117 protein-coding genes, 15 tRNA genes and 3 pseudogenes (2 of these 135 running past the window's edge) are annotated in these 115,343 nt (G+C 33.9%); 68 read left to right on the top strand and 67 right to left on the bottom strand.

Annotation, left to right across the window (positions count from 1 at the left end):
* The 33 genes from ACWPWS_RS13060 to ACWPWS_RS13220 form a co-directional block, all read right to left on the bottom strand.
* Window positions 1–931: the beginning of a DUF6493 family protein gene (locus tag ACWPWS_RS13060; RefSeq protein WP_454046780.1), read on the bottom strand. Its footprint begins 1,766 nt before the window's first position; 931 of the gene's 2,697 nt are visible here — the first part of the coding sequence; the start codon lies at window positions 929–931; the stop codon falls past the left edge of the window.
* A 38-nt stretch (window positions 932–969) separates the two neighbouring features.
* Entirely contained in the window at window positions 970–1,371 is a 402-nt protein-coding gene (locus ACWPWS_RS13065; RefSeq protein ID WP_454046781.1) for a DUF7825 domain-containing protein, read from the bottom strand.
* Between the two features lie 691 nt (window positions 1,372–2,062).
* On the bottom strand, window positions 2,063–2,614 hold the full coding sequence (locus ACWPWS_RS13070) for a 3'-5' exonuclease (RefSeq protein ID WP_105684294.1): 552 nt from the start codon (window positions 2,612–2,614) through the stop codon (window positions 2,063–2,065).
* A 94-nt stretch (window positions 2,615–2,708) separates the two neighbouring features.
* Window positions 2,709–3,251, bottom strand: a complete 543-nt coding sequence (locus ACWPWS_RS13075) for an exonuclease domain-containing protein (RefSeq protein ID WP_454046782.1) — start codon at window positions 3,249–3,251, stop codon at window positions 2,709–2,711.
* Window positions 3,252–3,356: 105 nt separating this feature from the next.
* Window positions 3,357–3,920: a metallophosphoesterase family protein gene (locus ACWPWS_RS13080; RefSeq protein ID WP_454046783.1), complete on the bottom strand. Its 564-nt coding sequence runs from the start codon at window positions 3,918–3,920 to the stop codon at window positions 3,357–3,359.
* Window positions 3,921–4,089: 169 nt separating this feature from the next.
* Window positions 4,090–5,034 carry a peptidase gene (locus ACWPWS_RS13085; RefSeq protein WP_454046784.1) on the bottom strand — a complete coding sequence of 315 codons (945 nt, stop codon included), beginning with the start codon at window positions 5,032–5,034 and terminating at the stop codon, window positions 4,090–4,092.
* Between the two features lie 198 nt (window positions 5,035–5,232).
* Complete coding sequence (locus ACWPWS_RS13090) at window positions 5,233–6,249, bottom strand: RNA ligase, Rnl2 family (protein ID WP_454046785.1); 1,017 nt, start codon at window positions 6,247–6,249, stop codon at window positions 5,233–5,235.
* A 6-nt stretch (window positions 6,250–6,255) separates the two neighbouring features.
* Complete coding sequence (locus ACWPWS_RS13095) at window positions 6,256–6,816, bottom strand: DinB family protein (protein ID WP_454046786.1); 561 nt, start codon at window positions 6,814–6,816, stop codon at window positions 6,256–6,258.
* Window positions 6,816–7,187 carry a cyclic-phosphate processing receiver domain-containing protein gene (locus tag ACWPWS_RS13100; RefSeq protein WP_454046787.1) on the bottom strand — a complete coding sequence of 124 codons (372 nt, stop codon included), beginning with the start codon at window positions 7,185–7,187 and terminating at the stop codon, window positions 6,816–6,818. Before ACWPWS_RS13100 ends, ACWPWS_RS13095 begins: the two co-directional genes overlap by 1 nt.
* A gap of 86 nt (window positions 7,188–7,273) precedes the next feature.
* Complete coding sequence (locus ACWPWS_RS13105; protein WP_454046788.1) at window positions 7,274–7,759, bottom strand: ribonuclease H-like YkuK family protein; 486 nt, start codon at window positions 7,757–7,759, stop codon at window positions 7,274–7,276.
* 100 nt (window positions 7,760–7,859) lie between these two features.
* Window positions 7,860–7,930: transfer RNA gene (locus ACWPWS_RS13110), tRNA-Trp, on the bottom strand.
* 8 nt (window positions 7,931–7,938) lie between these two features.
* Window positions 7,939–8,010 (bottom strand) — tRNA-Gln (locus ACWPWS_RS13115).
* Window positions 8,011–8,094: 84 nt separating this feature from the next.
* Window positions 8,095–8,167: transfer RNA gene (locus tag ACWPWS_RS13120), tRNA-Phe, on the bottom strand.
* 84 nt (window positions 8,168–8,251) lie between these two features.
* A tRNA-Leu gene (locus ACWPWS_RS13125) sits at window positions 8,252–8,324 on the bottom strand.
* Window positions 8,325–8,687: 363 nt separating this feature from the next.
* A tRNA-Glu gene (locus tag ACWPWS_RS13130) sits at window positions 8,688–8,759 on the bottom strand.
* Between the two features lie 724 nt (window positions 8,760–9,483).
* Window positions 9,484–9,555 (bottom strand) — tRNA-Asn (locus tag ACWPWS_RS13135).
* A 4-nt stretch (window positions 9,556–9,559) separates the two neighbouring features.
* Window positions 9,560–9,633, bottom strand: a tRNA-Ile gene (locus tag ACWPWS_RS13140).
* A gap of 2 nt (window positions 9,634–9,635) precedes the next feature.
* A tRNA-Glu gene (locus tag ACWPWS_RS13145) sits at window positions 9,636–9,710 on the bottom strand.
* A gap of 6 nt (window positions 9,711–9,716) precedes the next feature.
* Window positions 9,717–9,788: transfer RNA gene (locus tag ACWPWS_RS13150), tRNA-Pro, on the bottom strand.
* A gap of 68 nt (window positions 9,789–9,856) precedes the next feature.
* Window positions 9,857–9,928: transfer RNA gene (locus ACWPWS_RS13155), tRNA-Asp, on the bottom strand.
* A gap of 8 nt (window positions 9,929–9,936) precedes the next feature.
* Window positions 9,937–10,010 (bottom strand) — tRNA-Arg (locus tag ACWPWS_RS13160).
* A 9-nt stretch (window positions 10,011–10,019) separates the two neighbouring features.
* A tRNA-Lys gene (locus tag ACWPWS_RS13165) sits at window positions 10,020–10,093 on the bottom strand.
* A 73-nt stretch (window positions 10,094–10,166) separates the two neighbouring features.
* Window positions 10,167–10,240: transfer RNA gene (locus tag ACWPWS_RS13170), tRNA-Arg, on the bottom strand.
* A 6-nt stretch (window positions 10,241–10,246) separates the two neighbouring features.
* Window positions 10,247–10,314, bottom strand: a tRNA-His gene (locus tag ACWPWS_RS13175).
* A gap of 576 nt (window positions 10,315–10,890) precedes the next feature.
* Window positions 10,891–11,019 carry a penicillin-binding protein gene (locus ACWPWS_RS13180; protein ID WP_167595381.1) on the bottom strand — a complete coding sequence of 43 codons (129 nt, stop codon included), beginning with the start codon at window positions 11,017–11,019 and terminating at the stop codon, window positions 10,891–10,893.
* A gap of 425 nt (window positions 11,020–11,444) precedes the next feature.
* Window positions 11,445–12,467, bottom strand: coding sequence for a hypothetical protein (locus ACWPWS_RS13185; RefSeq protein ID WP_454046789.1), 1,023 nt, complete (start codon window positions 12,465–12,467; stop codon window positions 11,445–11,447).
* Window positions 12,460–14,157, bottom strand: coding sequence for an APC family permease (locus ACWPWS_RS13190; protein WP_454046790.1), 1,698 nt, complete (start codon window positions 14,155–14,157; stop codon window positions 12,460–12,462). Before ACWPWS_RS13190 ends, ACWPWS_RS13185 begins: the two co-directional genes overlap by 8 nt.
* On the bottom strand, window positions 14,147–16,525 hold the full coding sequence (locus tag ACWPWS_RS13195) for a hypothetical protein (protein ID WP_454046791.1): 2,379 nt from the start codon (window positions 16,523–16,525) through the stop codon (window positions 14,147–14,149). The genes ACWPWS_RS13190 and ACWPWS_RS13195 overlap by 11 nt, the downstream gene beginning before the upstream one ends.
* On the bottom strand, window positions 16,516–17,259 hold the full coding sequence (locus tag ACWPWS_RS13200; protein WP_454046792.1) for a hypothetical protein: 744 nt from the start codon (window positions 17,257–17,259) through the stop codon (window positions 16,516–16,518). Before ACWPWS_RS13200 ends, ACWPWS_RS13195 begins: the two co-directional genes overlap by 10 nt.
* Complete coding sequence (locus ACWPWS_RS13205) at window positions 17,232–18,365, bottom strand: AAA family ATPase (protein WP_454046793.1); 1,134 nt, start codon at window positions 18,363–18,365, stop codon at window positions 17,232–17,234. The genes ACWPWS_RS13200 and ACWPWS_RS13205 overlap by 28 nt, the downstream gene beginning before the upstream one ends.
* Window positions 18,366–18,377: 12 nt before the next feature.
* Window positions 18,378–18,959 (bottom strand): DUF4919 domain-containing protein, encoded by a 582-nt coding sequence (locus tag ACWPWS_RS13210; RefSeq protein WP_454046794.1) that lies wholly within the window; start codon window positions 18,957–18,959, stop codon window positions 18,378–18,380.
* A complete protein-coding gene (locus ACWPWS_RS13215) occupies window positions 18,946–19,602 on the bottom strand; it encodes a hypothetical protein (RefSeq protein WP_454046795.1) in 657 nt (218 codons plus the stop codon). Before ACWPWS_RS13215 ends, ACWPWS_RS13210 begins: the two co-directional genes overlap by 14 nt.
* 247 nt (window positions 19,603–19,849) lie before the next feature.
* On the bottom strand, window positions 19,850–20,239 hold the full coding sequence (locus ACWPWS_RS13220; RefSeq protein ID WP_454046796.1) for a VOC family protein: 390 nt from the start codon (window positions 20,237–20,239) through the stop codon (window positions 19,850–19,852).
* Between the two features lie 262 nt (window positions 20,240–20,501).
* On the opposite strand from ACWPWS_RS13220, the gene deoD reads away from it, so the two are divergent.
* Window positions 20,502–21,212 carry a purine-nucleoside phosphorylase gene (gene deoD, locus ACWPWS_RS13225; protein ID WP_209785938.1) on the top strand — a complete coding sequence of 237 codons (711 nt, stop codon included), beginning with the start codon at window positions 20,502–20,504 and terminating at the stop codon, window positions 21,210–21,212.
* A 59-nt stretch (window positions 21,213–21,271) separates the two neighbouring features.
* On the opposite strand, the gene ACWPWS_RS13230 is transcribed toward deoD, so the two are convergent.
* From ACWPWS_RS13230 to ACWPWS_RS13240, 3 genes are all read right to left on the bottom strand, one after another.
* Window positions 21,272–22,057 (bottom strand): TatD family hydrolase, encoded by a 786-nt coding sequence (locus ACWPWS_RS13230; protein WP_454046797.1) that lies wholly within the window; start codon window positions 22,055–22,057, stop codon window positions 21,272–21,274.
* A gap of 234 nt (window positions 22,058–22,291) precedes the next feature.
* Complete coding sequence (locus tag ACWPWS_RS13235) at window positions 22,292–22,942, bottom strand: hypothetical protein (protein ID WP_454046798.1); 651 nt, start codon at window positions 22,940–22,942, stop codon at window positions 22,292–22,294.
* 2 nt (window positions 22,943–22,944) lie between these two features.
* On the bottom strand, window positions 22,945–23,658 hold the full coding sequence (locus ACWPWS_RS13240; RefSeq protein WP_454046799.1) for a DUF434 domain-containing protein: 714 nt from the start codon (window positions 23,656–23,658) through the stop codon (window positions 22,945–22,947).
* A gap of 275 nt (window positions 23,659–23,933) precedes the next feature.
* Between ACWPWS_RS13240 and ACWPWS_RS13245 the strand changes: the two genes are divergently transcribed.
* Entirely contained in the window at window positions 23,934–24,773 is an 840-nt protein-coding gene (locus ACWPWS_RS13245; RefSeq protein WP_454046800.1) for a DUF4822 domain-containing protein, read from the top strand.
* Window positions 24,774–24,831: 58 nt separating this feature from the next.
* On the opposite strand, the gene ACWPWS_RS13250 is transcribed toward ACWPWS_RS13245, so the two are convergent.
* From ACWPWS_RS13250 to ACWPWS_RS13265, 4 genes are all read right to left on the bottom strand, one after another.
* Complete coding sequence (locus ACWPWS_RS13250) at window positions 24,832–25,881, bottom strand: MBL fold metallo-hydrolase (protein WP_454046801.1); 1,050 nt, start codon at window positions 25,879–25,881, stop codon at window positions 24,832–24,834.
* Between the two features lie 165 nt (window positions 25,882–26,046).
* Window positions 26,047–26,742: a hypothetical protein gene (locus ACWPWS_RS13255; RefSeq protein ID WP_454046802.1), complete on the bottom strand. Its 696-nt coding sequence runs from the start codon at window positions 26,740–26,742 to the stop codon at window positions 26,047–26,049.
* A gap of 97 nt (window positions 26,743–26,839) precedes the next feature.
* Window positions 26,840–28,591, bottom strand: a complete 1,752-nt coding sequence (locus tag ACWPWS_RS13260; protein ID WP_454046803.1) for an alkaline phosphatase D family protein — start codon at window positions 28,589–28,591, stop codon at window positions 26,840–26,842.
* A gap of 175 nt (window positions 28,592–28,766) precedes the next feature.
* Window positions 28,767–30,482 (bottom strand): helix-turn-helix domain-containing protein, encoded by a 1,716-nt coding sequence (locus ACWPWS_RS13265; protein WP_454046804.1) that lies wholly within the window; start codon window positions 30,480–30,482, stop codon window positions 28,767–28,769.
* A 196-nt stretch (window positions 30,483–30,678) separates the two neighbouring features.
* Between ACWPWS_RS13265 and ACWPWS_RS13270 the strand changes: the two genes are divergently transcribed.
* The 18 genes and pseudogenes from ACWPWS_RS13270 (at window position 30,679) to ACWPWS_RS13355 (ending at window position 46,542) form a co-directional block, all read left to right on the top strand.
* Window positions 30,679–30,846 carry a hypothetical protein gene (locus tag ACWPWS_RS13270; RefSeq protein WP_454046805.1) on the top strand — a complete coding sequence of 56 codons (168 nt, stop codon included), beginning with the start codon at window positions 30,679–30,681 and terminating at the stop codon, window positions 30,844–30,846.
* A 6-nt stretch (window positions 30,847–30,852) separates the two neighbouring features.
* Complete coding sequence (locus ACWPWS_RS13275; RefSeq protein ID WP_454046806.1) at window positions 30,853–33,033, top strand: prolyl oligopeptidase family serine peptidase; 2,181 nt, start codon at window positions 30,853–30,855, stop codon at window positions 33,031–33,033.
* Entirely contained in the window at window positions 33,034–35,262 is a 2,229-nt protein-coding gene (locus tag ACWPWS_RS13280; RefSeq protein ID WP_454046807.1) for a lantibiotic dehydratase family protein, read from the top strand.
* A 9-nt stretch (window positions 35,263–35,271) separates the two neighbouring features.
* On the top strand, window positions 35,272–36,117 hold the full coding sequence (locus ACWPWS_RS13285; protein WP_454046808.1) for a thiopeptide-type bacteriocin biosynthesis protein: 846 nt from the start codon (window positions 35,272–35,274) through the stop codon (window positions 36,115–36,117).
* A gap of 458 nt (window positions 36,118–36,575) precedes the next feature.
* Window positions 36,576–36,779 carry a hypothetical protein gene (locus tag ACWPWS_RS13290; protein ID WP_123864365.1) on the top strand — a complete coding sequence of 68 codons (204 nt, stop codon included), beginning with the start codon at window positions 36,576–36,578 and terminating at the stop codon, window positions 36,777–36,779.
* Between the two features lie 51 nt (window positions 36,780–36,830).
* Window positions 36,831–37,469 (top strand): hypothetical protein, encoded by a 639-nt coding sequence (locus ACWPWS_RS13295; protein WP_309513116.1) that lies wholly within the window; start codon window positions 36,831–36,833, stop codon window positions 37,467–37,469.
* Between the two features lie 486 nt (window positions 37,470–37,955).
* A complete protein-coding gene (locus ACWPWS_RS13300) occupies window positions 37,956–38,363 on the top strand; it encodes a hypothetical protein (RefSeq protein WP_209785956.1) in 408 nt (135 codons plus the stop codon).
* Between the two features lie 52 nt (window positions 38,364–38,415).
* Entirely contained in the window at window positions 38,416–38,976 is a 561-nt protein-coding gene (locus ACWPWS_RS13305; protein ID WP_454046809.1) for a hypothetical protein, read from the top strand.
* Between the two features lie 270 nt (window positions 38,977–39,246).
* A pseudogene (locus ACWPWS_RS13310) lies at window positions 39,247–39,758 on the top strand (ATP-binding cassette domain-containing protein).
* A gap of 182 nt (window positions 39,759–39,940) precedes the next feature.
* Window positions 39,941–40,477 (top strand): hypothetical protein, encoded by a 537-nt coding sequence (locus tag ACWPWS_RS13315; protein ID WP_454046810.1) that lies wholly within the window; start codon window positions 39,941–39,943, stop codon window positions 40,475–40,477.
* Between the two features lie 11 nt (window positions 40,478–40,488).
* Window positions 40,489–40,815: a thiol-disulfide oxidoreductase DCC family protein gene (locus tag ACWPWS_RS13320; RefSeq protein ID WP_209785960.1), complete on the top strand. Its 327-nt coding sequence runs from the start codon at window positions 40,489–40,491 to the stop codon at window positions 40,813–40,815.
* Window positions 40,816–40,825: 10 nt separating this feature from the next.
* On the top strand, window positions 40,826–41,683 hold the full coding sequence (locus ACWPWS_RS13325; RefSeq protein ID WP_209785961.1) for a GLPGLI family protein: 858 nt from the start codon (window positions 40,826–40,828) through the stop codon (window positions 41,681–41,683).
* 504 nt (window positions 41,684–42,187) lie between these two features.
* A pseudogene (locus ACWPWS_RS13330) lies at window positions 42,188–43,123 on the top strand (phage integrase SAM-like domain-containing protein).
* 612 nt (window positions 43,124–43,735) lie between these two features.
* Window positions 43,736–44,014: a hypothetical protein gene (locus tag ACWPWS_RS13335; RefSeq protein WP_454046811.1), complete on the top strand. Its 279-nt coding sequence runs from the start codon at window positions 43,736–43,738 to the stop codon at window positions 44,012–44,014.
* A 1,204-nt stretch (window positions 44,015–45,218) separates the two neighbouring features.
* Window positions 45,219–45,365 carry a hypothetical protein gene (locus ACWPWS_RS13340; RefSeq protein ID WP_454046812.1) on the top strand — a complete coding sequence of 49 codons (147 nt, stop codon included), beginning with the start codon at window positions 45,219–45,221 and terminating at the stop codon, window positions 45,363–45,365.
* An 89-nt stretch (window positions 45,366–45,454) separates the two neighbouring features.
* On the top strand, window positions 45,455–45,769 hold the full coding sequence (locus tag ACWPWS_RS13345) for a hypothetical protein (RefSeq protein WP_454046813.1): 315 nt from the start codon (window positions 45,455–45,457) through the stop codon (window positions 45,767–45,769).
* A gap of 151 nt (window positions 45,770–45,920) precedes the next feature.
* Window positions 45,921–46,121, top strand: coding sequence for a hypothetical protein (locus ACWPWS_RS13350; RefSeq protein WP_454046814.1), 201 nt, complete (start codon window positions 45,921–45,923; stop codon window positions 46,119–46,121).
* Between the two features lie 82 nt (window positions 46,122–46,203).
* The gene (locus tag ACWPWS_RS13355; RefSeq protein WP_454046815.1) at window positions 46,204–46,542 is read left to right on the top strand and encodes a hypothetical protein; all 339 of its coding nucleotides are present in this window, start codon (window positions 46,204–46,206) and stop codon (window positions 46,540–46,542) included.
* A gap of 1,235 nt (window positions 46,543–47,777) precedes the next feature.
* On the opposite strand, the gene ACWPWS_RS13360 is transcribed toward ACWPWS_RS13355, so the two are convergent.
* From ACWPWS_RS13360 to ACWPWS_RS13380, 5 genes are all read right to left on the bottom strand, one after another.
* Complete coding sequence (locus ACWPWS_RS13360) at window positions 47,778–48,005, bottom strand: hypothetical protein (protein WP_454046816.1); 228 nt, start codon at window positions 48,003–48,005, stop codon at window positions 47,778–47,780.
* Window positions 48,006–48,941: 936 nt separating this feature from the next.
* Window positions 48,942–49,358: a hypothetical protein gene (locus ACWPWS_RS13365; protein ID WP_454046817.1), complete on the bottom strand. Its 417-nt coding sequence runs from the start codon at window positions 49,356–49,358 to the stop codon at window positions 48,942–48,944.
* Between the two features lie 208 nt (window positions 49,359–49,566).
* A complete protein-coding gene (locus ACWPWS_RS13370) occupies window positions 49,567–49,815 on the bottom strand; it encodes a hypothetical protein (protein WP_454046818.1) in 249 nt (82 codons plus the stop codon).
* Between the two features lie 1,466 nt (window positions 49,816–51,281).
* Entirely contained in the window at window positions 51,282–51,641 is a 360-nt protein-coding gene (locus ACWPWS_RS13375; RefSeq protein ID WP_454046819.1) for a hypothetical protein, read from the bottom strand.
* Window positions 51,642–52,190: 549 nt separating this feature from the next.
* Entirely contained in the window at window positions 52,191–52,379 is a 189-nt protein-coding gene (locus ACWPWS_RS13380; protein ID WP_454046820.1) for an ATP-binding protein, read from the bottom strand.
* Window positions 52,380–52,722: 343 nt separating this feature from the next.
* Here ACWPWS_RS13380 and ACWPWS_RS13385 point away from each other — a divergent pair, with 343 nt between their 5' ends.
* The 11 genes and pseudogenes from ACWPWS_RS13385 to ACWPWS_RS13435 all read left to right on the top strand — a co-directional run bounded on the left by ACWPWS_RS13385 (window position 52,723) and on the right by ACWPWS_RS13435 (window position 58,533).
* Window positions 52,723–52,899: a hypothetical protein gene (locus ACWPWS_RS13385; RefSeq protein ID WP_454046821.1), complete on the top strand. Its 177-nt coding sequence runs from the start codon at window positions 52,723–52,725 to the stop codon at window positions 52,897–52,899.
* A 589-nt stretch (window positions 52,900–53,488) separates the two neighbouring features.
* Window positions 53,489–53,572: a hypothetical protein gene (locus tag ACWPWS_RS13390; protein WP_454046901.1), complete on the top strand. Its 84-nt coding sequence runs from the start codon at window positions 53,489–53,491 to the stop codon at window positions 53,570–53,572.
* A 622-nt stretch (window positions 53,573–54,194) separates the two neighbouring features.
* Window positions 54,195–54,365 (top strand): hypothetical protein, encoded by a 171-nt coding sequence (locus ACWPWS_RS13395; protein WP_454046822.1) that lies wholly within the window; start codon window positions 54,195–54,197, stop codon window positions 54,363–54,365.
* Window positions 54,366–54,916: 551 nt separating this feature from the next.
* Window positions 54,917–55,090 (top strand): annotated as a pseudogene (locus tag ACWPWS_RS13400) (TOPRIM nucleotidyl transferase/hydrolase domain-containing protein); the annotation flags it as partial.
* Window positions 55,091–55,474: 384 nt separating this feature from the next.
* On the top strand, window positions 55,475–55,633 hold the full coding sequence (locus tag ACWPWS_RS13405; protein ID WP_454046823.1) for a hypothetical protein: 159 nt from the start codon (window positions 55,475–55,477) through the stop codon (window positions 55,631–55,633).
* Window positions 55,615–55,947 (top strand): UvrD-helicase domain-containing protein, encoded by a 333-nt coding sequence (locus ACWPWS_RS13410; protein ID WP_454046824.1) that lies wholly within the window; start codon window positions 55,615–55,617, stop codon window positions 55,945–55,947. Before ACWPWS_RS13405 ends, ACWPWS_RS13410 begins: the two co-directional genes overlap by 19 nt.
* A 47-nt stretch (window positions 55,948–55,994) precedes the next feature.
* The gene (locus ACWPWS_RS13415; protein ID WP_454046825.1) at window positions 55,995–56,342 is read left to right on the top strand and encodes a UvrD-helicase domain-containing protein; all 348 of its coding nucleotides are present in this window, start codon (window positions 55,995–55,997) and stop codon (window positions 56,340–56,342) included.
* Between the two features lie 263 nt (window positions 56,343–56,605).
* Window positions 56,606–56,947 (top strand): hypothetical protein, encoded by a 342-nt coding sequence (locus tag ACWPWS_RS13420; RefSeq protein WP_454046826.1) that lies wholly within the window; start codon window positions 56,606–56,608, stop codon window positions 56,945–56,947.
* Between the two features lie 245 nt (window positions 56,948–57,192).
* Window positions 57,193–57,561 carry a hypothetical protein gene (locus ACWPWS_RS13425; protein ID WP_454046827.1) on the top strand — a complete coding sequence of 123 codons (369 nt, stop codon included), beginning with the start codon at window positions 57,193–57,195 and terminating at the stop codon, window positions 57,559–57,561.
* A gap of 279 nt (window positions 57,562–57,840) precedes the next feature.
* On the top strand, window positions 57,841–58,191 hold the full coding sequence (locus ACWPWS_RS13430; RefSeq protein ID WP_454046828.1) for a hypothetical protein: 351 nt from the start codon (window positions 57,841–57,843) through the stop codon (window positions 58,189–58,191).
* A 12-nt stretch (window positions 58,192–58,203) separates the two neighbouring features.
* On the top strand, window positions 58,204–58,533 hold the full coding sequence (locus ACWPWS_RS13435; RefSeq protein WP_454046829.1) for a hypothetical protein: 330 nt from the start codon (window positions 58,204–58,206) through the stop codon (window positions 58,531–58,533).
* Window positions 58,534–58,622: 89 nt separating this feature from the next.
* Here ACWPWS_RS13435 and ACWPWS_RS13440 read toward each other — a convergent pair whose 3' ends face one another.
* The 3 genes from ACWPWS_RS13440 to ACWPWS_RS13450 form a co-directional block, all read right to left on the bottom strand.
* The gene (locus tag ACWPWS_RS13440) at window positions 58,623–59,621 is read right to left on the bottom strand and encodes a DUF4365 domain-containing protein (RefSeq protein ID WP_454046830.1); all 999 of its coding nucleotides are present in this window, start codon (window positions 59,619–59,621) and stop codon (window positions 58,623–58,625) included.
* Between the two features lie 114 nt (window positions 59,622–59,735).
* Complete coding sequence (locus ACWPWS_RS13445) at window positions 59,736–61,109, bottom strand: hypothetical protein (protein ID WP_454046831.1); 1,374 nt, start codon at window positions 61,107–61,109, stop codon at window positions 59,736–59,738.
* A 26-nt stretch (window positions 61,110–61,135) separates the two neighbouring features.
* On the bottom strand, window positions 61,136–61,528 hold the full coding sequence (locus tag ACWPWS_RS13450) for a P-loop NTPase fold protein (RefSeq protein ID WP_454046832.1): 393 nt from the start codon (window positions 61,526–61,528) through the stop codon (window positions 61,136–61,138).
* 555 nt (window positions 61,529–62,083) lie between these two features.
* Here ACWPWS_RS13450 and ACWPWS_RS13455 point away from each other — a divergent pair.
* On the top strand, window positions 62,084–62,683 hold the full coding sequence (locus tag ACWPWS_RS13455; protein ID WP_454046833.1) for an antirestriction protein ArdA: 600 nt from the start codon (window positions 62,084–62,086) through the stop codon (window positions 62,681–62,683).
* A 106-nt stretch (window positions 62,684–62,789) separates the two neighbouring features.
* On the opposite strand, the gene ACWPWS_RS13460 is transcribed toward ACWPWS_RS13455, so the two are convergent.
* Both ACWPWS_RS13460 and mce read right to left on the bottom strand, forming a co-directional pair.
* A tRNA-Ile gene (locus tag ACWPWS_RS13460) sits at window positions 62,790–62,863 on the bottom strand.
* A 62-nt stretch (window positions 62,864–62,925) separates the two neighbouring features.
* A complete protein-coding gene (gene mce, locus ACWPWS_RS13465; RefSeq protein ID WP_105684333.1) occupies window positions 62,926–63,324 on the bottom strand; it encodes a methylmalonyl-CoA epimerase in 399 nt (132 codons plus the stop codon).
* A gap of 93 nt (window positions 63,325–63,417) precedes the next feature.
* Here mce and rbfA point away from each other — a divergent pair, with 93 nt between their 5' ends.
* The 8 genes from rbfA (at window position 63,418) to ACWPWS_RS13505 (ending at window position 71,778) form a co-directional block, all read left to right on the top strand.
* Complete coding sequence (rbfA, locus tag ACWPWS_RS13470) at window positions 63,418–63,777, top strand: 30S ribosome-binding factor RbfA (protein ID WP_209785966.1); 360 nt, start codon at window positions 63,418–63,420, stop codon at window positions 63,775–63,777.
* Between the two features lie 3 nt (window positions 63,778–63,780).
* A complete protein-coding gene (locus ACWPWS_RS13475) occupies window positions 63,781–64,986 on the top strand; it encodes an ABC transporter permease (protein ID WP_309513122.1) in 1,206 nt (401 codons plus the stop codon).
* 80 nt (window positions 64,987–65,066) lie between these two features.
* Entirely contained in the window at window positions 65,067–66,857 is a 1,791-nt protein-coding gene (locus ACWPWS_RS13480) for an endonuclease (protein ID WP_454046834.1), read from the top strand.
* A gap of 63 nt (window positions 66,858–66,920) precedes the next feature.
* Window positions 66,921–67,658, top strand: coding sequence for a shikimate dehydrogenase family protein (locus tag ACWPWS_RS13485; protein ID WP_454046835.1), 738 nt, complete (start codon window positions 66,921–66,923; stop codon window positions 67,656–67,658).
* Between the two features lie 74 nt (window positions 67,659–67,732).
* Window positions 67,733–69,535: a DUF349 domain-containing protein gene (locus ACWPWS_RS13490; protein WP_105684337.1), complete on the top strand. Its 1,803-nt coding sequence runs from the start codon at window positions 67,733–67,735 to the stop codon at window positions 69,533–69,535.
* A gap of 62 nt (window positions 69,536–69,597) precedes the next feature.
* Window positions 69,598–70,623: a bifunctional diaminohydroxyphosphoribosylaminopyrimidine deaminase/5-amino-6-(5-phosphoribosylamino)uracil reductase RibD gene (gene ribD / locus ACWPWS_RS13495; protein WP_454046836.1), complete on the top strand. Its 1,026-nt coding sequence runs from the start codon at window positions 69,598–69,600 to the stop codon at window positions 70,621–70,623.
* Between the two features lie 62 nt (window positions 70,624–70,685).
* A complete protein-coding gene (locus ACWPWS_RS13500) occupies window positions 70,686–70,850 on the top strand; it encodes a bacteriocin-like protein (protein ID WP_165791713.1) in 165 nt (54 codons plus the stop codon).
* Window positions 70,851–71,172: 322 nt separating this feature from the next.
* Window positions 71,173–71,778 carry an IMPACT family protein gene (locus ACWPWS_RS13505; protein WP_105684339.1) on the top strand — a complete coding sequence of 202 codons (606 nt, stop codon included), beginning with the start codon at window positions 71,173–71,175 and terminating at the stop codon, window positions 71,776–71,778.
* On the opposite strand, the gene ACWPWS_RS13510 is transcribed toward ACWPWS_RS13505, so the two are convergent.
* Window positions 71,775–72,485 carry a zinc metallopeptidase gene (locus tag ACWPWS_RS13510; protein WP_185126835.1) on the bottom strand — a complete coding sequence of 237 codons (711 nt, stop codon included), beginning with the start codon at window positions 72,483–72,485 and terminating at the stop codon, window positions 71,775–71,777. The genes ACWPWS_RS13505 and ACWPWS_RS13510 overlap by 4 nt on opposite strands.
* A 104-nt stretch (window positions 72,486–72,589) precedes the next feature.
* On the opposite strand from ACWPWS_RS13510, the gene ACWPWS_RS13515 reads away from it, so the two are divergent.
* The 18 genes from ACWPWS_RS13515 to ACWPWS_RS13600 all read left to right on the top strand — a co-directional run bounded on the left by ACWPWS_RS13515 (window position 72,590) and on the right by ACWPWS_RS13600 (window position 91,191).
* Window positions 72,590–73,720, top strand: a complete 1,131-nt coding sequence (locus tag ACWPWS_RS13515) for a GNAT family N-acetyltransferase (protein ID WP_454046837.1) — start codon at window positions 72,590–72,592, stop codon at window positions 73,718–73,720.
* Between the two features lie 59 nt (window positions 73,721–73,779).
* Window positions 73,780–73,956: a hypothetical protein gene (locus tag ACWPWS_RS13520; RefSeq protein ID WP_002983535.1), complete on the top strand. Its 177-nt coding sequence runs from the start codon at window positions 73,780–73,782 to the stop codon at window positions 73,954–73,956.
* Window positions 73,957–74,229: 273 nt separating this feature from the next.
* Window positions 74,230–74,601 carry an NADH-quinone oxidoreductase subunit A gene (locus tag ACWPWS_RS13525; RefSeq protein ID WP_047096005.1) on the top strand — a complete coding sequence of 124 codons (372 nt, stop codon included), beginning with the start codon at window positions 74,230–74,232 and terminating at the stop codon, window positions 74,599–74,601.
* 100 nt (window positions 74,602–74,701) lie between these two features.
* Entirely contained in the window at window positions 74,702–75,262 is a 561-nt protein-coding gene (locus ACWPWS_RS13530) for an NADH-quinone oxidoreductase subunit B (protein WP_002983540.1), read from the top strand.
* Window positions 75,263–75,268: 6 nt separating this feature from the next.
* Entirely contained in the window at window positions 75,269–75,763 is a 495-nt protein-coding gene (locus tag ACWPWS_RS13535) for an NADH-quinone oxidoreductase subunit C (RefSeq protein WP_034693433.1), read from the top strand.
* A gap of 78 nt (window positions 75,764–75,841) precedes the next feature.
* Entirely contained in the window at window positions 75,842–77,065 is a 1,224-nt protein-coding gene (locus tag ACWPWS_RS13540; protein WP_209785973.1) for an NADH-quinone oxidoreductase subunit D, read from the top strand.
* A gap of 103 nt (window positions 77,066–77,168) precedes the next feature.
* Window positions 77,169–77,678 (top strand): NADH-quinone oxidoreductase subunit NuoE family protein, encoded by a 510-nt coding sequence (locus ACWPWS_RS13545; RefSeq protein WP_034693429.1) that lies wholly within the window; start codon window positions 77,169–77,171, stop codon window positions 77,676–77,678.
* Between the two features lie 102 nt (window positions 77,679–77,780).
* Window positions 77,781–79,139 (top strand): NADH-quinone oxidoreductase subunit NuoF, encoded by a 1,359-nt coding sequence (gene nuoF / locus ACWPWS_RS13550; RefSeq protein WP_105684342.1) that lies wholly within the window; start codon window positions 77,781–77,783, stop codon window positions 79,137–79,139.
* Window positions 79,140–79,144: 5 nt separating this feature from the next.
* Window positions 79,145–80,056: a hypothetical protein gene (locus ACWPWS_RS13555; protein WP_105684343.1), complete on the top strand. Its 912-nt coding sequence runs from the start codon at window positions 79,145–79,147 to the stop codon at window positions 80,054–80,056.
* A 41-nt stretch (window positions 80,057–80,097) separates the two neighbouring features.
* Window positions 80,098–81,096, top strand: coding sequence for a 2Fe-2S iron-sulfur cluster-binding protein (locus ACWPWS_RS13560; protein WP_105684344.1), 999 nt, complete (start codon window positions 80,098–80,100; stop codon window positions 81,094–81,096).
* 91 nt (window positions 81,097–81,187) lie between these two features.
* A complete protein-coding gene (gene nuoH / locus ACWPWS_RS13565; RefSeq protein ID WP_105684411.1) occupies window positions 81,188–82,252 on the top strand; it encodes an NADH-quinone oxidoreductase subunit NuoH in 1,065 nt (354 codons plus the stop codon).
* 153 nt (window positions 82,253–82,405) lie between these two features.
* Window positions 82,406–82,963, top strand: coding sequence for a NuoI/complex I 23 kDa subunit family protein (locus ACWPWS_RS13570; RefSeq protein ID WP_034693420.1), 558 nt, complete (start codon window positions 82,406–82,408; stop codon window positions 82,961–82,963).
* Window positions 82,963–83,460, top strand: coding sequence for an NADH-quinone oxidoreductase subunit J family protein (locus tag ACWPWS_RS13575; RefSeq protein WP_209785974.1), 498 nt, complete (start codon window positions 82,963–82,965; stop codon window positions 83,458–83,460). Before ACWPWS_RS13570 ends, ACWPWS_RS13575 begins: the two co-directional genes overlap by 1 nt.
* A 4-nt stretch (window positions 83,461–83,464) precedes the next feature.
* Window positions 83,465–83,794 carry an NADH-quinone oxidoreductase subunit NuoK gene (gene nuoK, locus ACWPWS_RS13580; protein ID WP_002983557.1) on the top strand — a complete coding sequence of 110 codons (330 nt, stop codon included), beginning with the start codon at window positions 83,465–83,467 and terminating at the stop codon, window positions 83,792–83,794.
* Window positions 83,795–83,796: 2 nt separating this feature from the next.
* On the top strand, window positions 83,797–85,710 hold the full coding sequence (nuoL, locus tag ACWPWS_RS13585) for an NADH-quinone oxidoreductase subunit L (RefSeq protein ID WP_454046838.1): 1,914 nt from the start codon (window positions 83,797–83,799) through the stop codon (window positions 85,708–85,710).
* 2 nt (window positions 85,711–85,712) lie between these two features.
* Window positions 85,713–87,206, top strand: coding sequence for a complex I subunit 4 family protein (locus ACWPWS_RS13590; protein WP_454046839.1), 1,494 nt, complete (start codon window positions 85,713–85,715; stop codon window positions 87,204–87,206).
* A gap of 16 nt (window positions 87,207–87,222) precedes the next feature.
* Window positions 87,223–88,602 carry an NADH-quinone oxidoreductase subunit N gene (locus ACWPWS_RS13595; protein ID WP_105684347.1) on the top strand — a complete coding sequence of 460 codons (1,380 nt, stop codon included), beginning with the start codon at window positions 87,223–87,225 and terminating at the stop codon, window positions 88,600–88,602.
* A gap of 276 nt (window positions 88,603–88,878) precedes the next feature.
* Window positions 88,879–91,191, top strand: coding sequence for a GAF domain-containing protein (locus ACWPWS_RS13600; protein WP_454046840.1), 2,313 nt, complete (start codon window positions 88,879–88,881; stop codon window positions 91,189–91,191).
* Between the two features lie 32 nt (window positions 91,192–91,223).
* Here the strand turns inward: ACWPWS_RS13600 and ACWPWS_RS13605 are convergent, their stop codons facing one another.
* Genes ACWPWS_RS13605 through ACWPWS_RS13615 form a run of 3 tightly spaced genes read right to left on the bottom strand, consistent with a single transcriptional unit; the run spans window position 91,224 to window position 93,885 of the window.
* Complete coding sequence (locus tag ACWPWS_RS13605; RefSeq protein WP_454046841.1) at window positions 91,224–91,745, bottom strand: hypothetical protein; 522 nt, start codon at window positions 91,743–91,745, stop codon at window positions 91,224–91,226.
* Between the two features lie 23 nt (window positions 91,746–91,768).
* Window positions 91,769–92,692: a bestrophin family protein gene (locus ACWPWS_RS13610; protein ID WP_454046842.1), complete on the bottom strand. Its 924-nt coding sequence runs from the start codon at window positions 92,690–92,692 to the stop codon at window positions 91,769–91,771.
* Between the two features lie 17 nt (window positions 92,693–92,709).
* The gene (locus tag ACWPWS_RS13615; protein WP_209785983.1) at window positions 92,710–93,885 is read right to left on the bottom strand and encodes a Pycsar system effector family protein; all 1,176 of its coding nucleotides are present in this window, start codon (window positions 93,883–93,885) and stop codon (window positions 92,710–92,712) included.
* Window positions 93,886–93,911: 26 nt separating this feature from the next.
* Here ACWPWS_RS13615 and ACWPWS_RS13620 point away from each other — a divergent pair, with 26 nt between their 5' ends.
* Both ACWPWS_RS13620 and ACWPWS_RS13625 read left to right on the top strand, forming a co-directional pair.
* Window positions 93,912–97,628 carry a metallophosphoesterase gene (locus ACWPWS_RS13620; protein WP_454046843.1) on the top strand — a complete coding sequence of 1,239 codons (3,717 nt, stop codon included), beginning with the start codon at window positions 93,912–93,914 and terminating at the stop codon, window positions 97,626–97,628.
* 316 nt (window positions 97,629–97,944) lie between these two features.
* Window positions 97,945–98,667 carry a hypothetical protein gene (locus ACWPWS_RS13625; RefSeq protein WP_454046844.1) on the top strand — a complete coding sequence of 241 codons (723 nt, stop codon included), beginning with the start codon at window positions 97,945–97,947 and terminating at the stop codon, window positions 98,665–98,667.
* Between the two features lie 79 nt (window positions 98,668–98,746).
* Here the strand turns inward: ACWPWS_RS13625 and ACWPWS_RS13630 are convergent, their stop codons facing one another.
* From ACWPWS_RS13630 to ruvX, 6 genes are all read right to left on the bottom strand, one after another.
* Window positions 98,747–99,556: a hypothetical protein gene (locus ACWPWS_RS13630; protein ID WP_454046845.1), complete on the bottom strand. Its 810-nt coding sequence runs from the start codon at window positions 99,554–99,556 to the stop codon at window positions 98,747–98,749.
* Between the two features lie 34 nt (window positions 99,557–99,590).
* Entirely contained in the window at window positions 99,591–100,466 is an 876-nt protein-coding gene (locus tag ACWPWS_RS13635) for an SdiA-regulated domain-containing protein (RefSeq protein ID WP_454046846.1), read from the bottom strand.
* A gap of 57 nt (window positions 100,467–100,523) precedes the next feature.
* Entirely contained in the window at window positions 100,524–101,291 is a 768-nt protein-coding gene (mazG, locus tag ACWPWS_RS13640) for a nucleoside triphosphate pyrophosphohydrolase (protein ID WP_454046847.1), read from the bottom strand.
* Window positions 101,292–101,576: 285 nt separating this feature from the next.
* On the bottom strand, window positions 101,577–102,134 hold the full coding sequence (locus ACWPWS_RS13645) for a DUF5606 family protein (protein WP_209785988.1): 558 nt from the start codon (window positions 102,132–102,134) through the stop codon (window positions 101,577–101,579).
* Between the two features lie 75 nt (window positions 102,135–102,209).
* The gene (def, locus tag ACWPWS_RS13650) at window positions 102,210–102,782 is read right to left on the bottom strand and encodes a peptide deformylase (protein WP_105684357.1); all 573 of its coding nucleotides are present in this window, start codon (window positions 102,780–102,782) and stop codon (window positions 102,210–102,212) included.
* Window positions 102,779–103,195, bottom strand: coding sequence for a Holliday junction resolvase RuvX (gene ruvX / locus ACWPWS_RS13655; RefSeq protein ID WP_454046848.1), 417 nt, complete (start codon window positions 103,193–103,195; stop codon window positions 102,779–102,781). Before ruvX ends, def begins: the two co-directional genes overlap by 4 nt.
* Window positions 103,196–103,310: 115 nt before the next feature.
* Here ruvX and ACWPWS_RS13660 point away from each other — a divergent pair, with 115 nt between their 5' ends.
* Complete coding sequence (locus ACWPWS_RS13660) at window positions 103,311–103,787, top strand: SixA phosphatase family protein (RefSeq protein WP_062675602.1); 477 nt, start codon at window positions 103,311–103,313, stop codon at window positions 103,785–103,787.
* A gap of 156 nt (window positions 103,788–103,943) precedes the next feature.
* Here ACWPWS_RS13660 and ACWPWS_RS13665 read toward each other — a convergent pair whose 3' ends face one another.
* Complete coding sequence (locus tag ACWPWS_RS13665; RefSeq protein WP_454046849.1) at window positions 103,944–105,488, bottom strand: serine hydrolase; 1,545 nt, start codon at window positions 105,486–105,488, stop codon at window positions 103,944–103,946.
* 88 nt (window positions 105,489–105,576) lie between these two features.
* Here ACWPWS_RS13665 and ACWPWS_RS13670 point away from each other — a divergent pair, with 88 nt between their 5' ends.
* From ACWPWS_RS13670 to rsmD, 6 genes are all read left to right on the top strand, one after another.
* Window positions 105,577–106,041 (top strand): hypothetical protein, encoded by a 465-nt coding sequence (locus ACWPWS_RS13670; RefSeq protein WP_454046850.1) that lies wholly within the window; start codon window positions 105,577–105,579, stop codon window positions 106,039–106,041.
* A gap of 58 nt (window positions 106,042–106,099) precedes the next feature.
* Entirely contained in the window at window positions 106,100–106,546 is a 447-nt protein-coding gene (locus ACWPWS_RS13675; RefSeq protein ID WP_454046851.1) for a hypothetical protein, read from the top strand.
* Complete coding sequence (locus tag ACWPWS_RS13680) at window positions 106,546–107,043, top strand: metallophosphoesterase family protein (RefSeq protein WP_309513143.1); 498 nt, start codon at window positions 106,546–106,548, stop codon at window positions 107,041–107,043. The genes ACWPWS_RS13675 and ACWPWS_RS13680 overlap by 1 nt, the downstream gene beginning before the upstream one ends.
* 120 nt (window positions 107,044–107,163) lie before the next feature.
* Window positions 107,164–107,658 (top strand): Smr/MutS family protein, encoded by a 495-nt coding sequence (locus ACWPWS_RS13685; protein WP_105684363.1) that lies wholly within the window; start codon window positions 107,164–107,166, stop codon window positions 107,656–107,658.
* An 18-nt stretch (window positions 107,659–107,676) separates the two neighbouring features.
* Entirely contained in the window at window positions 107,677–108,393 is a 717-nt protein-coding gene (locus tag ACWPWS_RS13690) for a DUF3822 family protein (RefSeq protein WP_105684364.1), read from the top strand.
* A gap of 84 nt (window positions 108,394–108,477) precedes the next feature.
* A complete protein-coding gene (rsmD, locus tag ACWPWS_RS13695; protein WP_454046852.1) occupies window positions 108,478–109,050 on the top strand; it encodes a 16S rRNA (guanine(966)-N(2))-methyltransferase RsmD in 573 nt (190 codons plus the stop codon).
* On the opposite strand, the gene ACWPWS_RS13700 is transcribed toward rsmD, so the two are convergent.
* Complete coding sequence (locus ACWPWS_RS13700) at window positions 109,047–109,394, bottom strand: winged helix-turn-helix transcriptional regulator (RefSeq protein WP_454046853.1); 348 nt, start codon at window positions 109,392–109,394, stop codon at window positions 109,047–109,049. The genes rsmD and ACWPWS_RS13700 overlap by 4 nt on opposite strands.
* An 84-nt stretch (window positions 109,395–109,478) precedes the next feature.
* Between ACWPWS_RS13700 and ACWPWS_RS13705 the strand changes: the two genes are divergently transcribed.
* Entirely contained in the window at window positions 109,479–110,078 is a 600-nt protein-coding gene (locus tag ACWPWS_RS13705) for a nitroreductase family protein (RefSeq protein WP_454046854.1), read from the top strand.
* 256 nt (window positions 110,079–110,334) lie between these two features.
* Here ACWPWS_RS13705 and murI read toward each other — a convergent pair whose 3' ends face one another.
* The 5 genes from murI to ACWPWS_RS13730 form a co-directional block, all read right to left on the bottom strand.
* Complete coding sequence (gene murI / locus ACWPWS_RS13710; protein ID WP_079240419.1) at window positions 110,335–111,165, bottom strand: glutamate racemase; 831 nt, start codon at window positions 111,163–111,165, stop codon at window positions 110,335–110,337.
* Window positions 111,166–111,226: 61 nt separating this feature from the next.
* Window positions 111,227–112,351: a radical SAM family heme chaperone HemW gene (gene hemW, locus ACWPWS_RS13715; RefSeq protein ID WP_454046855.1), complete on the bottom strand. Its 1,125-nt coding sequence runs from the start codon at window positions 112,349–112,351 to the stop codon at window positions 111,227–111,229.
* A 51-nt stretch (window positions 112,352–112,402) separates the two neighbouring features.
* Window positions 112,403–113,353 carry a PorP/SprF family type IX secretion system membrane protein gene (locus ACWPWS_RS13720; RefSeq protein WP_105684369.1) on the bottom strand — a complete coding sequence of 317 codons (951 nt, stop codon included), beginning with the start codon at window positions 113,351–113,353 and terminating at the stop codon, window positions 112,403–112,405.
* Window positions 113,354–113,404: 51 nt separating this feature from the next.
* Window positions 113,405–114,478: an RluA family pseudouridine synthase gene (locus ACWPWS_RS13725; RefSeq protein ID WP_209785998.1), complete on the bottom strand. Its 1,074-nt coding sequence runs from the start codon at window positions 114,476–114,478 to the stop codon at window positions 113,405–113,407.
* A 73-nt stretch (window positions 114,479–114,551) separates the two neighbouring features.
* A protein-coding gene (locus tag ACWPWS_RS13730) for a PASTA domain-containing protein (protein ID WP_454046856.1) crosses the window boundary here: on the bottom strand, window positions 114,552–115,343 show its 3' portion. It continues 300 nt past the right edge of the window; 792 of the gene's 1,092 nt are visible here — the last part of the coding sequence; its start codon lies off the right edge, out of view — the gene reads right to left on this strand; the stop codon is at window positions 114,552–114,554.

The following is a 115,343-nucleotide window of genomic DNA, read 5'->3' on the forward strand; positions in this document are numbered from 1 at the left end:
CCATTCCAAGCATATCAGGATCCATTTTCTTTCTCTGAAATATTTTTTCAGTAAGCCCCAGACTGGAAACCACTACTGTTTTTACCTCTGAACTCAACAGGTTCGGGAGATAATGTGAAAATTCCTCATTTTTAAACTCAGGAGTTCCCACTATTTTTTTCAAATGTGACAGAATCGTATTCACTGCTTTTGACTGTGAGGAAGCCAGCCCTGCGAGTAATTCATCCTGCAGATCAGATAATTCCTCTTCAGTAGGCTTTAGAGAGGTAAATGTGTCCATAAACCAGCCTGTAACATTTTTATTAAAGTTTCTGTTAGAAGCCAAAAGACATTCTTTCAAGAATCTTTTTCTTTCAATTTTCTTCTCATTAATTAATTTTTGTACGATAGGAAACCATTCTTTACGGAAGGGCAAAGATTTGGAAGGATATTCACACAAATACCAAAAATGAGTACTGAGGGTTTCAGGATGATGGTCAAGATCGGCAGGATAATTACTTAGGTGATGTCCCAGCAGTTCCGGTTTGGGCTGTACATAGCCTTTCTCTGTCCATCCTAAAATATCTTTATAATTGAATGCTGTAAACTCAGCTTCTACCGATTCATTGATAAAGTCTGAAAACCACTCCGGACATCCCCATTCCAGTATCTGTTCGGTTTGTTCTGCATTACGGAAAAGACTCCAGTAGTTTTTACCAAAGTTCTTTTTGTCCATGCAGACAAAAGATGCGATATCTATAATGGAGTGTTGGTTTACAGATCCTGCCGTATGGTAGGAGTTTTTAGTCATTATAATTTTACTGATTTCACGGTCCATTTTCTTTATAGACGGTATCAGTGTTTTCCTTTCTTCAATACTAAGCTCTTTTAGAAAGGGGATAATCTCATGTATTTTTTCCTCATTAAGGATCTCATAAAGTCTTTCTTTCATGTGCTTTAATTTGATGTATAAATTTGTTTTCAGGTTATTCATTTTTTCCATTCTTCGGGCAGTCTGATAAGAACTATTTCCTGTCCATACCCATTTTGTTGTAACAGTTTATGATAAAGCCCGAGGAGCTTTTTGGCATTAAAAACCGTTTTCGTAACCGCTGAAAGAATGGGAATCAGCAGCTTTCCAAAAGCAATATTACAACTGTTAATCAGACTGATAAGTTTTGAAAAACCATGGGCAAACCCCTTTACTTGATTCTGTTCAAAACTTAACTTTTTACCAATTATTATTCCCAACATCATTTCTTTTAAATCATTCAAAACTGCCTTGTTAAATATGGCTTCAAAAGCCGTACCACAGGGTGTTTCATATTTATTAAACAGTCCGGAAAACAGGAATAAATATATCCTCTTCCGGGAAGGTAAATCCAGATTCATTCCAACATTTGAAAGCACTGTATTATACCCAATATTAAACTGATATACAGCACTTAATAAAATTTCAATATTTTCTACTGTAAAAACAGAGCCTGAAAAAACAGGATGCCCTCTATAAAATTCTGATCATGCCATGATGATAAACACCACCATAAGAATTGAATCATTTATTAAAAAAAACAGTTTTTAAGGAAGGTCAATCTTAACAAAATCAGTCGGTATCTCATTGTATCCGGAATTTTATTCTTTATTTCTCAGTTTAAATATATTACCTCAAAAACCTCATCAATAAACATAAGTTCATTCTTGTCGGCTAAAATAAAAAAAAATGACTGACAGACAGTAAATTATCCCATTAAAGTGAATTTTTTAACAAAATATTAAGTTAATAAAACAACTGTCAGCATACTTCCAGCTCTTTGTTAATAATTCTCTGTTTAAAGATATATTACTAAAAAAGGATATAAAACCCCTCTGCTTTGAGATTTACACATCATTTGGTGTCTTAATTTTAGAATTTGTAATGCCTTACCATAAAATCATTTTATCATACAGATACGTTAATTTTTTTTAAAATGGTAAAAACAGGGCTGTAATTCACTAAATTTTATATAGTTACAAAATAAAAAACTGCCTCATTATTTGAGACAGTCTTCATTTTTAAACTGAGCTGTAGTTACTTCCCTGTCATTTAATAATTCTTCAGGCACCAATGCAGAATTTTCGCAATGTTTTTGGCATCATCAACTCCTCTGTGGTGTGTACCTTCTAAAGTCATACCCAATTCACCCAAAGCACGGTTCATTCCTACACTTTTTCTGATGGTAGGATGAATTTCTCCAAATAATGTTTTCACATTGATGTGGTCATCACTCATTGGATAATCGGTGTAGAATCTCCTTGCCTGGTTCTGAAGCATGTTCAGATCATAATTTCCATAACTTGCCCACGTCAGTTCTTCCGAATCATATTCTGCTCTCAGAATATCGAATGCGTCATCCAACATGATTCCTTCATGATCCAGCATATTTTGGGTAAGAGTGGTAAGCTCCGTACAGAACGGACTTACTTTTGAATGTTGAGGCTTTATTAAAATCCCTTCATTTTTAGAGATCTTCCCGGTTTTTGCATTCATGATGCATACACCAATCTCGATGATCTCGCTTTCCTGGCCTCTTGGCGGTCGGTTTTCCCAACATGTTGCTTCGAGGTCTACTATTAATATATTTTCTGTTGTTTTCACTTGTTTAAAATTTAATTGTTAAAGGGCGGAAGATGGATGCAGGAAGAGGAAATTTTTTTATAATAACTAAATTTCCTTCCAGCTTCCTTCCTAATTACAGAATCTTAGTTAAAATTCTGGCTGTATTATAAGCATCGTCTGCTCCGCTGTGGTGGGTGCCTTCAAAGTCCATGTTCAGATAATCCAGGGCTCTTTTAAGTCCTATTTGTTTGTGCAATCCGAAATGTCTTTTAAATTCATACATCACATTCATATAATTTTCTGAAAAAGGATTTTTTATACCGAGCCAGTCACATTGTTCTATAATCTGTTCTCCGTCGAAGTTCCCGTATCCAGCCCAGGTAAGTGGTGCAGAATGGTATTGCTCTCTGATTATTTCGCAGGCTTCTTCGAAATATATTCCTTTTTCTTCTATCAGTTGCGGAGTAATTCCCGTCAGTTTCGTACAGAATCTGTTGATTTCTGATCGTTCCGGAATTACATAAATGCTTTGTTTCTGGGAAATTGCTTTTGATGTTAAATTTAATTTGCAAATTCCTATTTCTATAATATCAACTTTCTGTCCGCTGGGAATTCTGTCGTTTTCCCAACATGTCGCTTCCAGATCGATGATTATAATCTCATTGGTTGTTTTCATTGTTATTGTAAAATGTACTTTGTAAAAAGTAAAATGCATGATAAAGGCAGTTGAATACTAAATAAATATCTTTTCTTATATCAAGTCACTACTTTTTACCAGCAATTAATTTCTGGGAGCAAATGGAGGCGTCCATTTTTTCCTCTTCATTATTTCTTTGACTTCCTCATAGGAAACGGGATAAAAATTGTGGCAGTCTACCCCAACATCAAAACTCAAAGCCATCTCATCATCCGGTAATGTTCCGTGTGAATGGCCGTATAATTGCCAGACACCTCGGTGCGAGCCATTCCAGGTGCGCATGGCATAATGGAAAAGAATGATTTTCTGTTTTCCGTTGCTGTTATCTGCATCATCAATTTTCAGTTCGTGATAATCTCTGATGGAAGCAAACCGCTTGGGATAGGTTAAAGCTGCTCCTTCGTGATTGCCTTTGATCAGATGGATATTGCCATTTAACCTGTCTAAAATATCTTTGGTAAAATCCGGTTTTCCTAGACTCATATCTCCTAAATGGTAGACGGTATCACCGGGTTCTATTTTCTCATTCCATCTTTTAATGAGTTCTTCATTCATATGATCCAGTGACTCAAAGGGTCTCTCTGAAAATTTTATAATATTTTCATGACCAAAATGATGGTCTGCTGTAAAAAATATATTGTGTTTCATTTTTTTAAATTGTTTGTTTTTTAACTACAAAATTTTCAACACTTTGCTGTCATTCTGAGTGAAACAAAGAATCTCTTTCACTTTAAGCATATTCTTCCTTCGCCAGGATGACAACTGTATAGATTATTATTCTGTGAATACTGTAGTTTTAGTTGGTAAATATTTTTAATTAATTTTTACGAAATGCTTTATAAAAAGCAGTTTCAATTTCTTCCCGATCGCTTTCTGTGTATCTTCTCGAAAAGTGAATCGGAATGGCTTCTTTCACCTCGCATTCATTCATGATATTCCCTGATGCGGAAGCAAAGCTGTGATGATTGATCCTGGCAAACTCCTGATCAGAATCCTTATAAAATGTTTCAATATACACCAGATCTGCTCCTCCAAACACTGCTTTTATTTTCTCATAATTGCTTTTGTCTACAGCATGATCCATGATGACACCAAGCTTATAGCCTTCATTACGGGTTAACAAATGAAAAAGATCGGCTGCTTTATAAACAGTTCCTTCAATTTCAATTTCTTTGTCTCTGCTATTATTTTCAAAAGCGGTCTTCAGTTCGCTGATCCATTTTCCTTTTTTAAATCCGGACTCAACCTCATTGAAGCTTACTGTATCTTTTTCTTTAAACCAATAAGCTATAGAATCTGTTTTGTGATCAAGAATGGCAAAATCAACGTTGACATATTCGTCTTCAAAAAGGAAATTTTGGGTATTGATTAATTCCAGATTCCAGTGTGGCGGACGAAGAGCATAGATATTAATTTCGTCTTTTGAAACAATCTCACGGATTTCATAGGCAATTGCGTTTTCTTCAATCAAATTCCAGGTGTAAGATTTCAATCTTGCCTCAACTTGTTGGTGAATATTTTTCGGTCCACTAATCACAACCTTTTCTCCGCTTCCGATCTGATGTCTGAAAATTCCATCGAAATTTGAAAAGTGATCGATATGAGTATGACTGATGAATATTGCGGATATAGACTGAACTTCTTTCACAGTCAATAAACTCGCTTCTCCACAATCACACAGATAATGCTTTCCGGAATTAGGAATTTTGATTAATATACTGATGTCTTCTTTTAAAAGACTTTTTATTTCTGCGTGTAACATAGTTTTTTCTTTTTTGAACCATAAATCTCTATAACATTTATCATTTTGAATGAAACTTAGATACATTTACACTTTTAACGACTGAGATTCCTAACGGAATGACAAAATTGCAGCATAATGAAAATCAAGTTTCTAAGACTTATGTTGCCTCTATGGTTTGGTTTATACATAAAAAAGTTTCGGTAAAATTTACCGAAACTACACTTTAAGAGTCATCAACTCTTCTTTTATAAAATCAATGACTAAAGAATTCAACTTTTTATTGATCCTTTTCTGCTCTTCTTTTTCAATAGCTGTAAAAGCAGCCGGGAAATCTTTCTGGAAATCTTCTAAAATATCCTGTGAAAAAAGACCAATCACTTTACCTATCATTTTAGGTTCGAATTCGCCGATTTTGCTTACCACATTATTCAATCTGTTGGCTGTAGCATATTTTTGTATTTCTTCCCAGATTTCCTGAGCTTTTTCACTGAAGTGGATCTGTTTCTGAACAGTTTTTCCCTCTTTTTTAACCATTTTGGATTTCTCGATCCATTTTTCATTCTTATTTTTCAGAATGATCCTTGCCCCGTTTCCAAAATATTTGGTTTTCAAAGTTTTTACGATGATACCTTCACACCTGTTATCCTCCAATTCAGGTAATCCAAGCCAGGCCGGAATTTTTGAATTGAAAACATTGAGGTACCTCAAAGCGTCTTCAAGAGTCCCTTGAAACAAGATTTTAGCATAGAAAAAACCAGTCTCCTCAAAAATCTGATTGACCACTTCCGTATCCAAATAGGTAATCCCATTCAACTTGATATCGAAAGCGTAAAATTCGTTGTGAGGTGCATACTCAATACCTTTCTGTACCTTTATCGCATCTTTTACAGGCTCCACTTCTTTATGTTTGTAACCGCCACCGAACAATTCACCGTAGATCACTACAGTTTCAACATCCGGGTAGATGGTTTTCGCTTTTTGAAACACTTCTATTACATTTTTTCTGTAGCGTTCCAATATCTGATGTGCATTGAAAAATTTTTCATCATTTTCGATGAAAGCAGTTCTCTTCGCGATTTTAATTTCCTTTCCGTCGGTAAAGAAAGAGAAATTAGCCCCGTGAACTTTTTCCTGTATAATGAAAACCTCATCCCCAAAACCCTGCATTCTGATCTGTTCGATCACGCGGGCCTGGTAAGCATTTTCTATAGAGTTATATGTTTTGAAAATCATTTTGTTTTAGTTTTTAATCATTTCTGATTCGTTTTTCTTCATCTGGGTAATATGCCTTTGGGCATGGAGTGAAAGAAAATAAATATATTCATATACATTAATTTTCCCCAGTTCATTCACCGTCATTGTTGTTTTATACAAGAGTCCGTCACCGTTCTTCATTACTTCCAGATATTGTAAACACTGAACATATTGCTGAGTAATCAGGCTTCTGATTTCATCCAGATCTAATTCTCCTTTTGGCTCCATATGTTCCGGTCTTATCCATTCAAAAGCTCCATGCTCACCTACTCTGTCAAAGTTTTCTTTGAAGCTGTAGTTTTCAATTTCAGATTCAAGGTCAAGATTCAAAGAATTTTTCATTGCTTTTTTGGAACCTTTTTCAATAAGGATCAGTAAGTAAAAATTCGTAAGATAAATATGTTCTAAAATCTGTTGAATCGTCCAACCTCCGTTTGAAGGTTGATGATTCAACGTTTTTTTATCTTTTCTGAACCATTCGTCCACCTCACCAAATGTAAGTTTCAGGTGTACTTTTATATCTTGAATATATCTAAAAATGTCCATTACAGTTTTTTAAAGTTTTTTAAAAGGCTAAGAATATTTTCCTTTCCTACCGGATTCATAGAATGACAGTAGAATTTTGGAAGGTCAAGATAATGGTCCATACAATATTCTATCAGCCATTTGGCACAGTCATACCCTGTTCTTTCAACATATTCCTGAGAATCCTGTTTCAGATAGTGCTCATCTGCCAGATCATGGTCAAAAGAAATCATTTCCGGAAGTCCTTTTTCGAGGATTCTGTTGACAAACTGCTCGTAATTCCGAACAATATGCCAGTCATTTCTGAGGAAAATATCTTGTTTGGTATAATGATAAGCCTCAATAGGGTATCTTATATCATCCAGAAATAGTAATCTTTTTGTTTTTTCCATGATTTTATTAATTTATTAAAAACCTGATAATTAAATAATTATTGCGCTAAAAGCTTCCAGCTTCCAGCCTCAGGCTTCTTATCTGCTTAAACCATCATATCAGCACAATTGGAACTGGCGAAGGCATAAGGTTTTGCTTTAAACACATATCCCATTCCCAGAATATATCCCATTGCATCTTTCAATGCTACGTTGGATTTAAAATCGGGATCGGTATTAATGTCTGCGTGTACCTCCATTTCCACACCATAAGTATCCAACACAGAGCAGATCGCGTATGCAATTTCAACAGATTTGTTGACCTCGTTAAGCATTCGCTCCTTGATACTGATACTCTGTATTTCTCTTTCTTTTCTGATAAAGGTAAACGCTCCTTTTCCCTCACGAATAAATACTACTGCTGTAGCATAATTGATGGCATCTCCATATACATGGGAATCTGATCCCACACATACTTTCAGACGGTGTCCGTTTGCCTGTTCGCGGATGATGGCTTCTTCTACCAGCTGTGTGATAGAGTTTTGGAAAAATTTCCCACTCATATTCTGCCATGTTTGTTGTTGCGTTTCCATTTTTTCTACATGTTTTAATTCATAAATGATTGTTGATAATTGATAAATGATCACTAGTTGTCATAATTTCTAACTTCTAGTTTCTAATTTCTATTTTTTGCACTCTGAATCGGACTCGAACCCATACCATCAGTTTTGGAGACTGAGATGCTGCCATTACACTATCAGAGTAAATATTGTTAATTCATTGGGACTCGAACCTAAACTCCAAGAATCAAAATCTTGTGTGCTGCCTATTACACTATGAATCAATTTTATAATTGATCAATGATGATTGATAATTGATGAATTGCTCAGCAATTATTGATCATTGATCTCTTATCATTTATATTTTGTGGAACAGACAGGAATTGAACCTGTACCTTTAGTTTTTCAGACTAACGTGCAGACCTTCTACACCACTCTTCCGGATTGTTATTGATCAATGATAATTGATAATTGATGGATTGCTCAGCAATCGTTTATCATTGATATTTTATCATTTATATTTTGTACGGAAAGAGGGATTCGAACCCCCAAAAGCTTGATCCTAAATCAAGAGTGTCTGCCATTCCACCATTCCCGCAGGTTTTTTATAAGTAATGAGTAATTGGTAATTAGTAATATTTTCTATTTTCATTATTACTTATTGCTCATTCTTATTACTCATATTATGTCTAGGTTTGAGAAAGCTCTGTCTGTTGATAAACTATGCCTGTTAGTGTTTGTAAAGATCTTCTGTGCTTGACAAACCTTTCTCATTTCCTAATGTATTTTGTTTTAAAAAAGTAAAAGGCTGTCCATTTTTATTGACTAAAGATCTTCTGCTCTTGACAGTCCTTTTCTCTTTTCTTCATTTTCTGTGTGAATGGCAACTGGCCAATTTTTTTTAAATCTGAACTTTCATGGTATTAAATCAATTCAATATTGACCAGTTATTCACATCCAGTACTCTATAAGGGAATCGAACCCTTATTTTCTGCTCGAAAGGCAGGCGTCCTCACCGTTAGACGAATAGAGCATTACCCACTGACCAGGAATCGAACCTGAACGACAAGAGTACATTTCCTGCATGCTGCCATTACATTATCAGTGGTTGGGTGGAAGTAGTAGGATTCGAACCTACTCAGCAATGAAGCAACAGATTTTAACTCTATTACTTTCATTTTTTTAAGGAATCGTTCAATTCGTTCCTCATGTCAGTCTGCCCCGACTCTCCAACTTCGGCGTACTTCCGGATTTTTATGAGCAATTAGTAATGAATAATAAGTAATTCCTCATTTTTCCTTTGAAAAAAGAAAAGGCTTGTCTTTATTGAATGTTTAACTAAAGATCTTCTGCGCTCGACAGCCTTTTTCTTTTATTAATAAAGGATATTCTTTGCTATAGATGATAAAAGATCATTGATAAAGATTCTTCTATCTTCTATAGTTTTTTACATTGAGATGGTTATGGGATTCAAACCCACTCAGTTTACACAACGGTTTTGCAGACCGCCCCGACTCTTCCCCTTCGGCGAACCATCAGATTAAAAAATAAAGTCTGTCTTAATTTGTTTGATATAAGAACTTCTGCGCTCGACAAACTTTATTTTTACCTAAAAATTTATAAATGATATTTTTTAATTTCTAATTCATCCGGAGAGAAGAAAAGCCTGTCTGTATTTTTTGTGTTTGGCGTAAAGATCTTCTGCTCTCGACAAACTTTTACTTTTTCTCCTGAAATAATTAACAATTAGTTACCTGCGATTTTGGAAAGACTCGAACTTTCAACTTCCGGTTTAACAGACCGGTGCTCTGCCATTGAGCTACAAAATCATTGTAATTCCGGAAGGACTCGAACCTTCAACCTTCGGTGTATCAGACCGATACTCTAACCACTTGAGCTACGAAATCATTGGTATTCCATAAGGGGATCGAACCCTTGTCGTTCGGTAGAAAGCCGAATGCACTTACCACTATGCTAATGGAACAAATTGTCTGGAAAGCAAGATTCGAACTTGCGACCTCCCGCGTCCAAGACGGGTAAACAACCTCCGTTATCTTTCCAGTTTTGCAGATTCACTTTAAAATCCTTTTCCGAGAGACAGTCGGAACCGAAATTTTTTATGAATCTTTGCGGTCTATGCGAGAATCGAACTCGCAGTGCCCAAGAGACAGTCGGGCAGGTTAGCCATTACCTCAATAGACCTTTTTTTGTGATTCCAAGAGGACTCGAACCTCTAACCCTGGGTTTAGAAAACCCATGCTCTATCCAGTTGAGCTACGGAACCGCATTTTAGTAATCCCAGAAAGATTTGAACTTTCAACCCCCGGTTTAAAAGACCGGTGCTCTAACCCATTGAGCTATGAGATTGTTTTGGCTTGTGAATCATCAATGATCAATTCGCTTTGCTTGTCAATTTTTAATTTCGCAATTCACATTTTTGTAATCTCAGAAGGACTTGAACCTTCAACCTTCGGTGTCGTAAACCGACGCTCTATCCAATTGAGCTATGAGATTTTATATTGGGTATCTCCGGGGATCGAACCCTGTTCTCCGGTTCCACAGACCGGCGCTTTACCAAATAAGCTAAAGAAACCATAAAAAAAAGCGCCTCTTTTCGGGAGGCGCTTCATATATTTTAACGTAAGAGATCATTAGCTGACCCACGTATATAAGCACCTTTTATCCACAATTCCACGATCAAGAATACACGCAACACCTGTCGGTTCCTGTCCGAATAGTCTTGAATATTGATTGAATATGCTGTGTAACTGTTTCATTTTATTTTTGTTTGTTTCTAAATTATTTTTAACTGAATCCTGAAAACCTGTTGCTTTCAATTTTCGGTTGCAAAGTAAATATGAATTTTTGGAATCCGCAAATAAATTTTCAAATTAAATTATTGATAATCAATTAATTACGTTTAAACTTTAGAATAGAGAATTTCTGTCCGCAATATTTTGCGGATATCTTAATTACCTAAATGACTGTCTCTCATCGGGTTGCTTATCACTCTATTTTATCGTATTAAAGTTTCATTGTTTATTAAAAAATTTTCATGTTTATGGTTATTTTTTTTCATTCTAAATAATTTCTGACCTAAAAAACAAAAAAAGCCTCGGTTTTCCGAGGCGTTTCTGTTGTATTTTGTTTAATTTTTTACAAGTTTATAGTAAATAATTTCCAAAGTCAGCACATTTCGCCTCATTCCATATCACCTCATCACGTCCAAATAATCCTTTATTAGAAGGACTTTTGAATAGTTCCGCATTGATATGTGCTCTTTGTATTGTCATAATTTTCTGGTGCAAAGATAAATCTTTTTGGTATCATTTTTATAATATTTACAATTTCTGGAAGGTTTTATATACGCAAAGGCGCAAAATAATATCAAAAAATTGTGCTTTAAGGCGCGAGGATTTTATCTCCGATAAAATTTAATACTGCTAATTAATATTGCTAAATAATGCAATTAATTAATAAGCTAACCTTGTTGAAAATCTTTGATTTTTTTTTGCGACTTAAAAAAATTATAGATAAAACTTATAAAACCTTTGCGTCTTTGCAATTTTTCAACAAAAATAGAATTGTTAAGTTATCTTTTATTTCAAGAGTTTCTTATCTTTATGGATCAATTACAATTGATTTGATGAAGCGGATGATATTTCTTTTCCAAAGAGAAATTTTTCTTTAATTTTTAAATTCTTCAATCTTTAAATATTTAATTCCTGAACATCTTATTTCTTCCTGTTTTGAATCTTGAGATATCTTTCAAAATCACCTCATCATCAGGATTAAAAAACTTCAGTTCATTCACAATTTCGGATCGGGTGCTTACTTTTTCAGCAATGATTTCATAAGCTATATTTCTTGTAACGGTATGGAGTTTCGGATCTTTCTTGAATTCATATTTCATAACGTCCAGATACGTGATTTTTTTGTGAGCCGGAGCTTTTTCATATAAATTCTGTATTTCAGACTCCAACTTTTTAATATCAAAAATATTGGAGAAATAATTATTCAAACAGTTGAAGGCATCTTTATCTTCTTCCCATCCTTTCAGTAAAACTTTTTGAGCCTCTTCTATTTTTTCCATTTTTCTGCGGTATACCAAAGAAGCTTTTACCATCTGACTGTTTTTCACATAATCATCAGCAACCATTTGATAATAGTGATGAGCGTTTTTAAGATCGTTGATTTCTTTATAGAGATCTCCTACTTTTTCTTTCTGCTCCATTTCTTTATAAAGATCAATGGCCTTTTTATGTTGCTTTGCTTTTTCATAACAAACGGCAGCATCGGATTTATTGTTCAGTTTTTTTAGGTATACTACTGCTGCTTCATTGTAGAGCTCACCATTTTCTAATGTTTTTGCTCCTCTGTAGTTATCCTGAAGGAGATTCATATAAACTCTCGCAGCTTTTTTATAATCTTTTTCAGCAATGTATTTTTCAGCTAGCTCTTCATATTTGCTCCGGATTCTGTCAAAAAGTGAGTTTTCCAGATAGAAACTACTGCTCCCACTGCCTTTTCTTCCTGCTGAATTTCTGTTGTTTTGTTCTTTATCTTTTAAGGAAGTGATCACAATGAGGATAATAAACGCCACAATTAAGAAAATACCCAATGTTCCTGCCACACTCCAGAAACTTTCATGGAATAGCTGGGCAACAATTCCGATAATCTTAAACATCGCCAGCAGCACGAATGCCGCCATAAATTTGTCTATAAATTTCTGTCTATTCATCATCATCGGATTTTAAAATAGTTTTATCTTCTCTGAAAAGACGATAAAGAAGTAACATCACAGCTATCACAAGTACCCATACAAACCAATTGTATCCGAACATTTTCACCAGTGGATAAAATAGATACACAAGCATAACCACAAGGATTGTTATTAAAATAAATTTAATCCATGCCGGTACATTATCTCCACCAAGATGTAATGATTTATTTTTAAAGAGAAACGAATACAATCCTACTCCGGCAATCATGAGAATAACCATGTACAGAATATCTGAAACCGGAGCCTTTTTCTCTAGCGGAGTACCTTCTGTACCCAGGCCTTTTACTTTCGATTTGTCTATGGAAGCAGAAGAAGGGTCCACAATATCCAATGTCCCGTAAAGTTTACCAAGTGAATCTGCCATTAAAGCCTTCCTCCTTTTCAGGAGATATTTTACCACATCACCGTTCACAGGTTTTCCTTTGGTATACTGTTTCAGAGAGTCTGAAATTTTGCGTTCTAGCTTTTCAGTTTTTTCTTCAATATGTTTTGTAATTATCTTAGTGTAAATGGTTTTTAATGAATCTCGGCTCTGTTTTTCTTTATTCACAAGCTTACTGATATCTCTTCCTATTTCACTTACCTCTCTGCCACCTGCTTTTTTATAGTTTTCTTTGTCTTCTTTTGTTTTGGATTCTATAATTCCCGCATGAATAAGTTCTTGGGACAATCCTTTTCTCTCCTGATGATACATTGAATCTATCTTAAGATCAATTTCCGACGTTCCGGACTGAAAAGCAATCATATCAGAAGGTGCCTTTACTTCATTGTTTACAATAGTTCCTGATGAATTATTATGTTCTTCCTGCTCTGAATTTATTTTATCTGAAGGCAGTGCAATCTTTAAAACAATAGCTACAATAATAAGCGCCCAGAATGCTCTACGAAAATTCCTTGTTCCTGTACTTTCTGTTTTCCCACCTGAACCTCCGCCAAATAATCCTTCCAGCCAGGTAAACTTACCAAAGCCGTCTCCTCGGGAAGTTCCCATAACATCCAGAGAAATGCCCAATTCTACAGCTCTTTCAGGGTATTTTTCAATATACTGTAAATATTTCTCTATTTCTTTTTTATTCCCGGCCATTACTTTTTTAAGGTCAAACGGCAGGCTGTTCATCCATTCTTCTTCGGTTTGTTTTGGTTGTAATGCTTCCATGACTTTTTCATCATCTATTTCAACCGTATAGCTTTCTATTTTTTGAGGAATTGAAATGCCCTTCAGAGGTTTTGTGATGCTTTCATCTATCGTTCCGGGCTGTTGAATCAGAGCAATCCAGTCAATTTCTTCAGACAGCTTTACCAATCCGAATTCAGGATGCATAATCAGAAAACGGGAATCAAGCTGTGCCCAGTCTTCCGGATTTATTTTGGGATAAAAAGTTGTATTTTCAGGAATGAAAAGCCTGTCGTCCACATTTTGAAAGTAAGCATTTCTGCCTATTTCCTGTGGAACATGGTCATTAAAAACCAGAAAACAACCATACATCACATTGGGAGTATCCGCCGGAATAGCATAAGACCTGACCTGGTTCAAACTGATTCCAAGGATTTCCATTTCCTGAAGCCATACCACAGGTGAAGAGCCTCTGATCAAAAGTCCTTTTTGGGGAAAATTATTTTTCGGGAAAGGTTTTATTCTAAGCTCCATAATCCAAAATCTGTTCTATAAACGGCTTTAAAAACCTGTCACACATATCATCCATGGTTCTTACTTTCAACAGGGCGTGCTCCGGAAGATAATATTCTGATCCTCCAAATTCCGTATAAGTTGCCAGTGATAGAAAGCCTCCCAAAGTAGAGGGAATAAAGAATTCTTCAATGCTTTTATTACTGCTTCTGAATGTCAGCATTCCCCGTGAATCGGTAATAATTTCACTTCCATCCGGAAATGTAAATTTATTTTTATTCTGCTCTGCGAAAATTTTAATATCATATTTATTTTTGGAAAAATCCAAGGTGTTTTCAGAAGCACTGTATAATTCATTTCCTGAAACAACCAGATTTTGAAAGGTGTTGATTCCGATCTTATTGAAATTATTAACAATTCTCAACCCGCTTCCCTGCAATTTTGCCACTTCGGCTTCTGCTTTTATGGTATTTTTTTCAAATTCTTTTTCTTTTCCGGTAATAGGTTCTATAGAAATGTTCCCATCCATATTGATTTTATAATGGGTAGCATTGTCAGGGTGATGCAGATAAAAATTTCGGCCAAAATAAATCAGTATATAAGATTCCGGAATATTCATCCCTGTAAGATTCTGCTCAGAATATTCTCCAGTATTAAGATTAAGCTTTGAAATCAGTTTCTGATCAGACTGATACTGGCACAGAATAAACTGCTGCTGCCTGTTTTTTGCAAGGGCAAACTGTCCTTTGGGTTTTATGGAAATTTGATCAAACAGTACTTCACAGCCATGATGTGTTTTATAATAATCATAGGAATGTCTGTCATAATAATTATCGGAAAGATAAGTTTTCAGCAATTGTTTTTTTGAACTCAGAATGAAAAATTCGCCTTCATATAAGAATTTGGCAATCTTATTAACGGGTGTTGGGAATAAGATCGGATAGTTTTGCGGAAGATCTGTTTTCTTTCCATTAAAGTTCTGAGCAGATTGTTTTTGCTGCGGCGGATTGGCCCACATCTCCTGCAATGGAAGTTTTATTTTCTGAATATGTTTTCTTGCTCCTTTATGATGTTTATAAAAATTAATTTCACCATCTGAAGCTGTTGTCACCAAAAACTTCAGTTTATCCCTGTTCTGATATACAACCCGCTGAATTTTCTCATCATCCATATTGTCCTGATGGGTAATGAAGAAAACTTCAATATCTTTTTGTGAATGGTGCTCATTAAAAAAATTTTCCAACACTTCTGAAACTTCCAGCACAGGACTTACCTGATTGAGGTTTTCCACCACTTCTTCCACTTTGTTAAGTGCAATGGGCAGGTTTGTCTGGCCTAATGCAAAAACTTTACATTCGGAATGGGCTTTCGGATGTTTGATAATGGCTATTGCAGAAGCATAAGCCAATACTTTCGGGGTCCCCCAGTTTCTGAGGGAAGTATCAATCAGGATAATTCTTTCAAAAATATTTTCTTCAGGGGGAATTTCTCTTTGAATATAAAGGGCTTCATTATTTGCCACACGATTCATGAAAACATCATCTTCATTGGCAAATTCGGTGAGAAGCATTCTGTGAAAATCACCTTTATTGGTCATATCAGAAATCCCTCCAATGGGCTGTTCACCTGGAGAAAGATGACGCATTGGAATCTTCAGCCCGCTCCATATTCTTTTAATGAGGCTTCCTACCTGGAAGGTCTTGGGTTCATCAATTAATTCTTTGATAAAATCTTTATCCGTATTGGCCGTTGTTTCTTCTTCTACCACTTCATCTTCAAGCTCTGGCTCGTCAATCAAACCTTTCATGGCATCAATGATGGATTGTACGGTTGGAAACTTTTCGTTCAGATCCAAAGCACTCAGATCTTTTTTCAAAGCTAATGAATCAGCATCTTTTTTTTCTGCGCTTATGGCAAGCTCATGAGGTCTTTTATAGTAGATTTTTAGACTAACCTCTGCCTGAAGGATTGCTACTCTGTTATAACCATTATTAAATAAAGTCAGCAGCAGTACAATTCTGTTTTGTTTCTGTTTATAAATTTTGGGAAGGGATTCTATTTTTTCAAGAAATTCAATTTGTTTTTCCGCATTGAACTCAAAATCTTCTCCGCTGTAAAAATCTACTGTACGTCTCAACGGGCCGGAAAAATCTGTATAACCATCCTGCATGGCATACAAAACCATAAGCAATGCTCCAAACGGAGGCCATCCCTGCGGCTGAAGTTCTTTCAGAATCTCCATTACATAAAGCCTGTAAGCAATTGCTCCCACTCCGGGGATGGAGAGGAGATTATTTTCATGATAACCGGAGTCACCGGGAACATCTTCATCCGTTTTCCATTCCCAAAAGTAGTTTTCATAGGACTGGAAATAAGTCTTTAATTCCATTCTCTTGATTTTTCGGTAAGACGGAATGAGCTTACGGACAATGGACGGAAATCAGTATCTTTTATTAAAATACTATTTCCATTTTCATCCCATAACAACCATCCTTCAAGCTCTTTATTATATTTCTGCTGCAACAGCATACTTACATTTTTAAATTCAAAATCCAGACCGGCAGGCAGCAGATGTTTATCTTTGGTCCAATAGGCTTTTCCGGGAAAGCTTAATAATGGAACACCTATAAACAGAGCTTTATCTCCCAATAACGTCCATTGTATTTTTTCCAGTTTAAACTTAGGCAAAGTGACGATAGTTTCTTTAATATCAGCAATGTTGCTGAGCAGAGCAATTACCGTCTGTTCTTCATCACTTTCTTTCAGTTTTATCTGAATCTGTTCCTGAATTCCAAAATAGTTTTGGTTCGAAGGAGGAAGACGAAGCTGTAATGCCTTGTCTATGGGAATCCAAAGCAATGCTGTTCTCATTTTTTTACTGGGAACTAAAGCATCTTTTCTGAATAAAAGTCCATCACGAAGTTCATATAAAATAAAATCCGGCAATTGTTGTATTTCGGAAGCTACCGCCTGTTCATCCGTAAATCCTTTCAACCAGATTGTTTCATCATCTACAGCAATCTGAACGTTTTTCCAGTCTCGGATTGAGCCCAGAAAATCTTCATCTACCCGGGGAATTTCTGCCCGGAATTCTTTTAAACACTTTGAAGAATCTTCTGCCATAAGCTTTCAATTTCTTGCTGAATATATTGTTTCTGATCCGGATTTCTGATCCACTCACAACGGGTCTGCAGATATCTCAGTTTGTCTTTTATTACGTTTTGTTCTTCAAAACTCAGTATTCCTTCATTCCATTTTTCCACCAGAATCTTCACATCTTTCATCACTTCTTCCGGATTGGGAGTTTTGTTATGCATTGCCTGTGGATGGGAATCCGGATGATCATCTTTCTCAATCGTTCTGTTGATAATTCCTTCCAGAATTTCAATCTGTTCTTCTGTATCCCAGATATGTTTCAACACCCATAAATCAGAAAGTACGGCTTCTGTTCTCCCACAGATCAGGGCACTTGCGGCAATCAGGTTCTGAAGTTTTACGGCTCTACGGTCTGAAATAGCAATCCCTGTATTTCTAAGACTCATAATGGTATTCAGATATACTTCATAAATGGGTTTAAGGTCTATTGTCCGGCATAAGCTCTGGAGCTGCCTGATTTCATCGGCATGGATTTCCGGAACTTCTGTTTCTTCATCATTCTCCAGCTTTCTTCCGGCTAAAAGTACCTGTTGTAAAAGTTCGGGATTTACATAGTCTACATTAATTCTTACCAGAAAACGGTCAAATAATGCATTCAGTGCTTCATCTTCAGGAAGAACGTTACTTGCTCCTACAAACATCAATGCTGGTAAGCGTTTTGTTTCTTTTCCTCTTTTAAAGATCTTCTCGTTGAGGGCTGTCAGAAGTGAATTCAAAATTGCAGAATTGGCATTAAAGATCTCATCCAGAAAGACCATTGAAGCTTCGGGCATCATTCCTTCCGTGTTGGTCAGAAGTTCTCCTTCTTTCAGTTTTCTGATATCAAAGGGTCCGAAAATTTCGTTCGGTTCTGTAAAACGGGTTAGCAGATATTCAAAATTTTTGCCGTCTTTTACTGTTTTAGCCAGAGTTCTGACAATCGCAGATTTTGCGGTCCCCGGAGGCCCGTATAAAAAGGCATTCTCTCTTGCCAAAAGGCATATTCCCAAAAGATCTACGACATCATTTTTACCTACAAAAGTATCTTTTACGTAGTTAAGGACTGTATTAAGCTGATTTATATTCTGATTCATTGATTTAAAAAATTAAAATTTCCACCACTTTTTCTTCTCGGATTTCTGTTCTTCTTTATTTTCTACCTCTTCATTTCTTTTGCTGAATGAAAAAGCCAGTCTCTGGTAAGGATCTTTAATATCGAAGTATAGCTGCGTTCCATCATCCAGTGTAAGGACATCCATCATCTTATTTCCCTCCTTGATCAGACTTTGTGAAACATCGTGTTTATTAAAATGCTGCCTGATCAGATCTCTTTCATCGGAAATTCTTGTGATAATATAGGGAGAATCTTTGGTTCCGTCACCTGTTTTTTCAAGGCATTCAAAAATAAGCTGTGCTATTGTCATTTCAATATTCCTGCCTTTTTCATCACCCAATTCTTTGTAAGCAAAATACTTATAAATATGTGCCCTTGGGCTCAGCAGAATATTGACATTGGTATATTGTACAACCTCTTCAAATTTCCCTTCATTCAGTAAATCCTGCATGTTTTCAATATCATCCGAATAGGGATCGTATTCCGGATCACTGAGTACCATTTCACGGCATTTCAGGAAAGTTTCTTTGGTTGGATCGGTTAAAAATTCAAATACTTTCTCATAGGTTTTCATTATGGTCTTCGGTTATAGTTTTTAGTTCTCGCCAGAAGGCATCTTTGTGCATTCCGAATTCGGCTATTAGTAGTTTATTAATGAATGGAATTTCTGCCAGTTTATAATCTTTTTTTTCAACAATTCTTTCCAGATATAACTTCCGGTAGGTACTGTCTTTTAATTCTTCCTTCCAGTTCACATTCTTCAGGTTAAGATCATATCCTATTCCGGAATAGTGAAACCGGGTCAGAATATCTTCCAGCATGGCAAGTAAAGGGTCTTCAGGATCTACAGAGTTTAAAGCAACAATCACTGGCGGTAAAAACCTTAACGATAAGTCTGCGGATAAAATAGAAGAAGTATCCCGGGTTCCTTTAAATCCGGGAATAAGATTTTCAATATTTTTTTCTGTATTTTCTCTGATGAGATAAAGCTGTGCACTGTAATAGAGTACTTTTGCAGCCCATACGGCAGCATCTTTGTTATAAGTCAGTTGATCGGATAGAAACTCAAGTCTTTCTTTTTCGAATTCTGTTTCAAAATAATCTCCTGCATCCGCCTCTTCCTGAGGGGAAATTTTCTGTAAGCTTGAAAAAAGAGTAATACATTCTTCCTTACGAAGCAAAAAGATCGTGTCTAAAAACGGTGACTTGGTTTCCATGATCTAACAAAAATAAAATTATTTCGTTGAGAATAAAATTTTTGTGAAGAAGATTGATGTTAAATGTGGAATTAAAGTGTTGGAAAACGCAAAGGCGCTAAGATGATATGCATTATGATGTTTTTAAGGCACTAGAAAATCTAAGATTTTCAGCAATACCGAAACCTTTATCAGGAACTTTTTACGCCTGTGCGTTTTCCAACCTATATGAGATTGCTTCGTCGCTAAAGCTCCTCGCAATGACGGTTTAGGCTACGATTTCAATGATATTATTTTCAGGATCAAGGATTACGCTTTCATAATAGCCGTCTCCCGTTGTACGTGGCTCTCCTGCAATTTGGTATCCATCATTTCTCAACATTTCTGTAAGCTCATCCACTTTTTGTTCACTGGCTACGGAAAATGCAAGATGAATGATTCCATACTGCTGGGATTCATAAGAGTTTTCGCTTTCCTTAATATCCGGTCTGGTCATGATTTCAAGACGGCAGCCATTCTCAAAACTTAAAAAGTAGGATTGAAAATTTTTAACAGGATTATGGTATTTTTCATTGGAAACCGCTCCAAAATACTTCTGATAGAACGCTCTTGATCTTTCAAGGTCTTTCACCCAAATGGCAATATGCTCTATTTTCATTTTTAAAATTTTAATTATTTAATTCCTGCAAATGTAACCGTCCTGTTTCTACAATACCTGCTCCCAATTATTCTTTTATTGTTCTGTATTTGCCAGGTTATGTTTTGGATTATACAAAAGACTTTATCTCAAATCCTATTTAAAGCATTTATTGATAACATCTTATGTATTCTATTGATAGGAGAAGCCTTCATTGTTTCCATTATCGCAATCACGGAGACAATCTAAAAGTTATTATCTTTGCTCCATTCAAAATAACATTATGAGTATTCACATCAGTGCAAAAAAAGGAGAAATTGCTAAAGTAGTATTGCAGCCGGGGGATCCGCTTCGTGCACAGTATATTGCTGAAAATTATTTAGAAAATGCTAAACTGGTAAGCAAAACCAGAGGAATTTTTTATTATACAGGTCTTTATAAGGGTAAAGAAATCACTGTAGGAGCAAGTGGAATGGGATTCCCAAGTATCGGAATTTATTCTTTTGAATTGTTTACAGAGTACGAAGTAGATACGATCATCAGAATCGGGACTTGTGGTGCTTACAACACAGATCTTAAACTTTTTGATATTTTAAATATTGATAAAGCAGCCAGCGAAAGTACTTACGCCAAATATGCATGGGGAATTGAAGATGAAATCCTTTCTCACCAGGGGAATATCTTTACCACCATCAATGAAACGGCTAAAGAATTATCATTAAATGCTAAAGCCATCAATATCCACAGTAGTGATATTTTCTATAGAAAAGATCCTGCTACTCCGGAAATTGCTACAAAATACAACTGTCCTGCAGTAGAAATGGAAGCTTTCGGTTTATTCGCCAATGCTCAACATTTAGGAAAAAATGCAGCGACTATTCTTACGGTAACGGATATTATCCCAACCCATGAGAAAATTTCTGCTGACGAAAGAGAAAAAGCGTTGAATCCAATGATGGAGCTGGCTTTGGAATCGGCAATCAAGAGTTTATAAGACCGAAAGAGCAAATTCGCTATAAAAAAAGAGCTTTACTTTATCAGTAGAGCTCTTTTTTATAGTTTGAAAAAATTTCTGGCGGTTTCTGTAGTCTCATCCGCCACCTCAGAAATACTGATCCTCTTCAGATGGGTAACCGTTTGGGCTACGTAAGGTAAAAAGGATGGTTCATTCCGTCTGTTCTGCATTCTGGGCATATTTTTCGGAAGCATAAAAGGAGCATCTGTCTCAATCATCATCCTGTCGAGAGGAACATATTTTATAACATCTTCCAGGTGTTTAAATCTTTTTTCATCACTGATTGCGCCTGTGAATCCTAAATAAAATCCCTTGTCCAGATAAATTTTCGCTTCATTCAATGTTCCGGTAAAGCAATGTACAACGGCTTCGGGTAATTGGGAAAGGTACTCTTCTGTGATCTCATTAAACCTTTTAAATGCAGATCTTTCATGAAGAAAAAGCGGTTTATCAACTTCTATTGCAAGCTCCAGCTGAGCTTTGTAACATCTTTCCTGAATGGGTCTCGGAGAAAAATCCCGATCAAAATCAAGTCCGCACTCACCTACTGAAATCACATGATCTTGTTTCAATAATTTCCTGAGTTCACCGATACTTTCACCATTAAATGATTTGGCATCATGAGGATGAATTCCAGCTGTTGAAAATAGAATTTCCGGATATTCCTCTGCAATTTCTGCAGATTCTTTGCTACCTCTTACGCTGGTTCCGGTGAGAATCATATGTTCTATACCCTGATCCAAAGCGCGGTTGATAATTTCTTCGTGTTCATTATAGAACTGTTTATTGGTCAGATTAATGCCAATATCAATGTATGTGTTCATTTGTTTAATTTTTATTATATATTATTTTGAATATAAAATGGAGGCTGACAGAATTCTGTTTAAAATTTTTGGTCTGATTGATTCATAACTTCTATTTTCTGCAAAACTAGAAATATGGTACGTAATGTTTTTACGTAGAAAAAAGGGTAAGAAAATCTGCTTGATTTGCAAAATCTACAAGAGTTTTTATTTTTCCCACAGATTTCACAGATGACACAGATGTTTATGCTTTATTTATTCATTGATAAATTTTTCGAGAAAGCCTATCAGTTTTGTTCCACCATGGCTCCATCGGATACCGTGGCCTTCTTTTTCCCGGACTTCAAAAACCAGTTCATGTTTGTAGTGGAAGAAAACATTCCACCAGGTTTTATTTTCAAGAATATTATGGATTTTCGCCATTACTTTCTCCTGTTTCTGCTGATTATTTCCTTTGATCTCACCCCAGAAATCGTCATCCATTCTCCCGATGTGCTTCTCCCAGGCTCTCTGTGCAATAGTAATTTCATTATTAAATGGCTCCTTACAGGCATTGATCAACATTGATTTCAACGGAGGAATTCCATTTTCATCACGAATACTTGCAGAGGTTAATCTTTGACCTAAGATATTCAGCCAATGTTCAAACGGAATGGCTTCCAGAAGTTTTGCTTTCACCTCATCGGAATGGTTACTTTCAAGAATGGTAATAAATTGTTCAAAGCTTTCCTGTCTGTTGATCTTTATTTCTTCGTTAAAATAAGGGAAGTTCCATTCCAAGGCATTTTCCTTGAATCTGTATATATTTTTTTCCAGGTTTTCCAGATGTTCTTTTACTAAAACGGATTGATATTGATCTTTCCAGGCTTCGGAAAATAGGGAAATATAAGGTTCAAACAGATTCATACTTATTTCGTTTTGATGAGGTTAACAGAAATATTTTCTTCTGTAATCAAATATCCAATCAGATTAAACCATTCTTTACAGTGATCCAGAATCCAGGCATCTGAGGAAATGATGAGTTCCGAACTTTCCGCCAAAAATTTATCGGGATTGTATTGCAGGTCTGCTTCCCAATTGAGCTGGTGCTGCTCAGCAAACTCAAGAATACTCTGTTTGATTCTTCCGCTGTTGGAAACCGGCTTATCAAAGATCCATACCAATTTCTGAATCTGGTTTTTTTGATGAAAAGCAGCCACCAATTCCATTGCTTTCAAGGTCTGATTAACTCTTTTATAAGTGCCATGAACTCCGGAAAGATCACGGATACAGCCATCCAAACCTTCAAAAATATAGGCTTCCGAAAGCAGACTTTCCAGCAAGATCAGAACATTAAAACCGTCAAGATAAATTGTTTTTCCATTTAAATCAGATGCTTCTAAGTGTTTCAATTCTCTGTTGTGAAGCTGTACAGCAGATGCGGATGCTCCACGCAGAGCCTGTATCTGGCGGGTTTTCAATCTATATCTGTTACCCACAAGATCAGAAGCTGCTTTTTCCGGATACTCTCTGGTCAGCAGATACTTCATATCTTCAACAGCCAGTTTCAGCTTATTGATCTGTTTCTCCGAGCCGAAAAGGGTATTATCGCCGGTATTTTTTCCGCGGTTTCTGTTATTCATACTCAAAAATAGAATTTTTGGTGAGTTTTATGGCAGAAAATTTATTTTATTGGTGAAAGTCAGCAACCATAACCACCCCGTCACAAATTCTTTGAATTTTTGCCACCCCTCCAGAGGAGGGGAATTAAGTACCACTTTTAGCGGCATTTGTTAACAATATCATTTTTCTCATTCTGAATCGGAATCTGTTATGTTTTCTACAACAAAAGAGATATTTTATACAACGCATTGATATTTATTAGGAATAAGTTTGCAAAGACTTAAAAAATACCCTTATGAATACCCTGAAAAAATTATGTTATCTGTCTGCAGCTGTTTTGTTGTCAGCATCTTTCGTTTCATGTTCAAATGATGACGATGAAATTATTATTGAACAGCAGACTCCCTCACAGACATTGTCTTCTACTCCATGGGAAACGACAGGAGCTAAAGATAAAAACGGAAATAGTGTAGCCCTTACAGATGCCAGTGTTGCCGGATATGTAGGTTTTGCTTATTTCAAAGCAGATGGGAAGTTTGCCATTTACAATCTTACGGATGTGTTGAGATCTATGGGAACATGGTCTGTAGATGCACAGGGAAAAACCAGAACTATTGCAGCATTGAATCCGGATGGAACTACTATTTTCACCCGTGATGTTGAAATTCTTGTTTTAAATAAAAATGAATTTACCTACAGAATTCGTCCCAACTCCAGCGATCCGTCTGTTTATTATGATATCATCCATACGAAAACTGCTCATGCAGAACCCACCAACGGACAGCTTACCCTGGCTTCCACTCCATGGGAAACAACAGGTGCGAAAGATAAAAGTGGTAATAGTATAGCGTTAACTGATGCTAGTGTATCCGGATTTGTAGGCTATTCTTATTTCAAAGCTAACGGAACTTTTAAAATTTTTGGATTGAATGATGTGTTGAGGTCTGAAGGAACCTGGTCTATTTCTCCGGATGGAAAAAAAAGAACCCTTACCACTCCTACTTTTACTCGTGTTGTAGATATTCTGGTTCTGAACGAAACTACGTTTACTTATAGAATTACCCCTGACGCAGCCAACCCAGCAGTATTTTACGATATTATACATACTAAGGTCAACCATAAGGAGCCTTTGTAATGATTATTTTTTTGATAAGAAGGAAAAACCTGCTCATCACTGAGCAGGTTTTTTAATTTTAAATATATTCTTCCCACCACTTTTTCCAGGTGATTGTTCCCAGCTGATCTAAGTTTACTTTTTCTCCGATCACAGGAAGTGTTATTGGAATATTGTTTTCTTCTGCATGTTTCGACGCAAGCTCCAAAGGTTCATACCAGGTATGCTGCGCCAGCTTGAATTTGGAGTTGTGTACCGGAATAAAGTTTTTGGCTTTCAGTTCTTTTATTTCTGTCATCAACTGATCCGGCAAAGTATGAATGTAAGGCCATTTTTCATTGTATTGCCCGGTTTCCATGATGGCTAAATCAAATGGTCCATATTGTTCTCCAATTGGTGTAAAGTGATTTCCATAACCGCTGTCACCACCTAAAAACAGATTTTTCGTTGGAGTTTTTAAAACAAAGGAAGTCCATAGTGAAATATTACGGTTCAGTAATCTTCCGGAAAAATGTCTTGCCGGAGTGAGGGTAACTCTGAAACCTTCTGCAATGTCTATACTTTCCCACCAGTTTTTTTCGATGATTCTGTCAAAATTCCAGCCCCAGGATTCAAAGTGCTGCCCGGTTCCCAATCCGCAAATAACTTTACCTACTTTATCTTTTAATTCCTGAACAGTTTTATAATCCAGATGGTCCCAATGGTCATGTGAAATAAGCAGGAAGTCTATATCCGGCATATGTTCCGGTTTATAATAATCGGCTCCCTGAAAAGCCTTTATAGAACCTGGCATGGGGGAAGCATTTCCACTGAAAACAGGATCTATCAGAAATTTCTTTCCATCCACCTGTATGAAATAGGAACTATGCCCAAACCACACCAGTACATTTTCATCAGGCTTAAGATTTTTGAGATCAGTTACTACAAAAGGAAGAGCTTTCTTTGGTGATGTATTTTCTACCTTGCAAAGGCTTTGCAGAAGTAGTTTGGTCATACTTTCTCCTTCTAATAATGCAGGTGTTGTCAATATATTCTGAAATCTTCCGTTGAGATAATTGGGAAGTGTACTGAAATATTCTTTTCTTTTTTCATCGGGAAACTGTCCGAGCTGTTTTTTCAAATTCTTCATTCACTTAATTTTAAATCCAGCATTAGTTTCTAAAGAAATACTCTCTATCTTATTGGCTGGCCAACCTTAATATAAAATAAATATAAGCATAAGATTTTGAGATGGGAAAATAAAATTGAAGGGAGGTGGAAATTTTAATCCTCCATCATCTGATGAGGTCTATTCTTAAAAAAGCCATTTAACCAGTCCCAACATAATAATTCCTAATACTGTACAGCATACGATCAATATTGCAAAAGTCTGCGCAAATGCTGTCCAATACTTTTTTTTATCAAATGTAAAATCAACAGGATTGATATAGTAGACATCATAAACCATGGGATCAATGTGCAAATCCGGTCTGAAGTACACAATTCCCTGAATATATCTTCTTCGTAAGGCTTTTAAATTTCCAATATAAGAACTGTAGCCTGCTTCTATTCCATCAAAATCCACTTCTGCTACTGAGCCACCATCATTTACCCACAATACATAGATTTTGTTTCTTGGGGTAATGCTTACATCATATTCATCTGAAAAGCAATATTTTTTCAGGTTCTGATAAAGGACATGATCTGTTGTTCCATCTGCTCTTTTATAATGAATTCCCTGATCATCAACCCTTATCTTTCTAACCACTCTTTTTCTGATTTTCTTCTGATAAAGAAAGAAACGATATAAACCGAATGCAAGAGCCGGATAATATAGTATTGCTATGACAACAAATAGTACCACTTTATCGCTAATCACAACAGGCAATCCCAATATCAACAGAAAGGCGGCCAACAATAAAAGCATCCCAAAAATCCTGGTCAGCCAGGTCATGAACCACCATGTTTTAGAAACTAATGGTAAAAAATCTTTTCTTATATCCTCTTGCATCTGTTCAAGATACAAAAAAAGGGAATAATATAAAAGAGCCACAGTGGCACACCATGACTCTTTTTACTTAATTGAAAATAAAATATGTTTATTGAAACTATGAAATTGTATAGGTTTTTTCCGTTGTCGTATTGTAAGTATCGGAGATCACATTGTCTACAAATCTCCATTCTGCCACAGAACTGCCAGCAGTAAATTTCACATGCAGATATCCTCTTTTGTAGAGATTGGCATATTCCAGATCATCAATCAGCAATGAAAATGCCTGGGCCAGTTCTATTGCTTTTGTAGGATCTGAGCTTATTCCCAGATATCCTTCAAGGCCAGGAGAAGAAACGGAACTGCAGGCTAATTCTGTTCCGATGAATTTACCCTGAGCATCGGTCAGCTTTCCTAACCATGCATTGTGAGTATCTCCAGCCAATACCACTACATTTTTTCCCGCGAGAAGAGAATAAAGCTGTTCTCTTTCCATGAAATATCCATCCCATGCATCTAAATTATAAGGCAGAGTTGTTGTAATTCTGGCAATTTCCTGGGCCGTTAATGTAGGATCCTGCTGTTTGTATCTTGTTTTAAGAATAATCAGTTGTGTGATGGTATTCTGAAGTGCCTGCATCGTAGCCGGCTGTGCGCTTCCATGTTGTTTTATTTCTGCTAAAATCTGATTCAAAAGCATCAATAATTCAGCTGGAACCATCATTTTAGTCATTAAAATCTGCTGTCCAAGCACTTTCCACTTTGCCGTATCACCATTGATCTGCGAGCTCAGCCATGACATCTGCTCATTTCCGATCAGTTTTCTGCTGGTGCTTAAGAAATCAGTTTTGAACTGTAGCTGATTAAAATTTCCCGTGTTATCAAGATAATCCGAATATTCCATCTGTTTATCTCTTGCAATCACTCTCGTATCCATCATGTAAAGGGAAACAATATTTCCGAAGTTGAAACTTCTGTAAATTCTCATGTCCTTCCCTGTTTTAAGAGGAATATATTCACTGTATGCCTGGAAAGCGGCCATTTTTCTTGCCTGAAAATCTCCTTCATTAGGCTGATGGTTTTCTGCTCCGGATTTATAGGTGTCATTGGCAAATTCATGGTCATCCCAAACACAGATGAATGGCTTTTTCTGGTGAAGAAGCTGAAGATTTTTATCGCCTCTGTACTGTCTGTATCGTTCTCTGTAATCGCTGAGGTTAAGAATTTCTTTTGCTGGCTGATGGGCTCTTCCTAATGGGTTGGTGTAAGGATTCGTACCATATTGTCCCGGTGCATATTCATAGATATAATCCCCAAGATGTACCACTACATCAGCTTCCGATTTTGCAATCGCTCCATATACATTAAAAAGCCCTGCAGGAAAATTAGAACAAGATACTACTGCCATCTTCACTTCACTTACTGCATCTGATTTTGAAGGTAAAGTAAGAGTTTCCCCTGTTACACTCACTTCTTTGGTTTTTATATTATAGAATCTGTAGTAATATTTTGTATTGGAAGAAATATTTTGTACATCCACTGCTATTGTAAAGTCATTCACTGCGGCAGCATTGGTCTGCCCTCTTCTTACTACATCTGAAAAGTTGCTGTTTTTACTTATTTCCCATGTAATCTCTGCATCAGTTCCTTTGGAATATCGGGTCCAGATGATGATTCCTGTAGCACTGGGATCAAAACTCGCTACACCGGATTCAAAACCTCCGTTTTTAAGATCATCGGGAGCATTACCATTTTCGGTAAAATCATCGCTGCAGCTTTCAATTAAAGGAGCAATAAAAATTCCTCCGGCTGCTAATAATGAATTTTTGAGAAATCTTCTTCTGTTGAATTGGTTGTTGTTTTCCATCATTACTTTTTTTGCAAAGCAACGGTATCTCAGGAAGAAGGCTGTTAACAGAGTTTTAAATATCTTTTATGGTTTTTTAAACAAATGTTTAATGTTAAGCATAGGAAATTTAGTGTTATAAAATGTCTCTTTTAAAGAAAATAGGAACGGAAATTTGTGTAATTGATTTTCAATTGTTTTAACCCGAAATTGATTTTTCAATCTCTTTAATATAAATAGAAGGAGTAGTTCCCGTTCTTTTCTTAAATGCAATCGAAAATGCCTGTACATTATTATAGCCAATTTCTTCTGCAATAACCGGTAATTTATAAGAACGAAATTTTTTATCTTTTACAAGTTGATCTAAAACATAATCAATCCGTAAATCATTAAGATAAGTTGTGAAATTTTTATCCTTGTGGGTATTAATAATTTCCGACAGATACGCAGTATTGGTTTTTATATTTTTTGCAAGACTTGTTAATGTAATACCATTTTTTAAAAAGTGACGTTTGTTTTCGAAAGTGTCCAGGTCCTTTAGGATAGATTGAGCCACATCTTCAGGAACAGTTTTAATCGTTTTACTTTCACTTTCAACTTTTACCGGTTCATCAGTCTCTATCTGTTGATCATTTTTATTCTGAATGGTTTCAAGGTTTCTTTTTTCAATCAAATGAATCAGATCCTGAGCAATTTTTCGATGTCTTTTCTCAGCTTTCTTCGTTTTGTAATAAAAATATATAAACATCAATAGTATTAATATTAAAATACTAACAGAAGCATATAAAAATGTCTTCTTATTTTTTAATTCGTTTATTATATCTTCTTTTTCTTGTAGAAGATTGGGAGTATCATACTTTTTGTGTAGTTCTGTTGATAAGTACCGAAACTGATCATCAAGCTTTTTGTCAACTTTTAGAAAACGGTCAATATAATAGAGTTGTTTTTCTTTATCCCCAATTTCCCTATAATAATCTATTAGAGAAGTATATACATCTCCTAATTCTGGAAAAGTAACCTCTGTTTCTTTTACGTGAGCATCTATTTGGGTAAAATATTTTATCGTCTCTTGTTTATTATGTAATTCTTCATAACATTTCCCCAGGCTATATAAGACAAAGTTTTGATTGTTATCATTAATACTTGAAAAATAATTATACGCCTTGGTGAGCTCAGCAATAGCGGTTTGATAATTTTTGGTTTTAAGATTCAGTTGACCCGATAAATATAAATATTGATTCATATTATATTTATTCTTTTTCACGAAGGGAGAATGTAATCCTTCCTGAATGAAAAATCTGGCAGAATCAATTTTATTTATTTTAATATAGCAGTAAGCAAGACTTACCCGCATTTGATCATGCTGATATTCATCTGTTATATTTTGGGAGTTTAATAAATAATACCGAAATGTTTTTGCCGCTTCTTTATTGTTTCCCATATAACTATTTAAATAGGCGATATTCATATTGGCATAAGCGATCTGCTTTACATTTTTTTGCCTTTTAGAATATTCTAAACCTAAAATATAATTATCAAGGGCAGCTTTTAAGTTGTCATATTTATAGTATAAATTTCCTTTTATGATAAATGTTCTGGCCGGATATATATCTCCTTTCACATTTTTTGTAATCAAGGCCATACTATCAACATACTTTAAAGCCAATGGAAAATCTTCGGTTAAATGTATAAGGTTATAGCCTTCTGCAGTTTCAAGGATATTTTTTTCTTTTTTTGCTTTTGATAAATAATATCGAGAAATAGCTTTTGCTTCTAACTTTTTATTGGATTCGTCATAAACATTAAACTTATTTTTTAGCTCCTCATAATTCAATAATCTTAAACTATCAATTTTGCTTTGAGTAAAAAAGAGACTACAAAAGAAGGTAAATAAAAGTAGGAATATCTGTTTCATTAATTTTTCTATACTGTACAAAAATATTCTTTTTTTCAAGAAAATACATTATCAATATTTTGATTTTAACTGATTGATCATTATTATTTTATTAACATTTTATAAACGTATATTTATAAATCTATAAATGTTTTATTGGTTAGGTCAAAGAAATATTACTTTCTTTGTGAACTAATAATTTTTAACAAGAACAATCATGAAAAAAGAAAACAAAGGGCAAAAGAAATTGTCTTTAAAAAAAGTACAGATTATGAGGATTAATGATTTAAGAACAATTAAGGGAGGTCTTGGTTATCAACTGGGTCTTGATGACAATGGTGATATTGATCCAAATACTCCCATTAGACAGACAATCAAGCCTTAAATAAATATGAAAAAATTAATATTTGTCATTATTGCAATCTTTTTTGTACTTCCTTTATATGCTCAAAAAACTAATGCAGCACCTTCAAAACCTATTACAGAAAATTATTTTGGAACTAAAATAATAGATGAATATAGAAATCTAGAGGATCTTCAAAACCCCTCGACTACAAATTGGATGCAATCCCAAACAAATTATACAAATTCTATATTAAATCAAATTCCCCAAAAAAACTATTATCTGGAAAAAAGGCTGGAATTTGACAGAAGGCAGGGCTACTCTATATCGGATTTGAAAATTACCAATAATGACAAATATTTTTATTTAAAGAAAAATGGCGATGAAAAGATCGCTAAACTATACTATCGGGATGGTTTCTTAGGTAAAGAAATATTACTATATGATCCTGTGATGTATAAAGAGAAAGATGGAAACCATTCTTTTGTTATCAATTACATCAGCCCAAGCTGGGACGCTAGCAAAATAGCAGTTTCAATGTCTGAAAAGGGAAAAGAAGTGTCAGAAGTAATCATTATGGATGTAAAAACCAAATACGTTCATCCTGAAATCATTACCAACTCCGCTCCAGCCACTTTCGATGGAATAAAATGGACGGATGACAATACCGGATTTATCTATGTGGAATTTTCTACAACCGACCCAACATCTCAGAATTTTTATAAAAATACGAAAACGGTATTCTATAAAATAGGAACTGATCCCAATACTTCTATAGACGTTTTTTCGGCTAAGAATAATCCAGATTTGCATATTACCGAAGATCAGTTTCCCATAATTTTAGACTATAACATCGAGGATCAATATTATATCGGGATGTTAGTCGATTTCCAATCTTACAGAAAAACATTTATCATCAGTAAGCAGGATTTATTATCAGGTAAAAAAAATTGGAAATTATTTTCCAATCCGGACGATAAAGTAAAGAGTTTAGATTTTCAAAAAGATAAAATATTTTTTATATCAGGTTATAATACATCTCTTAATAAGTTATGTAAAACCAGTGTTATCAATCCAGACTTTAAGAATGGTGAAGTTTTGATTCCTGAAAAAAAGGATGAGATTATTAAAAGTTACAGAATTACAAAAGATGGCATTTACTATACCACTACAAAAAACGGTGTGGAAGCAAAGCTATATTTACATAAAAACGGGCAAAATCATGCTATTGAGATTCCCTATCCTTCCGGAGACATTAATTTAAGATCTAAAAGCGAAAGTTATTCTGATATTTGGATCACTTGCTCTGGTTGGGCAAATGAGGAACAAACATTTAAATATGATCTAAAAACCAATACTTTTACACCGGAAAATCTTGCACCCGTTGCAAATTACCCTGAGTTCAAGGATATTGTTGTGAGTGAAATTGTTGTAAAATCAAGAGATGGGAAAGAAATCCCCGTATCCTTACTCTATAATAAAAATATAAAAAAAGATAGTAAGAATATGACCCTCATTGATAGTTACGGTTCTTATGGAATTTCTAACAACCCCTATTTTTCAAAGACTTATTTATTATGGGTTCTTCAGGGCGGAATGGTTGCCATAGCTCACGTCAGAGGCGGAGGAGAAAAAGGAGAAGAGTGGCGTTTAGGAGGATATAAAGAGACCAAACCTAATACATGGAGGGATTTGATAGACTGTACAGAATATCTGATAAAAGAAAAATATACTTCAAAGGAAAAAGTAGCGATTTGGGGTGCCAGTGCAGGAGGAATTACTGTAGGAAGAGCCATGACAGAGAGACCAGATCTTTTTAAAGTTGTTATTGCTGAAGTAGGAGTAATGAATCCGCTAAGAGATGAAATAACTCCTAATGGCCAGCCTAAAGAATTTGGAACGGTTAAGGATCCAAAAGAGTTTAAAAATTTACTGGAAATGGATGCTTATCATCATATTAAAAAAGGAGAAAAATATCCTGCTACCTTTATAACCGGAGGAATAAATGATCAACGAGTTATTGTCTGGGAGCCCGTAAAATATGCTGCTAAATTAATGTTTAATAATATTTCTTCAAATCCTCAATTATTAAAAATAGATTTTGAAGGAGGTCATGGAAATAATGTTGCAGTGGATCAACGATATACCAACATTGATGATATATTCACTTTTGCATTCTGGCAATTAGGACATCCTGACTACCAACCCAAAGAACATACAAGAAAATAAATGTCACGTTTCCCTTATGATTTTTTTAATGAGTATGTAGTACGTACGCCGTTATTCTCACGAAAGAGCTTTCAGGAACAGCTCAATCAAGATGAAATTTCAGATGTGAAATTAAAAGAGATTGTTAATAATCCTGTTTTTAAGGAGTCTATTTATCTTGCTTCCTCCAATTTATATGAGGAGTTTGAGAAATGGCTGAACTCAGAAAAACAATTTTCACCCAAAGAACATCACAAGCTAAAAAATACCCTACTAAAATATTATAGCCGAATGAGTACACGTTGTACCCCATTCGGCTTATTTTCTGGAATAGGGTTAGGTAAATTTTCTGTAGAAACATCCAACCTTTCCAACCACAAAACAGGAAATCAGCTACCAGCAGACCAATTATTACGGGATACCAAATTGGATATGCATTTACTTGTTTCTCTGGCTCAATATTTTACACAGCTACCCATTGTAAAGAACAAGCTTTTATTTTCGCCTAATAACACGATCTATACAATAGGCCATAAAATCCGCTATATAGAATATCAATATACAGGAGGAAAAAGAGAGTACATTATTTCCTCTGCCCCAATATCTGCAGAATTACAGCAAATAATAAATTTTTCAGAACGAGGTAAAACCATTAGCGAGATTTCGCATATCCTTATTAATGAAGAGATAACAGAAAATGATGCAAGAGAATTTGTAGAAGAATTAATTGAAAATCAGGTTCTGGTAAGTGAACTGGAACCTAATGTATCAGGAACCGATTTTTTAAACGCTATCATTACTGTTCTCAACAGATTAGGAATAAAAAACGAAACTGAAATGTTGGTTTCCTTAAAAAATAAGCTGGAAAAACTGGATTTAAATATTGGGAATCCAACTCGATTATATGATGAAATCAGAGAGATAGTACAATCCCTTACAATGGATTATGAACAAAAATATCTCTTTCAAACGGATCTCTATAATAAATCTTGTTTTTACTTATCAACAAGTTGGAAAAAGGAAATAAAAAAAGGGATAAGTTTTCTGAATAAGATTACTTTAGAACAAAAAGAAACTCAATTTTCAAAATTTAAAAAAGCTTTTACCGAAAAGTTTGATGCTCAGGAAATGCCCCTACTCTATGTCTTGGACACTGAAATAGGTATTGGATATAAGCAAAATGTATCTCCAAAGGGTATCCATCCTTATATAGAAGATTTGGCACTTCCTACTCTGCAGGAAAAACAAAACAAAAAAATTGAGTTTACTCCTGTTCAGATCATACTTAATAAGAAATTACAGGAAGCTTTATTAGACAGTCAATACAGTATCAAACTAACAGATGCGGATTTTGAAGGTTTTGAAGAAAACTGGGATAATATGCCTGATACAACATCTATCATGGCTGAAATCATTTCTGAAAATCATCAGGAAAAAATATTTTTAAATGCAAGTACAGGAAGTAGTGCCGGTACGCTGTTAGGGCGATTTTGTTCCGAAAAATCGGAAGTACAGAATCTTCTCAAAAATATTGCTAAAAAAGAAGAAGAACTCAGACCTGATGAGATTCTGGCCGAAATCATCCATTTACCGGAAGCAAGAATAGGAAATATTATACGGAGACCTACTTTGAGAGCGTATGAGATTCCTTATTTAGCTCAATCTCTATTGCCCGCAGAAAACCAGATTTCAACAGAAGATCTTTATATTTCTTTAAAGAATGATGAGATTATTTTACGTTCAAAAAAACTAAATAAGAGGGTTATCCCTTATCTGACAAACGCTCATAATTATTATACAAATACATTACCTGTTTATCACTTCCTATCCGACTTGCATGCACAGCATATCAGACCTGGGCTTTATTTTAACTGGGGTGATTTAGAATATATTTATACATTTTTACCAAGGATAGAATACCATAATATCATTCTTTCAAAAGCACGATGGAAGATTACAGAAAAAGATATTTTTTTGTTAGATCAGTTAAAGGATAACAAAAAAGATTTTTTAGAAGAACTAAAAAGCTGGAGAAATAAAAGAAAAATTCCAAACTGGATTCAATGGTCTAAATTTGATAATACTTTAACCATGACTCTCGAAAATTATGACATGGCAAAGCTTTTTATTCAAACCGTTAAAAGTGAAAAATCAATCATTATAGAAGAATTTTTATATGATGAAAATGATCATTTTAGACGAGAGTTTATTTTTCCAATGTATAAAGCGATTAAAGATAAAAATAAGTAAGATTTAACAATGCAACGAACTTTTATCCCTGGAAGCGATTGGTTATACCTGAAAATATACACAGGTATAAAAACTTCTGATAGTATCCTTGAAGAAGTGATACAGCCTTTAATAGAATTTTTTCAGACGAACGGCTATATATCCGGGTGGTTTTTCATACGGTATTATGATCCCAGATCCCATTTGAGGATAAGATTAAAATTAAATGATCCCCAATATTACAATGAAATTCTTACTGCAGCCCACAGACTTTTTCAGCCTTATATAGACAGTGGAGAGATCTTTACCATTATGACCGATACCTATAACCGGGAAATGGAAAGGTACGGAAAAAATACAATGGAAGAAGTGGAAACACTGTTTCACAAAAACAGTGAGTTTACGCTGAAATGTCTGCATTATAGTGATGAAGAAAAGATCATGGTTAGCTTGTTTTATATTGATGAGATGTTGAATAAACTGAATCTTTCCATTCAAAAAAAACTGGAATGGATCAAACATTATAATACTACTTTTAAACAAGAATTTAATGCAGATAAAAGACTCAATAGCCAGCTAGACAAAAAATACCGAGAGTTTAAACCTACATTTGTATACTTTATTAATTCCGAAGAGTTTTTGGAAGAAAGAAACGCTATTATTTATAATATTGAAGAAAAACACTCAGCGCTGCAGAGCATTCTTCATAAACAGAACAACCACTCTTTAGAAATGCCTCTGCAAATTTTATTTCAGAGCATTTTTCATATGAATATTAATAGATTATTTGTTTCTCAACAGAGATTATTTGAAATGGTGATTTATGATTACCTACTGCGATATTATAAAACAATGGCGTATCAATCATTTTTATAAAAAAATTTTCAAAATCACCGCTTCTGCTTCTATTTTCTGATATTATTTCCCTTCCCCAAAGAAACTTTACATGAGTTTCTCATAAGTTTTTATACAGGATATTTTATTCAATATAAAAAACTAATAAACAACTACTTAAGTTTTAAAAATCCCTTATCTAAATTTATAAATTCATAAGGATATTCACCCAAAATTTATAAATCCCGCTATCCTTTTCTTGTGTCCCCAAAAAAACGCACGCATCTTTGCCTTGGTTAGAACAACAAATAATCTTAACCTTTTTATTTTAATATCTGCGCAATATAAAAATGAAATAACGCTGATCAGCAAAACACCCATGCCAGGGATTATATGGCAAAATTAATTATCAAAAAAAAACAAAATTTATCATGAACAAAAAAATCAGAAACTCAGTTTTCGCAGGTGGAATGGCATTCGTATTTGCATTAAATTTCTTAGTGCCTAATGTAGTTAAAGCACAAGGTATCGCTTATGGTGACCAAGTACAGTCTTCTAACACATCACGCCAGGCACTTCCTCCAGGTTCAAGTGTATCTGCTGTTGCCGGTACCGTTCTTCTTGCAGTAATGGTTGTTTCAGCTATAGTAGATGGTCTACATGCAACAGATGAGGTTTCAGCAAGCACTCAGAACTTAGACTAATAATGATTTAATGGCTCATTAGTACAATGAGCCATTTTTTTCCGAATAATTATGAAAAAAGCAATTAAAATACTTATAGTTACTTGTGTATCAATTTATTGGCTTTTTACATTTTTATATAATTCACCCAATAATTTTATAAAAATTGAGTACCAAAAAGAGATGAAAATATTTTCTACCTTTTTTGCTCAAAAGTGGAGTTTTTTTGCTCCTCCACCGCAATTTAACTACAAGCTTTATTTTACTTATCTGGATGAAAATAAAAATGAAATTGCCGCTTTCGAAGTTTATTCTTCAATTATAGAATCAAAACGAAATACAAGGCCATTTAATGGTAGAGCCGAAATGGTAGATTATACAATTTATGGATCTATTGAAGGTATTGTGAATACAATCGTGAAAGAAAGAACTGAAATAAACACCGAACAGCCTGGATTAGATCTTCACAATGCAAATCTTCTTGCAGTAGAAAGACTCAATAAAGTCCCTGAACAGGTTCAAGGTTTTCTTTTATTGAAAGACTATGCAAAGATTGTTGGAAAAGATAAAATGTCCGTAGAGAAATTAAAGTCAGTAAAATATGTAACCATAAACATAAATTCTGAAGAAATTAAAAAGTTTGCCAATAGAGAAAGTAAAAAGCCCAATGTAGAATCTAAAGTAATTGCATTCAATCCATATCCTTTTTAAAATGAAAAAACTATTCCATTCAAATCACTATATATACCTTTCTGTTTTCAGGATATTGATATCAATACATGTGTTTAAAAAATACTTACAACTATTTTTTAATAAGGATTTAATCACTGATGCTACATTTTTGAAAGCAGCTCCGGTGAATCAGATATTTCAGCTATTTGGTATTCATCAGTCTACTATTTTTCAAAACATTAATATTATTCTTAGTGTTATATTATTGCTAAGCATTTTATTTGCCTTTGGAATTTTCAGGTATATCACTCCATTATTGTTATATATCTCTGTGGAAATAGTTCAAAGAGCCTATCCTTTTATATTAAATGGTGGTGATAACTTGCTGAAGTTTCTTTTACTATACATGATTTTTACAGATTGTTACAGATATTTTACCTTGAATAACAGTACCGAGCAAAAAAAAGACAGTATCAGCTATTTTGTCAATCAAATATCGGTTTTATCATAAAAATTCATTTATCTTTGATTTATTTCGTTTCTGCCATATTCAAATTCAATGCTAAAGTGTGGTTCAGTGGTGTTGCCACTTATTATACTTTGCAATTAGAAAGATTTAAAGGAACAGAAATGAATAACATCTTAGCAAAAAATGGAATTTTTGTAACGCTTTCCACCTATATTACGTTAATCTGGGAGTTAGCATTTCCTTTTCTTGCCTGGCATAAAACCGGGAAATACGTTGTATTCGCTCTTGGAATACTGATCCATCTGGGAATTTATATTTTTATGATGATTCATGATTTTGAGATTCTATTTATGATGTGTTATGGTTTTTTCATAAGTGATGAGGAATGGAAAAAAGCAGGAGTTTATTTTCAAAAAATTGCATTGCTATTCAAAAGAAAAATATTTAGTAAAGAATATGCTTAAAAGATATCTGAAACTGAGATTAAAATTATTACTTAAAGCTTCAAACCAAAGTATGGATATTGGTCTTTTAGTAAGTATAATACTTTTGTTTTTGGTCTTTTTTAAAACAAATAACAATAGTTATTATGCATTAATTTCATCAACTGTTTTATTTATCATTCACTCTACACGAAAGGATATTAATTTTTTAAAGAATATTTTAGGAAAGCAATTCTATATAAGCCTTGCATTAGAATATTGTATAATTTGGACATTCATAAATTTATTTTTCATTTTTAAAGAAAGCAACTTTGTCTTTTTGGGAAATGTTTTTTTATGCTTCATTTTGCCCTTATTAAAGTTTAAAAAATATGTTGCAAATCCAAAATTTATCAATAAAATTCCAAATGCCTTATTAGAATGGAAAGCTTACATCCGAAAGAATATTGTAATTTTCTTTTCTTTTGGATTATTTTCTGCTTTCTTAGGATATCATCCGGCAACTTTACTAATATTAGGATTATGTTGGCTACACATTCTCCTGCATGTATATTCACTCCAGGAAAATAAAGAAATTCTCATCCTACAGTTTTCAAAATTGAGATTAGAAAAAAAATCATGTCTTCCTTTTTGATTTGCTGGATGATTTCAATTCCGGCAATCATCACCTTTGCATTTTTAAATCCTTTACAAAGAGAATATATAATTTATTTCAGTCTTTATCTTTTACTTTCAAATTATATCATTGTTATTCATAAGTATATAAGTTATAATGAAAAAATAAAGACGACCCATGTCAATGATGCAGACTTTTTCAAATTTGCCCTTATTATTGGGTTGATAATTCCAGCAATAATTTATATAATAAATAATAGAAAATCAGCCTTAAAGAAAATTGCTCAATATGTTTAGGATACAAAATATTACAGTGAAGTATAACGCCAAAGAAGTTATAGATAACCTTAATTTAGAAATAAATGAAGGGCACATATTTGGGGTTTTAGGAAGAAATGGTGCTGGCAAAACAACTTTATTTGAATCTATTTTTCAAAATACAAAATACAACGGGCAGATATTACTACAAAATCAACCTTAAGTAAAAGAGATATTTCTTATCTGGAATCTGAAAATTATTTTTATCCTTACCTATCAGTTAACGATATTTTAAGTCTGTTTATCAATGAAAACGAGGATGAAAAAATGAAAAAACTGACAAATTTCTTTAATATTCCAACAGATGCTATTGTTGAAAAGCTTTCATTAGGAACAAAAAAGAAACTTGCAATCCTTTGTAATATTTTAATTGACAGGCCAGTATATTTATTTGACGAGCCATTTAACGGACTTGATTTTGACAGTGTCGAAAAATTCTATTTTATTATTGATGAATTAAAAAAAGGAATAAGATCGTCTTAATAAGTTCTCACATCATGGAAACTCTTACCCATTGCTGTGATTATATCGGTCATTTACAAAATGGAAAATTCGTTAAAATTTATCTTTCAGAAGAATACCATTTAATAAGGACGCATCTTACAGAAGATATTCAGAAAGATTGGGTCTCTTACACAAACATTTAGCATTTAAAACTAATTTCTATGGACAATAATCTTATTTCATTGGAGTATATTTTTATTACTTCAATAGTGATCGCTTTATCCTTTACAGGATGTATTTATGGGCTTGCATACGCTCTTTCTTATGATAATTTCAGTATGACGGCTGTTGCCTTTTTCCCTGTTTTTTCATTGCTTATTGCTTTTATAATAGCCGCCGTTATTTTGTTTCTATCCTTAAAGAAATATAAGAGTGTAGAAGAAATAAATCATATCGCAAATTTTTATTATATCATTTGTACGTTTATCCTAAGCAGCATTATGATTTTTTTAATTGATGTTTTCGTCTATGCTTTAGTTGATAAAACGCTGTCTTTAAAATATGCGGAAACATTGCAGATTATATCCAGACAATATGCGGTAACCTCAAAAAATATTGATTACATGAAAAGAATTCCATTTATTCTCCAAAGTGGCGTGATGATATTTACAGGTCTGTTGGCAGGATCATTTTCTTCGCTATTCATTTTATCACAATATAAAAACATAAAAAATCATTCGGACTTACAACCGAATTAAAATTTCACAAAATGAAAGTTATTATTTATGATTCTGAATGTAAGTTTTGCACCCGGTTTTCAAAATGGAGCCAATCAAACATTGAAACACTGGAAATCACGTCCGTAAGAAGCAAAGAGGCAAGAAAAATTCTTCGTGATAAAGGAATAAAATTTATAGATCTTCAAACCATATATTATGTCAATAACAATGAAGTTTGGGTAAGATCAAAGGCAATATTTGAAATATTGGCCAACTTTACTTCTCCCTGGAGGTTTATTTCTTTTTTCTCTTTTTTGCCTACTTTTTTTACAGATTTTTGTTATAAAATTTTTGCAAAATACAGATACTATTTTTAAAAATTACCCTATGAAATACTTATTAATACTACCATTATTTTTCTTAATAACGATCAAAACCAAAGCCCAGGAAATAAATCGCTTTTTTTATGAAGTACAATATAAACCTAAAAAAGATTCTTTAAGGAATGAAACAGCGATGATGGTTTTGGATATTAAAAAAGATCAATCAATCTTTAAAGATTATCAATTAATCGTTTCAGATTCGATCTCCAACGAAGTATTTAAAAAAATGCAAAAAACAGGTATCTATGAAAATCAAACAGCTCTTCCCAATGTTCGGTTTACCTATTCTGTAACAAAAAAACATCCTGATATGGAAGTTCAATATACTGAAGATATTATGAACGGATTGACTCCTATTACATTTGGCTATCAGGAAAAATTAAATTTTGATTGGAAAATTCAGAAAGAAACACAAAAAATCGGTGAATATAATGCCCAGAAAGCAACATTAAATTTTGCAGGAAGAAAATGGACTGCCTGGTTTTGTAAGGATCTTCCTTTTAATGACGGCCCCTATAAATTTAATGGTTTACCTGGATTAATTGTAAAAATAGAAGACGATCAACAACATTATTCATTTACCTTAAAAGGAAATAGAAAAGCTAAAGATAGCAGTGAAGATTCACTGGTTAAAAAATTTACCAGTGGTAATGTGAAGATCGTAGAAAAAGGGAGATTCACAAAAACATTCGAAAATTACAAACAAGACCCTTTAGCTGCCATGAGAAGTGAGCTAACCCCTCAATTATTAGGTATGACAATGCCTGGAACAGACATGAAGGTAAAAGACTTTATTGAGAAGCAAGGGAAAGAAATAAAAGAATCTTATAAGCTTAACAATAATCCTATTGAAAGAGAATAAAATATTTAATAAAAAGTATAGGCAGGGCAGTTTTGTCCTGTTTTTTTTGTCTTATTATTTCGGAAACTACAAATCCAGAAAACACACCTATCACCTGTTTATCAAGAAGTTACAACCATATATACTATCAATAATTCACTTCTCTTTTCCCATAAGATTTTACCTTAAGTAATCCTTAAAGATTGCTCTGTTTACCTCAATTGTTGCACAAATTTCAAATTTGAAAAATGAAAAAAGAGTTCAGTATTGCTGCAGTTAATAAATAAAAAAAACACTCACATTTCTGTAAGTGCTTGATTTTATTGTGGTCCCACCTGGGCTCGAACCAGGGACCACCTGATTATGAGTAAGGGATCAGGGTATTTACTTTTGTTTACTTTTATTCATAAATACATTGTTTTACAATTAATTACAATTAAAATTCATTTTGAATTTTGACTTATTTTTACTATTTTTGACCTTTAACCTTGACCCAAAACTTGACCTATGGCAACAACACAACTCATGCTCCGACATAAACCTAAAGCAGACGGAAGTCTTCCAATTGTTTTCAAAGTATATCTAGGCAATAAATCTAAAGTTATAACTACTCCATTTTCCGTACAAGAAAATCAATGGGATACTAAAAATAAAAAAGTGAAATCATCTCACGGCAAAGCCCGTGAAATTAATGAATCTTTGAAAAAATTAGACACCCGTCTTAATGAAGCTATCGTAGAACTGGAATCCGAAGAGCTCGATTATAATTTAGACGACATTGATGCAAGGTTTAGAACACAATCCGCAGGTAACAAAATAAAATCTATTTCTGTGAAAGAATTTTTTCAACAGAGAATTGATGCATTAAATGAGCTTAGTAAATTCGGATATGCCAAAACAATTAAAGAATCCATGCAATCGTTATTCAAATTTGAAAAAAATATAGACTTAAGATTACAGGATATTGATATTGAATTTTTATCGAAATATGAAAATTTTTAAGCAAAATCTTGTAGCAATACAACTATCAGAATCAGAATGACCGATTTAAGAACATTATTTAATCTTGCTATAAAGTCGGGTTATGCAAGAAAAGAAGATTATCCATTCGGCAGTTACAGTATTCAGAAAAGATTGAAAATGCAGTCTCGTAAAATAGCATTGAGCGAAGAACAGTTTTCAATGTTTAAAATTTTTGATTGTGGAAGTTTTCCCAAATACACTAATACTTATAAAATGTTTTTATTTTCTTACTACGTTGGCGGTATGAACTTTAAAGACATGGCATTCTTAGAATGGGATGATATAAAAGGTAATCGTCTGTACTATACCAGAAGTAAAACAGGTCGGGACTTCAATGTTCCTTTGAGATCAGAAGCATTGGAAATATTGGAATATTACAGAAATTACTTAAAACCAGAAGAAGTAAAATATATCTTTTCCTGTTATCTTAAAAAATAAACTTTCAGATAAGCAATTGTACGGAAGGTATAGAAGATGTTTAAAAATCTTTAACTCTGATTTGAAATTCATAGCAGAACAAACGGAGATTGATGAAGATATAACCAGTTGCGTAGGGAGACATACTTTTGCCACTCACTTAAAATTTAATAATGTTTCTGCGGATGTATCGCTAGTCAGGTAATGGGACACTTCGTTTCTGTTACTAATTCATACCCGAAAGATTTTGAGGATGGCATTATTGATGATGCTTTTAGTAAATTAGTATAAAATTTTTCTCCAATTGAAAAACATAAATACATACGACAAAATCTACAATAGAATAATGCGCATTCGAATAGGGGGATTAGATGGCATTAAAAATCTGATTGAGCAAATTTATATTTAGAATACGGATATATTAAGGATTTTATTCCTCAACAATATAATTTAAGATACCAAAATCTAAATGATAAGGGAAAGATCATTGTCATTAATGATATCACTGGCCTCAATTATGAAAGTCAAATAATTTGGAAAACGTGATGATTTTGAATATTTCAAATTGGAAAGTATCTCTATCTGAGGAATTTCCACATATTTTTAATAATTCTGTTGCTGATATAGAGAAAAGTGAATGACTGGCATTTTGATATATCATCATATGATATAGCTCCTTTTTCTTATAGCCTTTCCGATAATGATTTAATGGTAAATTGTTACGGATTACTCAAAAGTCTTGTTGATGATTTAGAAATTGAACCCATTGGTAAAAATAAAATTTTCAAAGATATTATTAACCAATTGCAAGAATCTATTGAATATAATAGTGTGTTTTTAGATGCCAATGCTACAAAAGATGATATCTATTTACTTACTGGAAAATCACTTTGTTATATCAGCAAGTATTAACAATGATAAAAATACATTTTCTCAATATCTCAATCTCTCAATTTTTGTAAATCCAGTACATTCTAATTCTACTCCACCACTCAATAATACAATCAAACAAACTGTTTTTGAAAACCTGATTTTATTGGGCAACTGCATGAAAACCTCTGGACAAAAGGATTTATTGACGAATCTTGTACTAAAGAAGTATTTTTACAGCATTTTTATATAGATATAATTCCATCAGAACCAATTATACTGATTGGTAAAACCCAATCTGATTTAGCACATCTGATTGATTCTCTAAGAGACTTTTTCAAAGAAGATTATCAGATAGCACATTTTTTAATAAGTTTTGGGCAGAAAGATTTCTGTTTTTAACTAATAGTAACAATCAGATTCCAAAAATTAAAGACAAAAATAGTATTAGCAGAATTATTAGTGAAGTGAAAACAGGCAATAGACAAATCAACAAAAATTAACACAATTGCTGAAATTGTTGAAAATTTAAGAACCTATTCCGCAGTAATTCCACACAATCTTAACAAAAAGTTTTAAAACTCCTTTATACAGGAGTTTTATTTCTTTTTGTGGAATAATCTATTCCTCAAATCTTCCTCAAAAATATACAGAAATTGCAATTGAATTTATATAACAATAAAAAGAAAAATTATATGATAAAAAATTGTAAATGAATTAAGAGAAATTTAACGAACATTGCAAGAGAATTAAAGTATTTGAAAGAAACAGTTAAAATGTCAACTATTCTTAATAAAGAAGTACTAGATGTATATGAAGCTGCGGTACTACAGGATATATGTAAGTTATATACATAAACTTAGTAGTGTAGGAACAGATTTACCTATCTACTCATCTTCTGGCAATGGAAAACTTTACTTTAAAAGATTAGAATTGTTGGAATGGATGACAAAACACAAAAGAAACAATTTTACTGATTTCCAAAATAATGTAAATAAATATTTGGCAAGAAAGACAGCTTAATTATGGAAAACACAAAAATACACAGACTTTGTTTAGTTTATTTTTCTTTTTTGACAGTTTGGTTTAGATTGCGCATAATAATCTTGTTAATCATTCAGACAGTCAGATTTAGACCTCAAATAATAGCCTAAAATCAAGTAAATTCTCAAACAATATAAAACCTCAAAAAATATAGCAAACAAGCTGTATGAGCTATCGCTATATCCTTATTCTAAATAATAAAATGATTAACAAAATAAACAATTGTAAAAACAGAGCTATTGTAAGCTCATTTAATAATATTGAAGAAGTAGTAAATTTCATTAAATCTCCACCTCAAGAAATTGCTATTCAATATGTAGAAAATGCCAGAAACCTAAAGAAAATCTAAAGAATACAACTACATTAAGATCAACAAATTACCTGCAATAACAATTAATTTTAATTTCTCAAATAATTATATATCAGGGAAAAAATGTTTTGAATCCTACAGGATATCTTTATCTCGATGTTGATGGAATGACCGAACAAGATTTTGAGATTAATACAACCTATATATGTGCATACTGGAGAAGTTTATCTAACACAGGAATGACATTAGTTGTGAAAGTAGATGGATTAACTCTAAATAACTTTAAGGAAGCTACCAAAAAGATAGCTAGATTATTAGACATACCTTATGATGAGAAAGCAGTATCAATTGATAGGTTGACCGTTCTTCCTTATGACAGACATGCATACTTCAATAGTAGCACAGAAATTATTCCAGTATTTCAATTGTTATCATCCGATTGACAGTTTCTGATGAAAATGATGTTACAAAAAATACCCACTACAATAATAGTATTAACAATTATAATATTAAAAAACTGTCTAAATACGATTTAAGCGTATAAAATTAGATTTGACAATTTGGATGAACTCATAGAATCTAAAAATATAGAATATGACGAAAATGGTTTTCTATGATTTTGGAAAGGATAGTAAATTGAGATATGCTAAAGTTTTTGTTCCTTTTACAGCTATAGAGTCAGATAAAAGATACTATATATTAGAAAAAATAACTCTTCAATTAGTCGCTTTAAATAAAAAAGTATCTAAAAAAAATATTTATGGTTGTATTAATAAATTAACAACAACAGAATGACTCCTCCTGTTGAAAATAATTTTGTAGAAGATCTTTTAAATAAGATATATAAAAATATAAAAAGAGATTGAACCTAATTTTAATGAAGAAAGAAGATTTATTTATGATAAAACAAAGTATCTTACTACAAAGGGAAAAAAGAATCCTAAATATGAAACAACTCGGAAAGGATAAGTCTAATAAATCTGTAGTTGAATTATTCAAAGTAATGAAGGAATGGAATTATAGTATATATGGCAAAATTACCATCAAAAGTCTGTCAAAAATAGCTTCAAAAAACAGAAAGACTGTCCAAAAATATTATAAAGAGTTAAAGGCTAAATTAATCCCAATTATGGACCAAAACATTAAAAATCAAGAAAACATCTTGAAATATAATTTCCAATTTCATAGAAGGAAAAATTTTGTTCAAAGCATGTAATGATGAATATTTCAAATTCTTATAAGACTCAACATTGGAGGTTTTCTTTATTACAACTACAAGTTAATTATAAATCAATTAATTCCTATCCAATTATCTAATTTATAATAAATATCCATTTGTCTATTTGTGTTCTTCCTGAATCATATATCTTGTTATTCATTTTTTATAGCTTCTATGACTTTTTGATTTTCTTCTTCTTGAAGATCTGTACCATTCTTTGCATATGTGAGTGTTCCCCAAAAATCTCGTATTATGCTCTTCGGTAATTTTTTCGTAAAATTTGAATGCCATATCGTTATACTGATCTCTTTGAATTAAATCAATAATTTGACGAATGACATTATCTGGGGAGATTTTCGGAATAATTCTTTTAAACAAAAATTGTTCTTCAAAAATTTTAAATATATCTTCGTTTCCATGCCCAGTTTGTTGTAAGATCTCAAGGTTCTCCAAAAATTAAACAATCAATTATATTTGATTGATCGTGAGAGTCAAAGGTTTTAATTAATTTTGTCCACATCTTTTTAGCCGATGCCAAGTTGCAAGTAGCATTTGCTGTATTGTATAAAAGTCTTCAAATAGTATTCTTTTCAGAAGAATTATTACAAATAATATCCCATAAAGTTCCATTCTTTCCATTCTTGAGTAAATCCAATAACTCCATTACCTATAAAATTTTCTAAACAAATTTTGAAACCTGCATTATTTTCATTTAGGAGAATTTTATACATAATTTCAAACCAGAAATTACGATTTTTATGATGTAAGGCTAACCACCATAAAGGTTGGGGAAATCCGCAGAAAACATTTAAACAGTCACATAACAGACTATCGTTTACATTTGATAGAAAAACTTGTTACGTTCTTTCATTAAATAAATCAATATTCCCTAAAATTTTTCAGTCAACTCTTTGGTGGATTTTCTGTAGTTAATATAACAGCCTTAATCCAACGTAGATCCATTCTATTACCGTCTAATATTGTAAAAATTTGTTCTTTTTCTAATTGAACTATATATTCCCAATTATTTAATGCCCATTTTAAATTAGATAATAAGAAACTAGTATCATAATAATTAATTAAATTTGAAAAAGATTCTCTTTCTAATTTCTGAATTATTTTTAGTTAATGCCAACAAATCTTCCATTATAGACATTTCATATTCGTCAATAATTTTATTTTTTGAAATTTGAAAATCTATTCTTTATACCAAGCATTCAAAACCTCCATACCTATTTGATATCTATATATTTAGTAGCTGTAGACATGGTTGAACTAAACCTAGCCCCATTTAAATAAATTTTTAAGGGAATATTATTTATAATTTGCGGATAAATAACACCCCACAAATTCCATAATTCTACAATTTGTTTTTGATTAAATTTTTTCCATTCAATAATTGATTCACTCCCGTAATCAATTGAAAATGTTGCTATAACTTCATAAGCTCTAATAGCCACATCAGTTCGATTTAAAGATTTAACGATTAGGCTATTACATATAACTTTCAATTCTTCTGAAAAATTAAAACCAATTTTGTATTACAGCACTTATTAAATTAAATATAACTGTAGGATGCTCATCTTTAAAAAAGAAACTCTATAAATTTTTCATCTAAAATATTTTGGTTTCTAAAAATTTCGTATAATTTCAGACCTTATAAAAGCCCTTTTACTTGCAGAAGTATTACAAAATTTCTTTATCAATAGCATTCTTTCCTTTTTTTGTGTTTTAATATACCCCCAAATTTCATAGCTTGACGGAAATTCTTTTTGTTTCAATTTATTTTCGACTTCCAGACACTTTGCTTTTATCCAAGCTTAAGGACAAGTTTTTCATGCCGCCTCCACCATTCGTTTTAAATGGTATTTGATTGTTATACCATTCAATATCATAATAATCAGTTCCTCCTTTTTGTATTTTAAAGATTATTTTTTCTTGTTGCTCTATATTTAAGTCTCCAATTATTTTTGTTAAAAATAAAAGGGAATTATCTTCAACTGCTGGAAAAATAGAATTTAAAGCTTTAAACTTAATTCTATTACTTGCGATCTAAATTCAGGATTAATCTGATTATAGATAAAGAATAAATTTCTTTGAAGCACAAAGCTGTTTGTTCATTAAGGCAGGAAAATACTTTTTTTGTATAGGTCTAATTTCTCTTCAAGATAAATAGTGCTTTTATCGAGAAAAAGATTTAGTCCTGCACTTAAAAAATTTGAGTGGGTTGTGATAACTATTTGTTTTTTAATTGAAATTAAATTTCTTTTTCTAGATAACCTAAATCTTTTTTAAGCTGTATACTTGGAGTGAAATTTTCAGAATAAGAAGGAAAATCAGATTCGTTTTCGTCTAGGGAGTGAATATATACATCTTCTCCTAAGCTTGAAGGCAATTCAGTATCTGAAGAATAGATATATACTAAATCTTTTGAAATCAACTCCATAAACTGAAGAGGATGATACAGATAGTATTGATAACAATTGTGTTGAAGATAGATTTGATGTTTCCAGTTGATTGGCAATCTCTCTAGAATTACTTTTAGCAATATGTACTAGTTCACTAAAATTTTTACCCTCTAATTTTTCTATATCCTCACTTGCTAAATATCTAAGCTGTCCAATTTGAAGCTGGCTTTCATTTTGTGATTCTATTATACCTTTTTCAACTGTTTCAAAAATATTTTTTGTCAATGAATTCTCCTTTGATATAAACTCCCAAAAAGGAAGCAAAGTTTCTATATCATGAAGAGTTAAATCAAACCAATTTACTTTCCCAATTGAACATTCTTCTATCGTTTTGGTATTATTCACATCAAACAAAAGTTCTATACGACTGTTATTATTAATAAATGATGCTTTTCTTTAGTATCTAATAACTCCAATACTTTTTAATATTTCCGTAAATTTATCTTTAGTTCAACATGACCAAAAGGGTCTGATAGGAATTACTATTTTATTATCTAAAATATTGGTTTGCAGAAATTTTTTGATATTAGCAATTTCATCGTGAATAAAATAATTATAGCCCTTCAAGACAAAAACTCTCAGATATTTTTTTTGCCAACTCAGTCTTACCACACAATGAAGTACCTGTCAATAATAAGACATAATCTTTTTCAAGTTTTAGTAATAAACTTTTCTCTTCATTTCGGGTTTTATATAATGGATCAACAAATGGATTTCCTATCTTATTTAATTCTAAAAGTTCTTTTATCCTTTTACTAATATCAAATCCTTCATCTCTTCCACCTAATACAACCTGTATCAATTTCAGATAAATTTTCTTCAGTTTTTGATTGCGCAATTTGGCATTTGCTATTTAAATATTGTAAAACTGCCGTGTCGACCTTTTCATCAGTGAATTCTTCTACAATTATACATCTTCCCAATAAATCTTTAACCATTTTATGGTTAAGCTTCAATGCTTGGTTATAACAAAATTCGTTTCCTTTTTTTATTAAGGTCAGTATCTCCTATTTTTATTTTTTTAAGTTCCTTCAAAAAAACTTGATAATTCTTTAGAAGTAAGAACAGCAGCGGAATCATTTATTTTGTTATAGTCTTTTTTTAAAAATACACAGAATCACTACATCTTGAACGAGTTACAAATATAACTTTTTAGTATTTTCATTATCTATAAGCTTCTGTAATAGATTATTATTGCTTGTACGTTCCTCAAAATGGCACAGCCACTTTATTAATTGAGGTATTCCTAAAATTCCTCCTTGACTTGTATTTCAATAAACTGCTTAGTAGAATCTTCATTTTCAATTTCTATTAAAGCACTTTCACTCCCTATTTTTTCTACACATACATCTTTGTAGAATTATTTTCTCAGAAATAATGCATTTAATACTGTAACTCGGTATTGATATTCATAACCTTTTGGTCCAGATAATTGTATACTCATTTCAGGTTATTAGCTTATGTTTTGTTATAATTATAAAATTAATTGTAGAATATTTTATTGATAAACAAAAATTAGATTACAATTTTTTTCTGAGTACTTAATATATCTTGTTCTGTAAACTCTGAGTATCGTTCAGAAAGTTTATCTCTGAGGTTAAATAATCTTTCTTCAGAAGAGTCTACAATTTGAGCAAAAATAAACAAATTTGAACTTTACCCATTTCAACATTATTAGAGTTTGAAACGGTATGATTAGGTTGTATCTTTTCTGAAAATGATTCGCCAACTAAAAATGCATTTATGTAAGGATTTCCCAAGTAGAGTTCCACAGTTCATAAAATCTTCATTAAACTCAATGTTTGATTTTTCCGCCGAGTTTATATCTTCTTTAATTCTATAATTAAAACTTTTTTGATATTTGAAATACTTGTTTCAGTATCATAATCATTAATACAATTTTATTGAAAAGGTGGAATCTCCCATTACAACGATATCTGGTCTTTTTTTGTTATTGTTGAAATTATCCTTTAATGACTTTCTTTCCAAAAACTTTCATACTGTAGTATAATCGATTATTGTGTAGGAATATTCTGAGAGTCGTATTCAGGACCAAATATCCATCTCGCACTAGCAATTAGTGGATGTAAAACATGAAGCTCATCAACTGTCTTGTCGGATGATAAAATTTTCTATGGATTCTATAACAGAAATTCTTTTATCAATTTCATCTAAAACAATTAAAGCATCTTTTATTGACCAATTATCCAGAAGCTTATTCAAACCATTTATATCTTCGCTTGTAAGTGTAGAGATCTTTTGAAGAATTCAGAACCATTCCGTATTCTCTAAATTAATCAATGTTTCCATTGCAAGATTAATTGATTCTTGCTTAGCAGTTGGGTTTGTTTTAGTAATATGATCTAATGCTTCATTAAATTCATATTTTGCCAATGGTGTAAGAGATGCATAATCTTTATTATAGTTTTGCTTAACAATTTTCTTTGTTTCTTCAACATTTTCTATTGCAATTTCGTTAAAAATAATTCCTATTTCTTCCGACAGTTTTTCAAAAATAAAATCTAAGTCTCTACTTTTTTTGAAGCCAGACCAATCTTCTCTAATATAACTTTCGAGATCATTTGTTTGAATAATAACAGAATATTTTTGCTTCCTGCGTTCTCCCATCTAAAATAATATTTGTTCCCAACGCCCATGACGGTTCACCAATTAATCTACCCGATTGCCAAATTGCCACACCTTGATAAAGCGTGTTTTTTCTTGATTTTTTAGTATCTATTAAACTTATAATGAAACTACATTTCTCTATTTCAATTGGAATTGTTTTAACTACGCCCGAATGATTTTCTAAATTAATTATTTTTTTATTTATAGAAATTTTAAAATTAGGATCATGTAAAATCTAGCGGAAATAATATTATTTATTTCAGAAGATTTGGGAATATTTTTTTTAACAATTACTTCCAATTTTGTCCCAGGATATCTTGATTTTGCAAATTGTTCCTTTTTTATTATAAATGGCTCTGTATCATCTTTTGTAGTAATAGTAAATGTCGATTCCTTGCCATCTTTATTAGTGATTATTTTATATTCATCATTAAAACATAGTAATCCATGTCTTCCAACACCGTTTCGACCATATAACTCTTTTTAGGATCTATAATTTCTAAAATTCAACTTTTTTTCCTTGATTTTTCAATCTGTTGTACCCAAGTTTCATCCAACGAGCCTTTTGAATTCATCAGCAGTTAATCCAGTACCATTATCTTTTATGATTAGTGGCTGCCCATACTCATCTGGCAAGCAAAACATCGACTCTTCAGTTGCTCCTGCATCCCACGCATTTGCAACTAGTTCAGTTAAAGCAATGTCAGGTTGAGATCCTAAATTGCCCAATGTTCTCAATAAAAATCTTCTTCAAATAAAGAACCTTGTACAAAATCATGTTTTTTCATTGTGTATTAGTTATTAGTTTAAATAGTAATATTAGACGTTGATCATAGATTTAGTATATAAAACTAATTATTTTTACATAAATATCTACAAAATTAATTATTCAGCTCTCCAGTAAATGTGCCTTATTTGAATATCAAAATATTGCAAATACTTAAAGATAAATCCATATTACTTCACCTAAGTTAGGACATAAATATAAGTATCTCATATTTAGAAATTGATTTGTAATGATATTTATTTAATTTAGTGATTATTTGAAGTATAATAATCGAAATAAAAAATTATAAAATCCATGAATTACACATTAGAAGAATTAAAGAAGCAATTAATATCGCTTAATTACGAAAAAGAAAATGAAATTGAGATGTTGGATAAAGTAAGTTTAGATAACTATCTTGATAAACAATTAGATGAAATTAATTATTTGATTGCTATAAATATTGATAATATGAGTGGATCCCAAAATTAAAAATATTTTTGACCTTGCAAAATCCAAAGAAACTACAATCGTATCAGGTGAACTTTAGATTTAATTTTAAAATAATCTTCTCTATAGAATTAAATATGAATTAAGTAAAATTTAATTTTAACAGAATTATGAAGCACCCTTATTCTAGTATAGATGAAATTAATAAATTTCTTTAGCGAACAAAACTTAGAAGAACATGAAATTTTTAACGCTGATATATCAATAAATACATATTTAAATAGTATAGATATTAAAACGAAGGTCATAATATCTTTTGCAGATACATTTAATTGGGTTGTAGTAACTTTTATTGAAAGTACACCGGTTGTGATTTGTATCCAACTGTGTTTAAGGCAAAATTTGATGAAATGGTATATGAAAATGATAAATACCTTCTTATAAAAGGTTGTCACTCGAATAATAGAAAAATTGGAAATTATAAAATAATTATAACTCCAAATCGAAAAAATTAAAAAATACTGAAATGAAAAAAAATAAAAATATAAGCATAACCAATATTGAATTTCAAATTCTTCCCTAAAATTTAAAAGTTTAAAATATTAATAACCATGAATATAAAAAAACTTTTATTAAAAACTTTAGAATACTCTCTGATTTTCAAATTGATTTAGAAGATGAAATTTCGTTGGTTATAGGGAAAAATAACTCGTAAAACTTCTATTCTTACAGTTCTGGATAAATTTTTAAATCAAAGTGATAAGAATAATTTTTTCAATTGAAGACTTTAATTTGTCCTTTAAAACAACAATTGCAAATTCTTATTGAAGATCCTACAGAGCCTTTCTGAAGAAGAGTATCTGAAATGCTACAATGGTATTTCATTAAGAATATTAGTATTGTATAATAATACTGATAGTTTCATCAATATTCAAAAATTAATGTTAGATCTTGATCCCGAAAAATAACCATATTGTATTAGGATTTGATTATTATTTAAGTTATAAAAATTATTTAGGGAATCAGGAAAGATTTAGCACAATATAGACATCGTGAAAATGTTAAAAAAGCTGATAAGAGAAGCCATGAGCCTCCTTTTAAAAATATAATGTAAAAGGATTTTCGGAATTTTTCAAATTACATTATCAAAAATATTTTGAAACTAGGAAAATCAATTTTCTATGACAAGACTTCACAAAAAATAATTGAGGATAACTATATATTAATTGAAGACTTGAAAATCTCTGATTTTATTAGCTTTAAATACATTTCAGCTAGAAGAGATGTTACTAATAAAGAAACAGATAAAACATTATCATTACAAACTTCAAAGATATATGAAAGAAAAAGAAAATGATGAAAATGAAGCTAAGAAAATAGATGATTTTCATGATACTATAATTAATACTGATGAAGAACTATCAAAAATTTACAAAGTCTTTTTCGAAGATATAATTGAGAAAATAAAAAGTCTAGGTGGAATACGTGAAAATGAACTACAGTATTGAGTGTGTGCTTGACAATACAGTCCTTAGAGAACTTTTAAAAAGGTAAATACAACTGTTTATTATAAACATGAAAACTGTCAGAGATCTACCAGAGCACTATAATGGTTTGGGATACCTAAATCTTATAAGTATGATCTTTGAAATTGAAATAAAAATATGAGTTTCAAAAGATCTTTATTAGAAGCTCCTGCAGATATTAATTTATTATTTATAGAAGAACCAGAAGCACATACTCACTCCACAGATGCAATATGTTTTTATAAAAAATATTAGAACAATTGTGGGAGATAAAATATCAAAAAAAATTAAAAACATTGATAACATAGAATTTGAGATTTGCTGTAGTTTACAAACAATAATTTCTACACATTCTTCTCATATTGTTGCAGATAGTGATTTTGATGAAATTAAATACTCTGGAAAAGACAGATACTATAACTTCTTAAAAATTTAAAGGATTTAAAAAAACTCATATGATGAAACTGGAAAACAATATCAATTTCTAAACAATATCTTACTATAAGTAGGGCAGAAATTTTTTTTTTGCTGACAAAGCTATTTTAATAGAGGGAGACACGGAACGCATACTTCTACCAACAATAATGAAGAAAATAGACATCGAGCTATCTCACTTGATAAAGAAGACAAAAAAATCCCACTATTATCTCAAAATATTTCAATCATCGAGGTTGGAGCTTATTCTGAGATATTTGAACTTTTTATAGACTTTATAGGTGTAAAAACTCTTATTCTTACAGATTTAGACAGTACACAAGGGTCAAAAAACTAAATAAAAAGAATGAAGAAATAATAGTTAACGAAGCTTGCAGAGCGGCAATAGGAGAAGATTACTCAAACCCAGCACTTAGATTTTTCTTAAATAATAAAACTCTCGAAGAATTAAAATCTCTTACATTAAAAGATAAATGTTTAATTAAAACAGATGATAAATGGATTCAAAATGAAAACGGAACTACATGTATTAATTTATCAAACTGATTATGAAGGATATACTGCAAGAAGCTTTGAAGACTTTAGTTATACCACAAAATAAAAATTTAGTTATAAAATAGATAGTTTCAAAGGAGTTAAAAATCCTAGACATTTTGATGATGAAAATAAAGGATTCTTATGATCTAGCAAATGAATGTATTAATAAAAAAACCCATTTTGCTTTAGATATCTTATATCATAGTAATGATGATTATTCTAATTGGGAAATTCCTGAATATATAAAAGAAGGTTTGTTATGGTTGAAAGAGAATTAAAAAATGAAATAGATCAAATTTTTGATCATATAGAAAAAGGAGATAATTTCTTATTAAGCGGGGGAGCGGGAAGTGGAAAAACATATACATTAGTGCAGTGTATAATTGGAATAATTGATAAGTTCCCAAATCATAAGATTGCTTGTATCACATATACAAATTCTGCTGTTAAAGAAATTGAAGAGCGTATAGATCATGAAAATTTACAGGTTTTAACCATTCACGACTTCTTATGGGATTGTATAAAAAATTTTCAAAGCGAATTAAAATATGCAATAGTTACCCTAGCTAATAATCCTTTGCAGAAAAAATAAATATAGAAAATCCTAGTTTAGAAATGTTTTCCGAAGGTGTTAGATATATGGAAAATCTAAATTTATCTAAAGGAATAATTTCACATGATGAATTATTAGTAATTGCTGAATATTTATTTGAAAACTATGAAAAATTATGTGATATAATCAAAGACAAATTTAATTTTATATTGATTGATGAGTATCAGGATACTAGCGAATTAGTTATAAGGATTTTTCTAGATCATTTCAGAAAGGGTTCAAAAAAAGAATATAATAGGTTTTTCGGAGATGCAATGCAATCTATTTATGAAGATGGTATCGGAGATTTAAATAAGTATAAAGAAAATGCGGGTGGTTTGGTTCAAGAAGTTAAGGTAGCTAGAAAACAGAAGAAGTCCACTGAATGTAATTAATTTAGCTAATAAAATAAGAAATGATGGTCTAGAGCAATTACCGCAATTGGAAAAAACAAACCCTATTCCCCCAAATATGAATGAAGATGGCACAATTAAGGAAGGGGAAATTAGATTTTTATATTCTGCGGAAAAATAATTTGGATAAAGTTAGAAAATATTTAGAATGGGATTTTACTTATATGATAAAGAAGGGAATTTAAAGTAAAAGAGTTAAATCTAACTCATAACTTCAATGCAAAAGAATCTCAATTTGATCCTTAATGGACATTTATAACAATGACCAAATATTAGAATATAAATATCTTGTTGATGTCTTCTTAAAAAATAACCCACAAATTCAAATAGATGAAAATGATACTTTTGGAGATGCAATAGAAAAATCTGGGCAAGTTCCTAATGGTGGTAAAATGTCTGACTTCATTAATGCAAATATTGATCTATTTAACAAAGCTAAATCATATAAGTTTAATTTGTTTAGAAAAATTTACTTAAATAGTGATATTCTTACGGACGATAAAAAACAAAATGAAAAAGACTTAATCAAGAAAGGAACAAAAAGAGATAACTTATTAAAACATTTATTTAAATCCAAAATTGTATAAGGCTATACAATGAAAAGAGATATAATGAATTTTTGAAAATTACAGATTATAAGATTAATTCAATTGAAGACAAGAAAATATTACAAGATCATATAGAAGCCTCTTTCAAAAACTGATGAAAAAACGATTGGTGATGTAATTGAAAAAGCAGATGAATATAAATTCGTTTATGCTGACGATAAACTCTATGAGTTTATACAAAATAAGCGATATGTTTATAATAGAATTTCTAAGGTTAAATATTCTTGAATTTACTAATTTATAATTATTTAGAAGGGTTTATTCCGTTCTCAACCCAACACAAAACAAAAGGAAGAGAATTTGAAAAAGTCCTTGTTATATTAGATAGAGGAGGTTGGAATAATTATAATTTTGAATATGTTTTTGATGATGGTACAGTGTATAAATCTTTAGTTGAAGGAAAATCAAAAACAAAATCAAAATTGTCAAGTTATCCTAAAATAAAAGAAAGAACGGAAAAAATATTTTATGTATGCTGTACTCGTTCTAAAGAAAAACTAGCTGTTTTCTATCATAATCCGCAACCATCTGTTATAAACACTGCAATAGCTTGGCTTGGTGAAGAAAATACCATAAATATTGATGACTTCTAAAGATTGAATCAAAATTTATATATTTGTAATTCAAATTTTATCGGAAAATAAAAGTGTAAAAACTTTTGCTTTTGTTCTGTGAATCGGCAAAATTCTAAAATGTTACAAAATGCAAACAGTTCAGCACACTTGTCATATGGCAAGTGGCTTATCATGTTTCTATGTAACATAGGCTTTGCCGAGCCTTCAGAACTAGAGCAAGTGAGAACCACTTGCTTTTCTATTTTTCAGAAAAGCTGTTTACCGAGAAGCTAATCATAAATTCAAAAATTAAATTATATGAAAAAGTTTTTATCAGCATTATTGATAACAGTTTCAGCAATTGCATTTGCCCAACAGACAGAAAAGGACAACAAGTGTGATCTTCCTAAAAATTATCAAGAACCTCAGCCTGACAAAAAAATCCAATCATGGTTAAAACGTGCTGATGCTACCATTGAAGATTTAAGAAAGCATATTGCTGTTGAAAATGACTGTACCGAGAAAGATGTAATCTTTTTAAGAATTTCAGAACAGAAAGGAAACGGAATGTATTCGGTATGCGTAGCAGGCAAGCCAATGAAGTATAAACGTATGGGGACAGTTTTTATGGGTGCAGGAGAGAATCCTTTTGATACAGTTTCTAAGTAAAATAATATAATTATGGCAATTCATAAAGTTAAACAATACAGGTATTATTTTACAAAACCCTACAGTCCAGTTTCGGAGAATGAATATGTGCAATTAAAAAGAAGCCTTCCACCAATCCCCGAAAATCCTTCAACAGCAATTTTGAAAAAGTACTGGTGGTGTATTCTACTTATTCCAGCTTTTCCCATATTATTTATATTGGCTCTCACAGGATTGGTGGACGAAATAATTAGTTATAGTGACTATATAAAGGATAAGAATAGATTTGTCCAAAGGTATTTTCATTTAATTCATACTTCTAAAAATTATATAGAGTTTGTTGAAGGCTATAAAAAAATATAAACTAAATCTAAAGAGTGATGATAAATTACTGATAGGTAATTCGGTTATCACTCTTTTATCATGAATGTTATTAAATTGATTAAGCTATTTTATTTTTTACTTTTTTTAATGGTAGGTTCTTCGGGATATGATGATAATAAACTTATAAATTTTGGTAAATACCATTCTCTAGATAAATCTTCATATATTGTTCCTAAATTCGATAATTGATGCCACATAACAAGTATTTTTTCTCTAGCTTCCTTCGCATCGAATATATCCTGCTCCAAAAACATCCTTAATTCATCTAAATTATTTTTCATTACAGGTAAGATTTCCCATTCATTATGATTCCAAATATCTAATTTATCAATCTGGTCTATAAAAAATAGTGCTTGTTGGTAAAGTTCAATATCTGAAATTTCTTTATTTTTTTCTAATTCATCTCTCATTGTTATTACTGGAAAATCTTTAATTTTTAACAAATGAGAAATCTCATTTTTTTGGTAAGAAAATTTAGAAAATGCTGAAAGGAGTTTTGCTCGTTTTCCATAAAACTTAAATGCATTATTGCTAACAAGTTTATCCTTCAAATTATTTAATATGGGTATTTTTATTGTGTAATATTCTTGTTCACCATAATTGGGATTTCGAGGAAGAATAATTTTATCAATATAATCATTAAGGCATAAGAAGTAAGTATCTTGATTAAAAATATCAACTAAAAATAGTAATACAGATACACTCCCTCCTAAAGTTTGAATTGTATATATAGAATTGGTATCCATACTGTATTTTATGACATCAAGCTCAATATATTTTGATTTATCTTCATTCCATTTTCCTTTTGCCACGTTACCAACAGGAAAAATTTTATCTCGTTTAATTTCTGCTCTTTTTATTGATTTTACCTGTACAAAAATAAATTCACCAAGTGTCTCGTATATATTTTCTTCTATTTTATCAAAAAGCTCAATTACTAAATCAATTCCATAATCAGGTCTGTTAAATTCTCTAATAACATTCTCCTTTGGAATAAGAGCTTTAATAATTTGATAGGATTCGTCTTCCATTATATGCTGTAGCACTCGTTGCTTTTTTCTTGCCATTTATTTATAAGATTAATTATAGAAATATAAAGTCAATTTATTGCGTTAAGCTTAAAAGTAACTTATTAAATTCAGTATAAACGAAATAATCTAACCCATTTTTAGAAATATTTTTTACTTTTTTTGAATCCTTATTTGTAATTGCTTTAAAAATGAAATTTCTTCAATAAAACTTCCAAAGGAATTTGATGAATATCGATATTGAATCAATTTAACAATTTCCCATTTAGTCAAATTATTTGCATTAATAAAGAAGTTATAAAATTTTTGAACATTAAAATGGTTTAGGATGGATGATGATGACCAAGCGCTATCTTTGTTAGTAAGTTTATGGTCAAAAAGTTTAAAATCAGTATAATATAGATTTTCAAGATTCTCAGCTTCAAGAAGAATATTTTTTAATCTTATTTTTTCATTAATTTCAAGACAAGCATTTTTAATTGCTGTAAAGTTTTTAAAGAATTCAGATTTTTTGTCAACTTTAAGAAACATCTCAAGGTGAGGAATAAATACATAATTATTTATCCCCTTCTTTATCCCCATTATAACTCTTTTTTCTAAGGTTTCTAAAGATTTAAATTTTAAAGGATTATCAAATCTTGCTAAATAGTAAAAGATAGTTGAATAATCACCAAGTTTGTAAACTCCCTGATCTGTATATATTAATAATTGCTTTGTCAATTGTCTATATTCTTTATCATTTAAATCAAAAATATTAGAAGGGCTCAACTTATTGAAAACTAAATAGTGTTCGGGAATATTTTGATCTTCAATATTATATATTGTTTTTAAATCCTCCAAGAAATCCTCGCTTTCAAAAATTTTCTTTCCAATAATAAAATTATAAATAGATTCAAAAAAATGATATTCTGTGTCTTTATAATATTTTTCAAGAAAAATTTCTGTATATGTTTGTTTATATTCTTGCGCTTTGTTATTACTATTTTGTATAGCTCTTTTTAGACTTAATTTCCTTATAGCAATGGCAGTTAAACTATTTTTTGAATCACTAACATCTTGTTTATTATCACTGGATAAATCACCATTTCTATATTCAATAGAAACACTAATAATAAATCTGAGAGCCTTTTTCAATATACTATTTTTATTCTGCTTCAAAAATTTATGTTGATTAGAGATGAGTTCTATTAAATAAAAAACTTGTTTGAAATAAAGTAGGATAAAATTGAGGGTTCGGAGATTATTAGAATTGGTTTCAAATACCTCCAAAAAGAATTTTTCTTCTCTTTTCAAAAAATCTGTATAGAACATGTCTCCACTGAATTTGGTTTTAATAATATTATCGTAAACAGACTTTATATCAGGATTAAATTGAATTGTATTTCCTATAACTTTTTCTTTCAATTTATCAAACTTTTCTTTTTCCAATTTACCACTATTAGCAATAACTATTATTTTAGCATTGTTGCCCTCTGTTAGAGAATTTATAAATCCAATTAGAATTTCAATATTAAAGTCTGGATCCATTCTTTCCAAGTCATCAAAACAAATAACTAAACCATTAAAATTAATAAGGTCTTTTTATCAATACCTATCTCTGAAACAATGTCATAATATTGATCTATATTTTTAAATTTCAATATTCCTTTAATGAATATTTTAGCAATTGCAGCACTTATCTTTACTTTTTTATTTCCTAAAATAGGATATAACGAGAGAAGTATTTGTGATTGTATTTCGTCAATTGATGAAATACCAAACAATGATACAACTATAGATTTATATTTCTTTTTATTATCAAAATAAGTGGGAAAAGTCTCAATTTCTTTTTCTAAAATATTTTTGTAATAATACGTTTTACCAACTCCCCAATCTCCCGTTATTAACAGTGAATTATTAGTTTCATTTTGTAAATAGAATTTGATAATCCCATCTAGATGTGTCATGTAATTTATATTTAAAATAATTAAATTTCAAAATACAATTTTTCTTCAAAAGAATGTAGCTAGAAAAGATAAATTTTGCTATTTAAAAATACAAGGGTCAAAGGAAAGGCAACAAAATATATCCTAGAATTCATAAAAAAAATGAAGCAATCCTTTATAGTAGAATTTACCTCAATTTAACACCAATAAAATATTTGAGTGTAGGGATATTCCCCACTGAATGTAAAGGTATACCCTTAGGCGAGGTCTTTTTTCTATCCCCTACCCAAACTGTCAACATTTTTTCAAAAGTAAGTTTTACTTTATTTGGTTTTTGTAGATCTGTTTTTATTTTCCACTTACATTTTCTACTGGCTATACTCTTTAAACTATATGTCTTATTGATCTTTTTTTGACAGTTTTTGTTTTTTGCGGTTTGTACTTAAAAATATTTTAAAAACTTTAATTTTTAGATTAAAATCTCTGTCAGTTGGCATGAATATTGACTTTATTAGTATGGCAAAGAACTATTTCAGGTTCTTTTTTCTACATAGATTTTCACAATATATATAAAAAATGCCTAGAAGTATTGGCGTACTGCTAGGCAAGTCAATAAATTTTAAAACCAACTTAAAACTTATCAACATGACAAATTTAAAAAATTGTCTTGATTCTTGCAGTATCTATGTAGGAACATATCAGAAGTACAACAACAGAAACCTTTACGGAAAATGGCTCAATCTTTCGGATTATTTAGACTATGACAAGCTATTAGAAGCAATGAAAGAACTTCACCAAGACGAACACGATCCAGAATTTATGTTTCAAGATTATGAAAACTGTTCTTTTTTTGAAAAGCTAGGATTAATTGCAGAAAGTCATTTATCCAATGAAATATTTGAAATAGCAGAGCAAATAAATGATTCTAACTATGAACTTGAAATTTTTGAGGCTTATGTAGATTGTATTGGAAAAATGGATTTTCAAAGTGTTTATGATGGTGTAATAAATTATTATATTGGTGAATATTCAGACGATGAAACATTTGCACAGTATATTTTAGAAGAAAGTATTCCTGAAAGTTTGCCCAACTATATTTATATTGATTGGGAAAGTACAGCAAGAAATATAATGTGTGATTATTTTGAAAGTAACAGACATTATTTCCGAAGTTAAATAAAGATTATTCAGTTTACTTGTGTTTACTTTTAAACTTGACCTATACCTTGACCCATTACAAAACAAAAGCACCTACATTTCTGTAAGTGCTTGATTTTTAGAGTGGTCCCACCTGGGCTCGAACCAGGGACCACCTGATTATGAGTCAGGTGCTCTAACCAACTGAGCTATAGGACCTCAAAATTTGGTTAAATTTTGTGTTTGCAAAAATAGTAAAATTTCTTTCACTACAAAATTTTTTATTGCTTTTCTTGGCAAAGTTCTACCAGTACTCCGTTGGTAGACTTTGGATGAAGGAATACAACTAATTTGTTATCAGCACCTTCTTTCGGTTCTTCAGAGATAAACTGAAATCCTTCTTTTTTTAATCTTTTTACTTCTTCCAGGATATTTTCAACCCCAAATGCCAGATGATGGATGCCTTCCCCCTTTTTATCGATGAATTTTGAGATCGGGCTTTCAGGATTGCTGGCTTCCAGTAATTCGATTTTGCTCTCCCCGGTTTCATAAAAAGAAGTCACCACACCTTCTCTCTCTACAGTTTCTTTTTTGTAGGATTCTTTTCCTAAGAGTTTCGTAAAAAGTTCATCAGAAATGCCTAAAGACTTTACAGCAATACCAATATGTTCTAGCTTCATAACTATTAATAAATATAATTAAATCGTAAATTTGATACTGCAGTTGAATTTCAAAGTATCAATTCAAACAAAAGTACTAAATTTGCAGAAATTATGGAAAGTAACAGACAAAGAAAAGTAGCACAGATCATTCAGGAAGACTTCGCAGAGCTTTTCCGCAAACAGGCTGCAGAAAGCAAACAGAGCATATTGGTATCTGTTTCAGATGTAAAAGTAACTGCCGACTTAGGAATTGCTAAGATTTATTTAAGCATTTTCCCGCAGGAATTCCGTACCGCTGTCATGAAGGAGATTGAAGAAAACAAGACTCAATACAGAAATTTTATTGGCCAGAAAATGGCAAAACAGGTACGTATCATTCCACAACTGAACTTTTACCTGGATACCGCTCTTGATGATGTTGAAAAACTGGAAAGAGAATTAAGAGGCGAAGGCGACAATCCTGTTTTATAGATCTTGAAGAATATTGCATTTTACATAGCATCCAGATACCTTTTGGCTAAAAAAGGAAGTACTGCCGTTACGTTCATTACGTGGCTGGCTGTAGGTGCCATGACGGTTGCTGTGACTGCAATGTTCGTCATCATTTCTGTTTTTTCAGGCCTCGAAGACCTGAACAAAGACCTTATTTCCAATCTTCATGCTGATCTTACTTTAAAAAGTGCTTCCGGAAAAACTATCAAAAATCTGGATAACGTCAGTAAAGTTTTGGGCAGTAATAAAGAAATCAAAAGTTTCTCCCGCGTTATTGAAGAAAAAGTATACATCAGTTTCAATGGTAAGGGTGACATTGCTTATTTAAGAGGTGTTGATTCTGCCTATGTGAAAGTAAACCCTATTAATAAAGAGGTGTTCTATGGAACTTATCCAAGTTTCAGATATTCCAATGAAGTATTGATGGAAAACAGTCTGGATAACAGACTTTCAATTCCTGTAGATTCTTCCAATCATTATGCGACCATCTTTATGCCCAAACCGGGAACAGGGATTATCAGTAAGGAAGAAGATATCTACAATAAAAGAGATATTTTGGTAACAGGCGTTTTCCCAGGAAAAGATCAGCTGGACAACTATATCATCTCTCCTATTGAGCTTACAGAGGAATTACTTAGTCTTCCAAAAAAATCGGCTTACCAGATTGTTATTAAACTGAAAAATCCGGAAAATGCGGATGCAGTAAAACAAAGCCTGCTTCCTTCGCTTGGGAAAAATATTGAGATTAAAACCAAGGAAGAAGAGAATGCTGCTTTCTGGAAAATGATCAACACGGAAAAACTTTTTATTTACCTGATTTTTGCACTCGTCATTTTTATTACCACTTTTAATCTTGCCGGAGCCATTATCATCCTTCAGCTTGATAAAAAAGAGCAGGCAAAATCATTGATATCACTTGGATTCCCTTTAAGCCATTTAAGAATGACTTATTTCTACACCGGAATCCTGATTGTTATTTCCGGAGTGATTACCGGATTGATTCTTGGAACAGCACTTTGCTACTTCCAGCTCTACACAGAGTTTTTCAGAGCTAATGAAGTTCTTCCATTCCCTGTAAAAATAGTGGGCAAAAATTACCTTATCGTAGCACTTACAGCATCCCTGTTTGGAATCACAATTTCATGGTTCTTTTCAAAAATCAGCAAAGAATATATTACTAAAAACTAATATTCTAAGTTTATATATTACATTAAGTTAATATACTTCGGTTTCATTTTTTCGTACCTTTACGCCCCAATTTTAAAGAAATGAAACGAATTTTATCTTTTTTTCTATTAAGTCTGACATTTATCAGCGCTTTAGCACAAGCTCCGGCTGGATATTACAATCAACCGGCAGGATTAACAGGTGCAGCTCTTAAAACAGCTCTTAAGAACATTATCACCAATGGACATATAGATAATGGCTATGGTGGCTTATGGACAGGTTATGCAACCACTGACCGCGACTATTTTTATGAGAATGACGGAACTATTCTGGATATCTATTCTGAAAATCCAAATGGACCGGACCAATATAATTTCACCCTGGGAACCAACCAATGTGGATCTAATGGCTACTCTAATGAAGGCGACTGTTACAACAGAGAACACGTTATTCCTCAGAGTTTATTCAACAGTGCTTCTCCCATGGTAGCTGATATTCATTTTATCCGTGCTACCGATGGAAAAGTAAACGGAATGAGATCCAACTACCCTTTCGGACTCGTAGGAAATACTTCTTTTACCTCTAAAAACGGATCAAAATTAGGCACCTCCGTATCAGCAGGATACTCGGGTACTGTATTTGAACCCATTGATGCTTTTAAAGGAGATATTGCCAGAATGTTCCTTTATTTTGTAACAAGATACGAAGACAAACTTTCCAATTTCACTTCCGGTGATATGCTTGGCAACACACCATTCCCGGGACTGCAGCCTTGGGCACTTAATCAGTATTTAATATGGAATGCAATGGATCCTGTATCTGCAGAAGAAATTGCAAGAAACAATGCTTCTTATACTTACCAGGGAAACAGAAACCCTTTCATTGATCATCCTGAATATGTTTCTCAAATCTGGGGATCTCCGGTAATTGACAACCAGGCTCCTACAGCAGCAACCAACCTTGTAGCCAACAATCCTACTTCAAACTCTATTGCTCTAAGCTGGACAGCTGCTACGGATAATGTGGGAGTAACTACTTACCAGGTTTATGCAAATGGTACATTAAAAGCTACCGTTTCCGGTACAACAACATCTACAATTGTATCAGGATTAGCTCCACTTACTCAATATACGTTCTATGTAATTGCTAAAGATGCTTTCGGAAACTCTTCTCCACAAAGTACAACTGCTACAGCAACTACTCTTGACGTTCCTGCCGGAGGCGGAAGCTGTGGAACGGAGGATTTTGAAATGATCACCGGAGCAGCAAACACTTACATGACAGCAACCTGGACGAACAACGGAATCTCCTGGACAGCAACTGACGCAAGAGTTGACCAGACCATCAACAACAAAGCCATTACCATCAGAAATGGTAACTTAACAAGTTCAACCCTTTCAAGCGGAATTCAGAATTTAACTTTAACCACACAGTTGAAATTCTCTGGAACTGCTGGTAATATCAATGTTTTTGTAAACGATGTGAATGTAGGAACTATTCCTTACAGTAATGTAGCAACGACAACTACCCTTAACAATATAAACGTAAGCGGAAACGTTGTCATTAAGCTGACAAACTCTTCTACTACCAACAGAGTTGCTTTGGATGACCTTAGCTGGGCATGTTTCGGTACGTTAGCTACTGCTGAAAACCAAAAAGCTCAATCAGCATTTACCATCTACCCTAACCCGGTAAGAAATAATGAATTATTTGTAAAAGGAGACAACCTTGACAAAATTTCAAAAGCTGGTATCTATGATCTTTCAGGAAAATTAATTGAAACGATTGCTAATCCTTTCAGACATTCAAACAAAATCAGTCTTAAAGGCTTGGCAAAAGGAACTTACATTCTGAAAGCAGACCATTTCTCTACTAAATTTATCGTAGATTAATTATTAAAAAATATTTCAAATCAAAGGCCGGATTTATCCGGTCTTTTTTTTTATTTTTGATGTATGGATTCCAATAAAAAATTAGGATTGATTGGAAGAAATATTTCCTATTCGTATTCTAAAAAATTCTTCGAAAACATGTTCCAAAAGCTCATGCTGCAGAATTTCTCCTACGATATTTTTGATCTGAATGAAATCAATGAAGTAGAAAATCTTTTTGTATCTCCGGAGCTGTTAGGATTTAATGTTACCATTCCTTACAAAGAAAAAATAATCGATTATCTTGATGAATTAAGTGATGAAGCTGAGAAAATAGGTGCTGTCAACTGTGTTCTTATTCAGGATGGTAAGAAGACCGGCTATAATACAGATGCTTTCGGGTTTGAAAAGACGCTTCTTTTACACAGAAAACCTTCACAGGACAAAGCTTTGATCTTAGGAAACGGAGGTGCGGCAAAGGCTGTCAAATATGCATTAGACAAACATAATATTCCTTCTGTGACCATTTCCAGAAGTACGGAAATCAATTTTGAAAACCTTGATCAGGAAACTGTTGCAGAACATAAAATTATCATTCAGTGTACACCGGTAGGTACTTTCCCGAATGTTAAAGACTGTCTGAACTTTCCTTTTGACGGGCTTTCTTCAGACCATCTGGTTATTGATCTGATTTACAACCCCAACTACACTCAATTCATCATCAATGCCTCTGAAAAAGGAGCAAAGACCGTGAATGGATATTATATGCTTGAACAGCAAGCAGAAAAAGCTTGGGAAATTTGGAATTTTCAAAAAAAATAACATAAATTAGTGCTTTAATTGGCCTTTCAGCTATATTTAAAGGATATTAACGCCACTCACATAAAAGATTTGCTATGACTACAGAAAACAATCTTTCTGAAAACGAAGAAAAGAAAAATCCTAACGAAGTATCTCAGGACACATCAGAAAACGCAGTTTCTCATGATGCAAACCAACATGAAGATGATGCAGCAGAACACCTGGAAGAACATGAAGAAGAAATTTCCCTTGCTGATGCTTTAAAGGAAATGGAAAAAATCATCAACACTCCCAATGCTGGTGAGAATTTCAAAAGATTCAACCAACTGAAGGAAAAAGCAAGTCATTACATCCATGATGAAGTGGAGGATAAAAAACACGAATATGTAGAAGCCGGAAATCCTGCTGAAAACTTCAGCTATGAACACCCTTCTCAAACTAAGTATTCTGCATTGGTCAATATCTTCAGAGAAAAACATGAAGACTTCCAGAAAGGACAGGAAGAAGAGCAAAAGAAAAATCTTGACCATCGCCAAAGTATTATCGAAAGACTTAAAAACCTTTATACCAACTCTGAACCCGGAATCAATCTTTTCAAATCCATCCGTGAGATTAAAGAAGACTGGTCAAAAGCCGGACAGGTTGCAAAATCTGAATTCAAAATTCTTAACAATAACTATTTCCACCACCTGAATCAGTTTTATCAGATGCTGGATCTGAACAAAGAGTTTTTGGAACAGGAATACAGCCACAACCTGGAAAAAAGAGAGCATATTATTGCCAGAGCTAAAGAACTGGAAAACGAACCGGTAATTCAGAAGGCTTTAAATGAGCTTCAGTACCTTCATAAATTATGGAAAGAAGAAGCTGAACCCGTAGCAGAGGAGTTCCGTGAAAAAACATGGGAAGAATTCAAAGAAATTTCCAACAAAATTCACGAAAGAAAATCTGAACTTTCTGCTTCTATCGAAAAAGAACAGGCCGTTAACCTTGAAAGGAAGAACGAGATCATTGCTGAAATCAAGAAACTTTCTGAACCTTCAGAAACGCCTAACCACAACTACTGGCAGAATTCCATCAAAAGAGTGGAAGATCTGCGCTCTGACTTTTTAAAAACAGGAAGTGTTCCAAGAAAACTTTCCAACCAAAACTGGAATGATTTCAAAACGACACTAAGAGGTTTTAATACAACGAAAAACAACTACTACAAATCGTTGAAAGGTTCTCAGCAAGCTAATCTTGAAGAAAAATTAAAACTGATCCAGACTGCACAGGATAATATGAATAATGAGGAATGGGATATTGCTGTTCCGTTATTCAAAAAGCTTCAGGAAGACTGGAAAAAAATTGGTCACGTTCCTAAGAGTATGACCAATAAAATCTGGGATGAGTTCCGTGATGCCTGTAATGCATTCTTCAACAACTACAGAGAGAAAAGCAATACCTCTACTGACAACTGGAAGGAGAACTACAAGAACAAAAAAGCCCTTCTGGATGAACTTAAAGAAGTTTCCAATGAAGAAGGCAGCATCGAAAAAATTGAACAGATCAAAACTTCATGGAATAATATTGGAAAAGTTCCTAGAGATAAAATTTCAATCAACTCTGAATTCAACAAAACATTAAGAGAGAAATTGAAAATAAACAAAATCAACGAACTTGAACTGAAAGAAGAAGGCTTATCTGAAAATCAGCTTACCGACAAAGCGAGAAAGATCAAAAATCAAATCTCTGATCTTGAGGCAGAAATCGTAAAACTGGAAAACAACCTTTCTTTCTTCAATAAACCGTCAAGAGAGAATCCTCTATTAAAAGACACATACAACACGATTGATGAGAAAAAAGCTCATCTTGAAACATTAAAACAAAATCTCCACAGCATCATCAGCGGAGAATAACAGATAACAAAATAAATAAAGGCGGAGCAAAGCAATTTGTCTTCGCTTTTTCTTTTTATACTATGAACAACGACGAATTTTATATCAAAAGATGCATCGAGCTGGCTCAGAAGGCACTTGGCAACACGTATCCTAATCCACTTGTGGGAAGTGTGATTGTACATAACGGAGAAATCATTGGCGAGGGTTACCATCATAAAGCCGGAGAAAACCATGCTGAAATCAATGCTATCAATTCGGTCAGAAATAAAGATCTTATTCCGGAATCAACGATCTATGTATCTCTGGAGCCTTGTGCCCATTATGGAAAAACACCTCCTTGTGCTTTAAAGATTAAAGAATTAGGATTTAAAAAGGTGGTGATTGGAGCAATGGATTCCCATGATAAAGTGAATGGTAAAGGAAAAAAAATCATTCAGGATGCAGGAATTGAAACCGTTTCCGGAATCCTGGAAAAAGAGTGCATTGAACTTAACAAAAGATTTTTCACTTATCACGAAAAGAAAAGACCTTATATTATTCTAAAGTGGGCAGAATCCGGTGATGGATTTTTGGATAAGGATTTTAAACCAACTGCTGTTTCCAATACGTTGGTGAATCAGTTTGTTCATCAGTTGAGAGCTGACGAGCATGCCATTCTGGTAGGAACTCAAACCGCTTTGCATGACAACCCAAGTCTCACTGTAAGAAATGCAGAAGGCGTAAATCCTGTCAGAATTCTGATTGATTTTGATTTAAAAGTTCCAGCCCATTTCAATATTTACAACAATGAAGCAAGAACATTGGTTTTAAATTCTATAAAAGAGTCTACTGAAGGACATATTCAATTCATCAAAATCAATAAGGATAATTTTCTTCCGGAATTGATGGAAGCCTTATACAAAGAACAGATACAATCTGTCATTATTGAAGGCGGCCGTTTTACACTGCAGCAGTTTATTAATGCTGATCTTTGGGACGAAGCCATTGTTATTAAGAATGAAAATCTGAAACTGGAAAACGGAACAAAAGCCCCGGAATTCAATCATTCAAAAACTAAAACTGAAGGCTTCAGAGACAATACAATCTCTTTTTTCAAATCAAAATAAAACCTTTTTATCACCGTGAAATGAAATAATTTATTTACATTAGTTACACAAAAAAAATTACTATGAAAAATGTAAAGAAAGTTTCACGACAGAATCTAAAAAAAGTAAACGGAGGAAATGCTCCTGAATGCTGTTCATTTTATCCACCTTCATTGCAGCATTGCTGTGCTACTCCATCCAGTATGAGTTGTCCACCACCTTGGGCAGACGGAACATTCTCATGCTAATCCAATAGTATTCAATAAAAAATAATACTATGAAAGATTTGAAAAAAATATCAAAATCCGGCTTAAAAGCAATCCAGGGAGGAGTCTTTGTAAACTGTACTCTACCTAATGGACAGCCTACGAGATGCAGAGATAAATGCCCTACGGATTTTTGTGGCCCTACAAGCTATTTATGCTTGATTCCTGAGGATTTATGTACTTAAAAAGTTTAAAAATCTTAGATAACAAAATATAAGCCGTCAAAATTGACGGCTTAATTTATGATAATGATGGAAGTTACTACAGCATTTAATACTTTTGCATAAACAAAGCAGGAACTCTAATGACGTTTGAATACAAAACCATAGAAAAACCCATAGAAAATACCCTTTTAAAAGAAAAAGGAAGCAAATTTATCGGATTTGCTTATCCGGTGACCAATGAAAAGGAATTAAAAGGTGCACTTGAAAAAATAAGGGAAGAACATCCGAAAGCTACCCATCACTGTTATGCTTTCAGAATGGGATTAAATGGTGAGAACTATCGTGCCAATGATGATGGTGAACCTTCCGGAAGTGCCGGGTTACCTATTTACAACCAGCTACTAGCGAATGAAATCACCAACATACTGGTGATTGTAGTCCGTTATTACGGAGGAACCAAACTGGGAGTTTCAGGACTGGTAAAAGCCTATAAAGAATCTGCGAAGATTACATTGGAAGAAGCTCATATCATTACCAGAGAACTGGAAACAGAAGTTGAAATCCAGTTTAATTTCAATCAGCAGAATACAATTTTCACATTGCTTTCTAGATTTGATGCTAAAGTTTTGAATTTCGATGCTAATGAAAACTGCATTCTTACCGCTTCATTAAAACTGGCACAAAAAGAAAGCATCTCAGAAAAACTTTCCGAGATGCAATATGTTTCGTTTGAATTTAATGATTAATCCCTTCTTCCACCAAGAAGCAAAGATGCCCAGTAAAGAAGCTGTGCCAAAGAACCTAAGGCAGCTACCACGTAAGTTCTTGCAGCCCATTTCAAACTGTCCTGTACTCCTACAAATTCTTCTGCAGTTACAGTGCCTGTATCTTTAAGCCATTTCATAGCTCTGTTACTCGCGTCATATTCCACCGGAAGTGTTACAAAAGCAAAAAGCGTTGTCATTGCAAACATAGCGACTCCAATCGCAAGAACAGTTGTATTTCCATTCGGATTTTCAATCGTTCTTGATGCAGCCATTACTGCGATACCCGCAATAAGAACAAACTGCATCAGATTGGAACTTATATTCACAATAGGAACCAGTTTTGAACGTAAATTCAACATAGAATACCCTACTGCATGTTGTACTGCATGTCCGCATTCGTGAGCTGCTACTGCCGCCGATGCTGCGTTTCTCTGCATATAAACTCCTTCTGAAAGGTTAACTGTTTTATCTGCCGGATTATAGTGGTCCGTCAACTGCCCGGGTACTGATATGACCTGAACATCATTTATTCCGTTATCTCTCAACATTTTTTCCGCTACTTCTTTCCCCGAAAGTCCATTTCGAAGGTGTACATTGGAATAATATTCAAATTTCGATTTCAATCTGGACGAAACCCACCAGCTCACCAACATTGAAATACCAATAATGATATAATAACCCACCATTTTATATAAATTTTGTGTTTAATTTTACCCATAATCATATAAAAACTGTGCCAAAGTATAAGATATTATTATTTATATTTGTCCTCTAATTCATCCCCAAAAACATGTCTACAATTTCAATTATTGAAGTAAAAACAGCTGACCAGCTCAAACAATTCGTAAGGTTTCCTATGGATCTGTACAAAAATAATCCGTACTATGTTCCATCTTTTATTAAAGACGAAATGAAAATCTGGGATAAAAAAGAAAATCCAGCCCTGCAATATTCAGAATCCAGACAATTTTTGGCCTTAAAAGATAACAAAGTTGTAGGAAGAATTGCCGTGATTATTAATCATAAAGAGGAAAAGGAATTAGGCATTAAAAAGGTACGATTCGGCTGGATAGATTTTATTGATGATGCTGAAGTTTCAAAAGCTTTGATACAAACCGCTACCGACTACGCCAGGGAACATAATATCAACATGATAGAAGGTCCAATGGGATTTACCAATCTTGACAAAGCAGGGATGCTAACCATGGGATTTGATAAACTGGCGACAATGATTGGAATTTATAATCACGCATACTATCCAAAACATTTGGAAAATCTTGGATTAACCAAAGAAAAAGAATGGGTAGAGTATGAAATGAATTTTCCAAAAGTACTTCCCGAAAAAGTAGAAAAATTCAGTGGATTAATTGCTCAGAAATATAAACTGAAGGTTCTTAATTTCAAGTCAAAGGAAGAAATTCTTCCTTATGTAGAGCCTATGTTTAAGCTTTTGGATGAAACATACAAACATCTTTCCACTTACACTCCTATTTCGGATGAACAAATCAAAACATACAGAGAAAAATATTTCCCTTTCATCAATAAAAATTATGTAATCTGCGTGGTAGATGAAAATCAGCAGCTGGTTTCATTTGCTATCACAATGCCTTCATATTCCAAGGCACTGCAAAAATCAAAAGGAAAATTATTTCCATTAGGATGGTGGCATTTTTTACAAGCCGGAAAAAAGAATGACCGTGCCAATTTCTATCTTATCGGAATTCATCCGGAATACCAGAGACGTGGGGTAACCGCTATTATTTTCAAGGAAATTTTTGTACGATTTACAAGCATGGGAATTGATTTTGCTGAGACCAATCCTGAACTGGAAGAAAATAAAAGTGTGCAGGTTCTTTGGCAGGATTATAACCCTGTCAACCATAAACGAAGAAGAACCTACTCAATGGAAGTGAATAAGTAGTGTACATTTCTACAATGTAGAAACAGTCTCACAACCTTAAACTCTAAACTCTGAACTTTATGAAACCACAACTCATTATTTTCGCTATTTTAATTGTAGGATTTATCAGTTACAACTTCTTTTTCCAGTCACCGGATGACAAAACAAATACGGTGATTAATATTCTTTTTGCCAGTATTCTTTTTGGATACATTTCCTTTATGGCCTATACTCTTTTGAAAAAAATGAAAAAATAAGATCTAAAATCAACATCAATAAGTCCTTTATCACTCTATTTTCATCCTGAATTACGTACATTCAAAATATCCAAACTGCATGTAGTGAATGCAATTTTTCCAGAGTCACTACAAAAAAAGGGTAAAAACACAACAAAAAAATAGTCCCAAAAAGCTAATTTTTATTGATTCTAAATTACCGATTTAACTCATTTTCATCCGACTTTTAAGCTGATAAATTTCATGCTTTCTTGTTTATTCGCTAAATTTGCAAATTGAGATAATAATGCAAAAATGAATTTACCTGAAAGTTATATTCCAATCCTTATCCAGGCTGGTGTAGCAGTAGGATTTGTAGCTGTTTCTTTGCTTGGGGCACATTTCTTGGGGCCACAACAGAAAAAAGGAGACTCTGTAAAAAACCAAAGCTGGGAATGTGGAGTTCCTGTAGAAGGAAATGCAAGAACGCCGTTTTCTATCAAGTACTTCTTGACTGCGGTATTGTTCGTACTATTCGATATCGAAATCGTATTCTTTTATCCTTACGCTGTAAACTTCAGAGAATTCGGTATGGAAGGATTCCTTGCTGTACTTACATTCGTTGCCATCTTCTTCATGGCGTTTTTCTATGTTTGGAAACGCGGTGCACTGGATTGGGATAAATAAATTTTAACATTAAAAGATTGATTTTATTTAAGTAATTTAAAGATTGTAAAGGTCTTGTTTTTCATCTTTAAATATTTTAATCTTTAAATATTTACTAAAAATGTCAGATAAAAAACCAGTAATAAGAACAGATGCACCTGCTCCCGAAGGATATGAAGGAGAAGGGTTTTTCGCAACAAAACTGAGCAGTGTAATCGGGATGGCAAGAAAGTTTTCACTTTGGCCGTTACCATTTGCTACCTCTTGTTGTGGTATTGAGTTTATGGCTACCCTGAACCCCACATATGATGCTTCAAGATTTGGTATGGAAAGAAACTCTTTCTCTCCAAGACAAGCAGATATGCTGATGGTTTGCGGAACTATATCAAAGAAATTAGGACCAGTCCTGAAAGAAGTTTACACTCAGATGGCTGAGCCGAAATGGGTGGTAGCAGTGGGAGCATGTGCTTCCAGCGGTGGTATTTTTGATACCTACTCTGTACTTCAGGGAATTGATAAAATTATTCCGGTAGACGTATACGTTCCTGGATGTCCTCCAAGACCTGAGCAGATTATTGAAGGAGTAATGCAGGTACAAGCTCTTGCGGAAAGCGAAAGCATCAGAAGAAGAGACATGCCTGAATATCAGAAATTATTAGATTCTTACAACATAAGCAACTAAACGGAAATGACAAACGAATTTGTATTAGAAGCAATCACAAGAGAATTTCCGGAATCTGTTATTTCAAGCTCAGAACCTTACGGAATGCTGACGATTGAGGTGAAGAAAGAAGATATCAAGAAGATCATTCACTATCTTAAAGATTCATCACTGGAATTTAATTTCCTGACGGATATCTGTGGTATTCATTATCCTGAATTTCCTGAGAAGGAAATTGGTGTTGTATACCATTTGCATAATATGATGGCCAATTTCAGATTACGTCTGAAAATCTTTATGTCCAGAGAAAATATTGAAGTAGACTCTCTTGTAGAGTTGTATGCAGGAGCTAACTGGATGGAAAGAGAAACGTATGATTTCTATGGGATTAAATTTAAAGGACATCCGGATCTGAGACCTATTTTGAATATGGAAGATCTTGGATACCACCCAATGTTGAAAGAATATCGCCTTGAAGACGGTACAAGAACCGACAAGAACGATAGCATGTTCGGAAGATAAAAAATAAAATATAAATGATAAATGATGATAGATAAATGATTATCGATTATCAACTATCAATTATCAATTATAATACTTATGAAAGATAACTCATTATCTAATATACTAAACCAGTACGAAAGTAAGGAACAGATTGACGGACAATTATACACCCTGAATCTGGGACCTACCCACCCTGCTACTCACGGGATTTTCCAGAATATCTTAACGATGGACGGAGAAAGAATCCTTCACGCAGAGCAAACCGTAGGATATATCCACAGAGCATTTGAGAAAATTTCTGAAAGAAGAAACTATTCTCAGATCACTACCCTTACAGACCGTATGAATTACTGTTCTGCACCTATCAATAACTTAGGTTGGCACATGACAGTAGAGAAACTGATTGGCGTTAAAGTTCCAAAACGTGTAGACTATATGCGTGTTATCTTGATGGAGCTGGCAAGAATCGGTGACCACCTGATCTGTAACGGGGTAACCGGAATGGACTCAGGAGCAATTACAGGTCTTACGTATATGTTCATCGAAAGAGAACGTATTTATGATATGTATGAGCAGATCTGCGGAGCCAGAATGACAACCAATATGGGAAGAATCGGAGGATTTGAAAGAGATTTCACCCCTAAGTTTCATGAGTTATTAAAGGACTTCTTAAAAACCTTCCCGGCAAGATTCAAAGAATTCTGTACGCTATTAGAAAGAAACAGAATTTTCATGGACAGAACCATCGGTACAGGAGCTATTTCTGCCGAAAGAGCATTAAGCTACGGTTTCACAGGTCCGAACTTACGTGCAGCAGGAGTGGATTATGATGTTAGAGTTGCACAGCCTTATTCTTCTTATGAAGATTTCGATTTCATCATTCCAGTAGGAACTTCTGGTGACACTTACGACCGTTTCATGGTTCGTCAACAGGAAATCTGGGAATCTCTAAAAATTATCAATCAAGCATACGACAATCTTCCTGAAGGACCATTCCACGCAGATGTTCCTGATTTCTATCTTCCTGAAAAGGCAGATGTTTATCAGAAAATGGAAGCATTAATTTACCATTTCAAAATCGTAATGGGAGAAACGGATGTTCCTAAAGGAGAAGTTTATCATGCTGTAGAAGGTGGAAACGGAGAATTAGGATTCTATCTTGTGAGTGACGGAGGAAGAAGTCCTTACAGACTTCACTTCAGAAGACCATGCTTCATCTACTATCAGGCATATCCTGAAATGATTACAGGTTCTGTAATTTCAGATGCCATTGTAACGATGTGTAGTATGAATATTATTGCGGGAGAATTAGACGCATAACAATTGTAAAAAGTACAATGTAGGATGTACAATGTACTTGAAAATATAAATAGTTAATAAATACTTTGTACTTTGTACAATGTACATTTTACAACAAAATAAAATGAGCGAAACAATAGCTTTTAAACCGGAAAGTTTAGCACAGGTACACAAAATTATCGCAAGATACCCTGAAGGAAGACAGAAATCTGCTCTTCTTCCTGTACTTCACCTGGCACAGAAAGAATTCGGAGGATGGTTAGATGTTCCGGTGATGGATTATGTTGCCGGACTATTAAGTATCCAACCGATCGAAGTATATGAAGTGGCTACTTTCTATACCATGTTTAATATGAAGCCGGTTGGTAAATATGTTTTGGAAGTTTGCAGAACAGGACCTTGTATGGTTTGTGGAAGCGAAAAAATCCTGGATCATATCAGAACCAAACTGAACATTAAGGATGGAGAAACTACTGAAGACGGTATGTTCACATTAAAGCCAGCTGAATGTCTTGGAGCATGTGGATATGCACCAATGCTACAGTTAGGAAAATTCTTTCATGAAAATTTAACGATAGAAAAAGTAGATGAAATCCTTGATCTTTGCAGACAGGGACAAGTTGCTTTAGACTAATAGAAATTTTAAATTCTAAATTTTAGATTTTAAATTATTCACTTAACGTTTAATCATAATTAATGCAAGAAGCCAAAAGCCTATTGCAATAAGCAAATAACAATGAGTAAAAAACTTTTACTTAAAGACGCACATATAGAAGGTATTCGCTACTTTGAAACATACCGTAAACAGGGAGGTTACACCGCAGCTGAAAAAGCCTTGAAGATGACTCCTGACGAAATTCTTGAAGAAGTAAAAGCTTCAGGATTAAGAGGTCGTGGTGGAGCTGGATTCCCAACAGGAATGAAATGGAGCTTTTTGGCAAAGCCAGAAGGCGTTCCAAGGCACCTTGTTGTTAATGCAGATGAGTCTGAGCCTGGAACATTCAAGGACAGATATCTGATGGAGTTCCTTCCTCATTTATTGATTGAAGGAATGCTAATTTCTTCTTACTGTTTAGGTTCCAATACTTCTTATATCTACATCCGTGGAGAATATTCATGGATTCCGGATATCCTTGAAGAAGCTATTGAAGAAGCCAAAGCAGCAGGATTTTTAGGTAAAAATATTTTAGGAACAGGTTTCGACTGTGAAATCTATGTACAGAGAGGTGGTGGAGCATACATCTGCGGTGAAGAAACTGCATTGCTTGAATCCCTTGAAGGAAAAAGAGGTAACCCAAGATTAAAACCGCCATTCCCGGCTGTAAAAGGTCTTTGGGAGAGACCAACGGTGGTAAACAATGTTGAGTCTATTGCTGCAATTGTTCCGATCATTGATATTACAGGTGCTGAATATGCTAAAATCGGAGTTGGAAGATCTACAGGAACGAAATTAATTTCGGCTTGTGGAAACATCAACAAACCAGGAGTATACGAAATCGACATGACGATCACGGTAGAAGAATTCATTTACTCTGATGAATATTGCGGTGGTATTAAAGACGGTAAAAAATTAAAGGCTTGTATTCCCGGAGGAAGTTCTGTTCCGATCGTTCCCGCTAACTTATTGCTGAGAACAGTGAACGGAGAGCCAAGATATATGAACTATGAATCATTGGCAGATGGTGGTTTTGCTACCGGTACCATGATGGGTTCAGGAGGTTTCATCGTTTTGGATGAAGACCAGTGTATTGTAGATCACACGATGACTTTAGCGAGATTCTACAATCACGAAAGCTGTGGGCAATGTACTCCTTGCCGTGAAGGAACGGGATGGATGTACAAGATTTTAAAGAAAATCGAGAAAGGAGAAGGAAAAATGGAAGATATCGATCTGCTTTGGGATATCCAGAGAAAAATCGAAGGAAACACGATTTGTCCGTTGGGTGATGCAGCAGCTTGGCCGGTTGCAGCAGCAATCCGTCACTTCAGAGATGAATTTGAGTGGCATGTGAAAAACCCTGAATTGTCTCAGACACAAAATTATGGATTGGCACATTATGCAGATCCTATCCCGGCCGTTGAAAAGAATGCGTAGGTAAGATGAAAAAATTATTGGTTGTCGGCTTAATGATGTCGAATCTTGTATTTGCACAGAACAAGAAGAGTGATACCGCAAATTATAACAGATCCGTAGAAGAGGATTTGTCATATGTAGTGAGTGAGAAAGAGCAGATTAAAGCTGAGAAAAAGGAAAAACCTCTACCATTAAGCAAAAAAGGTCAGGTTTTCGTATTTTATGGATGGAACAGAGCCGCTTATAGTAATTCTGACATTCATTTTACCGGAAACGGATACGATTTTCAATTGAATAACGTAACCGCACAAGACAGACCTACAAAATTCGGAATTGTCTATTTTGATCCAAGCTGGTTTACTGTAACACAGTATAATTTCAGAATAGGATATTTCATTAAAGACAATTTAGCATTGGTATTAGGGATAGACCATATGAAATATGTAATGGATCAGAACCAGACTGTTGGTTTCAAAGGACATATTTCAGATCCTGAATATGCAGCGATGGTTCAAAACGGGCAGGTGAATCTTGCAGATGAGAAGTTCCTTACTTTCGAACATACTGATGGACTTAATTATGAAAACTTAGGTCTTGAGAAATACAAAAATCTTGTTCATAAGAAAAATATAGATTTAGTATGGTCTTATGGAGCCGGAATCGGATTTATGTTTCCGAAAAGTAATGTAAAGCTTTTTGGTAATGAAAGAAGTGACCGTTTTCACGTTGCAGGTATGGGAACTGATATCAGATCTAGTCTTAACTTGGTATTCTGGAAAAACTGGATGCTGAGATTAGAAGGAAAAGCCGGTTATATTAATATGTGGGATATTAAAACTACATTGAATAATAAACCAGACAAAGCACGTCAGGATTTTGTTTTCGGACAAATTCTGGGAGGAATTGGATATACATTTAATACAAAGAAATATAAATAACAAAGCCTATTGCTTAACGCATAAAGCTTAAAGCATATCATATGAGCGAAGAAGTTAAAAAATTCAAAATAACTATAGACGGACAAACTACCGAAGTGATGCCTGGTACTTCTATTCTGGAAGCTGCAAGACAAATCGGTGGTAAATCTGTACCTCCTGCAATGTGCTACTACAGCAAGCTGGAAACCAGTGGAGGAAGATGTAGAACTTGTCTGGTAGAAGTTTCTAAAGGATCTGAAGCAGACCCACGCCCTATGCCAAAATTAGTAGCAAGCTGCAGAACTAATGTAATGGACGGTATGGAAGTAAAAAATCTTACTTCTGAGAAAGCTCAGGAAGGAAGAAAAGCGGTTACCGAATTCCTATTGGTAAACCACCCGCTGGACTGCCCTATCTGCGACCAGGCAGGAGAATGTCATCTTCAGGACTTAGGATATGAGCATGGTGTGGAAAATACAAGAACAGAATTCGAAAGAAATACTTACGAAGCTGATGATCTTGGTCCGAACATCAAATTGAATATGAACCGTTGTATTCTTTGTGCAAGATGCGTATTAACAGCCAATCAGCTTACAGAAACAAGAGAACACGGTATTCTTTTCAGAGGAGATCACGCTGAAATTTCAACCTATCTAAATAAAGCGCTAGACAATGACTTCATCGGAAACGTTATCGACGTTTGCCCGGTAGGAGCATTAACAGACAGAACAGCTCGTTTTGCCAGCAGAGTATGGTTTACAAAACCAATGAATGCTACTTGTAAATGTGATAAATGTTCCGGAAAAGCTTTAGTATGGTTTAAAGGTGACGAAATTGTAAGAGTAACTGCAAGAAAAGACCAGTGGGGTGAAGTTGAAGAATTCATCTGTGATACATGTCGTTTCGAAAGAAAAGCATTATCAGACTGGAATATTGAAGGTCCTAGACATATCGACAGACATTCTGTAATTTCATTGAACCACTACGAAAAACCAAAGGATGAGCTAAGAGTTTTAGACAATCCAATGGCTAAAGAAATCAGTGAAAAAGACGAAAAATAATTTTAATAAGATTCAGATTTCAGATATTAGATGACAGATTTTCTTCATTCTAATTTCTAACTTCTAATATCTAACATCTATAAAAATAAAAATGGATTTACTTACATTTAAACTTATACTTGTATTAGCACTTTTCCTGCTATCATTAACGATTGCAGCCTACTCTACCTGGGCAGAAAGAAAAGTAGCCTCTATCATGCAGGATAGAATTGGTCCCAACAGAGCCGGACCTTTCGGATTACTGCAGCCTCTTGCTGATGGTGGAAAATTCTTCTTTAAAGAGGACTTTACACCAGCCAATGCAGAAAGATTCCTTTTCGTATTAGGCCCAGCTTTGGTAATGTTTATTTCATTGATTACAGGAGCTGTTATTCCTTGGGGTAAAAGTTTAAATATTGCAGGTACTTCTTTTGATCTTCAGGTAGCGAACATTGATGTTGGTGTACTTTTCATCATAGGAATGGCTTCCATCGGGGTTTACGGAATTATGATCGGAGGTTGGGCTTCGAACAATAAATATTCATTACTAGGTGCTATCCGTGCTTCTTCTCAGATGATTTCTTACGAATTGGCAATGGGATTAGCACTTCTTTCTATCATTATGATGACAGGAAGTTTAGATTTGAAAGAAATTACTGAAAGCCAGACTACCGGAAAATTATGGGGCGTTATTCCTTGGGGTTCCGGAATGAACTGGAATATTTTCTACCAGCCGATCGCTTTCCTTGTTTTCTTTGTAGCTGCATTGGCAGAAACCAACAGACACCCTTTCGATTTACCTGAGTGTGAATCTGAACTGGTAACAGGATACTCTACAGAATACTCTTCCATGAAGTTAGGTTTATATATGTTCGGAGAATATGTGAACATGTTTATTTCTAACGCTTTCATGGTAGTTCTTTTCTTCGGAGGATACAACTATCCTGGTATTGAATGGGTAACTCAGAACTGGGGTGAGAATACTGCAGGAATCTTAAGTATCGTAGCATTCTTAACGAAGACTGTCATCGGGATTCTGATCTTCATGTGGATCAGATGGACGCTTCCAAGATTCAGATACGACCAGTTAATGCACTTAGGATGGAAAACATTAATCCCAATGGCATTGGTAAACCTATTAATTACAGGAGCTGTAATTTTAGCATTTGCAAACTAAGAAAATTTGAAAATGAGCTGATTTGAAAATTTGATAATGAAATCAAAGTTTTATCTTTAGCCTGTCATATTTCAATCGTCAATATTAAATAATTAAGATAGCAGACAAGATTAGTCTAAAATCTGGTGTCTAACATCTAATATCTATAATTAAATGAAACTTACAAACAGATCAAAAGTTGTTTCCAATAAAGAAATGACCCTTGCTGAAAAAATCTACCTTCCTGCCATCTTTACAGGAATGGGGATTACATTTAAGCATGCTGTAAGAACCGTGATAAAGGGTGCTCCCGCAGTATATTCGTATCCGGAAGTACAGAAACCAAGAACTACCATCTGGAGAGGTCAGCACGTCTTGAAAAGAGACGAGGAAGGCAGAGAAAGATGTACTGCTTGCGGACTTTGTGCGGTAGCTTGTCCTGCAGAAGCCATTACGATGACGGCTGCTGAAAGAACTAAAGAGGAAAGAGGTCTTTACAGAGAAGAAAAATATGCTTCAGTATATGAAATCAATATGCTAAGATGTATTTTCTGTGGTATGTGTGAAGAAGCTTGCCCTAAATCTGCCATCTATCTTACGGATAGATTAGTGGATGTAGAAACGAATAGAGGTTCTTTCATTTACGGAAAAGATAAACTAGTTGAAAAAATAAATGAAAGGATTGATATCACGACAAGACAATCCGAGAAACAAAAAAATGCGGTAAAATAATGGATCAGTTTTTATTTTTCTTGGTGGCGTTTTTAGCAGTGGCAAGTGCAGTTTACTTTGTATTTGCAAGAAATCCTCTCTATGCTATTTTGTCATTAATTGTTACAATGTTTTCAATTGCAGGAATGTACATTCTTTTAAATGCACAGTTCCTTGCAATTATCCAGATTATAGTGTACGCAGGTGCCATCATGGTACTTTTCCTTTACATCCTAATGATGCTTAACCTTAATAAAGGAGACGAAAGTAAGAAGAACAATACTTTAAAATTTGTTGGAGTTTTTACAGCATGTCTTTTATTAATTGGAGTTTTAGGAGTATTCAGAGGAGTACAAGACAAACACATTGTTGTTGAAAATGTAGACAGAGGTATTGGTCTTACGAAAAATCTGGGTAGACTTTTGTTTAATGAATATGTTTTACCGTTTGAGCTTGCTTCCATCCTAATTCTGGCAGGTATTGTAGGCGCGGTATTAATCGGTAAAAAAGATTTATAAAATTATGGGAGAAGTAAATACATTTATACAAAGCATCCCTTTGGACTACTTTATCATTCTTTCATCAGTATTGTTCTGTTTGGGAGTAATGGGAGTATTGCTTAGAAAAAATGCTATTGTGATTCTGGGCTGTGTAGAGCTTATGCTGAATTCTGTAAACCTTTTATTGGCAGCTTTTTCAGCATATAAAGGCAACGGCGACGGACAACTTTTAGTTTTCTTCATTATGGTGGTAGCTGCTGCTGAAGTAGCGGTAGGTTTGGCAATTATTGCTATGCTATATAGAAACACCCGTTCTGTAGATGTGAGTATATTTAATAAATTAAGAGGATAAGAATGGAGAATCTAGTATATGCAATAGTACTTTTACCACTTTTAGGGTTTCTTATTAACGGGTTATTCGGAAAAAATCTTCCAAAAATATTGGTAGGATCTTTGGCTACTTTGATGGTTTTTGGATCTTTCTGTATTGCAGTAAGTATTTTCATGAATTTCAATTCTGAAAGCCAGCCTGTTATTGTAAAAGCTTTTGAATGGTTTAGAGTAAATGGAGTTCAAATCAATTTTGGATTCCAGATTGATCAGCTTTCTTTAATGATGGTAATGATCATTACGGGTATCGGTTCACTGATCCACTTATACTCTATCGGATATATGAGTCATGATAAAGGGTTCTACAAGTTCTTTACTTATCTGAATCTTTTCATCTTCTCCATGTTACTTTTGGTAATGGGAAGCAACTACCTGATCCTGTTCATCGGATGGGAAGGGGTAGGTCTTTGTTCTTACCTGTTGATCGGATTCTGGTACACTAACGAAGAATACGGTAAAGCAGCAAGAAAAGCTTTCATCATGAACAGAATTGGTGACCTAGCGTTATTGATCGGTATCTTCATGATCGCTTCACAGACCAATGCTGTAGATTATCTTTCTGTAGCAGAAAACGCTTCAAAATTTGAATTAGACGGAACAGTGATTATCTTTATCACAGCGAGTTTATTCATCGGTGCTACCGGTAAATCTGCTCAGGTTCCATTATATACATGGCTACCGGATGCGATGGCCGGACCTACTCCTGTATCAGCGTTGATCCACGCGGCAACGATGGTAACAGCAGGGATCTATTTGGTAGTAAGATCAAACTTCTTATTTACTTTGGCTCCTACAGTACAGGGAGGAATTTTATTCATCGGATTCTTAACAGCTGCTTTGGCAGGATTCTATGCACTACGTCAGAACGACATCAAAAAAGTATTGGCATACTCTACCGTTTCACAGCTTGGATTTATGTTCATCGCTTTAGGTCTTGGAGCCTATACAACAGCAATGTTCCACGTAATGACACACGCATTCTTTAAGGCTTTATTATTCTTAGGTGCAGGTTCTGTAATCCACGCAATGAGCAACGAACAGGATATGCGTTTCATGGGAGGTCTTAAAAAATATATTCCTCTTACACACGCTACATTCCTGATCGGAACATTAGCCATCTCAGGTTTCCCTTTATTATCAGGGATGATCTCTAAAGACGAAATTTTAGTAGCCGCTTTCGCTAAAAATCCAATCTATTGGGTAATCTTATTTGTTTTAGCGGCAATGACTGCAACCTATATGTTCAGACTGTACTATTTGACATTCCACGGAGAATTCAGAGGTACTGAAGAACAAAAACACCACTTACATGAAAGCCCGTCTAATATGACATTACCATTGATCGTATTGGCTATTCTTTCTGTAATCGGAGGTTTCATCAATCTGCCACACTTCATCGGCCACGGGCACTATGCTAAACTGATGGAATGGTTAAAGCCGGTTCTTACAGAACAAAGCTTCAGCCAGATGGAAGCTACTCTTTCAGGAGTACCTTTTAATACTGAAATGATCTTATTAGCAGCTACAGTGCTTATGTTCTTCTCTGTATGGTTCATCGTTAGAAATACTTATGTAAGTAAGAAAAAGATGGCTGTTGCAGAGGAAAACTACACCGGATGGGAAAAGCTTTCTGCTAAGAAATTATACGTTGACGAACTTTACAACGCATTGATTGTAAAAACTGTTGAAGGATTAGGACGCGGAGGAAAAATGTTTGATAAGGGTATCTTAGACCGTTTTGTAAACTTTGTAGGTGATGGTGCTGAAGACAGCGGAAAAGCTATGAAGCGTGTACAGAACGGAAATGTAGAGACATATATCCTTATCATGTCTTTAGCGGTGGGAATTATATTAATTGTTAACTTTTTATTACAATAATAATGTCTTGTTTATTATTAACATTATTACTTTTACCTCTAGTAGGTTCGGGATTAGTTTTTGCCTGGAAGAATAATTCCAGCAAATATTTGGCGCTTGGAATTGCATTGGTACAAATGCTCCTTACGTTTTACATACTTTCGGATTTTGATTTTACTCCGACAGTAGACAGCGTATTGCAGCATGAGATCAATTATCCATGGTCACAATTTATGAAGAGCTCTCTTCACTTCGGTATCGATGGAATGAGCATGCTTCTTTTATTATTGACCAACATTCTGGCTCCAATCATTATTTTATCATCTTTCAACGAAAGTGTAAACTACAGAAATACATTCTACGGATTGATTCTGTTAATGCAGTTCGGTCTTGTAGGAGTGTTTACTTCTTTAGACGGATTGTTATTCTACATTTTCTGGGAAGTAACTTTGATTCCAATTTGGTTCATTGCCGGACTTTGGGGACAAGAGAATAAAAGGTTTGAATTCACTACGAAATTCTTCGTATATACATTCGTTGGATCGTTATTTATGTTAGCCGGATTGATCTATGTGTACAACCACTCAGCATCATTCGCTTTAACAGATTTATACAATGCACAACTGAATGAAGTACAGCAGACGGTGGTATTCTGGTTTATTTTCTTTGCTTTTGCAGTGAAATTACCGGTATTCCCTTTCCATACATGGCAGCCTGATACCTATACCTACTCTCCTACTCAGGGATCGATGTTGTTATCAGGGATCATGCTTAAGATGGCAGTATATGGGGTAATGCGTTACTTACTTCCAATCACTCCGCTTCCGATAGCAGGAATTTCAGGACAGATCGTAATTATTCTTGCTATTGTAGGAATTGTTCACGGTGCTCTGATCGCTATTATCCAGACGGATATGAAGAGAATCATTGCTTATTCATCTTTCTCTCACGTAGGATTGATGGTAGCAGGGATCTTCGCTTCTGCAGTAGTAACTCTTAGAGGAACTTTCAATGTGGAAGGCGCTGAAGGAGCATTAGTACAGACATTTGCCCATGGTATCAACGTAGTAGGATTATTCTACTGTTGTGATATTTTATACAAGAGATTTAAATCAAGAGACATCAGACAAATGGGTGGTTTAGCTAAAGTAGCTCCTAAGTTTGCTGTATTGTTCTTGATCATTATATTAGGTTCAATGGGAGTTCCATTAACGAATGGATTCATCGGGGAATTTATTTTGTTGAAATCAGTATATGATTTTAACGGAACACCAGCAGTAATTGCTGGTCTTACGGTAATTCTTTGTGCGGTGTATTTATTGAGATTCTACGGAAAAGCAATGTTTGGAGAAGGAGATGAAGCAGTTTTAAGTACAGCAAAAGATTTATCAGGGGTAGAATTTTCTGTATTGGCAAGTTTAGCGGTTTTTGTGATTTTACTAGGTATTTTCCCACAACCGGTAATCGACATGGTGAGTAGTTCGGTGAAGTTTATCTACCAATCAATGGTAAGTTAATTTGATATTTTAAGAAATGAGTGTTTTAATTATTGTTTTCCTAACGGCAGTTATTGCGTTATTTTCAGGAGTTTTTGAACAAGGAAAATTCGCAAGATACATTGGGATTTTGGGATTAATCATCGCATTGTACGTAAGTTTTATGCCGGAATGTTCGTTTTTCGATCATTACAAGCATATGTATGAGTACAGTGACAATACTGCATTATTCACTAAAATATCAATCGTAACAACTTTATTGTTATTCTTTCTGGGAGGTTTTGCTTTCAGCAATCACAGAAGCCACCAGTCAGAATTATATGCATTGATGCTATTTGCATTATGTGGAGGGATCATCCTTTTCGGATATCAGAACTTAGTGACGATGTTCTTAGGTGTTGAAATCCTTTCTATTCCATTATATGTAATGGCAGGAGCTAACAAAACGGATCTTAGATCCAACGAAGCTTCTATTAAATATTTCCTTATGGGTGCATTCGCAACAGGTTTCTTACTGTTCGGGATTGCGTTCATCTATGGAAGTGCAGGAAGTTTTGATTTGTACAAGATTCATGACTTCGGAGTGGCAAATGCCGGGAACGTAATGTTCATCTTAGGAGTATTACTGATTCTTTGTGCATTGGCCTTCAAAGTAGCATTGGCACCCTTCCATATGTGGAGCCCTGATGTATATGCAGGTTCTCCTTCATTAATCACCGCTTTCATGGCGAGTGTGGTAAAGATCTCAGGATTCTTTGCGCTGTTCAGATTGATGACTCTAGGTTTTGCCGGAGTTACTCACGAATGGATCAATGTTTTAGGAGTATTCTTGATCATTACTTTACTTTTGGCAAACGTTATGGGTCTTGCTCAGACGAATGCAAAAAGAATGTTGGCATACTCTTCAGTTTCTCACGCAGGATATATCGGATTGGTATTCTTCGGAATGACAAGCCTTTCTACCTATAACCTTGCCTTTTATTTATTTGCGTATTCTTTATCTACAGTAGGAGTTTTCATGTGTCTGATCTGGGTAGAGAAATTAAAAAGAGAAACCTCTTTTGGAGCATTCAAAGGATTGGCGAAAACTGAACCTTTATTAGCAACAGCAGCTACGATCTCTATGCTTTCAATGGCAGGGGTTCCGTTAACAGCTGGTTTCATGGGGAAATTTGCTTTATTCTCCCAGGCTATGAATGGTGCTGCTTTCTTAGTGTTGGTAGCAGTATTGGGTTCTGCCCTATCTATCGCTTACTATTTAAGACTGATTATCGCAATGTTCTTCTTCAAAGAATCAACATTCAAGTCATCAGAAAAAGTAACACTTACCTACAACATCATTGCAGTAGTTGTTATTGCTTTGATCATCATCCTTGGGGTTTTCCCGGATCTGTTTGCAAGAATGTTCGGATTATAAAATCTGAATTTTAATATAAAAAGCACAACTTTTCAGTTGTGCTTTTTTGTTATCATATCTGAATAATGAATATCTCAAAAACACTATTTCTTATTTAAAAAATCATAAAATATATTAATCAGTATCCCTGTTCTCCATCTTTCTAAAAAACAGCAAAGAATTACAAAATACATTGTAAAATTTCCGAAAACCCTCGTAAATTATGTACAATAAAATAAAACATACTCTTACTAATATTCTGCTTTTTTCATAACTTTACTTTAAATTTCTCACCTCTTGGCTAATCTCTATAAAAAAGACTCTCCCTTTCAGGTTTATATATCATTCAAAAAATATTTGGATGTTCTGGAGCATATCCGGTATAATGACAGATTGGAATACAGGGTAAATTATGCAGAGTCTTTAATTGAGAGTACCAGAAATTTTAAAGAGCTAAGAGAAGGGTTTCAGGATACTGCTCTTCTTGATAAATATGAGGACCTCATCAGACTGCTTCTTGCCGATCTTTTCCCCACAGGTCTCACCAGAAATGAAATAAAAGCAGCAAGTATTCCTCTTTCCAATATCACCTTTAACTATACCGAAAGGTTTAAAGATATTCTGAAAGATGCAGGGAAAGACTTTGAAATAGAACTCAGAAATATTTCAGATAATGAATTTTATGTGTTCTGCTGCTGTCTGATTCTTCAGAGCTACTTCAAAAAAGACATTAAAAGTACACTTCCGTTTTATTATGATATCCCCAACAAGCAGGGAATCATGAAGCATTACAAAATTACAGTCAATTCAGATTTCACGGAAATTACACCTACAGAAGATGCCAAAATTCCATCTGATGATATTCTGGATATGCTGCTGGAAAATCTGGATGATTTTAAACTGTGGAAAAAATATTTCCCTTCGCAATCATGGATACTGAAAGGATTCACCATTATTTCACTGGTAGACTGTACCTCTGAGGTAGCCCTTTCCGATCTGAAATCAAGTATGATTGAAATTGATCCGGAAAATATGAATCCCAATGAAAATCTGACGGAAATTTTTAAATCCTATTTTGATGTTTCTGAGCTCAGTTTCGGCCTGATGACCTTTAATAAAAAGGAACAGAAACTGGATAAACTCCCGATTTATGAGAGTCTTCTCACCAATCATATCCTGGATTTCTGGATCAACGCTTTTGACGAAGATACCCGTAAGACGACTTTTAATAATTTAAATCATAATTCAAAACCTGTCGTTGTTTCCAATGTAAACAATCTGGATGAAAATGTAAAGCTGCTTCCTTCCTTTAGTATATTAAAGGATAATAATGTCAACAGCTTCATGGTAATTCCGATTATGAAAGACGGAGAACTCCTTGCCATCATGGAGTTTACTTCTCCTATTGCAGGAAGTTTCAATGGTTTAAAGCTTAAAAAACTGGAGTTTTTCACCGATATGGTTCTTTTCTCTCTGAACAGATTCTACTTTGAAAAAAACTATCAGATAGAAGCTATTATCCAGCGTGAATATACGACCATCCACGACAGTGTGGTATGGAAGTTCAGAAATGAAGCAGAAAAATATTTTACGGCATCGCTCGGAAAGAAAATATATACTTTAAAGCAAATTGCCTTTAAAAATCTTACTCCTTTGTTTGGCGTTTCAGATATCCGTTCTTCTTCGGAAAAGCGTTTTAATCTGATGCTGCAGGATCTCAATCAGCAGATTGAATGGCTGAATGAAATTTTAGTGTTGACCAATTCAGATTCAGAGAAATTTGTACTGGCACTGGATGTTTTTGAAAATGAAATCAACAATGAGATTAAAGCAGATACAGAACAACGTTTTCAGAGATTATTAAGAGAAGAAATTCATCCTTTTTTACAGGGTAAGCTGGAAGTAAGAACTTCAAGGGAAATAAAGGCAAGGATTAAAGACTATTTTTCACACATCTTCACCTCTACGGACCTGTTTTATCATCATAGAAAAAACCTTGATGATTCTATCACTCTGGTCAACCGAAAACTGGCGGATATGCTGGACGAAAGCCAGGTGAAAGCACAGGAAATATTCCCACATTACTATGAAAGATTTAAATCTGATGGTGTAGAGCATAATCTTTACATTGGTACTACCATTGCTCCTGAGCTTCATTATACCTCAAAAGTGGTTCATAAACTAAGATACTGGCAGCTGAAGACCATCTGTAAAATGGAACTTGAATTTCAGTCGTTCAAAAAATATCTTCCTGTACCGCTGGATATCGCATCACTGATCTTTGTATACAATGAAAAAATAGACATCCGTTTCAGAATGGATGAAAAACGCTTTGATGTAGACGGCGCTTACAATTCATACTACGAAATCATCAAAAAACGTCTGGATAAAGCCCATGTGAAAGATTCTTCAGAACGCATCACTGCACCCGGAAAAATCACCATCGTCTATTTCGGAATGGAAAATCAGAAGGAATATCTTGACTACATTTCTAAACTCCAGAAAAAAGGAGTTCTACAAAATGATATAGAATTTTTAAGAGTAGAGGATCTTCAGGGAATTACAGGATTGCTGGCATTAAGGGTTTCTTTTACACTTCCTGAAGAATAGAAAAATCCTAAACGTACATTCCGGATGATTATTTATCTTTGCTCTTCAATAAAAATACTGATTTCAAACTCTTGCTTTACCGGATATCTATAGACTTTAGCAGAATACCAGCTATTGAGTTCTTTTGATTGAAATAAACGTTCAATTTCTTTCCTGGAAGCATCATCTGTATAGCTTAGAAAATCAACTTTTTCAATCGTATTTTGTTTCCCTATGGTGACACGAAGTCTGTTTTCACCTTTTTGAGCATTTCCATGGATCTTAAAATTCTCAAATAAAATTTTACGGAAATTGTTTACTCCTCCTTTAAAAGTGGCCCCAGTAGGTTTAAATTTTTCTATATCATCAATACAATTACTATTTTCTTTTTGACACTTTTCCAATATTGCCAAAGCCACAGATTTTAATGAATCAATTGCTTTTCTTTCTTCTGGTGTAGGTGGAAGTATTTTTATATGCTCTAGTGTCGATATATAATGAACTAATGAAACCTTCCTTGATCCACAGCTGGAAAGGAAAGATAATAGCATCAGCATCAAAATAATTTTCTTCATACAACACTCAACGATGGTCTATTCTAATCCACAAAATAAGTATCCGGTTTCTTCAATTCACCTTGAGGAATTCCTGCCTGTTCAAAAATAGAAAACTCAATTGTACGGCAGATGCTGTTCAGGGCAAGATCATTTTCTTCTTCACCAAAAGGTTCACCGATCTCCTGGATAATGGCATCAAGAGCAATAAAGGTATAGCTGATCAACAAAACAATCATAGGCATCATCCATCCCAAAGAATCTACCAGTCCGAAAGGAAGCCAGAAACAATAAAGATACACCGTGCGATGCAGTAAAACACTATAAGCAAATGGTAATGGAGTATTGTAAATTCTCTCACAACCTCCGGAAATGTTAGAAAACTGATTGAGCTGATGATCCATAGAAGCCATCACAATAGTATCTATATTTCCTTTTTTATGCTGTTCGTTGAGCCAGTCTGCAATAAATCCAAGAATAATACTGGGAATAAATTTCTTACTCTTTACCTGTTCCAGTTGTTCAGGAGAAAGAAGCCTTTCAAGGTGTTCCGTCCCGGATTTATCTCTCAGCTGAAAGTTCAGTGCCCAGGAAAATGCAGAGATCAGCTTAATAATTTTCTCTTTTTCCACTTTAGCTTCAGGCGAAGAATCGTTTACTAAGGATAAAATCTGTCTCGTCAAAGACCTGGTTTCAATCACAAGTGATCCCCAAAGCTTACGTCCTTCCCAGAAACGGTCATAGCTCGCAGAATTACAGAAACCCATAAAAATAGCCAACGCCAATCCTATCAGTGTAAAAATGGTAGGATTGAGATGCACTTTATAATCAAATATTTTTCCTTTAAAAAAATAGATAGCCAGGGAAAACAGCGTGATAATACTAAGCTGAACAACAATTTTCTTTAATACGGAACCTCTCCATATAAATAACATTTTCAGCCAATTCGTACGCTGTCTGACTATCATTCGTGTGTGTTTATTAATTAAAGACTAAGAAAAGCCATTCCGAAAGATAAAACGGAAATAATAATTCCTGCCATAAAAATCTTATAGGTAATGGATAAAAGTTTATATTTCCTATCCAGAACTTTTCCAAGATAATACAGATCCTTCACCATGGAATCATAGATATAATCCCTGTCTTTAATAAGGTCTTTCATGGCGTTGTTATAATCATCAAATAACATCTGCTGAAAGTTTCCGAAGAACAGCAGGTTTACTTTTCTGTTGGCAATATCCTGAGGAGTAAACGTTGTTTTCGTCACATTAGGTTTTGTAGACAAAATAGCAAATATGATCGTAAATACACTCGATAGCAACAGAATAAAACTCGGAAGAATCAGATGTGAATTTTTAGGGGCATCCAGCTTTGGAACCAATACAGAAAGACAAACTGAAATGATAATGGCATTTACAGATAAAAGAATATTGGCTTTACTGTCTGCAATATCACTCAGCCTTGTATGGTTGTTCAGGGTAACCCTGAATAAAGTATCCACACTTCTATCTGATTTTTCTTTTTCCTTTTTACCCTCTGCGCTATCCTTTTTATTATCTTTTTTCTCTTCTTCTTTTTCCAATTTCTTTTCTATCTTTTTGATGTTTTTCTTTTTCAGGGGCTCCCAGTTTTCTTTAGCATAATCTGTATAAAAAGTATGCTTGTTTTTCAGCATATCAAGATTCCCGGCATTCCATTCTTCATTGGAAAAACATCTTACATTGGTCAGTTCCCATTCTTTTCTCAAAGCATCGGAAATATCGCTGTAATCGTGACCTGCAAAATGACTGAAATCGGCATCCTTTACAATTTTCTCAAGCAAATTCTGAGGTTCATAATGTATTTTCGTAGCCAGAATCAGCTTTTCAACATCTGCAATATAGCTTTCCGGATAATTTTCCTGGTGTAAAAAGGCTTTCATCACCTCCACGCTCCTTTCCTCATGGTTCAGAGCACATTCTATATACCCTGTATCATGAAACCATAACGCTACAAGTACCTTCTCCTGATCCTCTTCAGAAACAGGAGTATTTTTCATGATTTCCTCCGCCTTATTAACTGTATAGGCAGTATGGATAAAATTATGATAAAAATATACCGAAGATAACTTATCTTTGAATAAGATTTCAACATAATTTTTAGCTTTGTGTAGAATGCTCATCCCTGAAATTTTGTTAATGTAAATTTATGAATTTATCCTTTAAAACTCATCTAAAAAATACTTCTATTGTTCTTAGAACAGTAATGTCCGCAGGAGTCCTTTATTCCTGTGCTACCTATAACGTACAAAAGGGCAAAAACTTATTTGAAGTAAAAGATTCCGAAATAAAATCCGAAAATGATTTTAAACTTTTTCTGATTGGAGATGCAGGAAATGCAGATGAACCTCAGGCCCAAAAAACTCTGAATTTACTGAAAAGTAAGCTGGATTCTGCCAACAGTAACTCTATGCTGATCTTTCTGGGAGATAATATCTATCCCAATGGAATGCCCAAAGAAACAGATAAAGACTATGCCCAGGCAAAACAGAAACTGGAAAACCAGCTTGCTATTACCAAAAATTTCAAAGGAAAAACACTCGTAATTCCCGGAAATCATGACTGGTACAATGGAATTGAGGGATTGAATACCCAGGAAGGACTGGTTAAAAAATATCTTGATGATAAAAAAGCTTTTCTTCCTAAAAACGGCTGTCCTATTGATGACATTAACGTTTCTAAAGATATCAAGCTTATTGCAATCGATACAGAATGGGTAATTGCCAACTGGGATAATTATCCGGGAATCAATAAAAACTGTAATATCAAAACCCGTGAAGATTTTTTTACCGAGTTTAAAGACCTCATCATTAAAAATCAGGGTAAAAGAATAATTGTTGCTTTACACCACCCTATCATCAGCAGTGGAACCCATGCAGGTTTTAATTCTGCAAAATCTCATCTCTTTCCTTTAAAGAGTAAAGTTCCCGTTCCTGTGGTGGCAAGTGTAATCAATATTTTAAGAAGTTCCTCAGGAGCCAGTCCTGAAGATATCAATAACCAACATTATGCAGATCTGGCCAACAGGCTGAAAAGCATTGTTCAGGATAAAGAAAATATTATTTTCGTTTCCGGACATGATCATAACCTGCAATATCACGAAGATGGAAACCTGAGACAGATCGTCAGTGGTGCAGGTTCTAAAACAGATCCGGCAACCATTGTAGAAAAGACAGACTTTTCCTACGGAGGCAGCGGTTTTGCTGTTTTAAATTTCAGAAAAGATGAAAGTACAGATGTTGAGTATTTTTCAACCAAAGATGCCCAGCTTCAAAAACTGACTCATATTTCCGTGATTTCCAAACCTGATGTATTTGTCAATAATTTCCCTAATTCTTTTCCTGCAACGTTCTCTTCAACCATTTATCCGGTTCAGCTTACTGAAAAAAGAAAGTTTTACCGTTGGCTTTGGGGAGATCATTACAGAAGATATTATGGAATTCCCATTGAAGCTCCCACGGCCAACCTTTCAGAATTGAACGGAGGATATATTCCTTTTAGAGAAGGTGGAGGAAACCAATCCAACAGTTTGCGGCTGAAGTCTGCAGACGGACAGGAGTTTGTAATGCGAGGAGTGAAAAAAAGTGCAATTCGTTTCTTAAACAATATGGCTTTCCAGAAAAGTACATTAGGAGAAGAACTTGCAGATTCATATCCTGAAAAATTCCTGCTGGATTTTTATACCACCAATCATCCGTTTACTCCGTTTACTATTGGAAATATGTCGGAAAAGCTCAATATTTTCCATAGTAATCCAAAACTATACTATATCCCTAAACAACAAGCTTTGGGAAGATACAATGAGAATTACGGAGATGAAATGTATATGATTGAAGAACGTTTTTCTTCTGATCCTAAAACATTGGCTTCCCTTGATCATGCAAATGATATCGTTTCTACGGATGATGTATTAAAGAACCTCAACAAAAGCAATAAATATTCTGTCGACAGGGAATCTTATATCAGAGCAAGATTATTTGATATGCTTATCGGTGATTGGGACAGACACTCGGACCAGTGGAAATGGGCACAATATGAAGAGGGCGACAAAGTGGTTTACAAACCTATCCCTAAAGACAGAGATCAGGCTTTCAGTAAATATGACGGTGCAGCCTTCAGGATTATTATGAATGTTCCTGCCATCCGTCATATGAAAACCTTTACAGAAGATATCAGCAGTGTGAAATGGCTTGCGATGGAGCCTTATCCTATGGATCTTGTCTTTTTAAAAGGGGCTGACCAAAGTGAATGGGAAACTCAGGCAAAATACATACAGGAACATCTGACTGATGCTGACATTGATGATGCATTCCATAATCTTCCGAAAGAAGTACAGGATGACACCATTGCCGAAATCCAGAGAAAACTGAAAATAAGAAAAACAAAACTTCAGAGCTACGCTGCACAGTATTATGATGTATTGCAGAAAAAAGTTCCGCTGGCAGGAACGGTAAACCCTGATAAGTTTGTGATCACCAAAAACGGACACTCCGTACTGGTACAGCAATATAAGCTGGGTAAGAATAAAGACCAGAATGAACTGGTTTTTGAAAAGACTTATCATGATTCAAAAACTAAAGAATTATGGATCTATGGTCTGGAAGATGATGATACCTACGTAGTAACAGGTAGTGGAAATCCTAAAATGACCATCAGACTGATTGGGGGATATAACCATGATACCTATAACGTTGCGGATGGAAGAAAAGTGAAGATTTATGATTTTAAATCTCAGAAGAATACCTATAATGCAGGAAATGCAACCAAGAATATAACTGATGATTATGATATCAACAGTTATAATTATAAACACCCGAAATATAATTCCGTTGCCGGATATCCAAACCTGGATTACAACCCGGACGATGGAGTCATTGTGGGGGTTCTGGCCAATTATACGGTGAATAATTTCATTCGTGATCCTTTTACCCAAAGACATAGCTTAAAAGCTAATTTTTATACTGCAACTGCAGGGTTTAGTCTTACCTACAAAGGTGTATTTAAAAAAGCCATCTCAGGTTGGGATATCAACCTTGATGCATTTTATACAACCCCCAGATTCTCTCAAAACTTCTTCGGACTTTCCAATGAAAGTGAGTATGACAAGGAAGATACAGAAAGGGAATACAACAGAGCCCGAATTTCCAAATTCAACTTTGCTCCTTCCATTTCTCAAAAGAGCTGGATGAATCTGAGTCATCAGTTTCAACTGACTTTTGAAGATAATAAAGTACAGAGAAAAGCGGACCGCTTTATCAACCAGTCACCGGATGTGAGACCAGGCGTATTTAACAGTCAGCAATTTGTGGGAGCAAATTATACATTCGGATATAAAAATGCAGATAATGCGGCCTTCCCTACTCTTGGTTTGGAATTTATGCTGAATGCAGACTGGAAAGCAACACTTTCTGATTTCAACAAAAACTTTGTGACCGTAAAAGGAAAGCTTGCCGTTGACCACAGAATTGATAAAAAAGGGAAATTTGTATTTGCCAACTCCAGTAATGTCATGTGGATCAATAATAATCATTTTGAATTCTATCAGGCTGCAGCTATTGGAGGGAATAACGGCATGAGAGCTTTCAGAAATGAACGGTTCTCAGGAAGATCATATTTTACCAATAATTCAGAAATCCGCTGGGATTTTGGAAGGGTCAGAAATAATATTGTTCCGGCAAACATGGGAATTCTCATCGGATATGATATCGGCCGTGTATGGAATGACAATGAAAATTCCAGAAAATGGCATCAATCTGCCGGTGCAGGGGTATGGCTGAGTATTGTGGAAATGATGTCTGCAAGATTGAATTATTTCTATGGTTCAGACGGTGGAAGGATTTCTGCCGGAGTAGGAATGAAGTTTTAAACGTCTTCTATTAAAACGAAATAAACTCTGTGTTTGCTATTAACATTGAAATCCCAATACAACACAAGATACTGTTTAACAGTATATTAAACTACTTACAAATTGAATCTTCAAAAAATATCAATTTTAATGAAATTTAATATTTAAAATTTTCAACTCACATTTTTTACTGATAACATAAATATGGCTTTTAAATAAAGGCCATATTTTCAGCTATATAAGTCAAACTTACACATAGTCCAATATGTTTATCAATTCTTTAAAAAATAGACATTTTAAAAACATTTTATATTTGTGCCAATTAAAAAATCAACAAATGATGAAAAAGAAGCTATTGTATATGGCATTATTTGTCATGTTCATTCACTTAAATGCACAGATAGGGATTAAAACTCCAACACCTCAAAATACATTACACGTCAACGGCTCGCTTCAGGTAGTTAAAGATCTGAATGTAGGCGGAGATGACAGAACAAAAGGAAATTCCGGAAACAGAGGTGAATTCTTAATGTCAAACGGAGCCGGAAATACTCCGGTATGGAAAACCATTGAATCAGAAAACTTTCTCAAGGTAGTGTATGTTGGAAACAAAACAGATATCAGTCCCGCAAGCGGAAGTTATACAGGTACCCATTCTACTCCGGTCAGTACGCATGAAAATTATTCACAAACCTATATTTTCAATGTGAGTAATAAAATTGATACGGCTTATTTAACTTATAATTCAACAACAGGTCTTTTCACAGTTGTAAAACCGGGATTTTATAATATTGTTCCTTATGCCACCTATGATCTCAATTTAAATCCATCAGGACAAACGGCAGGAACAGCCAATTCATATATCCAAAAAGTATCGCCTACCCTTACAACACTTGCAGGAATATCCACCGGACACGGAGAACGTACCACAGGATTGAATCATAATCTTTCATCCATTAATTTTTTTAATATGGGAGAAACCTTCAGAATACGCTGCCGTTATACGCAGGACTTCCGTTTATCGAGTGGTAATATTCACATTTCTTATCTTACTCCATAGTCCATAAAAAGTCAATCACTTCAATACATTCATATATTCAAAACCCCACTGATTTCTCTGTGGGGTTTTATTTATTCATTTATGGTACTGGGAAGTATAATAGTACTTGTCCGTTGACATCATATTTATAGTTCCATGTTTTTGTTGATATTTTTGGAGGAATATTAAGAACTAAGTTTACAACAGTAGTTTCTTTTTTCCTGAAATTATTAACGGATAAACTTTTTTCAAAAAAAGTATCATTGATCAGAAAAAGTTTTTTAAATGGATTTGAAGCCGTATCAAAATCTGAATATATAGAAGTCGTCATCTTATTATCTACCCCTTTTATTCTTTCTAAGAATTCAGACTTAGTAAGGTTATTATTGTTATCGTAATAATATGTTGTAATATATTCATAGTCTCCGGATCCAGCTAATTCCCAATGAACATTTTTTAATTTATCCTGCTCATAAGTGTAAGTTTTGGTATCAGATACAGAAGAACGTCCAGTTGCATTTTTCACATGATAACTTTCTTGTTTTACAGGCCTGTTATTATTCATCGTATAACGATATTCATCATATCCCGGAATACCCCCTAGCTCCAACTCCCTTACTGTCACAATATTACCACTATAAATTAATTTAGTAATTGGTTCAGGAAAAAACCTGTCAAAAAATTGTACAAAAACTGGATAGAACCTCCCTTTAACTTTTGTCAAATTTCCGTTTTCGTAAGTAAATTCATAATATTCTTCAGGTAAAGGTCCTGTTCCAATCCCATCTGCACAATATACATAAGCTTTTTCCACATCTTCAATTGAAGACGGAGTATCATCTGTACTATCATAGCTACTGCCGCATGAAAACAGACTTAATGCAAGTGAAAGGTAAAGTAATTTTTTCATGGTTGGTTATTTAGTTTTTATAAAAATATAAAAATTAGTTTAAAGAAAAAGTATACACATTTCCACCTTCATTCTTCCCTTTCTCATCTGCAATCATTAATGTTTTATCATCAAAGAAAACAAGGGCTTCCTTCTGGGAATTATGATTCAACGGGACTTTCTGAATTTTTGCAGCACTGAAATCGTTGGCCGTGAATCCTGTAAGAACATGTACATTTTTATGGGTAAGCAATACAATTTTATCTTTGGCACTATTGATGGTAGCAGAAGTAATAGCAGCATCGTTATATCCTCCATCAAGCTTTAACTTTCCTATTAACTTCGCTTCAAAATCCCCTTCTTTATTAGGCACCTGGAATACAAGGAAAGTTCCGTCAAAACCTTTGCTTCTGTTTTTGGTGAATAAGTAGAAGTTACCATCCATTTCTACAAAAGCCTCACAATCATACAAAAGATTTGATTTTTTCGGAGGAAATTCCGTCTGTCCCTGATAATGGAATTTCGTAGTCTGAACAACCTTGGTGGTAATTTGTCTGCTGTCTTTCAAATCTGTTTTTAAGATAGCAAGATCCTGTCTGTTATTATCATTATTACCAAAATCCCCAATATAAATATTTCCCTGAGTATCTGATATGATGTCTTCCCAGTCTGTATTTTCAGCACTTTCCACAGGGATCTTTGCCAGCATATCACCTTTGTCACTCAGCCCGTATATTGCATTTTTATTTCCTCTGTCTTCTATCACCCAGATCGTTTTCTTATCTTTTGACAAAGTAATTCCGGAAACTTCCTTCAACTTTTTGGGTAAGAAAAACTGAACTTTTAATTCATCTTCATTAGCAGGAGAATTCTGAGCTTTCGGATTGCAGCTCAATAAAAGCAAAGCAGGTAAAATAAGAAAACGTAACATAGGTATATTTTTATTTTTTAATTGAATGTAAGAAGCATTAATTGTTCCAATCAGAAATTATGAAAGTTTTTTGGCTTTTTCCCAAAGCACATCCATTTCTTCCAGAGACATATCTGCCAATTTTAAATCCTGCGCTTCAGCAAGCCCTTCCATCTTTTGAAATCTTGAAATAAACTTAAGATTAGTTCTCTCCAGCGCAGAATCCGGATTGATTCCTGAAATTCTGGCATAATTGATCAGGGAGAAAAATACGTCGCCAAGTTCCTGTTCTTTTTTATCCAGATCAGTCTCAGCATGAAACTCCTGGATCTCCTCATCTACTTTCTTCCATGCATCTTCTGCATCATGAAACTCAAAACCGATACCTTTCACCTTATCCTGAATTCTGTAGGCTTTAACCAGACTCGGAAGGCTTTTGGGTACTCCACCCAAAATAGATTTGTTTCCTTCTTTTAATTTTAATTTTTCCCAGTTCTGTTTCACTTCTTCTTCATCTTTCACCTCAACATCTCCATAAATATGAGGATGACGGAAGATCAGCTTTTCATTAAGGGAGTTGATAACATCTGCAATATCAAAACTCTCTTTTTCCGAACCTATTTTAGCATAAAAAACCAAGTGAAGCAAAACATCACCCAGTTCTTTTTTTATTTCCTGTAAATCATCCTGTAAAATGGCATCTGAAAGCTCATAGGTTTCTTCAAGGGTAAGATGGCGAAGCGACTGTAATGTCTGCTTCTGATCCCATGGACATTTTTCACGCAAATCATCCATAATATCCAGTAATCTTCCGAAGGCCTCTAGTTTCTCCTGTTTCGTATTCATAAGTAATGGGAAATTCAATCTTATACAAATGTAAGGGATATTTTGGGTCTTCGGTAGAGGTTTGAAGTGAAAATTTGGACGTTTATGGTTAAATAGGATACGAGATACGGAGTTAGTGAGGTTCAAGGTTCAAGGTTTAAGGTTTAAAGATAAAGACGAAGATTGAACTCTGCAGAAAATTTCACTAATACCTGCTTCCTAACATCTGCTTCCTGCTACCTAATAAAAGCAAAAAGCCTTGTCCGGATATCCCAGACAAGGCTTTGTATTTTTAATTCAAATGAATTATCCTTGTTTTCTGTGTGTACTCTTCGGAGCTGATTTTGCTGCTGAAGTAGCTTTTACTTTTGGAGCCGCTGGTTTTTCTGCTTTTGGAGCTGCTTTTTTAGCGTCTTTTTCAATGCTTACTTCTTCAGCCGGTTCTCCTTCTAAAGTTTCAGGCTCTGCTTTTACAAAGCTTTCCGGAGTGATGTATCCTGCTTTATGAAGGATGTTGTACCACTGAGCCAGTTTTTTGATATCAGAAGAATATACTCTTTCTGTATCATAGTTAGGAAGAGATTCAAGCATAAAATCTTTCAAATCTGCATCAGAAGATTTGTGAGAGATTGTTGGCTTATAGTCGTTGTTTTTAGCAATATTTTCAAATACTTCAAACAAAGGAACTTCTTTCTCAAATGTAAACATGGCAATATTGTCCAATAAACTTACTTGGCTTGAGTTTCCAATGCTTACTTTTTTCTTGTTGGTAACATCTTCAATGATGAATCCGTTTCTTAATTGAGAAACTAATTTGAAAAGTCCTGGTTTTCCAGAAATTGAAATTATTTTTTCTAACAGCATAATTTTATTTTTTGTAAATTCTGCAATCAGCACTAGCTTTTTGCTTTTTATTATTTCTTTTAATCCTTATTTAAATTACTTTGGAAATCTCATTTTGTAACCGATGTTTACATCACCCTGAGAGATTTTAGTCAGCTTACCTTTTACCAGTTTCTTCTTCAGAGCACTTAGATGGTCAGTAAATAGAACTCCTTCAATGTGGTCATATTCATGCTGAATTACGCGGGCTCTAATATCGGAAAAAGTTTCTGTATGTTTCACAAAATTTTCGTCATAATATTCAATAACGATTGTGCCCTTTCTTTTCACGTCTTCTCTTACATCCGGGATAGAAAGACAACCTTCATTAAACTTCCATTCTTCGCCAGATTCTTCAAGAATTTGAGCATTAATAAATACCTTTTTGAAGTCTGCCAATTCATCTTTAATATCTTCATAATCCTCATCTTCTGCAAGAGGCGTCACATCTATTACAAACAGACGGATATCCAAACCAATCTGTGGCGCTGCAAGACCTATGCCATTTGCGCTGTACATGGTTTCGAACATGTTATCTATCAATTCCTGTAATTCGGGATAATTTTTGTCTATATCTTTTCCCACTTTTCTCAAAACAGGATCCCCAAAAGCTCTTATCGGTAATATCATCTTAATCTTTGTTCTAAAAAATTCTGCAATATGATTGTTGCACTTACTTTATCTATTAATCCTTTTTCCTGCCTCTTTTTCTTATTTTTTCCGCTTTGAGAAATAAAGAATGAAGCCATTTTGGAAGTAAATCTTTCATCAAAACGGTAAACTGCAATATCCGAAAATTCTTTTTTAAATTCTTCAATGAATTTTAAAATATCGGTTTCCACCTCTGAAACATTTCCTTTCAAATCTATGGGAAGCCCAATTACTACGTCATCTACCTTATTTTCGCTGAAATATTTTTTCAAAAACTCCATTAAAGAACGGTTCTCTACAGTGTCCAGCCCACTGGCTATAATCTGCATATCATCGGTTGCAGCGATACCACAACGAGCTTTTCCGTAGTCTATTGCAAGGATTTGTCCCATAAGTCTGCAAATTTAGTAAAATTTACTGATTTTATTCATAACGCAGTTTTTTTATATAAATCATGTTTTATTCCATTATTTTTTTTATAATTTTAATCTTCCAAAAAACAATTATATGAAGAAACTCATCCTCGTAAGACATGCAAAAAGCGATTGGCCTGAGGAAACGGAGGACTTTGACAGACCTTTGGCAGACAAAGGTTTGGAGGATGCTATGCACATGTCCAGATTCCTGAAAAACAATAATATTTCCATTGATCATTTTGTGTCCAGCCCTGCGGTGCGTGCGCTGAATACCTGTAAAATTTTTAATCAGGCATATCAGCTGAACTGTTCCACTGATGAAAAATTATATAATCCTTCGGAAAGAAGTTTTGAATCTGTAATTTATGACCTGGATGACAACCTGAATTCGGTTGCTTTCTTTTCTCACAATAATGGAATTTCCAATTTTGCCAATTCTATTTCTGAGGATATTTTCCATTTCCCCACTTGCGGAGTTGCAGGCTTTGAAGTAGACTGTGAATCATGGTCCGAATTTGATGGTGCTAAAAAGAAACTTCTCTTCTTTTATGAGCCAGGGAAAATATAACTTCACCTCTTTATTTTTTTATGTACCCCTATTAATCCTTCTTTTCTCATGCCAGAAACAGAAGAAAAACTACTATGAATCAAAAATTTCTTTGAAAGGCAACAAAAAAACGGGCTAAAGCCCGTTTCTATTGAATATCTTTTGCGATTTTATTTTCTATTTTCTCTTCAAATCCAGATCATCAAAATCAAAACTGAAATCCGTTACATCAGAGATTGCTTTCAATCTTGCAGATTCTGCCCTTCCGTTTTCATCATAATTGAAAATAATATAAGCATCTGCATCATAGCTTCTGTCATCCCATTTGATAATGAAAGAATTGTTGGAATAAGGAAGTAACTCGCCTTTTAATCTTGGAGAGTTTTTGCATGAGATTCTGTAGGTATTTCCCTGTTGTGCAATTTCCACATCACCAAACCAGGCATCATTGTATGTTCCTGTAAACTGTTCTGCTTTTGGCTGAAGTGATTTTTCTTTTTTAAAGGCTTCAGATTTTGCAAAGGCATCTTTTTTCTGTTTGTTGAATTCAGCCTCCATTTTAGACATTCTGTCGCCGTATGTTTTTAGCCAGTTTCTGTCTGCTACCCCAAGGTAAGAATCTTTCACCGTATTGGTAATCGTATTGAAAGCCGCTCCTGACTGTTGATTTGTCAATACTACGATTCCCAGCTTCATATCCGGAATTAAGGTAAACTGAGTAACAGTTCCGATTAATCCTCCTGTATGCTGTACCTGCTTGTGTCCTTTAACATCACTCAGAAACCATCCTAAACCATATCCGTAGAAACTTGTATCATATGGATTTTTTGCAGCTACTCTGTCTGGAATCTGCAGGCTCCAAAGCTGTTGAACATTCTTATCCGAAACCAGTTTTTTTCCATCTTTAGTCGTAAAGTTATTTAACAGACATTCAGCCCAGGCTGTCATATCTTTAACATTACTCATAATTCCTCCGGCAGCATTGGCTGTCTCATTCCAATCGTGAGGAACAGCAATTGCTTTTCCGTCTACAGGAGCATGTGCATCAATTTTGTTGACCGTAGCTTTTGCTCTGTTGTAGCTCCCAAAACTTGAAGTCATTCCTACAGGTTTCATAATTCTTTGCTCAATAAATTCTGCCCAGCTTAATCCTGAAACTCTGTGGATTACTTCTCCGGCAATAATAAACATGATGTTGTTATAGTCTAATTTCGTTCTGAAAGGATTCTCCGGTTTCAGGTATCTCACATTATGAACAATATCATTCACGGATAAATTTCCCCCTTCCGGAAAAAACATAAGATCTCCCTGTCCTAGCCCTAATCCGGCTCTGTGCGTGATAAGATCTTTAATTGTTACATTTTGAGAAACGTAAGGATCGTACATTTGAAACTCAGGAATATATTTTGAAACTTTATCATCCCAGTTCAGTTTTCCTTCATCTGCTAAAATTGCTAACGCTGTACATGTGAAACCTTTAGAATTGGAAGCAATCCCCACCAATGTATTATCATCCATAGGCTGTTTGGTCGTAAGAGAACGTACTCCAAACCCTTTGGAATAAATCATTTTCCCATCTTTTACAATTCCAACGGACATTCCCGGTACATCAAAGGTTTTCAGGGTATTTTGGATCAGTTCATCCAGTTTTTTTTCTTCAACCTGCGCATTGGCCAATCCTACGGTCAAAAGAAAAATGAAAAAAGAAAGTTTCTGTTTCATTGTTTATTTTAATTTTCCCAAATTTACTAATTATTAAGGGATGCTAATTTCAGCATTGCTAAAACTTTACGATAAATCAGTTGTATTCATGAAAAAGCCTATTTGTATCTGTATTTTTTCTCTTTTCATTATCAGTGGCCTGAAAGCTCAGGACAGAACATCCAATCCTTTGCTTTTACAAACCTGGAATCTAAATAAAATGGACACCTATATCTATACCTATGAAAAACAGGATGGTTTTGAAGCAAGAAGAGAAGGAATCAGATTTCAAAAAAATGGGAAAATCACAGGAAACCTGATTAAATCTACATTAAGATATGATACTTTGGAAGAACCTGTGACTAAAAATGAAAAGCCCGACCGTTATATAGGAAGCTGGAAAAAAGCTTCAGATTCCGCAGTCACTATTATATTTCCGTCCAATACGAATATGACCGGAACTTTTGTTATTTCAAAGCTTACAGAAAACGGGTTGAAACTAAAAAAGGTTTTCAGTGCGGATATTGAAAAGAAACTGGATTCTATCCGCAGAACAAAAAATATTACGGATTAAGATCTCTGATCCGTTTTATTAAAGCTTCTTTATATTTGCAATCTTAAAAAATAGTAAAATGGCAGTAAACAGGTTATTCGCTTTCTTCTTGATGATAAGCTGTAATTTATATTTTTCCCAAGATGTAACCATTAAAGATGATAAAGTTTTAGTGGATGGGAAACAAATCCTGAAAGCAGAAAAGATCAATATAGCCCAATATTCATTTTTCTCCATGAAAAACGATGAGGAGATTCTTCTTTACCGATATATGGATAATGAAACGCCAAGGTATGTAAATGATGATTATTTTATCCTGAATTTTCTCACAGAAAAAACAAAAGTAGAGTCTACTGATTTGGGTAAAATCTCCAATTTTATGAATTCCAAAAAAGGAATGGAAAAACTGGTAAGATGGTTATTAAAAGAAAGAGTAATCAATCATGACGGAGAGCTAAACCCTGATCGTGTAGCGGTATTCAAAGATAAATACAACGAAAATATTACTGAAAGAACCATTAGATAATGACCAAAGTCCTTCTCCTTTCCGACTCTCATTCTTATATTGATGACAGAATTCTGGAATATGCTTCTCAGGCCGATGAAGTATGGCATTGTGGTGATTTTGGAAGTCTGGATGTCATAGAACAGCTGGAAAAAATAAAACCTCTGAAAGGTGTTTACGGAAACATTGATGATGCTAAAATCCAGGCTGAGTTTCCGGAAGTGAACCGATTTTTTTGTGAAAAACTGGAAGTTTTGATGATCCATATCGGAGGTTATCCCGGAAAATACACTCCAATTACGAAGAAAGAAATTGCAGAAAAAGCTCCGAAATTATTTATTTCAGGGCATTCACATATTTTGAAAGCAATGTATGATGAGAAAAACAGTCTGCTCCATCTGAATCCCGGTGCCTGTGGAAAACAAGGCTGGCATAAAGTAAGAACAATGATGCGCTTTGTAGTGGATGGTGAAGAAATCAAAGATCTGGAAGTTATAGAACTGGGACCAAGAGTTTGATGAGTGAGAATGCGTCTGAGTTGGGGAATTTGAGGGTTGGAGAGTAAAGGTGTTTGTTTTCTATACCTTTTACTTTTTACCTTTGCACCCATAATGGGTTCAGATAAGTCTTAAAAAAATATGAAGATCGGCGATAAGGTTTCGGTAGTAGATGAAGATTTAAGCGGAGTAATTACTTCCGTGAAGGGAAATATTGCCGTTTTTAAAGATGAATATGGCTTTACCCATCAATATCCTAAAGAAAAACTGGTTCCTAAAGATGCTGATCTGTATGAAAACATCAGGGTTGTGAGAAAACCAGAACCTAAAAAAGTAATTTCCAAAAAACATCAGAAAAATCATTTGGTTTTAGACCTGCATTTTCATAATTTGGTAAAGAATCCCAATGACTATGACAGCTTTGAAAGACTCTTTATACAAAAGGAAAAACTGATTGAAGTGATTGAGTTTTGCAGAAAGAACAACCTGAAAAGACTGGAGATTGTTCATGGCATTGGTGACGGGACGTTGCAGAGGATGGTTCGGGATGTGTTGGAAAGCCAGGTTAATATTGATTTTTATAATAAGGAAATACTTCACCATCAATCGGGTGCGGTAATGGTAGAATTTCACTAAATTTGCAGGAATTGAAATATGAACGTACTTAATTTACTTTTTACCAAAGACGGATTGATCTGCCAGATTGTTAAAAACAAAAACATTCTGGAGGAAAAGTCTTATTTCGTTACTGAAGAGACACCAGCCAATCTTATTGAGCAAAAGCTGGACGAAGTTCTTATTAAGCAGCGCTATGAGGAAATCCATGTGATTTCAGCATTTAATCATTTTACCCTGATGCCGGAAGGTTTTTCTGAACATGATGCAGGATTTGATCTGATTGCCTTTAATGCTCCTACTGACAGAGAAAAGGAAGAGCTGATGCTTTCTATCAACAAAAAATTCAACATTCAGTTTTATTATACTTTCCCGAAAAATTATTATAAAAAAATAAAAGAACTGGCAATACCGGCTCATTTTAATTTCTCCGGTGAAAAGTTTCTAAGTTCAGTTAATAATAAAACAGGTAAGGAAATTCACATCAATCTCTATCACAATCAATGTGAATTTTTTGCGATTGACAATAAAAAAATCATTCTTTATAATAACCTGGATGTCAATTCAGAGGTAGATTTTCTTTACTTCATTATGTTTACATTAAGCAAAATAGGTTTCGGAATTAATGAAACCAGCTTTTATGCTTATGGAGAGACTACGGAGAATGAAACATTTATTTCAGAGCTCCAGAAATTTGTTAAAAACCTGAAAATTGTTTTTGACAATATTCCCAATAAAAATTTTATACTTAATTAGGTTCCAGGCTGCAGGTAATGAGGATTAGCCTCCCAAAATAGTCACCTGCCACCTATAATCTATTACCTAAACCCTAACAAAAATATGTTCAGAATAATATCAGGCAAATGGAAAGCCAAAAAAATTGCAGCTCCTAAAAACTTTGATGTAAGGCCTACCACCGATTTTGCGAAAGAGGCTTTATTCAGTATTCTGGAAAATAAATATGACATGCAGTCGATTTCAGTACTTGATCTTTTTGCTGGAATTGGCTCTATCACCTTTGAATTCGCTTCCAGAGGATGCCAGAGTGTAACTTCTGTAGAAATGAATCCGAAGCACACTGCATTTATCAATTCTACAGCTTCTGAGCTTGACATGGCTCTTCAGATCAATGTACAGCGAGGAGATGTCTTCGACTGGCTTAAAAAATTCAGAAATAATAAGTCATTTGAGATTGTTTTCTCTGATGCTCCTTTCGAAATGGAAGAGAAGAAATATTATGAATTGATTTCTCTGGTTTTAAACAATAAATACCTGAAAGAAAACGGAGTTCTTATTGTAGAGCACCAAAGCCGCATGAAGCTGGAACATCCCAACCTAATAGATACACGAAAATACGGAAACGTGAGTTTCAGTTTTTTTGAACCGAATAAAGAAGATAATCAGGAACTTTAATTCCTGATTATTTTTTTTGATCTTTCCGGAGCTGTTTTCCCCCAATCTGTAATCGCTTCCAATACGGGAAGAAGGGTTTTTCCAAATTCCGTTAAGGTATATTCCACCATGAGTGGAGGTTTTGCTGTAAATACTTTTCTGTTAATAATATCATCTTCCTCCAGCTGTTTTAGCTGAAGACTGAGTGTTCTTTCCGTAATGGTAGGGATTATTTTTCTCAGTTCATTATATCTTTTCGCACCATCTATCAGGTGAAATAAAATCACAGCCTTCCATTTTCCACCAATAAACCTCATGGTAACGCTGGTACAGCATGGGTACGCTTTATCATCTATTGTATACATTTTTATACTATCCTTTTTTACCGTTATTGCAAAGTTAATAAACTTAAATTAATTTTGTAACTATAAAAATGATAGTATAAAATTATGAACTTTTTAGACCAAATGAAAAACAGGTATACGGTAAAAAAGTATAACCCTCAAGGAAAACTCAGTGAAGAACAGATTGAAGAACTTAAAGAGATTCTGAATCTGAGTCCTTCATCCATTAACAGCCAGCCATGGAATTTTATTTTTGTAAATGATCCGGAACTGAAAAAACAATTGGGTGATAACTCTTACTTTAATAAAGAAAAAGTATTGGACAGCAGCCACATCATTGTTTTTCAGGTAATCAAAAACATAGAAAACTTTGAAAAGCAAATTGAAGAAAATCTTCCGGAAGGGTCTGTCAACTATTACCGAACCATGGTAAAACCTAAGGGAGAAGATGCCATAAAATCATGGCTTGGACACCAGGTTTATTTATCATTGGGAGTGCTTTTATCTGCCTGTGCAACCATGGGAATAGATTCTACTCCAATGGAAGGTATTGAACCTGAAGGCTATGATGCAATTCTTAAGAATGAAAAGTATGAGACATTATTTGCAGTTGCCATCGGGCAGAAAGATGATGCAGATGCCAATCAGCCTAAATTTAATCCGAAGAAAAGACTGAATGCTGAAAAAGTAATTGTGGAAGCATGATTTTCATGATCTTTTTCACAAGAAATACGAATAAAATTCAATATTATTTCCCACGAATTTCACAGAGGACACAGATTTTTAGTTACCCTTTACTTCTAAAAGCGTTATCATCTGTGGGATTTGTGAAATCAGTGGGAATTAAATGAAGCATAAAGCATTATCGAAAATAAATCTTTGTCCCTTAAAAACATGATTTTGTAATGACAACATGTAACAAATAAAAAAGTCTGCTTCCATACGAGGCAGACTTTTTTGTTTATAATACTTTTAATTCTAAATCAATTGTTTTTCCGAAGAACTTCTTAGAGATCTTTTCAAAATTTTTGGTAAGGTCTGAAAGATAGAAGTGATAATTCGGTTTGGGATTGTTATCATTCAAAAGATTGTATTTATCCAGAATAATCTTCAGATGATTGGCTACAATATTCGGAGAGTCAATGACACGAACCCGATTTCCATAATACTGCTTGATCTCATCAATTAAAAGAGGATAATGAGTACATCCCAGAATCAGTGTTTCAATATTTTTTAGTTTGCTGTTACTTAAATAATTATAAATAATAGCATGGGTAATCGGATGGTTTTTAAATCCTTCTTCAATAGCAGGAACCAGCAATGGTGTTGCCAATTCATCCACTTTGATCCATTTATTATGCTTTCGGATACTCTTTTTATATAATCCTGAATTCACAGTAGCTTTGGTCGCAATAACCCCTACATTATTATGGATTTCATAAGATACTTTTTCTGCCACAGGATTAATAACGTCAATTACAGGAACTTTTCCCGCAACAGACTGCATAACTTCATTTAAAGCATTAGCCGTTGCTGTATTACAGGCAATCACAATAGCTTTACAGTTCTGCTCCAACAGAAAATTGGTGATCTTTGTAGAATATTCAATAATGGCTTCCTTAGATTTTTCTCCGTAAGGAAGGTGCTTTGTATCTCCAAAGTAAATCAAATCTTCGTTAGGCAGAAGTCTTTTGATTTCTTTGGCAACGGTAAGACCTCCCACTCCGCTGTCGAAAATTCCGATAGGCTGGCTTGGTGAAAGATGTGAATAATCTTGTTTCTTCGTTTTCAAATGAAATGAAATTTTATACAAAAATAGTGAATTTTATGGCATGTCTGTATATATACAAACATTATACAATAAACAAATCGGATGCAATTCCGTCTGCCATAAACCAATGTTTTTCAGGAATTTTTAAATGACTATTTTCAATGATTAAAATACCGTCTTCAATTTTGGACTTAATTTCTGCCTGGAAGTGCTCCAGCATTCTATCTGAGAATTTATTCTTCAGGCTTTCAAGATCTACTCCCCAGATGGTGCGCAGACCAATCATAATCATTTCATTAAACTGATCTTCCTGAGAAAGAATCTCTTCCTCTTTGGCCAGCAATTTATCATTCAGTTTTTTAATGTACTGCTGATTATTGGCTACATTCCAGCTTCTGATATCAAATCCGTTATAAGAATGTGCCGAAGGTCCTATTCCAAGGTATTCCTGATATTTCCAATAGGCAGAATTATGACGCGAGTAGAAACCGGGTTTGGCAAAATTGGATACTTCATAATGCTCAAAACCATTGTCTTTTAAAAAATCAGACAGGTAATAGAATTCTTTATTTTGCTCCTCTTCTTTAGGACTTTTTATTTTCCCTTTTGAAATCCAGTTTTCCAGAGCTGTTTTAGGCTCTACCGTTAATGCATAGGACGAAATGTGAGGAACTTCAAGAGCTATGGTTTTATTCAGATTTTCTTTCCAGATCTCAAGATTGGAAGTAGGCGAACCATAAATCAAGTCAATACTCAGGTTTTCAAAACCAAAATCCTGTGCTCTTTTAATGGAACTTTCTGCCTCGGAAGCAGAGTGAGCCCTGTTCATTAACTTTAAATCTTCTTCAAAAAAACTTTGGGTACCAATGGAAAGTCTGTTCACAGGGGTTCCGGAAAGTTGTTTTAAAAAGTTTTTATCTAAATCATCGGGATTGGCTTCCAGAGTGACCTCAATATCCTTTTCAAAACTGAAATAACGTAATACTTCATCTATTAAAGAACTGATTTCATCTACAGAAAGAATAGAGGGAGTTCCTCCTCCAAAATACAGGGACTTCAGGGTTCTGTTCTGCAGCTCATCCTTTCTCAGTGCTATTTCAGTTTTCATGGCACGAAGCATTTCATCCTTGAAATTCAGGGATGTTGAAAAATGAAAATTACAATAACTGCATTTTTGTTTACAGAACGGAATGTGAATATATATCATAAAAAAAGCTCTGAAAAATTTCAGAGCTCAAATTTATTTATATTAAATTAATTAGTATCTAAATCCTCTAGCATTAATGAAGTTGTCGAAGTTATAACCCAGACCAATCATGAAGCTGTTTCCACCATAGCTCTGGATATCAGATAATCCAAGGTTATAAGTAGCTCCAATCATGAATTTGTTGAATCTTACTTTTACAATGGGAGAGATACTCAGGTTCTGATTGTCAAATCTGTTCTGAACCGTTCTGTAGCTTACCCCGAAAGAGAATGCGTTAATATCATTAGAGAATGTTGCCATCAAATTCCAGTCGATCATTCTCGTTGAGTTGGTATTAAGGTTGATCAATGCTGACGGTGCTAATGTAATGTTATCAGCAATGTTCCAGTTATATCCTAAGTTTAAGAAGAATTTAATTGGAGAAGGTTCGTAGTTGTTTACGATAGAAGCATCATTACTTAATGCGATATCATTTACGGAAACACCCCCGAATAAACCTCTGTAGGTAGCAGCCAAACCAAAGTTTGCATACACCATAAAGATGTTACTTTCTTCACCTCTCAATAATGGGTCACCACCTTCTTCAGTATTAATTTTTGAATAATCAAAATTCATGTTATAGAAGTTAACACTTGTACCGAAAGAGAACTGGTCTTTTCTGTCTCCTTCACTACTTAGCGGAATAAAATATGAAGCACCAGCCGTGATACCACCAGCAGAGATCGGTCCATTACTGTCTCTGAACACGGAAATACCAGCACCCACTCTATCAAAGATATTCGCATTCATCCCGATTGACTGAACATTCGGAGAATTACTGAATTTTGAAAATTGTTGTTGATAATTGGCGTTGAGCTGTACGTAATCTGTTTTTCCGTATTGAGCTGGGTTGAACAGGAACTCACCATCCAAAAGATATTGCTGATAGTATGGTAGTGATTCTTGTGCTTTGTATGCATTTGACAAAAGAGCTAAACATACGATAGCATATAGTTTTCTCATAACAAATCTTGATTTCAATTCAACAAATATAAAAAAAATCTCAATATATTTTTAGTTTTCCAAATAATTTCTCCATTTTTTTACAGCATCCGCCATATCTTTGGGCATTGGGCTCTCAAAATATAATTCCTTTTTTGTAGTTGGGTGTATAAATCCGAGGGTATGTGCATGAAGAGCATGTCTTGGCAAAATTTCAAAAACATTTTTAATAAATTGCTTGTATTTGGGAAGATTTACCCCTCTTAAAGGAGTATGTCCCTCATACCTTTCATCATTAAACAAAGTATGCCCTATATGCCTGAAATGCGCTCTGATCTGGTGTGTTCTTCCCGTCTCCAGTTTACACTCTACCCATGTCATGTATTTAAACCTTTCCAACACCTTATAATGAGTCACTGCATGTTTCCCGTGGCTGCCGTCTTCATAAACAGACATCTGCATTCTGTTTTTAGGATGTCTTCCGATATGACCTCTGATTGTACCCTCTTCATCCTGCATATTTCCCCACACAAAAGCCCAATACAGCCTTTTCGTAGTTCGGTTAAAGAATTGTTTTGCCAGGAAGCTTAATGCATATTCATTCTTAGCAATCACCAATAGACCTGATGTATCTTTATCAATTCTGTGAACAAGCCCTACTCTATCAAGATCGGATTTCTCACCATTCTTTTCAAAGTGGAAAGCCAGTGCGTTCACCAATGTTCCGTCCCAGTTACCAAATCCCGGATGTACCACCATTCCTGGTTCTTTATCCACAACAACGAGGTCATCATCTTCATAAACGATATTCACAGGGATATCCTGAGGGATAATGACATTCTCTCTCGGAGGATGCGTAAGCAGTACAGAAATCTGATCTCCTGGTTTTACACGATAGTTCTGCTTTACCGCAGTTCCGTTCACGATGACATTTCCGGCTCTGCAGGTCTGTGAAATTTTATTCCTTGAAGAATTCTGTCGGTATATTAACAGGAACTTATCAATTCTTAACGGTTCCTGCTTGCTGTCAACAGTGATATTAAGATGTTCATACAATCCTTTATTTTCCTCATCAATATCGATGTTTTCAATACTGTTGGAATCTAATAATTCTTCATCTAAAAAATCGTCGTTATCTTCTGACATTGTTTTATATTTTTTACACAAAAGGCCTCAACATTTTGCAGTTGAAGCCTGTATTTTTGATATTAATCTGATTTTATTCTACGACAACCTTCTTAGCTTTTGGCTTTTGTGCAGGCTGTTGTGTTGTGGCAGCAGGTTTGGCTGTACTTCCTGTAGCATGAGTACCGTTCCCTGCAGACGTTTTAGGTTTTTCAACAGTGGTAGCAACTGGTTTAGCCGCTGTAGTCTGAGTTTTAGGAGTTTCAGTTTTCGGAACTTCCGGCTTTGGAGTTTCTCTTTTAGGCGCAGGAGCAGGCACTACGGGAGCATCATAACTTGGCTCACTGTGCACTTCTTCATATCGAACCGGAGGAAGTGAAGTATCTACTTTCATACGGTAGATAGAATTCAACTGTTCTACTTTAGCTCTTAATTCTGCCGGAGTTTTCTTACTCGCCCAAAGGTCGATCTGCATTCCCTGATCACGAACATCTCCGGAAGCAGGATCCTGATAATAGATAATATCAGACTCATCTTTACTTCCATCTTCATGTTCTACCAATCCTACTTCAAACATACTTTTGGCAATAACAGCTCTCGCTTCTTTTACCGTAAGTCCTACTACATTAGGAATAGAAATATTTCTCATGGGCCCGGATCCTACCACTACATCAATCGTAGAGAATCTTGGTAAACGAGTTCCCGGGTTTACAGCATTTCCTTTATATAATATTCTTAAAAGAGCATCCTTCTGAATACTCGGCTCATAAATGGTATCACCGATTTTAAGACCTACCTGATCCAATCTCTGGAATGCCAGTCCTGAATATTTATTGATAACATTCGGCACTGCAATAGGAGCCCATGTTCTCGGATTTACTTTAAG

Source organism: Chryseobacterium sp. Marseille-Q8038 (assembly GCF_965111995.1).

Coding starts and splice junctions, on each gene's coding strand:
- ACWPWS_RS13065 (WP_454046781.1), bottom strand. CDS start 1,371: ATGAATCTGGATTTACCTTCCCGGAAGAGGATATATTTATTCCTGTTT.
- ACWPWS_RS13075 (WP_454046782.1), bottom strand. CDS start 3,251: ATGAAAACAACCAATGAGATTATAATCATCGATCTGGAAGCGACATGT.
- ACWPWS_RS13080 (WP_454046783.1), bottom strand. CDS start 3,920: ATGAAACACAATATATTTTTTACAGCAGACCATCATTTTGGTCATGAA.
- ACWPWS_RS13085 (WP_454046784.1), bottom strand. CDS start 5,034: ATGTTACACGCAGAAATAAAAAGTCTTTTAAAAGAAGACATCAGTATA.
- ACWPWS_RS13090 (WP_454046785.1), bottom strand. CDS start 6,249: ATGATTTTCAAAACATATAACTCTATAGAAAATGCTTACCAGGCCCGC.
- ACWPWS_RS13095 (WP_454046786.1), bottom strand. CDS start 6,816: ATGGACATTTTTAGATATATTCAAGATATAAAAGTACACCTGAAACTT.
- ACWPWS_RS13100 (WP_454046787.1), bottom strand. CDS start 7,187: ATGGAAAAAACAAAAAGATTACTATTTCTGGATGATATAAGATACCCT.
- ACWPWS_RS13105 (WP_454046788.1), bottom strand. CDS start 7,759: ATGGAAACGCAACAACAAACATGGCAGAATATGAGTGGGAAATTTTTC.
- ACWPWS_RS13180 (WP_167595381.1), bottom strand. CDS start 11,019: ATGACAATACAAAGAGCACATATCAATGCGGAACTATTCAAAAGTCCT.
- ACWPWS_RS13185 (WP_454046789.1), bottom strand. CDS start 12,467: ATGAATAGACAGAAATTTATAGACAAATTTATGGCGGCATTCGTGCTG.
- ACWPWS_RS13190 (WP_454046790.1), bottom strand. CDS start 14,157: ATGGAGCTTAGAATAAAACCTTTCCCGAAAAATAATTTTCCCCAAAAA.
- ACWPWS_RS13195 (WP_454046791.1), bottom strand. CDS start 16,525: ATGGAATTAAAGACTTATTTCCAGTCCTATGAAAACTACTTTTGGGAA.
- ACWPWS_RS13200 (WP_454046792.1), bottom strand. CDS start 17,259: ATGGCAGAAGATTCTTCAAAGTGTTTAAAAGAATTCCGGGCAGAAATT.
- ACWPWS_RS13205 (WP_454046793.1), bottom strand. CDS start 18,365: ATGAATCAGAATATAAATCAGCTTAATACAGTCCTTAACTACGTAAAA.
- ACWPWS_RS13210 (WP_454046794.1), bottom strand. CDS start 18,959: ATGAAAACCTATGAGAAAGTATTTGAATTTTTAACCGATCCAACCAAA.
- ACWPWS_RS13215 (WP_454046795.1), bottom strand. CDS start 19,602: ATGGAAACCAAGTCACCGTTTTTAGACACGATCTTTTTGCTTCGTAAG.
- ACWPWS_RS13220 (WP_454046796.1), bottom strand. CDS start 20,239: ATGAAAATAGAGCATATTGCCATTTGGGTGAAAGACCTTGAAAGATCA.
- deoD (WP_209785938.1), top strand. CDS start 20,502: ATGAGTATTCACATCAGTGCAAAAAAAGGAGAAATTGCTAAAGTAGTA.
- ACWPWS_RS13230 (WP_454046797.1), bottom strand. CDS start 22,057: ATGAACACATACATTGATATTGGCATTAATCTGACCAATAAACAGTTC.
- ACWPWS_RS13235 (WP_454046798.1), bottom strand. CDS start 22,942: ATGAATCTGTTTGAACCTTATATTTCCCTATTTTCCGAAGCCTGGAAA.
- ACWPWS_RS13240 (WP_454046799.1), bottom strand. CDS start 23,658: ATGAATAACAGAAACCGCGGAAAAAATACCGGCGATAATACCCTTTTC.
- ACWPWS_RS13245 (WP_454046800.1), top strand. CDS start 23,934: ATGAATACCCTGAAAAAATTATGTTATCTGTCTGCAGCTGTTTTGTTG.
- ACWPWS_RS13250 (WP_454046801.1), bottom strand. CDS start 25,881: ATGAAGAATTTGAAAAAACAGCTCGGACAGTTTCCCGATGAAAAAAGA.
- ACWPWS_RS13255 (WP_454046802.1), bottom strand. CDS start 26,742: ATGCAAGAGGATATAAGAAAAGATTTTTTACCATTAGTTTCTAAAACA.
- ACWPWS_RS13260 (WP_454046803.1), bottom strand. CDS start 28,591: ATGATGGAAAACAACAACCAATTCAACAGAAGAAGATTTCTCAAAAAT.
- ACWPWS_RS13265 (WP_454046804.1), bottom strand. CDS start 30,482: ATGAAACAGATATTCCTACTTTTATTTACCTTCTTTTGTAGTCTCTTT.
- ACWPWS_RS13270 (WP_454046805.1), top strand. CDS start 30,679: ATGAAAAAAGAAAACAAAGGGCAAAAGAAATTGTCTTTAAAAAAAGTA.
- ACWPWS_RS13275 (WP_454046806.1), top strand. CDS start 30,853: ATGAAAAAATTAATATTTGTCATTATTGCAATCTTTTTTGTACTTCCT.
- ACWPWS_RS13280 (WP_454046807.1), top strand. CDS start 33,034: ATGTCACGTTTCCCTTATGATTTTTTTAATGAGTATGTAGTACGTACG.
- ACWPWS_RS13285 (WP_454046808.1), top strand. CDS start 35,272: ATGCAACGAACTTTTATCCCTGGAAGCGATTGGTTATACCTGAAAATA.
- ACWPWS_RS13295 (WP_309513116.1), top strand. CDS start 36,831: ATGAAAAAAGCAATTAAAATACTTATAGTTACTTGTGTATCAATTTAT.
- ACWPWS_RS13305 (WP_454046809.1), top strand. CDS start 38,416: ATGGATATTGGTCTTTTAGTAAGTATAATACTTTTGTTTTTGGTCTTT.
- ACWPWS_RS13315 (WP_454046810.1), top strand. CDS start 39,941: ATGGACAATAATCTTATTTCATTGGAGTATATTTTTATTACTTCAATA.
- ACWPWS_RS13320 (WP_209785960.1), top strand. CDS start 40,489: ATGAAAGTTATTATTTATGATTCTGAATGTAAGTTTTGCACCCGGTTT.
- ACWPWS_RS13325 (WP_209785961.1), top strand. CDS start 40,826: ATGAAATACTTATTAATACTACCATTATTTTTCTTAATAACGATCAAA.
- ACWPWS_RS13340 (WP_454046812.1), top strand. CDS start 45,219: ATGATTAACAAAATAAACAATTGTAAAAACAGAGCTATTGTAAGCTCA.
- ACWPWS_RS13350 (WP_454046814.1), top strand. CDS start 45,921: ATGACGAAAATGGTTTTCTATGATTTTGGAAAGGATAGTAAATTGAGA.
- ACWPWS_RS13355 (WP_454046815.1), top strand. CDS start 46,204: ATGAAGAAAGAAGATTTATTTATGATAAAACAAAGTATCTTACTACAA.
- ACWPWS_RS13375 (WP_454046819.1), bottom strand. CDS start 51,641: ATGGGAGAACGCAGGAAGCAAAAATATTCTGTTATTATTCAAACAAAT.
- ACWPWS_RS13385 (WP_454046821.1), top strand. CDS start 52,723: ATGAATTACACATTAGAAGAATTAAAGAAGCAATTAATATCGCTTAAT.
- ACWPWS_RS13395 (WP_454046822.1), top strand. CDS start 54,195: ATGAAAGAAAAAGAAAATGATGAAAATGAAGCTAAGAAAATAGATGAT.
- ACWPWS_RS13405 (WP_454046823.1), top strand. CDS start 55,475: ATGATGAAAATAAAGGATTCTTATGATCTAGCAAATGAATGTATTAAT.
- ACWPWS_RS13410 (WP_454046824.1), top strand. CDS start 55,615: ATGGTTGAAAGAGAATTAAAAAATGAAATAGATCAAATTTTTGATCAT.
- ACWPWS_RS13415 (WP_454046825.1), top strand. CDS start 55,995: ATGGAAAATCTAAATTTATCTAAAGGAATAATTTCACATGATGAATTA.
- ACWPWS_RS13420 (WP_454046826.1), top strand. CDS start 56,606: ATGGACATTTATAACAATGACCAAATATTAGAATATAAATATCTTGTT.
- ACWPWS_RS13430 (WP_454046828.1), top strand. CDS start 57,841: ATGAAAAAGTTTTTATCAGCATTATTGATAACAGTTTCAGCAATTGCA.
- ACWPWS_RS13435 (WP_454046829.1), top strand. CDS start 58,204: ATGGCAATTCATAAAGTTAAACAATACAGGTATTATTTTACAAAACCC.
- ACWPWS_RS13440 (WP_454046830.1), bottom strand. CDS start 59,621: ATGGCAAGAAAAAAGCAACGAGTGCTACAGCATATAATGGAAGACGAA.
- ACWPWS_RS13445 (WP_454046831.1), bottom strand. CDS start 61,109: ATGGATCCAGACTTTAATATTGAAATTCTAATTGGATTTATAAATTCT.
- ACWPWS_RS13450 (WP_454046832.1), bottom strand. CDS start 61,528: ATGACACATCTAGATGGGATTATCAAATTCTATTTACAAAATGAAACT.
- ACWPWS_RS13455 (WP_454046833.1), top strand. CDS start 62,084: ATGCCTAGAAGTATTGGCGTACTGCTAGGCAAGTCAATAAATTTTAAA.
- mce (WP_105684333.1), bottom strand. CDS start 63,324: ATGAAGCTAGAACATATTGGTATTGCTGTAAAGTCTTTAGGCATTTCT.
- rbfA (WP_209785966.1), top strand. CDS start 63,418: ATGGAAAGTAACAGACAAAGAAAAGTAGCACAGATCATTCAGGAAGAC.
- ACWPWS_RS13480 (WP_454046834.1), top strand. CDS start 65,067: ATGAAACGAATTTTATCTTTTTTTCTATTAAGTCTGACATTTATCAGC.
- ACWPWS_RS13485 (WP_454046835.1), top strand. CDS start 66,921: ATGGATTCCAATAAAAAATTAGGATTGATTGGAAGAAATATTTCCTAT.
- ACWPWS_RS13490 (WP_105684337.1), top strand. CDS start 67,733: ATGACTACAGAAAACAATCTTTCTGAAAACGAAGAAAAGAAAAATCCT.
- ribD (WP_454046836.1), top strand. CDS start 69,598: ATGAACAACGACGAATTTTATATCAAAAGATGCATCGAGCTGGCTCAG.
- ACWPWS_RS13500 (WP_165791713.1), top strand. CDS start 70,686: ATGAAAAATGTAAAGAAAGTTTCACGACAGAATCTAAAAAAAGTAAAC.
- ACWPWS_RS13505 (WP_105684339.1), top strand. CDS start 71,173: ATGACGTTTGAATACAAAACCATAGAAAAACCCATAGAAAATACCCTT.
- ACWPWS_RS13510 (WP_185126835.1), bottom strand. CDS start 72,485: ATGGTGGGTTATTATATCATTATTGGTATTTCAATGTTGGTGAGCTGG.
- ACWPWS_RS13515 (WP_454046837.1), top strand. CDS start 72,590: ATGTCTACAATTTCAATTATTGAAGTAAAAACAGCTGACCAGCTCAAA.
- ACWPWS_RS13520 (WP_002983535.1), top strand. CDS start 73,780: ATGAAACCACAACTCATTATTTTCGCTATTTTAATTGTAGGATTTATC.
- ACWPWS_RS13525 (WP_047096005.1), top strand. CDS start 74,230: ATGAATTTACCTGAAAGTTATATTCCAATCCTTATCCAGGCTGGTGTA.
- ACWPWS_RS13530 (WP_002983540.1), top strand. CDS start 74,702: ATGTCAGATAAAAAACCAGTAATAAGAACAGATGCACCTGCTCCCGAA.
- ACWPWS_RS13535 (WP_034693433.1), top strand. CDS start 75,269: ATGACAAACGAATTTGTATTAGAAGCAATCACAAGAGAATTTCCGGAA.
- ACWPWS_RS13540 (WP_209785973.1), top strand. CDS start 75,842: ATGAAAGATAACTCATTATCTAATATACTAAACCAGTACGAAAGTAAG.
- ACWPWS_RS13545 (WP_034693429.1), top strand. CDS start 77,169: ATGAGCGAAACAATAGCTTTTAAACCGGAAAGTTTAGCACAGGTACAC.
- nuoF (WP_105684342.1), top strand. CDS start 77,781: ATGAGTAAAAAACTTTTACTTAAAGACGCACATATAGAAGGTATTCGC.
- ACWPWS_RS13555 (WP_105684343.1), top strand. CDS start 79,145: ATGAAAAAATTATTGGTTGTCGGCTTAATGATGTCGAATCTTGTATTT.
- ACWPWS_RS13560 (WP_105684344.1), top strand. CDS start 80,098: ATGAGCGAAGAAGTTAAAAAATTCAAAATAACTATAGACGGACAAACT.
- nuoH (WP_105684411.1), top strand. CDS start 81,188: ATGGATTTACTTACATTTAAACTTATACTTGTATTAGCACTTTTCCTG.
- ACWPWS_RS13570 (WP_034693420.1), top strand. CDS start 82,406: ATGAAACTTACAAACAGATCAAAAGTTGTTTCCAATAAAGAAATGACC.
- ACWPWS_RS13575 (WP_209785974.1), top strand. CDS start 82,963: ATGGATCAGTTTTTATTTTTCTTGGTGGCGTTTTTAGCAGTGGCAAGT.
- nuoK (WP_002983557.1), top strand. CDS start 83,465: ATGGGAGAAGTAAATACATTTATACAAAGCATCCCTTTGGACTACTTT.
- nuoL (WP_454046838.1), top strand. CDS start 83,797: ATGGAGAATCTAGTATATGCAATAGTACTTTTACCACTTTTAGGGTTT.
- ACWPWS_RS13590 (WP_454046839.1), top strand. CDS start 85,713: ATGTCTTGTTTATTATTAACATTATTACTTTTACCTCTAGTAGGTTCG.
- ACWPWS_RS13595 (WP_105684347.1), top strand. CDS start 87,223: ATGAGTGTTTTAATTATTGTTTTCCTAACGGCAGTTATTGCGTTATTT.
- ACWPWS_RS13605 (WP_454046841.1), bottom strand. CDS start 91,745: ATGAAGAAAATTATTTTGATGCTGATGCTATTATCTTTCCTTTCCAGC.
- ACWPWS_RS13610 (WP_454046842.1), bottom strand. CDS start 92,692: ATGATAGTCAGACAGCGTACGAATTGGCTGAAAATGTTATTTATATGG.
- ACWPWS_RS13615 (WP_209785983.1), bottom strand. CDS start 93,885: ATGAGCATTCTACACAAAGCTAAAAATTATGTTGAAATCTTATTCAAA.
- ACWPWS_RS13620 (WP_454046843.1), top strand. CDS start 93,912: ATGAATTTATCCTTTAAAACTCATCTAAAAAATACTTCTATTGTTCTT.
- ACWPWS_RS13625 (WP_454046844.1), top strand. CDS start 97,945: ATGATGAAAAAGAAGCTATTGTATATGGCATTATTTGTCATGTTCATT.
- ACWPWS_RS13630 (WP_454046845.1), bottom strand. CDS start 99,556: ATGAAAAAATTACTTTACCTTTCACTTGCATTAAGTCTGTTTTCATGC.
- ACWPWS_RS13635 (WP_454046846.1), bottom strand. CDS start 100,466: ATGTTACGTTTTCTTATTTTACCTGCTTTGCTTTTATTGAGCTGCAAT.
- mazG (WP_454046847.1), bottom strand. CDS start 101,291: ATGAATACGAAACAGGAGAAACTAGAGGCCTTCGGAAGATTACTGGAT.
- ACWPWS_RS13645 (WP_209785988.1), bottom strand. CDS start 102,134: ATGCTGTTAGAAAAAATAATTTCAATTTCTGGAAAACCAGGACTTTTC.
- def (WP_105684357.1), bottom strand. CDS start 102,782: ATGATATTACCGATAAGAGCTTTTGGGGATCCTGTTTTGAGAAAAGTG.
- ruvX (WP_454046848.1), bottom strand. CDS start 103,195: ATGGGACAAATCCTTGCAATAGACTACGGAAAAGCTCGTTGTGGTATC.
- ACWPWS_RS13660 (WP_062675602.1), top strand. CDS start 103,311: ATGAAGAAACTCATCCTCGTAAGACATGCAAAAAGCGATTGGCCTGAG.
- ACWPWS_RS13665 (WP_454046849.1), bottom strand. CDS start 105,488: ATGAAACAGAAACTTTCTTTTTTCATTTTTCTTTTGACCGTAGGATTG.
- ACWPWS_RS13670 (WP_454046850.1), top strand. CDS start 105,577: ATGAAAAAGCCTATTTGTATCTGTATTTTTTCTCTTTTCATTATCAGT.
- ACWPWS_RS13675 (WP_454046851.1), top strand. CDS start 106,100: ATGGCAGTAAACAGGTTATTCGCTTTCTTCTTGATGATAAGCTGTAAT.
- ACWPWS_RS13680 (WP_309513143.1), top strand. CDS start 106,546: ATGACCAAAGTCCTTCTCCTTTCCGACTCTCATTCTTATATTGATGAC.
- ACWPWS_RS13685 (WP_105684363.1), top strand. CDS start 107,164: ATGAAGATCGGCGATAAGGTTTCGGTAGTAGATGAAGATTTAAGCGGA.
- ACWPWS_RS13690 (WP_105684364.1), top strand. CDS start 107,677: ATGAACGTACTTAATTTACTTTTTACCAAAGACGGATTGATCTGCCAG.
- rsmD (WP_454046852.1), top strand. CDS start 108,478: ATGTTCAGAATAATATCAGGCAAATGGAAAGCCAAAAAAATTGCAGCT.
- ACWPWS_RS13700 (WP_454046853.1), bottom strand. CDS start 109,394: ATGTATACAATAGATGATAAAGCGTACCCATGCTGTACCAGCGTTACC.
- ACWPWS_RS13705 (WP_454046854.1), top strand. CDS start 109,479: ATGAACTTTTTAGACCAAATGAAAAACAGGTATACGGTAAAAAAGTAT.
- hemW (WP_454046855.1), bottom strand. CDS start 112,351: ATGATATATATTCACATTCCGTTCTGTAAACAAAAATGCAGTTATTGT.
- ACWPWS_RS13720 (WP_105684369.1), bottom strand. CDS start 113,353: ATGAGAAAACTATATGCTATCGTATGTTTAGCTCTTTTGTCAAATGCA.
- ACWPWS_RS13725 (WP_209785998.1), bottom strand. CDS start 114,478: ATGTCAGAAGATAACGACGATTTTTTAGATGAAGAATTATTAGATTCC.